Raw genomic sequence first — 89,361 nt, forward strand, 5'->3', positions numbered from 1 at the left:
CCCCGGCGGTGTGCCGGGGGCCCTTCGCGTCGCTTGCGGGGTCGCTCAGACGGTGGTGACGACCTCGTCGTAGGCCAGGCGCGGGGAGCGCGGGAACCAGGCGTCCTCGCCCGGCTTGCCGATGTTGACGACCATCAGCGGGGTGTGGTCGTCGTCCAGGAACTCCTTCTGGACGCCGGCGAAGTCGAAGCCGGTCATCGGTCCCGCGGCCAGACCGGCGGCGCGCACGCCGACGATGAAGTACGCGGCCTGCAGGCCGGCGTTCAGCGCGGCGGCCTGCTCACGGGCCGGACGCTCGGCGAAGAAGACGTCCTTGGCCTGCGGGAAGTGCGGGAACAGCGCCGGGAGCTCCTCGTGGAACTCGTTGTCGGCGGAGAGGATCGCGACGAGCGGCGCGGACGCGGTCTTCGGCTGGTTGCCCTCGGCCATGTGCTTGACCAGGCGCTCGCGGGCCTCGGGGGAGCGGACCAGGGTGACGCGCAGCGGCGACTGGTTGAACGCGGTCGGGCCGTACTTGACCAGGTCGTAGATCGCCTGGACCTGCTCCTCGGTGACCGGCTCGTCGGTGAAGGTGTTCGCGGTGCGGGCCTCGCGGAACAGCAGGTCCTGGGCGGCGGGGTCAAGGGCGAGAGACATGGATCAACCTTCTCGATGCGTACGGGGTGGCTGCCGTGCCCGTTTCCGGGCTTGCGTCTACGACAGTACGCCGCCACTGTTCAACTTTCAACCAAAGTCCGCGCTGCGTGATCCGCTTCACAACCCGCAGGTCAGGGCGGTGCCGCCTCAGCCGTCGGCGTCGGAGCCCGCTTCGTCGGCGGTCTCGGGGCCCGCGAGGGCCGCGTCGAGCCTGGCCCGCGCGCCGTCCAGCCAGCGGCGGCAGATCTTCGCCAGCTCCTCGCCGCGCTCCCAGAGGGCGAGCGACTCCTCCAGCGTCGTGCCACCGGTCTCGAGGCGGCGCACGACCTCGATCAGCTCGTCCCGCGCCTGCTCGTAGCCGAGGGCGTCCGCCGGGCCCGTGGCCTTGTCCGTCGTGCTGGTCATGAGCCCACCCTAATTGTCGATTTGTGTGGTTCGTACGGTGAATTCGCCCTCGGCGACGCGGGCCCTCAACTCCTCGTCGACGCCCACCTCTTCGGGGTCCCTGACCACGGCGCCGTCCGCCTTCTGCAGCACCGCGTACCCCCGCTGGAGGGTCGCGGCGGGGGAGAGGGCCACCACGCGCGCGTGGGTGTGCGTCAGCTCCGAGCCCGCCCGGTCCAGGAGATGCCCCAGCGTGCGGCGGCTGCGGTCGACGAGCGCCGCGACCTGCTCCTCGCGCTCCTCGACCATGCGGTGCGGATGCTCCATCGAGGGCCTGGCCAGGGCGTGCGCGAGGCCGCGGTCCTCGCGGTCGAGGAAGGCGTCCATGCTGCGCCGCGCGCGGTCCCGCAGCCACTGCACGCGCTCGTACTCCTCGCCGACGTCCGGCACGACCTTCTTGGCCGCGTCGGTCGGCGTGGAGGCGCGCAGGTCCGCCACGTGGTCCAGGAGCGGATTGTCCGGCTCGTGGCCGATCGCGGAGACCACGGGCGTACGGCACGAGGCGACCGCCCGCACCAACTGCTCGTCCGAGAACGGCAGCAGGTCCTCCACGCTGCCGCCGCCCCGCGCCACGATGATCACGTCGACCTCGTCGAGCGAGTCCAGGTCCTTCACGGCCTGCACGACCTGCGGCACCGCGTGCACGCCCTGCACGGGGACGTTGCGCACCTCGAAGCGGACGGCGGGCCAGCGGTGGCGCGCGTTCTCCAGGACGTCGCGCTCGGCGGCCGACGCGCGGCCCGTCACGAGCCCGATGAGCTGCGGCAGGAACGGCAGCGTCTTCTTGCGCTCGGGAGCGAAGAGCCCCTCGGCGGCGAGGCTCTTCTTCAACTGCTCGATCCGCGCGAGCAGTTCCCCCACGCCGACCGGCTTTATCTCCGCGGCCCGCAGGGACAGCTGCCCCCGCGGCGCGTACCACTCCGGCTTGGCGTGCACGACCACGCGCGCGCCCTCGGAGACGACGTCCGCCACGGCGTCGAACACCTGGCGGTAGCAGGTCACACTCACCGAGATGTCGTGCGAGGGGTCGCGCAGCGTCATGAACACGACGCCGGCGCCGGGCCTGCGGGACAGCTGCGTGATCTGTCCCTCGACCCAGACGGCACCGAGCCGGTCGATCCAGCCGCCGATCAGCCGTGACACTTCCCCTACGGGCAGCGGGGTGTCCGCGGACGTGTTGAGAGCCATGCGTCGAGCGTAGTCGGCGGGTACGACAGTGCCGTGGCATCCGCACCCGGGCGACGCCCCGCCTGGGACGTATGCCGGGTGCGGGCTGTTCTTGGCTGAGCGCGCAGTTCCCCGCGCCCCTTACGGGGCTTCCGCGCGGCCCCGGCCCTGCACGAACAGAACGACCAGCCCCGCGGCGAGCCAGACCGCACCCACCACCTGCGCGGAGCCCGCCGCCTCCCAGATGACGGCGACCACGATCGCCGCGCCGAGCACGGGGATCAGGATGTGCCGCCACCAGCTGAAGGCGCCCTCGCGCTGCCGCACCACGAACCAGCCCACCACGCTCGCGTGCAGCAGCAGGAACGCGGTGAGCGCCCCGATGTCGACCACCGACACCAGGTGGTTCATCCCGTCATCCCGCCGGGCCGCCCACACCGCGGCGACCATCGTGATCACGGCCGCGCACAGCAGCGCGATCCGCGGAGTGCCGGAATCCGTCTTGGACAGGGCCTTCGGCAGCCGCCGGTCCCGCGCCATCGCGAACAGCAGCCGTCCCGCAGCGGCCTGCCCGGCGAGCGCCGCGAAGGCCGCGCCGATGGCCTTGCTGACGGCCACCAGCTTGTGCAGCCACTCTCCGGAGGCCGACTCCACGGTGTCGTAGAAAGCGGTCCCCTGCTTCTCGGCGTCCGCGGCGAGCTCGGCCGAGGACAGCGGCTCCAGGAGCGCCACCAGATAGGTCTGGAGGATGAACAGGAAGCCCGCGAGCGCCAGACAGAGCAGCACCGCGCGCGCGACCTTCGCCGAGCCGCCCGTCACCTCCTCCGCGAACGAGGCGATCGCGTCGAAGCCCAGATACGACAGGACGGCGATCGACACCGCGCCCACCACCGCGGACAGCGCGAACGCACCCTGCGAACCGTCACCCGTCAGCGGCGAGAGCCAGCCCCGCTGCGCCCCGTCCTGGATCAGTACGACGACGGCCGCGACGACGCAGACGAGCAGCACCACGACTTCCATCGCGAGCACCGCGAAGCCGACCCGGGCCGCCGCCCGCACGCCCCACAGGTTCAGAGCCGTCGTGATGAGCACGGCGAGCGCCGTCCACACCCACCGGGACACCGAGGGGACCAGCGAGTTCATGGCGATGCCGGAGAAGAGATAGGCGACCGCGGGGATGAGGAGGTAGTCGAGCATCGCCATCCACCCGGCGATGAACCCGGGCCCTTTTCCGAGCCCCACGCGCGCGTACGCGAAGACGGAGCCCGCGAGGGGGACCACCTTCACCATCTGCGCATAGCTGAATGCGGTGAACGCCATCGCGACCGTGGCGATCAGATAGACGAGGGCGACCGAGCCGTGCGACTTCGCGTCGAGCGTCCCGTAGACACCGACCGGGGCCATGGGCGCGATGAAGAGCAGCCCGTAGACCACGAGGTCCCGGAAGCCGAGACTGCGCCGCAGCCCCTCACCCTCGGCGGGCTCGGCGCCCCCGGCAGGGGCTCCCGTACTGGCGGACTGACCGGACATCGTGCCTCCGTAGATCAACGCAGGCCACCAGTCTCCCCAAGAAGCCGATCTTTGACGCGCTGAACGCGGCCTTACGATGGTGGGTATGACTGCAACGCCTGGCTCCCGCCGTGTCCTGCTCGCCGCTCCCCGTGGCTACTGCGCGGGCGTGGACCGTGCCGTGATCGCCGTCGAGAAGGCCCTGGAGCAGTACGGGGCCCCGATCTATGTCCGCCACGAGATCGTCCACAACAAGTACGTGGTGCAGACCCTGGAGAAGAAGGGCGCCATCTTCGTCGACCGGACGGCGGAGGTGCCCGAGGGCTCCATCGTCATGTTCTCGGCGCACGGCGTGGCCCCGACCGTCCACGCGGAGGCCGCCGAGCGCAAGCTCGCGACGATCGACGCCACGTGCCCACTGGTCACCAAGGTCCACAAGGAAGCCGTCCGCTACGCCAAGGAGGACTACGACATCCTCCTGATCGGGCACGAGGGCCACGAGGAGGTCATCGGCACGTCCGGCGAGGCACCCGACCACATCACGCTGGTCGACGGCCCCGACGACGTGGCGAACGTCGAGGTCCGCGACCCCGACAAGGTCGTCTGGCTCTCCCAGACCACGCTCTCCGTGGACGAGACGATGGAGACGGTCGACGCCCTCAAGGGCAAGTTCCCGAACCTCCTCTCGCCGCCCAGCGACGACATCTGCTACGCCACGCAGAACCGTCAGATCGCGGTCAAGAAGCTCGCCGAGGACGCCGAGCTCGTCATCGTCGTCGGCTCCAAGAACTCCTCGAACTCGATCCGCATGGTCGAGGTCGCCCTGGAGGCCGGCGTTCCCGCGTCGCACCTGGTGGACAACGCGGGCGAGATCGACGAGGCCTGGCTGGAGGGCGTCACCACGGTCGGCCTGACCTCGGGCGCCTCCGTCCCCGACGTCCTGGTCGACGGCGTCATCGAGTGGCTCGCCGAGCGGGGCTACGGCGACGTGGAGACCGTGAAGACGGCCGAGGAGTCGATCACCTTCTCGCTGCCCAAGGAGCTCCGCCGCGACCTGCGCGCCGAGGCGGCCGAGCTGTCGCAGCGGTGACCGCGCCGTAACGTGGAGTCCATGCAGATCTTCGGCGTGGACATCGGCGGATCCGGGATCAAGGGCGCACCCGTGGACCTGGACCGCGGAGACCTGGCAGCGGAGCGGCACAAGGTCCTGACCCCGCACCCTGCCACGCCCGACGCGGTGGTCGGCGGCGTCCGCGAGGTCGTCGGCCACTTCGGCTGGACCGGCGCCGTCGGCGCGACCTTCCCCGGCGTGATCACGGACGGCACGGCGCGCACGGCCGCCAACGTCGACAAGAGCTGGATCGGCACGGACATCCAGGCCCTGGTCTCCGACCGGCTCGGCGGCGTCCCCGTCACCGTCCTGAACGACGCGGACGCGGCGGGCGTCGCCGAGATGCACTTCGGCGCGGGCCTCGGCCGCACGGGCACGGTCATCCTGCTCACCTTCGGCACGGGCATCGGCAGCGCACTCTTCACGGGCGGCCGCCTGGTCCCCAACACCGAGCTCGGCCACCTCGAACTGAACGGCCACGACGCGGAGAAGCGCGCCTCCTCCAAGGCCCGCGAGGACGAGGACCTCAGCTGGGAGCACTGGGCGCGCCGCGTACAGAAGTACCTCGCGCACGTGGAGATGCTGTTCTCGCCCGAGCTGTTCATCATCGGCGGCGGCGTGAGCCGCAAGGCGCACAAGTTCCTGCCGCTGATCGAGGGCGTCCGGGCGGAGATCGTCCCGGCGCAGCTGCAGAACAACGCGGGCATCGTGGGAGCGGCGATGGCGGCCGCGGGCGAGGCGTAGGCCCGCCGGGGCCGGTCCCGTGGCTCAGGAGGCGGGCAGCCGCTTCCCGCCTGCGGCACCCCGCGCGGGACGGGCCTGCCGCCGCTGCGCCATCAGCCGGACCTTGCGTACGGTCACGATGAACCCGGCGACGAGCGTCCCGCCGTACAGCCAGCCCGCATGCAGCGCCAGCGACGTCACGAGCCCCATGAAGTGGCCGCCGAACCCGCCGGAGCCCCCGGAGATCGGCAGGATCCCCACGGCGAAGGCGATCGGCACCCCGACCGGCGCGGTGACCAGGTCGGCGGGGCGCACCCACAGCGCGGTGAGCGCGGCCACGGGCACGAAGAGCACGCCGTAGGCGACGACGGACTCGCCGAGCAGCAGCCAGATCAGACAACTGAGCAGGAACATCACCGCCGAGCAGAACAGACCGCTGCCGAGCCCGGTGAGCCGCGGGTTCGGCACCCGGCGCAGCGCCCGGTACAGCGGCATTCTGCGCAGGGCGACGACGAACGGCGGTGCGGGGCGGCGGGGACGTGCCGCGGCCCGGTAGACCGTCGCGGATTCGGCGGACCGGTCGGCCCTGCCTTGCGGAGGCAACGGCGCGGTGCGCCGCTGCCGGGCCTTGGGGGTGGCCCTGGGGGCGGACTGAGGGGGACGCGTCCTGTGTTGCTCCACCGGACCAACCTAGGTCGGCCGCCGGGCGGAACCGGTCCTGGGACACGCCCTTTGGCCGAGCTTGGCCAAGCGTTCGATACGTAGCCGGTACGGAGACGGGGGCCGGGCCCGCACGCCGTAGACTGGGGGATCGCCCCAAGGTCGCTCAGGCCCTCCGGGCCGTCCACCCCCAAGACCTCACGTACGGGAAGTCGCAACGTGTCGCTCACGATCGGAATCGTCGGTCTGCCCAATGTCGGCAAGTCGACCCTGTTCAACGCCCTGACCAAGAACGACGTCCTTGCGGCCAACTACCCGTTCGCGACGATCGAGCCGAACGTGGGCGTGGTCGGCGTCCCCGACCCCCGCCTCACCAAGCTGGCGGAGATCTTCGGCTCCCAGAAGATCCTCCCGGCGACGGTCGACTTCGTCGACATCGCGGGCATCGTGCGGGGCGCGAGCGAGGGCGAGGGCCTCGGCAACAAGTTCCTCGCCAACATCCGCGAGTCGGACGCGATCTGCCAGGTCATCCGCGCCTTCAAGGACGAGAACGTCGTCCACGTCGACGGCAAGGTCTCGCCCAAGGACGACATCGAGACGATCAACACCGAGCTGATCCTCGCCGACCTCCAGACCATCGAGAAGGTCCTGCCGCGCCTCCAGAAGGAGTCGCGCATCAAGAAGGACATCGCCCCGAAGGTGAAGGCCGTCGAGGAGGCCAAGGAGATCCTGGAGAAGGGCGACACGCTCTTCTCGCAGGGCATCGTCCAGGGCTCGGACCGCTCGGAGCTCCTGCACGACCTGCACCTCCTCACCACCAAGCCCTTCCTCTACGTCTTCAACGTCGACGAGGACGAGCTGACGGACGACGCCTTCAAGGCCGAGCAGCGCGCCCTGGTCGCCCCCGCCGAGGCGATCTTCCTCAACGCCAAGCTGGAGGCGGACCTCGCCGAGCTCGACGACGAGGAGGCCCTCGAACTCCTCCAGTCCGTCGGCCAGGACGAGCCCGGCCTCGCCACCCTCGCCCACGTCGGCTTCCGCACCCTCGGCCTCCAGACCTACCTCACGGCAGGCCCCAAGGAGTCCCGCGCCTGGACCATCAAGCAGGGCGCCACGGCCCCCGAGGCGGCCGGTGTCATCCACACCGACTTCCAGAAGGGCTTCATCAAGGCCGAGGTCATCTCCTTCGCCGACCTGGTCGACACGGGCTCGGTCGCGGACGCGCGGTCCGCGGGGAAGGCGCGCATGGAGGGCAAGGAGTATGTGATGCAGGACGGGGATGTGGTGGAGTTCCGCTTCAACGTCTGAGTGCTCCCCGTGCCCGGGCGGTGATCCGCCCGGGCACGTTTTTTTGGCGGGTCAGCCGGTCTGTCGTACCGGCGACGGGGAGGGTGAGGGAGCGGGCCGCGTTTCGGGGCCGGTTGTCGCTGTCGGCGATGTTCCCCGGCGGGGCAGGGGCAGTGCTGTGAGGAGGCCCAGCAGCATGCCGGCGGCGGTCAGGAGGACGACGAGGGATTCGCCGTCGGCGATGGCTGTGCGCAGGGCTGGGCCGGTCTTGCCTTCGGTGCCCGCGTCGGCGATCGCGGTGAGGACGGCGAGGCCGATGGCGTTGCCGATGTTCATGGCGGTGGAGGCCATGCCGTTGGCGATGCCTTGTTCGTGGGGTGCGACGCCGGTTGCCGCGGTGATCCACATGGCGGTCCATACGATGCCCTGGCCGATTCCGGAGAGCACGAGGCCGGGCACGATCGTGGCGTAGGTGGCGTCGCTGTCGAAGCCGAGCGCGAGGATCACGGTGCCGAGCACGCCGATGACGAAGCCGGTGGTGAGCGTGGTGCGGGTGCCGAGGCGGGTGGTCATGCGTTCGCCGAGCTGTGTTCCTGCGGCGATGGCGACGGAGGGCGTGAGGAAGGCGAGGCCCGTCTGCAGGGCGCTGAAGCCGTGCACCGTCTGGAGCAGGACGGTCAGGAAGTACGGCAGGGTGCCGAACGTCGCCATGTAGAGGAAGGTGACGGCGGAGCCGACGGTGAGGCTGCGGTTGCGGAAGAGGCGGAACGGCATCAGGGGGTCGGCGCTGCGGCTCTCGACGCGGGCGAATGCCGCCAGGAGCAGCACCGCGAGGACGGCCGCGCCGATGACCACCGGGGAGCCCCAGCTGAGTTCGGGCCCTTCCACCAGCGCGAAGACGAGCAGGGTCGAGCCGCCGGTGACGGTCAGTGCGCCCGGCAGGTCGAACTTCCGCCGCTCCGTGCGAGGTGCGTCGCGCGGGATGAGAGCGAGCGCCCCGAGCGCTACGATCCCGGCGAGCGGGACGTTGACGTAGAAGACGGCGGGCCAGCCGAAGCTCTCGGTGAGCAGGCCGCCGAGCAGTGCGCCCACGGTCAGGCCGCTGGCGCCCGCGCCGCCCCATACGGCGAGCGCCCTGTTGCGCCGGGGGCCCTCCTCGAACTGCGTGTTGAGCAGCGAGAGCGTGGAGGGGAGCAGCAGCGCGCCGCCGATGCCCTGGACCGCGCGGGCCGCGATGATCACCGCGGGGCTCTCCGCGAGGCCGCCCGCCAGGGAGGAGAGCGCGTACAGCGTGAGGGCGGTGACGAAGACGCGGCGTCGCCCGAAGAGGTCGGCCGCGCGTCCGCCGAGGAGCAGGAAGCCGCCGGCCAGGACGACATAGACGCTGACCACCAACTGCTGGGTCTGGCCCGGGAATCCGAGTTCCGCGCCGATGTCGGGCAGCGCGACGAAGACGATGTTCAGGTCGAGTGAGAAGACCAGCTGGGCCAGGGCGAGGAGGGCAAGGATCAGGCCCGGCCTCGGACGGGCGGTCTGCGCAGGTGACTTGGGCATGCGGGCGTACGTCCCTTCAGGGTTCCCGGAGGTCTCGCCGGGCAGAATTTGACTGTACGTAAACATACGTACAGTCGGACTGTTCGGCAATGCGCGAACTGTTCGTCTGTAGTCGTACTGTTGACTGTTCGTCTGTCGCAGTACAGTGGAACCATGTCGTCCCGCCACCCCACCCCGGACCAGATCCGCGTCGACGAGGTCATGTCGGCCCTGGGCAACCCCCTGCGGCTCGCGGTCGTGCGCGTCCTCGCCGACGGCGGCGAGCACAACTGCGGCAGCATCCTCGACGGCGTCTCCAAGTCGACGCTGACCCACCACTGGCGGGTCCTGCGCGACAGCGGCGTCATCTGGCAGCGCCCCTCCGGGCGCGAGAACCTCCTGTCGCTGCGCCGCGAGGACCTCGACGCGCGCTATCCGGGGCTCCTCGACGCGGTCCTCGCCGCGACGAAGACGGACGAGGTGTCAGAAAGGTGACGTCGTCGGGGGATCCGGAAGGCTGATACGCGTCGGAGCGGTGGCCGCGGCGGAGGGCAGACTCCCCGCATGGACATCTGCCTGCTGGACGCCACCGAGCTCGCACGCCTCGTCCGCCGCCGCGAGCTCTCGGCGCGTGAGGTGGTCGCGGCCCACCTGGAGCGGATCGAACGGGTCAACCCGACCGTCAACGCCATCGTCACGCTCGACGCGGACGGCACGCTCGCCGCCGCGGCGGCCGCCGACGAACGGCTCGCGCACGGCGTGGAGCCGGGGCCGCTGCACGGGCTCCCCATCGCCTTCAAGGACACCCACCTCACGCGCGGCATGCGCACCACGCAAGGCTCCCCGCTGCTCGCGGACTTCGTGCCCGACGAGGACGAACTCCTCGTCCAGCGCATCGAGTCGGCGGGCGCCATCCGGATGGGGAAGACCAACGTCCCGGAATTCGCGGCCGGTTCGCACACCTTCAACCCCCTCTTCGGCGTGACCTGCAATCCGTACGGCATGAACCGCAGCGCGGGCGGCAGCAGCGGCGGTGCGGCGGCCGCGCTCGCCGCCGGGCTCCAGCCGCTCGCGGACGGCAGCGACATGGGCGGCTCGCTGCGCAATCCGGCCTCCTTCTGCAATGTCGTCGGGCTGCGTACGACACCGGGGCGCGTCCCCTGCTATCCGGCGGTCGACCTGTGGGGGAGCCTGACGGTCGCGGGCCCGATGGGCCGCACCGTCGCGGACGCCGCGCTGCTGCTCTCGGTGATGGCGGGGCCCGATCCGCGCTGCCCGCTCTCCCTGGAGACGCCGGGCGAGACGTTCCGTGCGCCCCTGGAGCGCGATCTGCGGGGCCTGCGGGTGGCGTGGGCGCCCGACCTGGGCGGCAGGGTGCCGGTCGACCCGGACGTCCGTGCCGTACTGGCCGAACAGGCCGAGGTGTTCGAGGAGTTGGGCTGTCACGTGGAGGAGGCCTGCCCCGATCTCGACGGGGCCGACGAGGTGTTCCGCACGATGCGCGCGCAGGCCTTCGAGCAGTCGCTCGGGGTGTTCCTGGAGGCGTCGCCCGGCGCCCTCAAGCCCAGCCTCGTCTGGAACATCGAGGAGGGACGCAAGCTCACCGGGGCCGACCTGGCCCGCGCCGTCACCGAGCGCACCCGCATCCATCTGGTGGTGGCCCGGTTCTTCGAGCAGTACGACGTGCTGATCGCGCCGGTCAGTCAAGTGACGCCGTTCCCCGTCGAGTTGGAGTATCCGTCCGTCGTCGACGGGCAGCCGCAGCACACCTACATCGACTGGATGCGCTCGGCGTACCTCTTCTCCGTACCGGCCACGCCCGCGCTGTCCGTGCCCGCCGGGTTCACGCCCGACGGGCTCCCGGTCGGCCTGCAGATCGTCGGACCGTCGCGCGCGGACCGGGCCGTACTGGAGGTGGGCGCCGCGTACGAGGCCGCGACCGGGCACGGGAGGCGCAGGCCGCTGCTCCCCGAATGACCTTCAGGCGTACGGGAGTTCAGGAGGTCGGCCGCGTCGCCGTGAGCTCCCGCAGGGCCGGTGCCTTCTCGCCCGCCCGGACCGTGATCCGCACCTGGCGGGCCGGGGTCGCGTCGGGCGTGTGCCAGGTGTGTCCGTCCGCCGAGGTCTCGACGCGCTGGCTCGCGGGCCGCACCGCCCACTTCGGGGTGATCGCGCCGATCCGGGCAGGGCGGCCCAGGTCGACGGTCAGGGAGGCGGTCCGTGCGGTCGGCGACCAGGTCGTGGCCGGGTTGCCGTCCACCGCGGCGGCCGCGTAGAGGCCCGGATCCTCGGAGGTCGCCGTCACGGGGCGGCAGCGCGCCGCGTCCGTCGTCGGGGTGAGGTCGGGGCGGCGGGTCCTGAGCACGGCGGGGGAGTCCGCGGTGACGGTGACCGTGCCGCCGCGCGGCGACTCGACGCGGAAGGGGGCGCCCGAAGTCAGCCTGACCGTCGTCCTCTTGGGGCCGATCGCGATGTCGTACGTCCGCCCGCGCCACCGCATCCCGCGCAGCGTCACGCCCTGCGCGAGCTGCGGCACCAGCGTCGGATCGAGGTGCAGCGCGTCGCCCTCGCGCAGCCGGAGCCCGGTGAGCCCGTGCGTGAACACCTGGAGGAAGCCGCCCTTGCCGGTGAGGAAGTCCTGCGCGGGCGACCCCGCGAGCGCGTCGCCCGCGCCCACCTTCGTGCCGCGCGACTCCGAGAACAGCGCGAACGGGCCGCGCATGAACGGGCGTACGGCTCTTTGGAGATAGGTGTACGCCGAGCAGCCGGGCTCACCGGTCGCGGCCGCGTCGATCGCGTGCACGGAGTCCGTCATCGCGGGCCCGTCCGGGTCGGTGCGGGCGCTGTAGTAGTCGAGGGTGGCGGCCGCCGCGCCCTTCGGCATGGGCCAGTCCAGCGGGTAGGTCAGCAGGACCGTGTCGGCCTGCTTGATGGTCGCCCCCGAGTAACCGGCGTACTGCAGATAGATCTTGCGCTTCGGGTCGTACGGGATGCGGACGCGGTCGGCGGTCCGTGCCCAGGCCGCCGGGGCCCGCTCGCCGAGGGCGCGGGCGGTGCTGACCGCCGCGCGCAGGGAGGTCGCGGCGACGGCGTTGGTGTAGACGCCGTCGGTGACGCCGTTGCTGTACTCGTCGGGTCCCGCGACGTTCTGGATGGAGTGACTCCCGTCGGGGTTGGGGGTGGTACGCGATGTCCAGTACTCGGCGACGCCCTTCAGGAGCGGCCAGCCGCGCTCGCGCAGCCAGGCGCGGTCGCCGGTGCTCAGGTAGTACTGCCAGGCGGCGAGCGCGATGTCGCCCTGGAGGTGGTTCTGCTGGACGCAGTGCGGCGGGTACCAGCTCTGGCACTCCGACCACAGGGCGCCGCGGCTCGCGCTGGTCCACGGATGGAAGAGGCCCTTCACCGAGGTCTTCCAGGCGTTCTCGCGGGCCGCCTCCGCGGTGAAGTGCCGGTAGGTGAGGACGGGTTCGGCGAGTTCGGGGCGGGTGGCGAGGAGTGGCGGGAACATCCAGGTCTCGGCGTCCCAGAAGATCATGCCCGCGTAGTCGTCGCTGGTGAGACCGGCGGGCGCGATGCTGTCGCGGGAGCCGGCGCGGGCCGAGGACAGCAGGCCGTACTGCGCGGAGCGCGCCCAGAGCTGGAGGTCGGGCCGCCCGGGGATCTCGACGTCGGACGCCCAGAGCCTCCGCCAGGCCGCCGCGTGCGAGGCGAAGAGCGCGTCCCAGCCGAGGGCGGCGGCGCGCCGGGACGCGTTCTGCGCGGCGGTGCGGGGCGTGCGGGAGGTCAGGGCGGTGTCGACGCCGACGTACTTGGTGACGTCGTACGTCCCCCCGTCCCGCACCCGGAAGTCCGCCGACTGACGGGCACTCAACTCCCGTGCCGCCCGCGCCTGATGGGTCACACCCGGCGCCTTCAGGGTCGAGGCGACCGCGCCGTCCGTGCGGGTGCCGTCGGTGCGGAAGGCGACGTCCATCGTCTTCTTGCCGCGCGGCCCGCCGCCCGTCTGCGCGATCCGCCGGGCCCCGCGCCCGTCGACGCGGTCGGTGACGGTGACCCCGCCGGTCCAGTGCGGGGTGAGGCGCAGCCGTACGGCTCCGGTGTGCGGCCGGTCGCGGGCGGCGACGACGTCGTACGTGAGGTCGGTGCGGCGGCCCCCGGACGTGGTCCAGGTCAGCGAGGTCCGTACGGAACCGCAGCGCAGGTCCAGGGTCTGCCGGTAGTGCGAGACGCGGCTGCGCGGGCCGTACGTCTCGCCGCCGACGGTGACGTCGATGCCGGTCCAGTTCGGCAGGGCGGCGATCGCCTCGCGGCGGGCGGTGTGCTCGGGCCCGCGCGCGTACAGACCCGCCGCGAACGCCCCGTCGTAGCGCGGGGTGTAGAGGGGCCAGCCGGTCTTCTCGTCCTCGACGGGCGCGGTGTGTCCCGCCCCGGCGGGCGGCACGCGCACGCCCAGGTAGCCGTTGCCCACGTAGGGGGTGTAGGCGTCGTCGGCGGTGGCGCGGCGCGTGCTCGTGGGCGCCCAGGTCCGGTCGCCGGGCGGGGCACAGCCTGCCGGGGCGCGGGGCTCGACGGCCGGTGCGCCCGTGGCGGCGGTCAGCGTGAGCGCGGCGGCGGTCAACAGGGCGGTGGCGACGCGGCGAGGAGTCATGGGCCGACGATGCGCCGTGGGCCGGGCGCGGTGTGGCATGCGCGCCGGGGGGTCCTGCGGATGAGGGCTCACGCGGGTGTGGCGTGCGCGCCTGTGGTGCTCGGCGTCGCCGGTGTGCTCCGCGCCGTGCCGAGGCGGTCCAGCTCGCCGAGTTCGATCGAAGGGTGCGAACCAGTCACGTCCTGAGCGTGGTGAGGCGCGATCCCCGGCGGTCACACGGAGTACCCGTGCCTGGTGAGCGGCCGTCTCCGGGGGCGGCCGTCGCGGGCACGATGTGATTCGGACAGGGGCGTGGACGGCGCGTTCGGTGCGGCGCGCGCAGGGAGCGGAGCGATGGTTGATCGCCTCGGCGCGCACGTGCGGCAGAGCGTCGTCGCCCCGGTCGTCCGCGGGGCGTGGCGAGAATGCCCCGCACACATGCGTTCGGCATGTCCCCCTCAACGGTGAACCTGTGAGCAGGTGCCCGCAGACTGAAAAAGGCCCTGGTCAGAGCCGTGTTGATGGCACGAAGGTGGTTCTCGTGCCGAAGATCGGTGCAGCAGACCGGTGCAGGTGTCGACCAGGGGAGAAGCTCATGAACAGTAGGTCACTGAGGTGGCGGGCCGGCCTTGCGGCGGGCGCCGGAATTCTCGCTCTCACTTTCGCTCCCACGGCCTCGGCGGCATCCCCGGCACCGTCACCACCGGCGCAGCGGCACGCCCAGCTCCGTGTCCCCGCGAACGTATGGGCCAGTGACGTCAACGTCCACACCGATCCCTACACCACCGCCCCGGTCATCGGCCAGGTCGGCCCCGGCACCGTGGACGTGGTGTGCCAGGCGCCCGGCGGCAGTGTCTCCTACGGCGCCTACTACAACTACTGGTGGGCGCAGTTGAGCGGCGGTGGCTGGATCTCCGACGTCTTCATCTCCGGGGGCGCGAACGACGAGCCCGTCCCCGGCATCCCCTTCTGCTGACGTCCCCCGGATCCACTGCGACAGGGCAGCCCGTGCCGTTTCGGCCCGGGCTGCCCTCCGGTGTGTGCGGCCTGTCGGCGCGGCGCGGGAAGGACGACCGAGGGGCGTCGTCCATCGCCCCCTGCCCCTCAGCCGGCCTCCCTGCCGCCGCTCGCAAGGCCCGTCTTCGCCCCCGCCCCGCACAGCGGCACCACCGCCGTGCGTTCGCCGAGTGCCCCCTCCCGTACGGCCGCCCAGCAGGCCACGCCCGTCGACTCGACGTACAGGCCGCGGGCGGCCAAGTCCAGCTGGGCGGAGCGGATCTGATTCTCCGTCACGGTGAAGAAGCCGCCGCCGAGGCCGCGTACCGCGCGCAGGATCTGGCGGGCGCGCGGGGGCCTGGTGATCGCGATGCCCTCCGCGAGGGTGGGCGCCGCCGGGGTCTCGCCGGTCAGGTCGGCCGCGTCCGCCCGCCACGCCGCGGCGAGCGGGGCGACCGCGGCGGACTGCACCGCGTACAGCGCGGGCGCCTTCGCGATCAGCCCGGCGGCGTGCAGCTCCCGCACCGCGAGGGCCGCGCCGAGCAGCAGCGTTCCGTTGCCGACGGGGACGACGAGCGCGTCGGGCAGGCGGCCGCCGAGGTCCTCCCAGAGCTCGTGGACGTACGTCTTGGTGCCCTGGAGGAAGTAGGGGTTGTGGACGTGCGAGGCGTAGAACGTGCCGGGTTGGTCGGCGGCGGCGCGGGCCGCCGCGGCCGCCGACTCCCGGTCGCCCTCGACGACTTCGAGCCGCGCGCCGTGCGCCCCGATCTGCTCCAGCTTCTTCGACGAGGTGCCCGCGGGGACGTACACCGTGCAGGGCAGCCCGGCCCGCGCGCAGTACGCGGCGACCGACGTGCCCGCGTTGCCGCTGCTGTCGGCGACGACCCGGTCGGGGCCGAGCCGCTGTGCGAGGGCCGCGAGCATGACCGCGCCCCGGTCCTTGAAGGAGAGCGTCGGCATCAGGAAGTCCAGCTTGGCCGAGATGCCCCCGGCCAGTTCCACCAGGGGCGTGCGGCCCTCGTGGAGTGAGATCGAGGGGGCGGGCAGCGGCAGGCACTCCGCGTACCGCCACAGCGAATTGACGCGTCCAGAAAGGGACTTGAGGGGTGCGGGGGTGGGGGAGAAGTCGAGGTCGAGGGGGCCGCGGCAGACGGGGCAGGACCAGGCGAGCGATCCCGCGGGGACGCGGGTTCCGTCGGTCGGGCAGTAGCGGTCGGGCAGTGCTGTCATGGCGGCAGGCTAAGGGGGCGGGCCAAAAGGGCAGGGGCCGGATCGGGGGCACCTCAGATCGGGGCCCCGGCCTGGGGTGCCCCCGATCCGCCGTCAAGCCCCCCGTTGTGACAGTTGGTGACGAAGTGTCATGGCGGGTGCGTGGCGGTCGTGTTACGTCCGGTCCTGGCCCTTGTGGGATTCCTATGGATCCGCCAATCTTTCGTCCGGACGGAGGCAAGGGCCGGTAAGCCTTCTTGACATGTCCCTGTCTTTTGTCTCCGTGAGTGTGGGCACCATCAGCACCGAACCCCCACCAGCGCACCACCTATTGAGGAGGACCCCTCAGATGGCAGTGATGCGTCACACCCGCCGAAGACTGGCCGGAATCAGCGCGACAGCGGTCGCGGCCCTCGCCCTCGGCGTCGTCTCCGCCCTCCCCGCGAACGCCCAGCCGGAGCGGGCGGCAGGCACGATCGAGAATGCCGGTGCCCCCGGCACGATCAAGAACAGCTACATCGTGAGCCTCGACAAGGACGCCCCGAAGGCCCGCTCCGCCGAGGGCAAGGCCCTCGCCAAGGAGTACGGCGCCACGATCGAGCGGACCTACGACAAGGCCCTCAACGGCTACGCGGTCGAGCTCACCGAGTCCGAGGCGAAGAAGTTCGCCGCCGACCCGGCGGTCGACGCGGTCGTCCAGAACCGGACGTTCACTGCCACCGCGACCCAGAACAACCCGCCGTCCTGGGGCCTGGACCGCATCGACCAGAAGAACCTGCCGCTCGACCAGAAGTACACCTACCCGGACTCCGCGGGTGAGGGCGTCACGGCGTACATCATCGACACCGGCGTCCGCATCAGCCACACCGACTTCGGCGGCCGTGCCTCGTACGGCTACGACGCCATCGACAACGACAACACCGCGCAGGACGGCCACGGCCACGGCACCCATGTCGCGGGCACCGTCGCGGGCACCCTGCACGGCGTCGCCAAGAAGGCCAAGATCGTCGGCGTCCGCGTCCTGAACAACCAGGGCTCGGGCACCACGGCGCAGGTCGTCGCGGGCATCGACTGGGTGACCAAGAACGCGGTCAAGCCCGCCGTCGCCAACATGTCGCTCGGCGGCGGCGCCGACAGCGCGCTCGACACGGCCGTGCGCAACTCCATCGCGTCCGGCATCACCTACGCCGTCGCGGCGGGCAACGAGTCGACCGACGCGTCGACCAAGTCGCCCGCGCGCGTGGCGGAGGCCATCACCGTCGGTGCCACGACCAACACCGACGCCCGGGCCAGCTACTCGAACTACGGCAGCATCCTCGACATCTTCGCGCCCGGCTCCTCGATCACGTCGACGTGGAACACCAACGACACGGCGACCAACACCATCTCCGGTACGTCGATGGCATCCCCGCACGTCGCGGGCGCGGCCGCGATCTACCTCGGCGCGAACCCCTCGTCGACCCCGGCGCAGGTGTCCGCCGCCCTGGTCAGCGCCTCGTCGACCGGCGTCGTCGGCAGCCCGGGCTCCGGCTCGCCCAACCGCCTCCTGAACGTCACGGGTGGCGGCGGCACCCCGCCCGGCAAGTCGTTCAGCAACACCGACGACTACGCGATCAACGACAACGCCACGGCCGAGTCGCCGATCAACGTCACCGGTGTCACGGGCAACGCGCCCGCGTCCCTGGCGGTCCCCGTCGTCATCCAGCACACCTACATCGGCGACCTCCAGGTCCAGCTGATCGCGCCGGACGGCACGGCGTACACGCTCAAGAGCTATGGGACCGGCGGCAGTTCGGACAACATCAACACCACGTACACCGTGGACGCCTCTTCGGAGGTGGCCGACGGCACGTGGAAGCTGCGGGTCAGCGACAACGCGGCGCAGGACACCGGGAAGATCGACTCCTGGGGTCTGCAGTTCTGATCCACCCGTTCTGATCCACCCGTTCTGATCCACTGCGGTTCCGCTTCTCTCCTGGTCCGCTCCGGTCCGACGTGCCGGAGCGGACCAGGCGTCGTGTGGGGAGGGCCCGCCGGTCCGCTGTCCGAGTTGTGAGCTTTGAGGGCGCATTGTCGTTTCGCCTGCGCTCCCGACTACGATGCGCCAAGCTCTCCGCATCGCCCACCACCCAGGAGCACGGCCCCCGTGGACATACCGCCGCCGCCCGGCCCGTACGCGCCGGGCCCGCACCCGCCCCAGCCCGGACCGTACGGCCCGCAGGGACAGCCCCCGTACGGTTCCCCGTACCAGCAGTGGCCCGGCCCGTACTCGCCCTACTCGCGGCCGCCGGTGAACGGCTTCGCGATCGCCTCCCTGGTCCTCGGCATCCTCTGCTGCGTGCCGGGCGTCGGCCTGGTGCTCGGTCTCGTCGGCCTCGCGCAGATCAAGAAGAAGGGCGAGCGCGGCAAGGGCCTGGCGATCGCGGGGAGCATCCTCTCCACGCTCGGCATGGTGCTGCTCGTCCTCGCCGTCACCACGGGTGCGGCGCGCGACTTCGTGGACGGCTTCAAGGAGGCCGCCCGCGAGTCCCGCAGCGGCGCCTTCCCCGTCGACAAGGGCGGCTGCTTCAACGTCCCCGACAGCGACATCGGCAGTACGACGTACGAGTACGAGATCGACGAGGTGCCCTGCGCCCGGCCGCACGACGCCGAGGTCTTCGCGTCGTTCCGGGTGAACCACCACGGCTTCCCCGGCGACGCGGAGCTGCAGGGCCTCGCGGAGCGCAAGTGCACGGCCTACGCGGACGCGTACTCCAAGGGCTCGTCGGCCGGTGCGAGCGGCGTCGAGGTCGTCTTCTTCGTCCCCGACCGCGAGACCTGGCGCACCGGCAGCCGGTACATCACGTGCCTGTACGCGTCGACGGAGGGGACGCGCTCGCTGGAGGGTTCGCTGCGCGACGACGGCAGGGGCGGGAGCGGCTCCGGCGAGGACGGTTCGGGCGAGGACGGATCGGGCAAGGGCGGCTCGGGTGGGAGCGGCTCGGGCGAGGGTGGCGACAGCGCCGAGGTGTGACGTGCCGCCAAGACGGTCACCTTAAGGGCCTTTTGTCCGCTTCTGTGATATTTCTTCGGCGTGACGTCCGTCAAGCCGCCCCCCGCCGCGGCCCGGGCCCTGCTCCTCGCCGCCGGACTCCTGAACGCCGCGCTCGCCGTCCTCGTCGCCGCCCCGCTGCCCCGCGTCCCGCTCCTCGTGCTCGTCGCGGCCGCCATCACCTCGTGGGGGCTCGTGCTCCTGGGACCGGGGCTGCTCGGTCTCGCCGCGGCCGCGCTCGCGGGGCGGCGCCACCCCTGGTGCGCGGGGCTCGCGGCGCTCGCCTCCTTCGCGGCCCTCGTCTACGGAGTGATGCCGTACGCCGCCGCGTACGGCACGGCGTCCCGGCAGGGCCAACAGCTCGCCCCCGCCCGGTACTTCGACGGCGTCAACTACGCCAAGGTGCCCGCCCGCGGGCGTTCCCTCACGTACGCGCGCGTGGGCGAGCGGCACGGCGCACAGCGCAGGCAGAAGCTGAAGCTCGACCTGTGGGCGCTGCCCAAGCGGCGGGCGGTGCGGCACCCTGCCGTCGTCTGGGTGCACGGCGGCGGCTGGAACAAGGGGCACCGCAGTCAGACCCCCGAGTGGAACAGGTGGTTCAACGCGCGCGGGTGGTCCGTCTTCGACATCGACTACCGCCTGGCGCCGCGGGCCACCCAGCTCGACCAGATCGGCGACGTGAAGTGCGCGGTGGGCTGGGTGCGACGGCACGCGCGCGTGTACGGCATCGACCCCGACCGCCTTCTCCTTGCGGGCAGTTCGGCCGGCGGCAACCTCGCGCTCGCGGCCGCCTACACGGAGGGTGACGGGCGGGTCCCGGCGTCCTGTGCGGTGCGTGACAGCTCGGTGGCCGGGGTGATCTCGCTCTACGGGCCCACCGACATGCGGCGCCTGATCGCCGGGACCGCGCTGCGCGGCGACCCCATGATCCCCCGTCTGATGGGCGGTTCGGCGGCCGCCGTGCCCGCCCGCTACCGGCTCGGCTCGCCGGCGCGCCTGGTCAGAGGAGACGTACCGCCGACGCTGCTGCTGCACGGCAGCGCGGACCGGGCGGTCCCGGTGGCGCAGGCGCGCGAGCTCGCGCGGCGCCTGAAGGGGGCGGGGGCTCCGGCGACGTATGTCGAACTGCCGTGGGTCGACCACTGTTTCGACGTGAACTGGGGGAGCTGGGGCAGCCAGATCGCCCGCGCGGCGACTGAACGTTTCCTCAACACCCTTGATCAATCGCTATATCCGGGGAAAGCCCCTGCGTAAAGACCTGCGGGGCGAGAAATCATCACTTCGGGTGATTCCTTGGCCTTGGGTTGCACCCAACAACCCACGGTTGCCAGGCTGTTGCTGTCTGTCAACCTGATGGGAGTGGCCAGTGACTTTCGGTGAGCAGCCGGCGTATCTGCGTGTCGCGGGTGATCTCCGCAAGAAGATCGTCGACGGTTCGCTGCCGCCGCACACCCGGCTCCCCTCGCAGGCCAGGATCCGCGAGGAGTACGGAGTTTCGGACACGGTCGCCCTGGAAGCCAGGAAGGTCCTGATGGCCGAGGGGCTCGTCGAGGGCCGCTCCGGATCGGGGACCTATGTGCGCGAGCGACCCGTCCCGCGCAAGATCGCCCGCACCGGCTATCGCTCCCTGTCCGGCGGCTCCACGCCCTTCCGTCAGGAGCAGGCCGCCGACGGCGCGCGGGGCACCTGGGAGTCCCGCAGCGAGCAGGTCGAGGCGAGCGTCGCGGTCGCCGAGCGGCTCGGCATCCGCGCGGGCGACCGCGTGATGTGCACCCATTACGTCTTCCGGGACGCGGGCGAGGTGATGATGCTCTCCACCTCCTGGGAGCCCCTCGCCGTCACGGGCCGCACCCCGGTGATGCTCCCTGAGGAGGGCCCGCTCGGCGGCTGCGGGGTGGTCGAGCGGATGGCCGCCATCGATGTGGTCGTGGACAACGTCGCGGAGGAGGTCGGCGCCCGCCCCGGCCTCGCCGAGGAGCTCAACTCGCTCGGCGGCGTCCCCGGCCATGTCGTCATCGTCGTCCAGCGGACGTACTACGCGTCGGGCCGCCCGGTCGAGACCGCCGATGTCGTGGTGCCCGCCGACCGCTATCGGATCGCATACCACCTGCCGGTCAAATGACCCCGGCGTGCGCCGTCCCGGCGGCGCACGCCCGGATTGCGGAGGGGCCCGTCCGCCCGCCGTGATCACGAGTTAACGCCCACCCGCGTTCCGTAACCCCGGGGCAACGACACGCTGCACCGCACCGTCACGCGCGGCTCCTACCTTCCCCGTCCGTACCCGCAATCCGGTCGGACGACAGGAACCCTCATGACGACGGAGACGACAGGGGCGGCGGTCGCCCACGACCCAGAGAGCCCCGTGGACAGCCCTCCCCCCAAGCGCAGTTACGCCAGGATGGCGGCCGACGAGAGCCGCGAGGACTACTCGCTGCGCTATGCCCCGCACTCCTTCCGGCGCTGGTCGCCGACGATGGTGGCCTCCACCGCGCTCGGCGGCATCGCCTATCTCGCGGACTTCGCGATCGGCGCGTCCATCGTCTTCACCTACGGCTTCACGAGCGGTCTCGCCTCGATCCTGTGCGCCGCCACGATCATCTTCGTGACCGGCATCCCGATCGCACGGGCCTGCGCCACCTACGGCCTGGACATGGACCTGGTGACCCGAGGGGCGGGTTTCGGCTATTTCGGCTCGACCCTCACGTCCCTCATCTATGCGTCCTTCACCTTCATCTTCTTCGCCCTCGAAGGCTCGATCATGGCCCAGGCCATGCACCAGGCCGTCGGACTCCCGGTGCAGATCGGCTACTTGGTGACGACGCTGATCGTCATCCCGATCGTCTTCCGCGGCATGGGCGCCCTCGCCAAGGTGCAGGCGTGGACGCAGCCGATCTGGCTCATCGGCATGGTCCTGCCCTTCGTGGTGCTCGCCTTCGAGGCGCCGGACGCATGGGGCGCCTTCGGGTCCTTCGGCGGCACGGAGGGCGCGGGCAGCGGGTTCTCCTGGATCGGCTTCGGGCTCGGCACGGGCGTCGCGCTCTCGCTCATCGCGCAGATCGGCGAACAGGCGGACTACCTGCGCTTCATGCCCGCCAGGACCGAGCAGAACAAGCGGCGCTGGAACCTGGCCGTGCTCGCGGCCGGCCCCGGCTGGGTCGTCATCGGGGCGGCCAAGCAACTGGGCGGAGCCTTCCTGGCGTTCGTCGCCCTCGAAGCGGTCGGCAGGACGCACGCCCTGGAGCCCATCGCCCCGCAGATCGAGGCGCTGAAGCCCTGGCTCGGCTCGTTCGCGCTGCCCGCGGCCGCCCTGTTCGTGATCGTCTCGCAGATCAAGATCAATGTGACCAACGCCTACAGCGGCTCGCTGTCCTGGTCGAACTTCTTCTCCCGCATCACGCACCGGCACCCGGGCCGGGTCTGGTACATCTTCCTCAACCTCGCCATCGCGCTGACGCTGATGGAGATGAACATGTTCGCCGCCCTGAACAAGCTGCTCGGCTTCTACTCGAACGTGGGCATCGCCTGGATCACCGCGGTCGCCGCCGATCTGGTCATCAACAAGCGGGTGGGCTGGAGCCCCAAGTACATCGAGTTCAAGCGGGCGTATCTGTACGCGGTCAATCCGGCCGGATTCGGCTCGATGGTGATCGCGTCGACGGTCTCGATCCTCGCGTTCTTCGGCCTGTTCGGGGAGTACGCGGAGGCGTTCTCGACCTTCATCGCGGCCGGACTCGCCCTCGTGCTCTGCCCGTTGATCGCCTGGGCGACGCAGGGCAAGTACTACCTCGCGCGCCCCAACCCGGTGAACGGCCCGCACGTCGAGATCGCCGACGTGACCGCCACGCACACCTGCGGCGTCTGCGACACGGCGTACGAACTCCCCGACATCGCCGACTGCCCCGTCCAGTCGGGCCCGATCTGCTCGCTGTGCTGCTCGCTCGACGCCACGTGCGGGGACGTCTGCCGTACGTCGCCGGGTGAGCCGGTCCTGATGCCACTGCCGACGGTGCGCGCCGACTGAGCCCGCACGGAGTGGGCCCAGGGGTGGGCGCATGGGGGCGCATCCAAGGGGGTGCGCCCCCTCTCGCTGCCCGGCCGTTGGCCGATTGCACACCTCATGCGTATCTCTTTGTGCAAACTCGTATCCGCTGAGTAAAGGTCGGGCGTAGGCTCGGGCATATGCGGATTGCGGTTTCCTTACTGATCGAGGCGTGGGGCGCGCCGGGGGTGTCGAGCGGAGGGGCGCGATGAACGACGGGACGGTTCTGCTGCCCTGGTTCGTGATACGGCAGGACGACAACGGCAACCGCTACCGCGTGGGCAGGTACGCGACGAAGGCCGAGGCCCAGAAGATCGCGGACAGTCTCGACGTCCGCGGCCAAAAACAGCTCTACTGGATCGAAAAACTAAGCCCAAACGGCAGCGGCCGCTGAGGCGAGGGCTCGCAAGAGGGCCCCGTAAGGGGCGCGGGGAACTGCGCGCTCAGCCGCAGGCGGCCCGCAGATGCCGACCGACCCCACCCAGCGGAGCGCCTAGGCTCCGGCGCATGACTGAACAGATCGTGGTGGGCGCAGCCCTGTACGACGACAAGGGCCGCCTGCTCGCCGCACGGCGCTCCGCCCCGCCGGAGCTCGCGGGCGGCTGGGAGCTGCCCGGCGGCAAGGTGGAACCCGGTGAGCAGTGCGAGGACGCCCTCGTGCGCGAGCTGCGCGAGGAACTGGGCGTCGAGGCCGAACCCCTGGAGCGCGTGCCGGGCCAGTGGCCGCTCCCCAGGGGGTACGCGCTGCGGGTGTGGACGGCACGCCTGGTCTCCGGCGAGCCGAAGCCCCTGGAGGATCACGACGCCCTGCGCTGGCTGGCGCCGGACGAGGTCTGGTCGGTGGATTGGCTGGCCGCCGACGTGCCCGCGGTCACGGCGGCGCTCGCCCTGCCGCACGCCGCGCACTGACTCCTCCTACGCCGTTCGTGCCACAGTGCGACCAGGTAAGCGGTAATCCTGCCGGGATATCGGGTATGTGCCCATTAACCCCACGAAACCGGACAGGTTCCGCTTCTGGTCTGGAAGTGATTCGGCGTGATCGACACCGAAGGCGACTGCGCCGAATGGGACTTTCCCGCGGACCCCGGCGCCGTCCGCACCGCCCGCGCCGTGGTCCGCAAGCAGCTCGGCGAATGGGATCTCGCGCCGCTCGGTGACGTCACCGTGTTGCTCGTGAGCGAATTGGTGACCAACTCGCTGCGCTACGCGTCCGGGCCCATCGGCGTACGTCTCGTACGCCCCGTGGACCCCATGGGGACCCTGCGGGTGGAGGTGTCCGATCCGCTCCCCGACCCGCCCCTGGAGCGGACCGCGGGACCCGACGACGAGGGCGGTCGGGGCCTCCAGCTGGTGGCGCGCTCGGCGCGGAGCTGGGGCACACGGCCGGGCCGCACGGGCCGGACGGGAAAGACGGTGTGGTTCGAGCTGGCGCTGCCGGGTTAGAAGACTGGCAGTGTGCGATGGGCGTCGGGCACAAGAGCGGCACGGGCCAAAAAGAGTCGACTCCGTGCTGTGATCGTGAACGCCGTGTGGCGCGCTGCCGTAGTGCTGGATACTGCGGTCAGCCGTATGCGGTGACCGATGCCGGACGCGGTGAGCTGGAGGGGACGGTTCGCGTGAGCGAGATACCAGCGAAGACGACGGAGCCGAACGGCACGTCGGGCGACGCGACGGCCGAGGGTTCCGGCGACGGCATGGCCGACGAGCCGGGCGACGCCGGGGCCGAGGGGCCCGCGGAAGCGATGCCGGGCGAGATCTGGCAGAGCAACCCACCCGGCTCGATCTACGACTACATCAAGGTCGCCTCGTTCTCCATCGGCGCCGACGGGCTCGTCGACCAGTGGAGCGTGCGTGCCGAGCGGCTGTTCGGCGTGGCCGCGCGCGAGGCCGTCGGCAAGGACCCGATCGAGGCGTTCGTACCGCCCGAGCTGCGCGCGGGCGGTCACCGCAAGATGGCGGAGATCCTCGACGGGCGGGAGTGGACGGGCGTCGTGCCGTTCCGCCTGCCCGAGGGGAGCGGCTCCGAGGAATGCGGCACGGAAGGCATCGCCGAGGTCTACGTCATGCCGACCGAGACGGAGGACGGGGAGCGGGCCGCGGTCTGCGTCGTCGTCGACGTCAGGGCGCTGCGGCAGATCGAGACGGACCTCGCCGCGTCACAGGCCATTTTCGGCCAATCTCCCTTCGGTTTCCTGCTGTTCGGCCCCGACCTGAAGGTGCAGCGCGCCAACCGCCGCTTCGCCGACGTGTTCGGCGGCGGCGTCGAGGACCACCGCGGCCGCACCGTCCACGACTATCTGCCGCGCCACGAGGCCGACCGCATGTCCGCCGCCCTGAAACGGGTCCTGGAGACCGGCGACTCCGTGACGGACATGCAGATCGTGGGCCCGGCCCCCGGCAGCAGCGACCGCAGACACTGGTCGATCAACCTCTACCGCGTGCACAGCGGAACGGGCCGCCCGATCGGCGTCGCGGGCCTCGGCACCGACGTCACCCGGCGGCACGCCGCCGCCCGCGAGGCCGCCCACGCCCGCCGCAACCTCGCCCTCCTGAACGAGGCGGGCGCCCGCATCGGCAACTCCCTCGACCTGGAGACCACCGCGAGAGAGCTGCTCGACGTCGCCGTCCCCGGCTTCTGCGACCTCGCCTCCGTCGACCTCTACCAAGGGCTCCTCGACGGCGACGAGACACCGCCCGGGCTCGCCGACGGCAGCGCCGAACTGCGCCGGGTGGCCTTCGCGAGCGCCGTCGCGGACGCACCGTTCCCCGCGGGCACCGCGCCCGTCGACGTCGGCGCCGTGCACCGCTACGCGTTCACCTCGCCCTGCGCCGACGCGCTGCGCACCGCACGGCCCCGGCTGCTCACGGCCGGCGACGACGCGTCCGCGAGCAGGCTCACCGGCGGCCTCATCCAGTCGACGCTCGCCGTGCCGATGGTCGCGCACGACACCGTCGTGGGCCTCGCCCAGTTCTCCCGTACGAAGGGCAGCGAACCCTTCGGCGAGCGCGACCGGGCCCTCGCCGTCGAACTGGCCGCGCGCGCCGCCGTCTGCATCGACAACGCCCGCCTCTACCGCCGCGAGCACGAGCGCGCGCTGATACTGCAACGGTCCCTGCTGCCGCCCGGCGACCCCGAGGCGTCCGGGCTCGACATCGCCTGCCGCTATCTGCCGGGCAATGCCGCGACGGAGGTCGGCGGCGACTGGTTCGACGTCATCGAACTGCCCGGACACCGCACCGCCCTGGTCGTCGGCGACGTCATGGGCCGCGGCCTGCGCGCCGCCGTCGCCATGGGCGAACTGCGCACTGCCGTACGCACCTTGGCGCTCCTCGACCTGGAGCCCGCCGAGGTGCTCTCCGCCCTCGACGAGATCGCCCGCGGCCTCGGCAACCCCGCGGGACCCCAGCAGCCCACCCGCACGGCACGCAAGGCGGCGGACGCGGACCTCAGCGAGGTGTACCTCGCCACGTGCGTGTACGCGGTCTACGACGCCGTCACACGACGCTGCACCTTCGCCAACGCGGGCCACCTGCCGCCCGTGCTCGTCGAGCCCGGCGAGTCCGCGCTGATGCTCGACGTACCCCCCGGCATGCCGCTCGGCGTCGGCGGCGAGCCCTTCGAGGACGTCGAGGTCGACCTGCCCGAGGGCGCGCTGCTCGCGCTCTACACCGACGGCCTCGTCGAGTCCCGCGACCATCCGCTCGACGAGGGCCTGAACGCCTTCGTACGCGCCCTCAGCGACGCCCCTCCGGTCCTGGAGGACGTCTGCGACCACGTCCTGAACACCCTCGACACCCACCACGGAGAGGACGACATCGCGCTCCTGATGGCGCGCGTCGAGGGCCTGCCCGCCGAGCACGTCGGCGACTGGACGCTGCCGCGCGACCTCAAGTCGGTGGGCCGCGCGCGCGAGCTGGCCTGCGAGCAGCTGCGCGCCTGGGACCTGGACCGGCTCTGCGACACCGCGGAACTCCTGGTCAGCGAGCTCGTCACCAACGCGCTCAGATACGGCGAGGGCGACATCAGACTGCGCCTCCTGCTCGACCGCACCCTGGTGTGCGAGGTGTGGGACGGGGGCTTCGTCCAGCCGCGCAGGCGCCGGGCGCGCGACACCGACGAGGGCGGGCGCGGGCTCCAGCTCGTCGGCCTGCTCAGCGCCGCGTGGGGCTCGCGCAAGACGCCGCACGGCAAGACGGTGTGGTTCGAGATGGCGCTGCCCGACGGCGACGCGGAGCCCATGGACGCAGCGGAGGCCCTGCTCAGCCTGTTCTGAACGGTTCCGGGGCGGGACGGGACGCCTCGGTCACGTGGTCGCCTTGAGGGCGGCGAGGCGGGCCTCCACCTCCGCCGCGTCGCCCAGACCGTCCAGCTCCTCGAACTGCGCGTCGAGCGAGGACGCGGCGAGTTCCTGCTTGCCCAGCGCCCGCGCCTCCTCGCGCCGCACCTTCTCCTCGAAGCGGCTCAACTCGCTGGTCGGGTCCAGGACATCGATGTGCTGGGCCGCGTCCAGCATCTGGTTCTGGGCCTGCGCGGTCTTGGCGCGGGCCACCAACTGGTCGCGCCGCGACTGCAGTTCCGTCAGCTTCACCTTCATGCGGTCGAGGCCGGACCGCAGCTTGTCGACGATCTCGGTCTGCGAGGCGATCGTCGGCTCGGCCTCCTTGGCCTCCTTCTCGGCCTGCAACTGCCGCCCCAGGGCCACCTTGGCGAGCCGGTCGAACTTGTCGGCCTCCGTGGCGTTGCCCGCCGCGCGCTGCTCGTCCCCCTTCCTGCTCGCGGCGAGCGCCTTGGCGCCCCACTCCAGGGCCGCGTCCTGGTCCTCCTTGTGGTCCTGTTCCAGCATCCGCAGCTGGCCGATGGTGGTCGCGACCGCCTCCTCGGCCTCCTTGATGTTGTTCGTGTAGTCGCGGATCAGCTGGTCGAGCATCTTCTGCGGGTCCTCGGCCTGGTCGAGGAGCGCGTTGATGTTCGCCTTGGCGAGCTGGGCGACGCGGCCGAGGATGGTCTGCTTGGTCATGGGGCTCGTCTCCTTGGCAGTGGTCTTCGGAGAACTCGTCTCCTTGGCAGTGGTCTTGGGAGAAGTCGTCGTCGCCGGCCGCAGCCGGTGCGGGGTCAGAACCTGCCGCCTCCGCCCCGGCGCCCCCGCGTCCCCCCGCCGCCGAAGCTCCCGGGGCCGCCCCCGCCGAAACCGCCCCCTCCGTAGGGGCCGCCTCCGCCGCCCGCACCGCGGCCCATGCCTCCGAAGAGCTCGCCCAGGATGATCCCGCCGAGCACCGCGCCGCCCATGCCGCCGCCGCTGCCACCGCCCCCGCCGAGCCCTCCGTAGGGATTGCCGTAGCCCCGTACGTCACGTTCGGCGAGCTGCTGAGCCTGCCGGGCCAGGGAGTCCGCCTGCTGGGCCTCGGCGAGCGCGGCCGTGGCGTCGGCGTCCTGGGCCGCCTCCGCCTGCGCGAGATGGCGCTGGGCCTCGGCCAGGCGGGTCCGCGCCTCGCTGCCGACGGCGCCCCGGTGCGTGGTGACGTAGTCCCCGGCGGCCCCGACGGCGCTGCGCGCGGTGAGCAGGGCCTGGGCGAGCAGGGAACGGGAGCGGCGGTCGGCGACCTCGCGCTCCCGGGCGCCCGCGAGCGCCTCGTCGAGTGCGGCGTCGGCCTCCTCGACACGGCGCAGGGCCTCGATGGGGTCGTAGGGGCCCGCGGACGTCCGCCCGCGCACCTCGGCGACCACGGACTGGGCGCGGGCGATACGGCCCCGCAGATCGGCCGTGGAGACGCCGTCCGCGGTGCCTTCGAGGAGGCCGCGCGCGTCCGCGAGGTCGGTCTCCGACTCGGTGAGCGCGGCGGGCAGCTTCTCGGCGGCCAGCGCCAGCTCGTCGGCGAGGCGGTCCACGGCGTCCACGAACGTGCCCGCCTGGTCGACGGCGCCCTCGGCGGCCCGCAGATGGACGGCGGCGGGGCCGCTCCCGCCCGCGTCGACGGACTGCCGGGCCTGGTTGAGGTGCGTGGTGGCGAAGACCAGGCGGTCCTTGGCCTGCTCGATGTGGCCGACGACGCCCGCGGACGCGGTCGGCGCGTAGGTCGCGCGGATCGTGGCGAGGGTGTCTTCGGCGGCGCCGGTGCGGGCCGCCACCTGCCGGAACACCGTCTCCGCGTGCTCCAGGGCCTGGGGGACGTTCTTCTCCAGGGCACGCAGCTGGTCGAAGCCCGCGGTCTCCGCGTCGAGCCTGCGGCCCGCCTCCGTGCAGCGCGCGACGATCTCGTCCAGCATGCGGCGCCTGGTCGGATCGTCCTCGGGGAAGGCGTCGTCGAGCTGCTGCCGCAGCCGGAACGCGGCCGTCAGCTCCGACTGCGCGTACGCGAGCGCCTCGCTGAAGGGCTTGGCCGCCTCCTCGCCGAACTGCGCGGTGGCGAAGCCGAGTTCCTCGGTGCTGGTGCGGACCGCGTCGTCGGTCTCGACGAGGAGCCTGCGGGCCTGCTGGTCGAGTTCGGGGAGCGGCGTGAGGTCCTTGCCCGCGCCGCGGTTCCAGCCGCCGCCGGGCGTCGTGCGCGTGGTGACCCGCTTCTTGCGCCGCTTGTACGCGACCGTCGCCGCGACCCCGGCCGCGCCCACCGCCACCACGGGAAGCACCAGGTCACCGGCGACGGAGTCGTCGCCCCCGCCGGGGTCGGCCGGGCCCGCGGTGATGGCCGGGGTCGGCACTGCCCGGCCCGCGAGGACCGCGCGGTAGCCGTCCGCGGCGCCGATGGCGGCCCCGGCCCAGTCGTTCTCGCGCAGGGCGGGCCTGATCGCGGTGGTCGCGACGTCGCGGAGCTGTGCGTCGGTGAGCCGTGAGGCGTCGTCCACGGAGTAGGCGAACTGCCGGTCGTGGGTGGCGACGGCGAGCAGCACGTCGTCGATGCCCAGGCCGTTGCGCTGTGCGGTGGCGTCCGCCCAGCTCTGCGCGGAGCGGCCGGAGAAGTCGCGTACGTAGGTGACGAAGAGCTGCACGCCCCGGTCGTCGTAGAGCCGGTCGACGGCCTGCTCGACGGCGTCCTTGCGGTCGCCGAGGGCGCCCGCCTTGTCGGTGATCTGGCCGGTGCGGGAGAGCGTGACCGGATCATCGGCGAACGCGGGTGAGGGACACAGCAGCGGGAACCAGGCGAGCAGCACGGCCACCGCGGCCGCTGCGGCCCGCCCTGCTCTGCGCGAGGGCTGTGTCACATTTGGGAGCGTATGGCGGTATTCGGGGCGCCGCGACCGGACTGGGTGGCGGCGCCCCCGCGGGGTCTCTCAGATACTGAAGCGCTCCTTGGCCAGCAGCGGCCGCACGCGCGCGGCGAAGCCGCCGGTGCGGAACGGCGCCTGCAAGAGGCCGGGCCGCAGCTCCTGGGCGAGGGCCGCCGCGATCATGCCCTGGTCGAGCGCGAGCACGAAGTCGCTGACCCGCCCGCTGCGTACGTCCACGGAATCGCGGAATCCATACGTCTCGTCGTACGCCCCGAAGTCGCGCTCCAGCGCCTTGAGGTTGTCGATGGCCGCTCCGCGCGCGTGGGGGAGGGCGAGGAAGGAGGCGTGCGGGGTGACGACGCCGAGGGAGTGGTAGCCGTCGACCTGCATGCCGATCGCGTCGACGCCGTACTCGCGGTACCCGCCCTCGGGGATGTTCGCGGGGGAGAACCCCCAGTACCCGTACTTCTCCTCGATCAGGCCGTGCTCGATCTGGCTGCGCACATAGCGGTCGTGCGTGATGCCCCACGCGCGCGGGGACCACTCCGGCTCGGGCACGAACAGCGGCACCATGAGCGCCTCGAACATCGAGCCGCCCCAGGTGGGCACGAGCTTGCGCCCCCGGTGGGTGTAGTGGCCCTGCCACACGCGGACGCCGTCGACCGTGACGTACGCCCCCTCGGGCCGCTGCTCCTGCTCGTGCTCGGGGAGCATGGTGCGCAGCAGGTGCCAGTAGTGGTCCGAGGGGATCGAGCCGTCCGCGATGCCGAGGTAACTGGCCATGCGGGGCTCGGTGTTGAGGGCGCCGTAGTGGTGGGCGGTGGGCTCGCCGGTGTCGGTCCAGAAGCCGCCGCGCAGCTGTCCCGGCCGGGCGGCCGGGTCCGCGGGGTCGTAGGGCGTGTAGAAGTACGACCAGTCGGCGGCGGCCAGCAGCTTCGCGATGCGCGGGCGCAGGGCCGGGTCGGCGTGGGCGGCGATGCGCAGTCCCGTCACCAGCCAGGCGTTGTCGACGGACGACAGGAACGGGCGGACCGGGTCGCCCGTGCCCGGCCAGCTCGTGAGCACCGAACCGTCGTGCGCGTCGTACCAGTTGAGCCAGAAGCCGTGGTGCCGCTCCAGCTTCTCGACGGCCGCGACGGTGCGGGCCAGGCGCCGGTGCATCGCCCCTTCGCCGAGCACGCCGAGGCCGCGGGCGGCGACGGTGGACCAGAGCCCGCAGCCGATGTTGGTCGGCGAGGTCTGGCGTGAGGGCACGGGGGCGCCGGAGCCGCTGACGTCGATCTTGTCGGCGGCGAGACCGAGGCCGGTCGTCATCGCCTCGATCGAGCGATACGTGGAGCGGAACCACTTCCGCAGCAGCGGCGCGTCGGCGCTCCGAGGCCGAAACGACGTGATGCGCGGTGCGGCGGTGGCGGTCGGAGCGGCGCCGAGGGACAGGGCGGCGGCCCCGGCTCCGGCGGCCAGGAAGGTACGACGATCCATGAAGGTCCAACTCCCGTTCATGAAGGTCCGATGGGCAAGGTCCGATGGACGGTGACGCGATGGGACGGGGACCGACCGCTGTCAGGTGCGGCCGGTCCCCGGGTTCGGGAAGGAGTGGTGCTGGACTAGTAGGCGAGGCGCGGCAGTTCCCGTATGCGGCCGAGCCCGCCCAGCCAGTGGGCGGACGGCTTGGGCGTGCGGGCGAACGTCTCGCGGTCCCAGGCGATCAGCCCGAACGCGGGCTTGTAGGAGCCCCATTCGTAGTTGTCGAGGGCGCTCCAGGCCAGGTAGCCGCCGATGTTGAGGCCGTCCGCCAGGCACGCGGCCACCGCGTCCAGGGCACCCTTGTAGTAGTCGATACGACGCGGGTCGTCATCCGTGGCGATGCCGTTCTCGGTGACGATCAGGGGCACGTCCGCGTCGGCGAGCACCGCGGCGGTGTGGCGCAGCGCGTGCCCGACGGCCGCCGGGTAGTACTCCCACTGCGTGAGGGTGCGCTCGGCGTCGGCGGGCGCGGGGACCGGACCCTCCGGACCGATCCGCGTACGCGTGTAGGACTGCACGCCGACCCAGTCGTCGCCGCGCGCCGCCTCGATGAAGACGTCCTCGCGCGGGTGCCGGTAGGCGGCGGTGACGTCCTCGGCGCCGGGCTGTGCCTGGTAGACCTGGTTGGCGATGGTCCAGCCCGCCTGGATCGCCGGATTGATCGCCTTGACCTCCTTGACGGCCGCCCGGTGCGCGGCGATCACCGCGTGCGTCGTCTCCTCGTCGGGGGTGGGCAGTCCGGCGGGCGGGAAGCCGATGTCACCGCGCTTGGCCTGCCCGGCCATGACGGCGATCATGTTGGGCTCGTTGATGGTGCACACGTACGGCACGCCGTCGCCGATGACCGGCGCGCAGGCGGCGACATACCGGGCGAACAGCTCGGCGGCGCCCTCGGACGTCCAGCCGCCCCGCGCCTCGAACCACTGCGGCACGGTGAAGTGGTGCAGGGTGACCATCGGGCGCAGGCCGCGCTCGACCGCGCCCTCGACCATCCGCCGGTAGTGCGCGAGCTCCGCCCGGGAGAACCGTCCCTCGGCGGGCTCGATGCGGGCCCACTCGATGCTGAACCGGTAGTCGGTGAAGCCGAGTTCGGCCAGTACGTCCATGTCCTCGCGCCAGCGGTGGTAGCTGTCGCAGGCGTCCAGGCTGGGCTCCTGGATGTGGGTGCCGGTGCTGTGCTCCTTCACCCACCAGTCGCTGTTGGTGTTGTTGCCCTCGATCTGGTGGGCGGCGGTGGAGGCCCCCCACAGAAAGCCTTCGGGGAACGGGATCGGGGTGTGCGTCATCGCGAGATGTCTTTCTTTTGCAAGGCGGGGGAGTGCCGGACGGGAGAGGCGGGGCCCAGGGGGCTACTTCATGCCGGCGGTGGCGATGCCCTGGGTGAAGTAGCGCTGCAGCACGGCGAAGACGATCAGCACCGGCAGCACGATCAGGAACGCACCGGCCATCAGCATCCCGTTCGAACCGGACGACTTGTTGGGGTCGGTCGCGAAGGTGGCGAGGGCGACCGGGAGGGTGTACTTGTCGGGGTCGTTGGTCGCGATCAGCGGCCAGACGAAGTTGTTCCACGACCCGAGGAACGTGAAGATCGAGAGCGTCGCGAGGGCGGGCTTCACCAGCGGCATCACGATCCGCCAGAAGATGTACCACTCGCTGGCGCCGTCCATCCGCGCCGCTTCGAGCAGCTCGTCGGGGATCGACTGCATGAACTGCCGCATGAGGAAGACCCCGAAGGCACCGGCCGCGAAGGGCAGTACGAGGGCGGCATAGGAGTCGATCAGCTGCAGCTTGCTCATCAGTACGAAGAGGGGCAGCAGCATCAGATTGCCGGGCACCATCAGCGCGCCGAGCACCAGGCCGAAGATCTTGTTCCGGCCGACGAAGTTCAGCTTGGCCAGGGCGTATCCGAGCATCGAGCAGAACACGAGATTGGCGACGGTGACGAGCACCGCGACCAGCACCGAGTTCATGAAGTAGGGCGGCAGATCGAGCTTGTCGAGCAGCCGGTGGAAGCTGTCCAGGGTCCACTCGGAGGGAATCCACACGGGCGGACTCGCGGTCAGGTCACCGGCCGTCTTGAAGGCGGAAAGGGCCATCCACAGGAACGGGGCGGACATGATGAGAAGCCCGGCGGACAGCAGCACATGGACGAGCGGCCGCTTCATGCCGCGCCGCGCGCGGGGAGTCTCCTTCGGGTCCGCCGACTTCTCCACCACCACGGACTTGGCGCTCATTTGGTGTTGTCCTTCAGCAGTCGGAGCTGGAGCACCGTGATGCCCATGATCACCACGAAGAGGACATACGCCATGGCGCTGGCATAGCCCATGTGGAAGAAGTTGAAGCCTTCGCGGTACATGTTCAGCGACACGGTGAGCGTGGAGTCCGACGGACCGCCCTGCGTCATCACGAACGGCTCCTCGAACACATTGAGATAGCCGATCGTGGTGATCACCGTGGCGTAGAGCAGCGTGGGCCGCAGCAGGGGCACGGTGATGCGGCGGAACTCCTGCCAGGTCCCCGCGCCGTCCAGCTTCGCGGCCTCCCGCACCTCGGTCGGGATGGCCTGCAGCCCGGCGATGAAGAGCACCATGACCGTACCGAGATTGCGCCATACGGCCATTGCGATCAGCGAGGGCATGGCGAGCGATTCGCTGCCCAGGAAGTCCGGTGCGGTGAGGCCGAGTTCGGCGCAGAGTCCGGCGATCAGGCCGTCGCTCGGATCGAGCACGAACCGCCATACGACCGCCACGGCGACGATGGAGGTGACGACGGGCGCATAGAAGCCCACCCGGAAGAAGGTCCGGGCGCGATCGATCCCGTTGTTGAGGAGAACGGCCACGACAAGACCGAGAAAGATGGTGAGAGGAACCCCGACCACCACGAAATACCCGGTGTTGAAAAGGGACTTGAGGAACTTCTCGTCGCCGAAGAGCTTGGTGTAGTTCTCGAGCCCGATGAAGTTCGCTTCCCAGGGCCGGGTGACGTTGCGCAGCCCGAAGTCGGTGAAGCTCATGGCCAGCGTGGCGACGATGGGGAACGCCATGAAGACGGTGAACAGAACGAGGAACGGGGTGGAGAAGAGCCACCCGGCCAGATTCTGCACGCCCATGCCGCGCCCGCGCCGCCGACCGTCGCCGCGGCCCCTGGACCCGGTGGCCGGGGACGGTGCCTTCGTCCCCGGACCGCCCCGCACCCCGGCCACCGGCACGGCGGCCTTTCCACTAGTGGTGCTCATGTCGGCCGCCTACTTCACGAGGTTCTCGATCTCGGACTGCGCCTTCGCGGCGGCGTCCTCGGCGGAGGCCTTGCCCTGCGTCACCGACTCGATGGCCGCGTCGACCTTGGAGGTCACCTCGGTCCACTTGGCCAGCGCGGGCGAGGTCTTGGCGGTCTCCATCTGCTTCTTGAAGATCTGCAGATCGGGGTTGTCGGCGAGTTCGCCGCTCTCCCACGCCTTGGTGTTGGCGGGCAGGTCGCTGGTGCGCTCGAACCAGTCGGCCTGGCCCTCGGCGTCCGTCAGGTACTGGATGAACTCCTTGGCGGCGGCCTTGTGCGGGCTGTCCTTGGAGATCACGAGGCTCGATCCGCCGGCCATCGAGGTGGAGGTCTTGTCGGCCGGTACCGGCGCGACGCCCCACTTGCCCTTCAGGTCCGGGTACTGGTCCTTGATCAGTGTCGTGATCCACGGGCCGGAGAAGAACATCGGCACGTCGCCGGTGTTGAAGTCCTTCAGGGGGTCGTAGCCGGGCTGCGAACTCTTCGTGCTGAGACCGCTCTTGACGTACTCGCCGTACTCCTTGAAGGCCCTCACCGCGGCCGGGCTGTCGATGGCGGCCTTGCCGTCCTTGTCGACGATCTCGCCACCGGCCGAGTACAGGAACGGGTAGAAGGACTGCACGGTGTCGAGGCCGCGGGGCTGCAGATAGATGCCCCACTTGCTGTCCGCCTTCTCCTGGAGGGCCGAGGCCATGGCGCGCAGCCCCTTCCAGTCGGCGGGCGGCTTGCTGATGCCGGCCTTCTTCGCGAGGTCGGTGCGGTAGTAGAGGACGCGGGTGTCCACGTACCAGGGCACGCCGTACGCGGTGCCGTCCACCTCGCCCTGCTGCCAGCCCGCCGGGAAGAAGTCCTTCTCGTCGAAGGTCTTGGTGTCGACCGGTTCGAGGACGCCGAGTTCGGCGAACTCGCCCAGGTAACTGCCGCCCATCTGCGCCACGTCGGGCAGCTTGCCCGCGGCGGCCGCGGAGACCAGCTTCTGGTGGGCGACGTCCCAGCCGACGGGGGTGACCTTGACGGTGATGTTCGGGTTCGCCTTCTTGTACGCGTCGGCGACCTCCGCGAGCTTCTCGCCCTCGGCACCCATGGCCCAAACGGTGAGCGTCTGCTTCTTGTCGGCGGCGACTTCGTCACCGGCGGAGCTGCCGCACGCGGTGACGGCGAACGCCGTCGCGAGTGCGACGGCGACCGAAGCGGTTCTGGCGGCGCGGTGCATGGACGGCTCCTCCTTGAGCTTCCCTGACGTTCCGGCGTCTTACGGCGTCGGATGTATGCGCTGTCTGTAAGCGCATACATCACTCTGTGGGAACGCCCCTGTGACCGCAAGAGGGTCTTGGTCACACTCGCGTAACGGGGGCGACTTGAGTGGTGTGTACGGAGTGCGTGGCGTGAGAGCAACGTAAGCGGAACGTTTCCTTCCTGAAAGGAAATGTGGTGGCCGCCTCATCGCCGACAGGCCACTTGTGCCGGGGTGGCCTGCGGGGGCGGGGAGGGCGCCCCGCCCCGGCCGGTGCCCGGTGGGCTCTGGTTAGGGTCGCGGCATGCCCGCGTTCACGCACGACTTCCCCTTCGACCCGTCGTACGGCCACACCCTCGACGACCTCCTCGCGGTGCCCGCGCCCCGCGCCCCCACCGACTTCGCCGCGTTCTGGCGGGCCCGGCACGAGGCCGCCCGCGCGACCGTCACCACCCCCGTCGTCGGCCCCGTGGAGGAGGTGCGCGACGGCGTCCGCGTGCACGGCGTGACGTACACATCCGTCGGCGGCGTGCGCCTGGGCGGCTGGCTGGTGCTTCCCGAGACGGGCCCCGCGGCGCACGGCTTCGTCGTGGGACACGGATACGGGGGCCGCGACGAACCCGGCCCCGACCTCCCGCTGCCGCTGCCCCGCTCCGCCGCCCTCCTGCCCTGCGTACGGGGCATGGGGAGCCGCGGCCGCCACCCCGGCATCCCCGCCGAGGCCGACGCCCACGTCCTGCACGACATCGGCTCCCGCGACACCTACGTCATCGGCGACTGCGCGGCCGACCTCTGGTGCGCGGCGTCAGCGCTCCTCGAACTCGTACCGGAGCTGGGCGGGGGCGGGACCGGAGAACCGCCGCGCCTCGGCTACCTCGGCGAGAGCTTCGGCGGCGGTCTCGGCGCCCTCGCACTGCCCTGGGACGACCGCTTCGCCGCCGCACAGCTGACCGTGCCGACCTTCGGCAACCACCCGCTCCGGCTGACCCTGCCCTGCACGGGCAGCGGCGAGTCCGTGCGCGCCCACCACCGTGCACACCCCGAAGTCACCGATGTCCTGCGCTACTTCGACGCGGCGACGGCGGCGACGCACCTCCGCGTCCCGACCCTCACGGCGTCCGCGCTCTTCGACCCCGCGGTCCCGCCGCCGGGCCAGTTCGCGGTGCACAACGCACTCGCGGGCCCGCGCGAACTCCACGTCCTCGATGCGGGCCACTTCGCGCACGAGGGCACGGAACGCGAGACGAAGGCGCTGCGGGAGGCCCGCGGAACCTTCTTCGGAAAACACCTCACCTGACGGCCGGGCGCGCCACCGGCGCCTCACCGCACCCACAACTGGCCCGCCGCACCACACTCACCGGCAGCATCAGATCGACGGGCTCCCGCTCCCGCTCCGCCCCGAGCCGCCGTACGAGCAGCTCGACCGCCTCCTCGCCGAGCTGCCGCATCGGCTGCCGCACGGTGGTGAGCGCGGGCCGCACGAGACGGCTGAGCGGAATGCCGTCGAACCCGGTGACGGCGACGTCGTCGGGCACGCGCATGCCGCGCCGCTCCAGCGCGTGGAGCGCCCCGATGGCCATCTGGTCGTTGGCGAAGAGCATCGCCTCGGGCGGCGTCGGCGCCCCGTCGGCCCGGTCGAGCAGTGCGTCGGCGGCCCGCGCCCCCTCCGCCTGCGTCATCATCTCGGCCCGCAGATCGGGCTCTTCGCGCACGGGAAGCCCGGCCGCCCGGCACGCCTCCTGATACCCGCGGAACCGCGCCTGCGCGTCCGGCGCACGCTCCTCGCCGCCGACGAAAACAAGTCGACGAAGACCGTGGTCCTCGATGAGGTGCCGGGTCAGCTCCCGCTGGCCGTCCTCGTTGGCGACCTCGATGTGGTCGAGGTGGTCGAGCTGATCGGGTTCGCGGGGCCCGGCGAGCATCACGACAGGCAGCCGCCGCGAGATGACGTCGAGGTCCTCGGTCGGCACGGTCCGCGAGAGGACGGCGAAACCGTCGACCCGCCCGGCGACCTTGGCGACCAGGCTCTCCGGGCCGCCCTTGAGTGAGGCGGCGATCAGCAGGGCGTACCCGTGCCGTCGGGAGGCGCGCTCCATGCCGCGGATGATCTGGTCGGAGTAGAGCATGAAGGCGTGGTCGTCGTCGGCGTCGGCCGCGGCGGCCTCGGTCTCGGTGTCCGGGTCCGAGTAGTCGGGGAAGCACAGGCCGAGCACTCCGGTGGAACGGCTGGCGAGTCCGCGGGCGTTGCCGCTGGGCACATAGCCGAGTTCGCGGGCCGCGGCGAGGACCCGCTCACGGGTCTTCTCGCGGACCGAGTCCGGGTTGCGGTAGACCCGCGACACCGTCGCGATGGAGACGCCCGACCGCTCGGCGACGTCGTACACCGTGGGAGTTGTGCTCACCCGATCGCCTGCTCGTTTCTCGTTCTGATCCCGTACGGAGCCGATCGCGACCGACCGGATTGAAAGCGCATTCACAGTAGGCGCGTACGGTGACCGTGAGCAAGGCCGGGTCCCCTTACGGGGGCGTCGGGAACGGGGAGGGTGCAGGTGGGCGGGGTCTGGACGGGGACGAGAGAGCGCGTGCTCGCGCTGCGCGGGGCGCCGAACTGGCGGGCGGTGTTCGGTGCGGACTTCCACGAGTACGGCCACCGTTTTGAACTCCGCCCGGTCCTGACCGAGGAGCAGGTCGCCGCCATGGAGCGGCGCCGCGGTGTGACGTTTCCCGCGGAGTACCGCAGCTTTCTGCTGGAGGTCGGGGCGGGCGGCGCGGGCCCGGACTACGGGCTGTTTCCGGTGGATCCGGTCACTCCGGTCACTCCGGTCGCTCCGGCAGCCGTAGAGCTCGTGGACGCGGCGGCCGCCCCCGCCCCGGACGCGGCCACCCCCGACGCAGCCACCCCCACCCCGAAGCCCCCGGCCGTCCCCCTCTTCCGTCCCGAGCGCACCCGTGAGTGGGAGGAACACCAGTCGGCGGAGCCCCAGCGCGCGGTGTACGGCGACACGGTCGATGACGAGGAGAGGTTCCGCCGGGACTACGCGGCCTGGGACGCGCGCGACGACGAACTCCTCGACGCCCTGACCGACGGCACCCTCTATCTGAGCGAGCAGGGCTGCGGCTACTACACGTTGATGGCGCTGACCGGCCCCGAACGCGGCACGATGTGGCACGACGCGCGCGCGGCCGCCGAGGGCGTGATCCCGGTCGAGTTCATCGGGAGCACGGGCCGGGTGACGTTCGCCCAGTGGTACGCCCACTGGCTGACGCACGCGGAACGCCGGGCGTGGGACGAGCCGACGACCTAGCGGTCACCCCTGCCCCTCGTCTGCCCCTCCGCCCCGCGCAGCGGTCCCCCTATCCCCGGCCCAGGATCAACAGCCCCGGCAGCTCCGCCGTCTTGTCGTTGTCGCCGGGGCGCAGCCCGGAGTCGGGACGGTTCTTCCAGGTCATCGTGACGAGCGGGGTGTCGCCGTCGCCGATGTGCACCTTGGAGCCCTCGTAGCGCGCGCCGGGGGCGGTCTTCTTGCGGAGGGCGGCGGCGGTGGCGGCGGCCGCCTTCTTCGATGCGGTCCGTGCGCACAGCGTCTCCGAGGACGACGTGCCGTCCTTGCCGAGGCGTCCGCCGATCGCGAGGAGCGGGACGTCCGCGTCCTCGCGCTCGGCGTAGTACGACGCCTCGTACACATCGCCCAGGCACTCGGCGACGGCCGCGTACGCCTTGTCGTCGCGAAGGGATGTGCCGGGTGCGGTGAGGCCGAGGGTGGCGTCCGCGCGGTTGGTGGCGCGGGTGGCGTCGGAGATGTCGTAAGTCCCGGGCTCGCCGGGCTTCTTGTAGCGGGTGCCTCCGTCGGTGTCCGTGGCCTTGTAGCCCTGCTTCTTCATGGCGCGCGCGACGGCGTCCGTGTCGAACCGGCCGGTGAGCAGGGTGCTGTCGCCGACCAGGACGGATGTCCGCACGTCCTTCTCGTCGAATCCCCAGTTCTTGCGGACGCTGCCGCCCGTGTAGCCGCGCTGGATGACTTCGACGATTCCGTAGCCGTCGAGGCCGCGGTAGAGCGAGGGTTCGGCGGCGACGAGCCGGCGCAGGGTCCGCACGTCGCGGTACGTCACCGCCTGGTCGGACGCCGACGCGGGGATCGCGTCGAGCGCCCGCTCAAGGCCGGTCCCGTCCTCGCCGCCCCCGTCGTCCCCGCCGGGGAGGGAACAGCCGGCCGCACTCACGCCCAGCACACCGGTGAGGAGCACGGCCAGGAAGGGGCGGCGTATACGCATGCGCGGCAGTGTGGCACAAGGGATCGGCCGAGAGGGCTCACCCGGTGAACTCCACCTCCGGATACCGTCCCGAAGGGCCGTCGAGGAGTCCGTCGTCCTTCTCCTTCAGCCATCGGTCGAAGAACGAGGCCACGTACGCCCGTTGGGCCGCGATCGCCCGGGCCGGGTCGACGGTGCCTATGTTCTTCTCGACGGTCTTGCGGTCCACCCCGGCCTGCGGCAGGAGGGCGGGCAGGTCGGTGTACGTCTGGTGCCGAGAGCCGCGCAGCGTCAGGTTCCGCTGCCAGCCGGTGCTGTGGGACAGGAACGCGCGCCAGGAGGGCTCGGTCGGGCGGTCGCTGCCCATCAGCAGGAAGGGGCGGTCCAGGCCGTGCCGGGCGACCGGCATCAGGTGGGTGCCGGTCGGCTCCGGGTTGAACTCCAGCGTGCCGTCCAGGTCGACGCCCGCGGTGACCCTGCGGTCCTCGTACATCGTCTGGGCGGCGGCGATCCCGCCCGCGGACTGGCCGAACATGCCCACGCGCCGCCGGTCGACGACCTGGGACAGGCCGTGCGGCAGTGAACCGAGGCTGTCGAGCAGGAACTTGGAGTCGGCGACGCGCACATCGGTGGTCTTCTTGAGCAGGTCCGGCACGGTGTCGTTCTTCTGCGCCTCTTCGTAAGCCTTCAGCAGTGGCCCGGCGTCCTTGACCGAGCCGTCGGGGAACTGCACCCCCGGATTCTCGTAGGTGTGGTCGATGGTCACCACCACGTAGCCGCGGCTGGCCATCTCCTCGACGAGCGCGGTGCCCCAGGTGCGCGGGTCGCCCGCACCCGCCGCGTACACGAGCACGGGGCGCCGTCCGCCCCGCGTGTCGGCGGGGGCGCCCTCGCGGGCGTGCGTCCGCGTGGCGGCGAAGTCGAGCGTGCCCTTCGGGATGTCGTGCGGCGAGGTGGCGTCCCAGCGGGCGGCGGCGCCCGGGGCCATGTAGGGCGCGCGGGAATGCCCTTCGCCGGAGCCGGGCGCCGCCGGGTACCAGACGCTGATCATCAGTTCGCGGTACGGCTGCGCGGGTACCCACGGGTCGTGCCGCGAGCGGTCGACGAGCCGGGCGGACACGGTCCCGATGCCGTGCGGCCCGGTGGGTGCGGGCAGTTGGGCCGCGACGGCTCCGGTCGCCGCTCTGGCCCCCGTCGCCCCGGTCGCCGTGCCCGCCCGCGGGGCCGCGGACGACGACACCGGAAGCAGGGCCGCCGCGAGTCCGGCGGTGGCGAGCCCGATCAATGTACGACGTGTCAAGGCCGAAGGGGTCGAAGGGGCCGAGGATGCCGAGGAGGAAGTCATGCCCCCATGCTGGTTCCGCGGGGCCCGCCGAACCATGGGGGCATGCACGAGAATTCCTCTGGGGGATTACCCCCAGGCGTGGTCGCGAGGGTCAGTTCTCCCGCCGTCGGATCTTGTTCCCCAGCCACACCAGCGGATCGTACTTGCGGTCAACGGCCCGCTCTTTCAAGGGAATCAGGGCGTTGTCCGTGATCCTGATGCCCTCGGGGCACACCTCCGTGCAGCACTTGGTGATGTTGCAGTAGCCGAGCCCGTGTTCGTCCTGGGCGGTCCGCTTGCGGTCGAGTCCGGTCTCCGCCGCCGCGTCCAGCGGATGCATGTCGAGTTCGGCGACCCGCATCAGGAAGCGCGGCCCCGCGAAGGCGCCCTTGTTCTCCTCGTGGTCGCGCACCACATGGCAGGTGTCCTGGCACAGGAAGCACTCGATGCACTTGCGGAACTCCTGCGAGCGGTCCACGTCCGTCTGCTGCATGCGGTACTCGCCGGGACCGAGGTCCTCGGGCGGCACGAAGGCCGGGACCTCGCGCGCCTTGGTGTAGTTGAAGCCGACGTCCGTCACCAGGTCCCGCACCACGGGGAAGGCCCGCAGCGGCGTCACCGTGATGACCTCGTCGGGCTCGAAGACCGACATGCGCGTCATGCACATCAGGCGGGGGCGGCCGTTGATCTCCGCGGAGCACGAACCGCACTTGCCCGCCTTGCAGTTCCAGCGCACCGCGAGGTCGGGCGCCTGGGTGGCCTGGAGCCGGTGGATGATGTCGAGCACCACCTCGCCCTCGTTGACCTCGATCTTGAAGTCCTCCAGGGCGCCGCCGCCGGTGTCCCCGCGCCAGACCTTGAATTGCGCGTCGTACGAACTCACTCGTACAGCTCCTCTTCGGCCAGGTACTTGACCAGCTCCTCCTTCTCGAAGAGGGCGAGCAGGTCGGGGCGGATGGGCTCGGTGGTCACGCGGACCAGGTCGATCTGGCCGCGCACGGGATCGGTGGCCGCCAACCCCCCGCTGGGGTCGGCGAGTTGGCAGAGCAGATTGACCCGGCGCCACTCGCGGTTCATCGTCGGATGGTCCTCGCGGGTGTGGCCGCCGCGGCTCTCCGTGCGCTCCAGGGCGGCCCGCGCCACGCACTCGCTGACGAGCAGCATGTTGCGCAGGTCGAGCGCGAGGTGCCAGCCGGGGTTGAACTGCCGGTGGCCCTCGACCCCGGCCCGCCTGGCCCGCACCCGCAGGTCGGCGAGCTTCTCCAGGGCCTGCTCCATCTCGCCCTCGCGGCGGATGATGCCGACCAGGTCGTTCATGGTCTGCTGCAGTTCCTGGTGGAGGGTGTACGGGTTCTCCGGGGTCGCCCCGTCCTCGGGCCCCTCGGCGCTGAACGGCCGCAGTGCCTCGGCGGCCGCGGTGTCGACCTGGACGTCGTCCACGACGGGCCTCGCGTCCAGGCCCGCGGCGTACCGCGCTGCGTGCAGTCCCGCGCGCCGGCCGAAGACCAGCAGGTCGGAGAGGGAGTTGCCGCCGAGCCGGTTGGAGCCGTGCATGCCGCCCGCGACCTCGCCCGCGGCGTAGAGCCCGGTCACGCGTCGCGCGGCCGCGGTGTCGGAGTCGACCGCGATGCCGCCCATCACGTAGTGACAGGTCGGCCCGACCTCCATCGCCTCCGCGGTGATGTCGACGTCGGCGAGTTCCTTGAACTGGTGGTACATGGACGGTAGTCGGCGCCTGATGACCTCGGCGGGCATGCGTGTGGACACGTCGAGGAAGACGCCGCCGTGCGGCGATCCGCGGCCCGCCTTCACCTCGGAGTTGATGGCGCGGGCGACCTCGTCGCGGGGGAGCAGCTCAGGGGGGCGGCGGTTGTGGTCCGGGTCGTCGTACCAGCGGTCGCCCTCCTCCTCCGACTGGGCGTACTTCTCCTTGAAGACGTCGGGGACGTAGTCGAACATGAACCGCTTGCCCTCGGAGTTCCTGAGGACCCCGCCGTCGCCGCGCACGGACTCGGTGACGAGGATGCCCTTCACCGACGGCGGCCAGACCATGCCGGTCGGGTGGAACTGCACGAACTCCATGTTCAGGAGCGGCGCCCCGGCGAGCAGTGCGAGCGCGTGCCCGTCACCGGTGTACTCCCATGAATTCGACGTCACCTTGAAGGACTTGCCGATGCCGCCGGTGGCGAGGACCACGCTGGGCGCTTCCAGGACGAAGAAGCGGCCGGACTCGCGGTCGTAGCAGAAGGTCCCGCTGACCCGGTCGTCCTCTTTGAGGACCCGGGTGACGGTGCACTCCTGGAAGACCTTCAACCGGGCTTCGTAGTCACCGAATTCACGGAAGTCCTCCTGCTGCAGCGCGACGATCTTCTGCTGGAGGGTGCGGATGAGTTCGAGGCCCGTGCGGTCGCCGACGTGGGCGAGGCGCGGGTACTCGTGGCCGCCGAAGTTGCGCTGGGAGATCCGCCCGTCCGGGGTGCGGTCGAAGAGGGCGCCCCAGGTCTCCAGCTCCCAGACCCGGTCGGGTGCCTCGCGCGCGTGCAGCTCGGCCATCCGCCACTGGTTGAGGAACTTGCCGCCGCGCAGGGTGTCGCGGAAGTGGACCTGCCAGTTGTCGCCGGAGTTCACATTGCCCATGGAGGCGGCGATGCCGCCCTCGGCCATCACCGTATGGGCCTTGCCGAACAGCGACTTGCAGATCACGGCCGTACGGGCACCCTGCTCACGGGCCTCGATGGCGGCCCGCAGTCCGGCACCGCCCGCCCCCACCACGACAACATCCCACTGCTGCCGCTCCACTTGAGACATCAGAACAACCTCGGATCGTCGAAGGCGCCGCTTGAGATCAGGAACACATAGAAGTCGGCGAGCGCCACGCTCACCAACGACGCCCAGGCAAGCAGCATGTGACGGGCGTTCAGTTTTCCTACCCACTGCCACATGCGGTACCGCACCGGATGCTTGGAGAAGTGCTTGAGCTTGCCGCCGATGATGTGCCGGCAGGAGTGGCAGGAGAGGGTGTACGCCCAGATCAGCACGATGTTGACGACAAAGACGAGCGTGCCGAGGCCCATGTGGCCCCACTCGTAGTGCTCGTCGCGGAAAGCGAGCACGGTGTCGTACGTGAGAATGCCCGCGACCGGCACGGCGGCGTAGAAGAAGTACCGGTGGATGTTCTGCAGCACCAGCGGGAAGCGGGTCTCACCCGAGTACTTCTTGTGCGGTTCGGCGACCGCGCAGGCCGGTGGCGAAGCCCAGAAGCCGCGGTAGTACGCCTTGCGGTAGTAGTAGCAGGTCAGCCGGAAGCCGAGCGGGAAGATCAGGATGAGCAGCGCGGGGGACAGGCCCCACCAGCCGCCGAAGATCTCCCAGTTGGGGCCCGAGCGCATCGGCTCGCAGTTCTCCGCCAGGCACGGCGAGTAGAACGGCGAGACGTAGGGCGCCTGGTAGTAGTCCGTGTTCGCGAAGGCCCGCCACGTCGAGTAGACGACGAAGGCGAGCAGCCCGGCGGCGGTCGCCGCGGGCGCCAGCCACCAGCGGTCGGTCCGCAGATGGGCAGCGGCGATCGCGGCGCGCGTGCCGTCGCGTACTCCGCCGCCGGGGGCCGTGCCGCTTTTCGGTTGGGGTTCCGTGCCGGTGGCCAACGAGGCTCCACTCCTTCGTCCTCGGTTAGGGGAGGGGCTCTGCGGTGCGTGGCTCAGGGCGGTGCGGTGCGGGGTGCGTCAGGGCGCGTGGCGGTCGCGGGCGCCCAGGCCCTCGTCGTCGGAGTCCGTCCACAGAGAGCTGTCGTACGGCGTATCGGGGATCGTCACCAGGTCGGGGGCGCGTGGCCGCTCGCGCGGGGGCGGGGCGGCCGCGCGCAGCAGGGCGACGCTCTCCCGCAGATGGTCGGTGTCCGTGCGCACCCGGCGTACGTCAACGCTGCCCGCCAGCTCGTCCCCGGCCTGCCGCTCCAGCTTGCCGACGGTGCGGACCAAGTCGTCGACGCAGCGCTGAACGGCCGTCAATTCATCGTGCAGAGCCATGACTTGCCCTCACTTCAGGTGTGCGGTGGCAACGCTCATGCGCCTGCGAGTGTCGCGCGTCACATCCCGGCTTGTGAAGAGATCTGCACCGATTGCCGGATCGCGGACCCGGAATGCGCCGGATCACGCGCCGATCGCGCCGACCGCGACCGAAAGTGTCCGCCGGTGACCGGCCTATTGGGCCGCACGAGTGGGATCTGGACGCCCGCACGTCGTGCCTCCGTCGTGCGACGTATCCCGTCGCCTTCAGTGGGGCGATAGATGTGATCAGCTCCATATACCCCCAAACGTGATCAAACCCGGCCCCGGACCTGGCAGCGTGCGGCCGGGCCGGCCCCGGACCCCGGAGGTACCAGCCATGTCCCACGACCGCGCAAGAGCCGTCGGCGTCAGATCTGTCGTGTTCCTCGCGACGGGGGTGCTGGCTCTGCCCGCCCTCGCCGGATGCAGCTCGAACGACGAGGCCGGACGGCCGACCGCGGGTCAGGACGTCGCGCCCGCGGCACGGGACCTGGTCGCCGACGGGGGCACCATGAAGTGGGCGGTCGACGCACTGCCCGAGACCCTCAACTCCTTCCAGGCGGACGCCGATTCGGGCACCTTGCGGATCGCGGGCGCGGTCCTGCCCGCGCTGTTCCGGCTGGACGCGCAGGGCAGGACGCAGCCCGACACCGACTTCCTGGAGTCGGCGAAGGTCGTCGAGCGCGAGCCCCAGCAGGTCGTCCTGTACAAGCTGAACCAGCAGGCCGTCTGGAGCGACGGCCGGGAGATCGGCGCCGACGACTTCGCCGCGCAGTGGCGGGCCCTGTCCGGCAAGGACACCGCGTACTGGACGGCGCGGAACGCGGGCTACGACCGCATCGAGAAGATCGAGCGGGGCGCGAACAACCTGGAGGTGCGGGTCACCTTCGCCAAGCCGTACGCGGACTGGCGCTCCCTCTTCTCGCCGCTGTACCCCAAGCAGGTCATGGGCACCCCCGACGGCTTCAACGACGGCGCGCGCCGCAAGCTGAAGGTGACCGCGGGACCCTTCACGCTCGCCGACATCGACCGCAAGGCCGGTGACGCCACCCTGGAGCGCAACCCGCGCTGGTGGGGCAGGCCCGCCAAGCTCGACAAGCTCGTGCTGCACGAGGTGGCGCGCGGCGAGCGGGCCGAGGCGCTCGCCGACGGCGACGTCGACCTCGCCGACATCGACCCGGCCCAGGCGGACCGCATCACGCTGGCCGCCCGCGACAAGGGCGCCCAGGGCCCGCTCACGCACGGCCCCGGATCGACGATCACCCCCGGCAGGGCACTGCGCTCCTGGGCGATCGCCAACGGCTCCGACGAGGAGGCCGCGGAGACCGAGGCGCTGGCCCGGTCCAAGACGCGCAAGGCCGTCAAGAAGTACGCGAAGGAACAGTCGGGCCTGCGCGGCTACGTCGTCCGCAAGTCCCTGGAGCCCGCCTACACCCAGCTGGCGCTCAACGGCTCCGAGGGCCCGCTCGCCGACGACCGGGTGCGCCGCGCGGTGGCCCGCGCCCTGGACCGCGAGCAGCTGGCCGAGACCGTCCTCAAGCCGCTCGGCCTGCCCGCCGAGCCGGTCGGCAGCCACCTCGCGCTCGCCGGGCAGCAGGCGTACGCCGACAACAGCGGGGCCCTCGGCGAGCAGGACACCGCCGAGGCGCGGGCGCTGCTCGCGGACGCGGGCTGGACGCCGGGCGCCCCCCTCAAGGACAAGAAGGCCAGGACCGCGGGCAGCGAGGCCGACGCACGCAAGAAGGCGCGCGACACCGATGAGGGGTCGGAGGGCTCGGAGGACGACGGGACGTACATCGTCGGCGAGGACGACGGTAAGCCCGGTGACAACGGCACCACCGTGCTCGCCCCCGCCCCCGCGGCCGCCTACCAGCGGGCCGCGCTGAACCGCCAGGCCGATGTCCTCGGCCCGCGCCGCGAGGCCGAGAAGGAGCAGAAGAAGGACCCGGGCGGCCACGCCAAGCAGCACGCCGACAAGCAGTCCGCCGCCCAGTCCAACGCGGGCTCCAAGGACCAGGCCAAGGGCGGCGCCCCCGGCGCGTACGCCCCCAGGGGCACCGCGGCACCGGCCGCGGTGGGCGGCCCGCTCGCCAAGGACGGCAAGTCGCTCACGCTCCGTTTCGTGCTCCCCTCCGGCGAGGGCTCGGAGCCGCTGCGCGCGGTGGCCGACCGGATCACGCGCATGCTGGAGCGGATCGGCGTGCGCACCGAGGTCTCCAAGGTCGCCGACGACAGCTACTTCAAGGACCACATCGCGTCGGGACAGTACGACCTGGCCCTCTACTCCTGGCCCGCCTCGGCCTTCCCGGCCACCGACGCCCGCCCGATCTTCGCCAAGCCCGTCCCGGCCGCGGACGGCTCGCTGAACGTCGAGCAGAACTACACGCGCGTCGGCACCGACCACATCGACCAGCTCTTCGACCAGGCGGTCGGCGAGCTCGACGAGGACACGACCCGCTCCCTGGTCAAGAAGGCCGACGCCCGGATCTGGGCCGAGGCGGGCTCCATCCCGCTCTACCAGCGCCCCCAGCTGGTGGCGGCGAGGCCGAACCTGGCGAACGCGGGGGCCTTCGGCTTCCAGTCCCCGGAGTACGAGGACATCGGCTTCCTGAAGCCGGGCGCGAAGCCGTCGGCGAAGCCCTCGGAAAAGTGACGTACACCGAGTCTTCACGCATCTGACGCTCAGATTCCGCTCAACTCACTTGCCCGCCGGACACCCCGGCGGGCAAGGTCGTGCCTACCCATTGACCTGCGGATTCCCCCCTCACCCCGGTTGCGGCTCAAGCCCCCTCGCCGCTGCTCCGAAGACCCCGCGGAGGCCGCCTCCGTCCGGGCCACGTAGACTGGGGTAAGGCCGTGGCGTGTTCTGCCCGGCAGGGCACGCGTACCGGACCGTACGCGCCGCCGTCCACTCTTCCCGGGAGAAGCGCAGCTCGTATGCCCACGCGCCACGACATTCGTAACGTCGCCATCGTCGCCCACGTCGACCACGGCAAGACGACCATCGTCGATGCCATGCTCAAGCAGGCCGGCGCCTTCGCCGCGCACGCCGCGGAGTCGCTCGACGACCGCATGATGGACTCGAACGACCTGGAGCGTGAGAAGGGCATCACGATCCTGGCCAAGAACACGGCCGTCAAGTACCACCCCAAGGACGGTGGTGACCCGATCACCATCAACATCATCGACACCCCCGGCCACGCCGACTTCGGCGGCGAGGTCGAGCGCGGTCTGTCGATGGTGGACGCGGTCGTCCTCCTCGTCGACGCCTCCGAGGGTCCGCTGCCGCAGACCCGCTTCGTGCTCCGCAAGGCCCTCCAGGCCCGGATGCCGGTCATCCTGTGCATCAACAAGACGGACCGCCCGGACTCCCGGATCGACGAGGTCGTCAACGAGACGTACGACCTCTTCCTCGACCTGGACGCCGACGAGGACCAGATCGAGTTCCCGATCGTCTACGCCTGCGGCCGTGACGGCATCGCCTCGCTGACCAAGCCGGAGGACGGCACCGTCCCCGCCGACAGCGAGAACCTGGAGCCGTTCTTCTCCACGATCCTGGAGCACGTCCCCGCTCCGGAGTACGACGAGGAGGCCCCCCTCCAGGCCCACGTCACCAACCTGGACGCCGACAACTTCCTCGGCCGTATCGCGCTCTGCCGCGTCGAGCAGGGCGAGCTGCGCAAGGGCCAGACCGTCACGTGGATCAAGCGCGACGGCTCGCAGCAGAACGTCCGCATCACCGAGCTGATGATGACCGAGGCGCTCACCCGCAAGCCGGCCGAGAAGGCGGGCCCCGGTGACATCTGCGCCATCGCCGGTATCGCGGACATCATGATCGGCGAGACCCTGGCCGACCCCGAGAACCCGATCGCGCTGCCGCTGATCACGGTCGACGAGCCGGCGATCTCCATGACCATCGGCACCAACACCTCGCCGTTGGTCGGCAAGGGCGGCAAGGGCCACAAGGTCACCGCCCGCCAGGTGAAGGACCGCCTGGACAAGGAGCTGATCGGTAACGTCTCGCTCCGCGTCCTCGACACCGAGCGTCCCGACGCCTGGGAGGTCCAGGGCCGTGGTGAGCTCGCGCTCGCGATCCTCGTCGAGACCATGCGCCGGGAAGGCTTCGAGCTGACCGTCGGCAAGCCCGAGGTGGTCACCAAGCAGGTCGACGGCAAGACGTTCGAGCCCATCGAGCGCATGACGATCGACTCGCCGGAGGAGCACCTCGGCGCCATCACGCAGCTGATGGCGACCCGCAAGGGCCGCATGGAGACCATGACGAACCACGGTTCGGGCTGGATCCGCATGGAGTGGATCGTTCCGTCCCGCGGTCTCATCGGCTTCCGCACGGAGTTCCTGACCCAGACCCGCGGCACCGGCATCGCGCACTCCATCTTCGAGGGCCACGAGCCGTGGTTCGGCGAGCTGAAGACGCGCAACAACGGTTCGCTCGTCGCCGACCGCTCCGGCACGGTCACGCCGTTCGCGATGATCAACCTCCAGGAGCGCGGTGTCATCTTCACCGAGGCCGGCACCGAGGTGTACGAGGGCATGATCATCGGTGAGAACTCGCGCTCCGACGACATGGACGTGAACATCACCAAGGAGAAGAAGCTCACCAACATGCGTGCGGCTTCCGCGGACTCCACGGAGAACGTCGTGCCGCCGCGCAAGCTCTCGCTCGAGCAGTCCCTGGAGTTCTGCCGCGACGACGAGTGCATCGAGGTGACCCCGGAGACCGTGCGTATCCGCAAGGTCGTCCTCGACCAGAAGGAGCGCGGCCGCGCCGCGTCGCGCGCCAAGCACAACTGACGCCCGCGCACCGCCGGTTGGTAAACATCCGGCGGTGCGTTCGGCACGTATGAGGCCGGTTTCCGCCGCCCCTTCGGGGAGTTGGGCGGAAGCCGGCCTCTTGCGTTTGCCCTGACGGTACGGTGTGGCCACTGTCGCGTGAAGACGTCCGCGGCAACCCTTTTTCGGCTGCGGAACGTCCGATATACGGACGTCACTGACCGTTAGATGTGTAACACGTCCGTTTCGCAACCATCTATCTCGGATCGGTTTGTCCGGATTTTGGAAGTTGTACGTGCCAGGTGTGATTGAACCGAGACCAAAAGGGTGTGGTCGGGCGGTACCTCATGGCTAATAGTTGACCGCGTATAGCTCGGGTCAATGGGTCACGCGCTGTGGGGAGCGCCGACTCACGAGCACACTGGGGTACTGGATCTTCGCCGTCAGGGGTGTCGGCGCGATTTCGTACCCCCTCTTGTAGTGGACAAGTGGACTCATGAGGAGGAACCCCATGCGTGGTGCCAAGAGCGCCAAGTGGGTCGCGATAGCCGGTGTTGTGGCGCTGACCGCCACCGCTTGTGGCGGCGGCAGCGACAGCAGCGACGATGCCAATCGCAAGGTCGACCCCAAGGGGATCGTCAGCTACGCCAACGGTGAGCCGCAGAACGCTCTGCAGCCGTCCAACACCATGGAGGCGTACGGCAGCGTCGTCATCGACGCGCTCTTCACGGGCCTGGTGTACTACGACAAGCAGGGCAACATCACCTACGAGAACGCCGAGTCGGTCAAGCCCGACAAGGCGAACAAGGTGTGGACCGTCAAGCTGAAGCCGGGCTGGAAGTTCCACAACGGCGAGGCCGTCACCGCCAAGTCGTACGTCGACGCCTGGAACTGGGCGGCCGACCCGGCCAACGGCCAGCAGAACAGCTCCTGGTACCGCGACATCGTCGGCTACGACGACGTGCACCCGGAGAAGGGCAAGGCCAAGAAGAAGGAAATGTCCGGCCTCAAGGTCGTCGACGACAACACCTTCACCATCACGCTGAACTCCGGCATCCCGTACTACGCGTACAAGCTGGTCTACAAGCCCTTCTTCCCGCTGCCCTCGGCCGCCCTGAAGGACCCGAAGAAGTACGGCGAGGCGCCGGTCGGCAACGGCCCCTACAAGTTCAAGAGCTGGGACCACAAGAAGTCGATCAAGGTCGACGCGTGGGCCGGTTACAAGGGCGAGGACAAGCCCAAGAACGGTGGCATCGACTTCAAGGCGTACACGACGCCGCAGGCCGCGTACAACGACCTGCGCTCGGACAACGTCGACACGATGCCGCTGATCCCGGACAGCGAACTCGCCAACTTCAAGCAGGACTTCGGCGACCGCGCCATCGAGCAGGACTTCTCGGCGATCAACACGGTCAACCCGGCCTTCTACAGCAAGACGTTCAAGGACATGGACGTCAAGGTCATCCAGGGTCTGTCCATGGCGATCGACCGCGACACCATCGCGAAGACCACCTTCGCCGGTACGCGCGAGTCCGCCACCGGCTGGGTCGCCAAGGGCGTCAAGGGCTACAAGGCCGGCGCCTGTGGCGAGTACTGCAAGTTCAACCCGAAGAAGGCCAAGCAGTTCGTCAAGGACGGCGGCGGCGTTCCGGGCAACAAGATCTCCATCCAGTACAACGCCGACCAGCCGCACAAGGGCTGGGTCACGGCGGTGTGCAACAGCATCACCAAGTCGACCGGCGTCCAGTGCGTCGGCGACCCGAAGACCGACTTCCAGGCCGACACCGAGGTGCGGGACAAGAAGGAAGTCAAGGCGATGTACCGGTCGGGCTGGGTGCTCGACTACCCGTTCAACGGCAACTTCCTCGCCGACCTCTACGGGACCGGCGTCGACGGCAACAAGGGCGGCTTCTCGGACCCGAAGTTCGACGAGCTGACCAAGAAGGCCGACCAGGCCAAGACCATCGACGAGTCCGCGGAGCTGTACCAGAAGGCTGAGAAGCAGCTGGTCAACTCGTTCCCGGGCATCCCGCTCTGGTACAACAAGACGCTCTCCGCCCACTCGAAGAACGTGAAGAACGTGGTGTTCGACCAGGCCGGTGACCCCGTCCTGTCCGACATCGAGGTCTTCAAGAAGTAGTCGACGGAAGTCCGCCCGAGAAGCGACGCCCGGTGACCCCGGGCGTCGCTTCGGGCGACTCCGGATTTGGACGGAGGCACCAATGGGGCGCTACGTCGCACGGCGACTGCTCCAGATGATCCCGGTCTTCATCGGGACAACACTGTTGATCTTCATCATGGTCAACGTGCTCCCCGGCGACCCGGTACGGGCGCTGTGGGGAGACAAGCCGCCGGACCCCACGCAGGTGGCGCAGATCCGGCACGACCGCGGTCTGGATCTGCCGCTCTGGCAGCAGTATCTGCATTACATGGGCGGCCTGCTGCAAGGGGACTTCGGCAAGACCATCGCCGGCAACCGGCCGGTGCTCGACGAGATCACCCAGGCGTTCCCGGTCTCGATGAGACTGGCCTCGATGGCCTGGACGTTCGAGCTCATCGTCGGCATCACCCTCGGTGTCCTCGCGGGCATCCGGCGCGGGCGTCTCGTCGACAACACGGTCACGCTCTTCACGCTCCTGGTGATCTCTGTCCCGATCTTCGTGGTCGGCCTGCTCTGCCAGCTGTTCTTCGGCAACGAGCTGGGCTGGATCACACCCACGGTCCAGGACTCCGAGAACATGGGCCAGTTGCTCGTGCCCGCCCTGGTGCTCGGCATGGTCGGTCTCGCCTACGTGGCGCGCCTGACCCGTACGTCCATCGCGGAGAACCGCCAGGCCGACTACATGCGCACCGCGGTCGCCAAGGGACTGCCGCGCCAGCGCATCGTCACCCGGCACCTGCTGCGCAACTCGCTGATCCCCGTGGTCACTTACCTCGGCACCGACGTCGGCACCCTGATGGGTGGCGCGGTCATCACCGAGGGCATCTTCAACGTGACGGGCGTCGGCAACCTGCTCTTCCAGGCGCTGGCCCGCCGTGAGGGCGCGGTCATCGTCGGCGTCGTCACCGTCCTGGTGCTCGTGTACCTCGCAGCCAGCCTGATCGTCGACCTGCTTTACGCGGTCCTGGACCCGAGGATCCGTTATGCCTGACCTCACCAAGACCTCCACCACCGACGAGACAGCCGCGGCGAAGGACGAAGTCGTGGCGGGCAGCGCGGTCTCCGCCCCCGCCTCGACGGGCAAGCCGCGCAGCCTCTGGGGCGACGCCTGGCGCGAACTGCGGCGCAACCCGCTCTTCGTGATCTCCGCGTTCCTGATCCTGGTCCTGCTGCTCGTCGCGGCCTTCCCCGGCATGTTCACCGGTACGAACCCGGAGACCGGCGACCAGGTCAACCACTTCCTGGGCAAGCCCAACCTCGGGCACTTCTTCCAGGCGGACTGGTTCGGCTACGACAGGACGGGCCGCAGCATCTACGCACGCGTCGTGCACGGTGCGCGCAACTCCATCCTCGTCGGCGTCGGCGTGACGCTGCTCGTCACCCTCTTCGGCGGCCTGTGCGGCATGCTCGCCGGCTACTTCGGCGGCTTCTGGGACAGCCTGATCTCGCGTCTCATCGACGTGTTCTTCGGCATCCCGTTCCTGCTCGGCGCGATGGTCGTCCTGAACGCCTTCACCGACCGCACCGTCTGGGTCGTGATGGGCGCGCTCGCCTTCCTCGGCTGGACGCAGATCGCGCGGGTGATGCGCGGCGCGGTGATCACCACCAAACACGCCGACTATGTGGTGGCGGCGCGTGCGCTCGGCGCGGGGACGAAGCGGATCCTCTTCCGCCACATCCTGCCGAACGCGCTGGCTCCGGTGATCGTCGTGGCGACCATCTCGCTCGGTACGTACATCGTCGCCGAGTCGACGCTGTCCTACCTGGGCCTCGGTCTCGGCGACGGCGCCATCTCGTGGGGCGGCGACATCTCGGACGCGACGCAGGACATCCGGAACAACCCGCACACGCTGTTCTTCCCGGCAGGAATGCTGAGCATCACGGTGTTGGCGTTCATCATGATGGGTGACGCCGTACGCGAAGCCCTCGACCCGAAGCTGCGCTGAGGGAGGCGTACGTGACCAGCATCGACATCAAGGAAAACTCGATCCCCGCCCCCCGCTCGGGCGAGGAGAAGAGCGGCCGCCTCCTGGACGTGAAGGACCTGCACGTCGAGTTCCACACCCGGGACGGCGTGGTCAAGGCCGTCAACGGCGTCAACTACAGCGTGGACGCGGGCGAGACGCTCGCCGTGCTCGGTGAGTCGGGCTCCGGCAAGTCCGTGACCGCCCAGGCCATCATGGGCATCCTCGACATGCCGCCCGGAAAGATCCCGCAGGGCGAGATCCTCTTCCGCGGCCAGGACATGCTGAAGATGTCCAACGAGGAGCGCAGGAAGATCCGCGGCCGCAAGATCGCGATGATCTTCCAGGACGCGCTCTCGTCCCTCAACCCCGTGCTCTCGGTGGGCTATCAGCTCGGCGAGATGTTCCGGGTGCACGAGGGGATGAGCCGCAAGCAGGCCAAGGCCAAGGCCATCGAGCTGATGGACAAGGTCAAGATCCCGGCCGCCAAGGAGCGGGTGAACGACTACCCGCACCAGTTCTCCGGCGGTATGCGCCAGCGCATCATGATCGCGATGGCGCTCGCCCTGGAGCCGGACCTGATCATCGCGGACGAGCCCACCACGGCGCTCGACGTGACGGTCCAGGCCCAGGTCATGGATCTGCTCGCGGAGCTCCAGCGCGAGTACAACATGGGCCTGATCCTGATCACCCACGACCTCGGCGTCGTCGCCGACGTCGCGGACAAGATCGCGGTCATGTACGCGGGCCGGATCGTCGAGACGGCGCCGGTGCACGAGCTCTACAAGCGCCCGGCACACCCGTACACCCGGGGTCTGCTCGACTCGATCCCGCGCCTTGACCAGAAGGGCCAGGAGCTCTACGCGATCAAGGGCCTGCCGCCCAACCTGCTCAAGATCCCCGGCGGTTGTGCGTTCAACCCGCGCTGCCCCAAGGCGCAGGACATCTGCCGCACGGAGATCCCGGCCCTGGTGCCGGTCACCGAGCAGGACGGCGCGGAGCTGGCCGGCCGCGGCAGCGCGTGCCACTTCTGGAAGGAGACGATCCATGGCTGAGCCGCTCAAGAAGACGGAAGAGCCCGCCGACGCCACCCCGAACGTCTCCGACGTGGAAACGGTCGACGCGGCCACCGCCGAGGAGGCCGTCGCGGCCATCGAGGCACCGGCCGAGCGCGGCGAACCGATCCTCCAGGTCCGCAACCTGGTGAAGCACTTCCCGCTGACCCAAGGCATCCTGATCAAGAAGCAGGTCGGCGCGGTCAAGGCGGTCGACGGCATCTCGTTCGACCTGTACCAGGGCGAGACGCTCGGCATCGTGGGCGAGTCCGGCTGTGGCAAGTCCACGGTCGCCAAGCTCCTGATGACGCTGGAGCGGGCCACGGCCGGTGAGGTCTTCTACAAGGGCCAGGACATCACCAAGCTGTCCGGGCGTGCGCTGAAGGCGGTCCGGCGCAACATCCAGATGGTGTTCCAGGACCCGTACACCTCGCTGAACCCCCGTATGACGGTGGGCGACATCATCGGGGAGCCGTACGAGATCCACCCCGAGGTCGCCCCGAAGGGGTCGCGCCGCCAGAAGGTGCAGGAACTCCTGGACGTGGTGGGCCTCAACCCCGAGTACATCAACCGCTACCCGCACCAGTTCTCGGGCGGCCAGCGCCAGCGCATCGGCATCGCGCGCGGTCTGGCCCTCAACCCCGAGATCATCATCTGCGACGAGCCGGTCTCGGCCCTGGACGTCTCCGTCCAGGCCCAGGTCATCAACCTGATGGCGAAGCTCCAGGACGAGTTCAACCTCTCCTACCTCTTCATCGCGCACGACCTGTCGATCGTCCGGCACATCTCGGACCGCGTGGGCGTGATGTACCTCGGCAAGATGGCGGAGATCGGCTCGGACGAGCAGATCTACGACCACCCGACGCACCCCTACACGCAGGCGCTGCTCTCCGCGGTGCCGGTGCCCGACCCGGAGGCCCGCGAAGGCCGCGAGCGCATCATCCTCACCGGTGACGTCCCCTCGCCCGCCAACCCGCCCTCCGGCTGCCGCTTCCGCACCCGCTGCTGGAAGGCGCAGGACAAGTGCGCGAAGGAGATCCCGCTGCTCGCGATCCCCGAGCGCTTCAAGGGCAAGGACACCCCCGCGGCCCACGAATCGGCGTGCCACTTCGCCGAGGAGAAGGCGGTACTGGTCGGCTGAGCGCCGCTCGGCCGTACACGACGGGGAGTACCCGGGACCGAGGTCCCGGGTACTCCCCGTCTTTTTTCTTGTGCAGGACGTCTCCGACCCGGCGCAGGGAACCCCCCTGTGAAGGTGCCGGGAATTCGCCTGTAACAACTTCCGCCCGCCCAGCGTGTATCAGTCAGAAGCGGCGGGCGGACGAGCGCGTCGGGTGAGGGAGGGACGGGGGACGATGGCGACGCGGGTCGGAGAGACGGAGCAGGGGCAGGGCGCCGAGTTCGATGCGTTCTATGCCGCCACGGCCAAGCGCCTGGTCGCCACGGTCTATGCGATGACCGGCGATCTGGCGGAGGCGGAGGACGCGGTGCAGGAGGCGTACGTACGGGCGTGGCAGCGGTGGGACCGGCTCACGCGGGAGGGCGATCCGCTGCCGTGGGTGCGGACGGTGGCGTCGCGGCTCGCCATCAGCACCTGGCGGCGGACCAGGAACCGGCTGCGCGCCCACTTCAGACACGGCCCGGGGAGTGACGTACCCGAACTCTCCGCGGACCGCGTCGCCTTGGTGGAGGCGCTGCGCGAACTCCCGCTCCAGCAGCGGCAGGTGGTGGTCCTGCACCATCTCCTCGACCTCCCCGTGGAGCAGGTGGCACAGGAGACCGGCGCCTCCAACGGCGCCGTACGCACCCGGCTGAGCCGGGCCCGCAAGGTATTGGGGGAGCGCCTCGCCGACACGGCGGCGTTCAGCACGGAGGGGGCGGCGAGCCATGGCTGAGCTCAAGGGGCGGACCGAGGTCGAGGAACTCCTCGACGACGTCAGGCTGCGACTGCCGGACGGCGCGGAGCTGCGGGCCAGGGGCGGCAGGCGGCGGGCCCGGCGCCGGATCGCGGTGGCCACGGCGGCGGTCGCGGTCGTGGCGGGCGCGGTGCTCTGGGCGGTCGTGCCCGGGGGCGGCGACGGCGGCAGGGACGTGCGTCCGGCGGACCGTCCGGGAGAGCCGGGCAAGTACGAGATGGGCGACACCGAGTACCGGAAGGACGGCGTGGTGCACCTGCTGCGCGCAAAGGAGCTTCCGCTGTACGGGAAGTGGCACTGGCAGGAGGGGGACTACGGCGGCGACACGGACGTGAGCATCATGAAGATCGGGATCAATGACGTCGGCTGTGCGCCGCTCGGCTCGGGCGATACGCCGGGACACGGCCGCTACACCCAGACCTACCGGGGCGACAACAACGCCGCAGCCCGGCACCGCTACGCGGAGTTCGCCCGGGCCGCCGACGCCGACGCAGTGGTCCAGCACCTGCGCAACGTCCTCAGCAACTGCGGAATGAAAGAGAGAGGGAAGGGCGCGGACACGTACTTCACGGGGTCGGGCACGGGCCCGAGGTCCCACCTGCGCGTGTATCTGGCGCACGGCCAGAAGTGGGTCTCGGTGGTGGAGACGGTGGACGACTTCGACCGGTCCTTGAGCCGCCGTGAGCCGTCCTGAGCCGGGGGGAACCGCACAGAAGGCCCGCGCCGCCCTGAGGCGCGCGGGCCTTCCGCGTGTCCCGGCTCCGGGCGCCGCGCCCAGCTCGGGTCAAGGGGGAGGGGCGGGGCCGGGGCCGGGCGGCTGTGCCGGGCTACAGCGACTTGCGGGCCGCGGGGATCGCCAACTCCGTGGCTGCCTCGGGGAAGTGGCAGGCCGTCAGATGCCCGTCCCCGTTCCCCTCGATCCGCACCAGCGGCGGCGCGTCCGTCGCGCACTTGTCCTGTGCCTTCCAGCAGCGGGTGCGGAAGCGGCAGCCGGAGGGCGGGTTGACCGGCGAGGGCACGTCGCCGGTCAGCAGGATGCGTTCGCGGCGCGGGACGTCGTCCGCCGTCGCCTCGGGCACGGCGGACAGGAGTGCCTTGGTGTACGGGTGGCGCGGGTTGCCGTAGAGGTCGGCGCGGTCGGCGATCTCCACGATGCGGCCGAGGTACATCACGGCGACGCGCTGCGAGAAGTGGCGTACGACGGCGAGGTCGTGGGCGATGAAGAGGAACGCGATGCCCAGGTCCTTCTGGAGCTGCTGCAGCAGGTTCACCACCTGCGCCTGGATCGAGACGTCCAACGCCGACACCGGCTCGTCCGCCACGATCAGCTTGGGCTCCAACGCCAGCGCCCTCGCCACGCCGATACGCTGCCTCTGCCCGCCCGAGAACTCGTGCGGGAAGCGGTTGTAGTGCTCGGGGTTGAGGCCGACGGTCTCCAGGAGTTCACGGACGCGTGCCTCACGGCCGCCCGCCGGGTTGATGTCGTTGACCTCCATCGGACCCGAGATGATCTTGCCGACCGTCTGCCGCGGGTTCAGCGAGGCGTACGGGTCCTGGAAGATCATCTGGATCTCCGAGCGGACCGGCGCCAGCTGCTTGCGGGTGGCGTGCGCGATGTCCTGCCCGCGGTAGGAGATCGTCCCCTCGGTCGGCTCCAGGAGGCGGGTGATCAGCCGTCCCGTCGTCGACTTGCCGCAGCCGGACTCGCCGACCAGGCCGAGGCTCTCGCCCTCGGCGACGGTGAAGTCCAGGCCGTCCACGGCCTGTACGGCGCCGATCCTGCGCCGGAACGGGAAGCCGCCCATCACCGGGAAGTGCTTGGTGAGGCCCGAGACGTCCAGGAGAGGAGGGGGCGTGGTGCTGCTCATCGTCGTGAAATCCCGTCTCTTGTCCGTCAGTCGGTCCGCGAGCCCGCGAAGTCCGCGAAGAATTCGGCCCGTTGCTCCGCCGTGAGATGGCAGGCCGCGCCGCGGCCCTCGGTCAGCTCCAGGAGCGGCTGTTCGCCCGCGCAGCGCCCGCCGCCGACCTGCTCGGTGAACGCGCACCGGGGGTGGAAGCGGCAGCCGGACGGGGGATTGAGCAGGCTCGGCGGTGTGCCGGGGATCGGCGAGAGCGGCACGTCCACGGGCCCCTCCAGCGACGGCATGGAGCCCAGCAGGCCCCAGGTGTAGGGGTGCTGCGGCGCCCGCAGGACCTCCTTCTTGGTGCCGCGCTCCACGCACCGGCCGCCGTACATCACCAGGACGTCGTCCGCGATGTCGGCGATGACGCCGAGGTCGTGCGTGATGAAGATGATCGACGTGCCGAACTCCTGCTGCAGGTCCTTGAGCAGATCCATGATCTGCGCCTGGACCGTCACGTCGAGTGCCGTCGTCGGCTCGTCGGCGATCAGCAGCGACGGGTCGCAGACCAGCGCCATCGCGATCATCGCGCGCTGCCGCATGCCGCCGGAGAACTGGTGCGGATAGTCGTCCACGCGCAGGTCGGGCTGCGGGATGCCGACCTTCGTCAGCATCTCGACCGACCGGTCCCGCGCCTCCTTCTTGGAGGCGCCGGTGTGCTTGCGGAACGTCTCGCCGATCTGCCGGCCGATGGTGTGGTACGGCGAGAGCGAGGCGAGCGCGTCCTGGAAGATCATCGCCATCTTGTTGCCGCGCAGCTTCTCCAGCTCCCGCTCGGTGGCGGTGAGGAGTTCCTGCCCGTCGAGCAGGATCTCGCCGTCGATGGCGGTGCTGTCCTTGTGGTGCAGGCCCAGGATGGCGAGGTTGGTCACGGACTTGCCGGATCCGGACTCGCCCACGATGCCGAGGGTCCTGCCCTTCTCCAGGTCGAAGTCGAGGCCGTCCACGGCCTTGACCATGCCGTCCTCGGTGGAGAAGTGGACGCGCAGGTCCCGTACGGACAGGAAGGGGGTGCTCATCAGATCTCTCTCCCTGAGCCCTAGGACAGCCGCACGCGCGGGTCGATCAGCGCATACAGGGCGTCGACGATGATGTTGAAGACGACGATCGCGGCGGCGGCCACGAGGACCACGCCGAGCAGCAGCGGCAGATCGCTGGTGTCGACCGCCTTGACGGAGAGTTCGCCGATGCCGTGCAGGGCGAACGTCTTCTCGGTGATGATCGCGCCGCCGAGCAGTACGCCGAGGTCGAGGCCGAAGATCGTGACGATCGGGCCCATGGCGCCGCGCCAGGCGAAGCGGAAGAAGACGGTGCGGCGCGAGAGCCCCTTGGCCCGGGCCGTGCGGACGTAGTCCTCGCTCATCGACTCGACCAGCTGGGAGCGCGCCATGCGGGTGTAGTTCGCCGTGAAGATGAGCGCGAGGACCAGCCAGGGGATCAGCAGTCCGGAGAACCACTTGGCGGGGTTCTCGGAGATCGGTGTGTACGAGGGCCGGTCGAGCAGATGCATCTGGTCGGTGAGGAGGTACACGGCGAAGACGCCGACGACGTAGATCTGCATGGACGAGGCGATCAGCGAGGCCGAGGAGGCGACCTTGTCGAGGGCCTTGCCCTGCTTGACGGCGGCCAGCATGCCGGTGCCCACACCGAAGACGACGAACACGACCGCGGCACCGAGTGACAGCGAGACGGTGGTCGGGAAGCGGTCGAGGATGGTGGCGAGCACGGGCTCGCGGTTGCGGAACGAGTAGCCGAGGCAGGGCGCGTCGCAGAAGCCGTAGGTGTCGTAGTCGCGGCCCACGAACAGGCCCTCGAACCAGTGCCAGTACTGCACGGGCACCGGGTCGGCGATCCCCAGGTTCTGCTTCACAAGGGCCAGCGTCTCCGGCGGGCAGACCTTGCCGCAGGCCAGACGCGCGGGGTCGCGCGGGGCGGTGTAGAAGAGGAGGAAGACGATGGCGCTGATGATCAGCAGGATCACCGCGCCGCCGATGATGCGGCGAATGAGGAAGCGGAGCATGGCAGTTGGGATTCCTGACGGGGATGCCGTTGAGGACGTGGTGTCCGGTACGGGCTCCCGCGCGGGGAGCCCGTACCGGGGGCCGGTCGTCAGGCCTTGACGTACACCTTGGAGAGCAGCGTGGCCGCGAACTGCGGGTCGTGGATGGCGCCGCCGACCTTGGAGCCGTGCAGGTACCAGCGGCGCTGGTAGGTCTCCGGGATGATCGGCACGACCTCCTTCATGATCCGCTTGTCGAGCGCGGCCCAGGCCTTGCCGGCCTCCTTCGGGTCCGGGATGACGGCGTTCTTCTTGATGGCCTCGTTGATCCAGGGGACGTCGCACTGCGAGACGTTGTTCTGGCCGTCACCGATGGCCTCGCCGTCGAGCATCGGCTGGATCATCGTGTAGGCGGTCGGCCAGTCCGGTGACCAGCCGAACCACATCACGTCGAACTTGTTGTCCAGGCGCTGTGCCTGGTCGTAGAAGTCCGTCGAGTTGAGCGGCTTGATGACCGGCTCGAAGCCCGCGGCCTTCAGGTTCTTCTCGATGACGATCTTGGTCTTGTCGTACGTGGGGCGCCGTGGGAAGGCGTACACGATCTTCGTGCCGAGCTTGCCCGCCTTCTTCAGGATCTCGCGCGCCCGCTTCACGTCGCCCTGCGGCTTGTCGAGCTTGCCGTACAGGTCGAACTTCTCGCGGCCGATGATGTCGGGGCTGAGGATCGTCGTCGCGTAGTCGCCCGCGCTGGTGCCGCCGTAGATCTTGCGGCTCTGCTCGAGCGGCCAGGCGATGAGGAGGGCCTTGCGGACCTCGACGTCGGTGACGCGCTTCATGTTGATGGCGAAGTAGTAGGTGCCCGTCGACAGGCCGTTGAAGCTGCGCTTCTTGATGTCGGGGGTGGTGAGCACCTTCTGCATGCGCTCGGCGGGGATGGGCTCGTAGATGGCGACCATCTGCTGGTCGGTGCCCTGGTCCGCGATGAAGCGGTCGTTGGACTCCAGGCCCGTGGGGCCGAACTCGAACTCGAAGGTGTCCGGGTAGCCGTTGCGGATCGGGTCGGTCGCCGGGTCCCAGTTCTTGTTGCGGGTCAGCGTCATCGACTTGTCGATGGAGCGGCTCTTGAGGATGTACGGGCCGCAGGAGAAGGGCGCCTTGTCGTACTTCTCCTTGGTGTCGTGCTTGACCGGGGTGGCGGCGTACGTGGTCATCGCCAGCGTGAAGTTGAAGTCCGGGCGGGACTCCTGCAGCTTGAACGTGATCGTCTTCTTCTTCTTGTCGATGACGATCGAGTCCAGGTGCTTGCCCTTGTACGGACCCTCGTACGCGTCACGCCACTTGGCGCCCTTGCCGGTCAGCGCCTGCTGGGCGTAGATGGCGCCCTCGGTGATGAACGGGGCCCAGCCGCGCTCGAAGCCGTGCCGGACGTCGTCGACCGTCAGCTCGCTGCCGTCCTGCCACTTCAGACCGTCCTTCAGCGTGAAGGTCCAGGTCTTGTTGTCGTCGGAGGCCTTGCCGGTGTCGGTGGCGAGGTCGCCGACGAGGGTCTGACGGCCCTCCATGTCGGTCTTGTAGCCGGTGAGGGAGCGCGCGAAGAGCATGGCGATGGAGGAGTTGTACGCGAAGTAGATGCGCTGCGGGTCCATGTGCGACACATCGTCCTCGGCGACGCCGTAGATCGTGCCGCCCTTCTTCGAGCCGGGGACCTCCGGGGCGGGGCCCTTGGAGTCCTCCGCGGTGCCGATCTTGACGGAGGCGCCCGTGTACTCGGTGGCCCCGCCGTGCGCTCCGCCCTTGTCGCCGCCCGAGTCGCCGCTGCTGCACGCGGAGAGGACGAGCGATCCGCCCGCCGCCACCGATGAGGCGATGAGGAGGTTTCTGCGGGAGATTGCCATGTTGCTACCAACCCTGTGTGTGAAGGAGAAAGAGCGGTGTAGCTCGACCGGGCCGGCCCCGTCGCACATGCCGGTCGTGGGGGAGTGTCAGCGCTTGGTCTTCGGATCGAGCGCGTCGCGCACCGAGTCGCCGAGGAGATTGAAGGCGACCACGAAGATCACCATGGCGAGTCCGGGGAACACCATGAAGGTGATGTCGTCCTGGTAGTACTTCGAGCCGTTCTGGATCATCACGCCCCAGTCCGGCGTGGGTTCTTCGAGCCCCACACCGAGGAAGGCGAGCCCGGCCTCGGCGGTGACGAACAGCGGCAGCGCGAGAGTCGCCTGAATCAGGATCGGCGTCCACAGGTTGGGCAGCAGCTCTTTGAAGATGATGCGTGCCGGAGACGCACCCGTGACCTTCGCCGCCTCCACGAACTCCCGCTCGCGCAGGGCGAGTACCTCGCCCCTCAGCAGTCGCGCGATGGGTGCCCAGCCGAACGCGGTCATCACCGTGATGAGGCTGGTGACGATCAGCCACATCGGCGTCTTGTCCTCGGGGCTGACGAGGATCGAGATCATCACCGGGAAGAAGGCGATGTAGAAGAGCGTCGAGGGGAAGGCGAGCAGGATGTCGATGACCCGGCCGATGAGGTAGTCGGTCTTGCCGCCGATGTATCCGGCGGTGATGCCGATGACGATGCCGAACAGTGTCACCAGGAGCGTCGTCGCGGCCGCGATCAGCAGGGAGTTGCGGATTCCGTAGAGCAGGAAGGTGAACACGTCGCGGCCCAGGGTCGGTTCGACGCCGAACCAGAAGTCGCCGTCGATGCCGCCGTTCGCCTTCACCGGGTAGCCGAACTCGTTGAGCAGCGAGGGGTCGTCGAGTCCGTACGTCGTGTACGGATCCTTCCCGTACACCTGGGAGATCAGCGGCGCGCACAGGGCGATCACGAAGAAGAAGACGACCACGCACGCGGCGACGATGCCGGACTTGTCCCGCTTGAACCGGGTCCAGGCGAGCCGTCCGGGCGAACGGCCCTCGCTGCCTTGGTTCTTGGGCGATGCAGGCGTGCCGTCTGTTTTGTCCGTCACTTCAAGTGCCGCTGCAGCGGTGGGAGTTGGCGAAGTCATGGCACTCCAGGCCCGATGGGTTCGGCAGGAATCCGCAGGACAACCAGGCACCTACGGGCTAGGCGCGACTTTCGCAAGGCGTTTCCCGCGTGGTCAATGAATGGTGAGCCGCTTTGAGTCGACCTTGGGATCCTTGACCAGTGCTTTACTCTATGTTGGCCTTCGCTTTGCCTTTGCGTAATCAAGCGTGATGGACAACCGTGGCGATCCGGGGCAAGCCGGGCAATGAGTCCGATATGCAGGCGGCAGCGTCTCGGAATGCGTACATCCGGATGGGCTCCGACTCATACGGGTGGGGTAAATGTGCGGTTCATTCCTCCTGAGGCGATATTTGGCGGTAAGTGAGACAGGTCACATACCGCAGAGCATCAGGACTGGAGGACTCCATGCGTGGAGCCACGCACGCCAAGTGGGCCGCAGGAGCGGTGGCCGTCGCCCTCGCGGCGACGGCCTGTGGTGGCGGGGGCAGCGGCGGCGGTGGCGGCGAAGGATCCGGCATCGTGAGCTCCTCCTGGGGCGACCCGCAGAACCCGCTCGAGCCCGCGAACACCAACGAGGTCCAGGGCGGCAAGATCCTCGACATGATCTTCCGCGGCCTGAAGCGGTACGACCCGAAGACCGGCGAGGCCAAGGACATGATCGCCGAGTCGATCGACACCAAGGACGCGCAGAACTTCACGGTCAAGATCAAGGACAACTGGAAGTTCAGCGACGGCGAGAAGATCACCGCCAAGTCCTTCGTGGACGCCTGGAACTACGGCGCGAACCTCAAGAACAACCAGAAGAACGCCTACTTCTTCGGCTACATCGAGGGCTACGACAAGGTCCACCCGGAGAAGGGCGACCCCAGCGCCCAGACCCTCTCCGGGCTGAAGGTCGTCGACGACAAGACCTTCACCGTCAAGCTCAGCCAGAAGTTCTCCACCTGGCCCGACACCCTCGGCTACCCGGCCTTCGCCCCGCTGCCCAAGGCGTTCTACGACGACCACGACGCCTGGCTCTCCAAGCCGGTCGGCAACGGCCCGTACACCGTGGACTCGTACACCAAGGGCTCGAAGATGTCCCTGCGCAAGTGGGACGCGTACCCCGGCGACGACAAGGCGCAGAACGGCGGTGTGGACATGAAGGTCTACACCGACAACAACACCGCCTACACCGACCTGATGGCGGGCAACCTCGACCTCGTCGACGACGTGCCCGCGTCCCAGCTCAGCAACGCCAAGAACGACCTCGGCGACCGCTACATCAACACCCCCGCGGGCATCATCCAGACCCTCGCCTTCCCCTTCTACGACAGCAAGTGGGACAAGGCGGGCATGGAGAAGGTCCGCCAGGGCCTGTCCATGGCGATCAACCGCGAGCAGATCACCGAGGGCATCTTCCAGAAGACCCGCACCCCCGCCACCGACTGGACCTCGCCCGTGCTCGGCGACGACGGCGGCTACAAGGACGGCCTCTGCGGCGACCCCTGCAAGTACGACGCCGCGCAGGCCAAGAAGCTCGTCGCGGAGGGCGGCGGCATCCCCGGCGGCCAGCTCAAGGTCACGTACAACGCGGACACCGGCTCCCACAAGGAGTGGGTCGACGCGGTCTGCAACTCCATCAACAAGGCGCTCGGCAACGACAAGGCCTGCGTCGGCAACCCGGTCGGCACCTTCGCGGACTTCCGCAGCAAGGCGTCCAAGCAGGAGCTCGACGGGGCCTGGCGCGCGGGCTGGCAGATGGACTACCCGCTGATCCAGAACTTCCTGCAGCCCGTGTACTACACGGACGCCCCGTCCAACGACGGCAAGTACTCCAGCGCGGACTTCGACAAGCTGATCGACCAGGCCAACGCGGAGACCGACAAGGCCAAGGCCGTCACCACGTTCCAGGACGCCGAGAAGGTCCTCGCCAAGGACATGCCCGCCATCCCGCTCTGGTACCAGAACGGCAGCGCCGGCTACTCGGACAAGGTCTCCAACGTCTCGCTGAACCAGTTCAGCGTGCCGGTGTACGACCAGATCAAGGTCAACTGAGACGCCGGGAGCGGCCGCCCCGCGGTGAGCGGGGGCGGCCGCTCCCCCTAATCCCGGAGCCCCCATGGGACGTTATGTGATCCGGCGTCTGCTGCAGATGATCCCGGTCTTCTTCGGCGCCACGCTGCTGATCTTCCTGATGGTGAACGTGATGGGCGACCCCGTCGCGGGCCTGTGCGGCGACCGCAAGTGCGATCCCGCGACGGCCGCCCAGCTGAAGAAGGAGTTCGGCCTCGATAAGCCGGTGTGGCAGCAGTACCTGACGTACATGGGCAACGTCTTCACCGGTGACTTCGGCACCGCGTTCAACGGCCAGAAGGTCACCGAACTGATGGCGGCCGCCTTCCCCGTCACCATCCGCCTGACCATCGTCGCGATCGTCTTCGAGATCGTCATCGGCATCTCGCTCGGTGTGCTCACGGGGCTGCGGCGCGGGCGGCCCATCGACACGGCGGTCCTGCTCGTCACGCTCGTGGTGATCTCCGTCCCCACCTTCGTCACCGGACTCGTGCTCCAGCTGCTGCTCGGCGTCGAATGGGGGGTCATCAAACCGTCCGTGTCCAGCGAGGCGCCCTTCAACGAACTACTGGTCCCAGGGCTCGTGCTGGCCTCGGTCTCCCTCGCGTACGTCACCCGGCTGACCCGCACCTCCATCGCGGAGAACCGGCGCGCCGACTACGTCCGCACCGCCATCGCCAAGGGCCTGCCCAGGCGCCGCGTCATCACCCGGCACCTGCTGCGCAACTCCCTGATCCCCGTCGTCACCTTCATCGGCACGGACGTGGGCGCGCTGATGGGCGGCGCCATCGTCACCGAGCGGATCTTCAACATCCACGGCGTCGGCTTCCAGCTCTACCAGGGGATCCTCCGCCAGAGCACCCAGACCGTCGTCGGTTTCGTGACCGTCCTCGTCCTGGTCTTCCTGGTGGCCAACCTGATCGTCGACCTCCTGTACGCCGTACTCGACCCGAGGATCCGCTATGCCTGAACCCAAGGAGCAGGGCGCCATCGCCGCGACCGGCGCGGGCGGCGCGATGGACCTCGCCACGAGCGAGGCGACCTCCCTGACACCGGGCGGGCCCGACGGCACAGGACCCTCGGCGCCCGCGCGCAGCCTGTGGTCCGACGCCTGGCGCGATCTGCGGCGCAACCCGGTCTTCATCATCTCGGGCCTCGTGATCGTCTTCCTGGTGATCATCTCGATCTGGCCCTCGCTCATCGCCTCCGGCAACCCGCTCGACTGCGACCTCGCCAACCGCCAGAAGGGCTCGTCGCCCGGACACCCCTTCGGCTTCAACGAGCAGGGCTGCGACGTCTACACCCGGGTCGTGTACGGCACCCGGGTCTCCGTCACCGTCGGCGTCTGCGCCACCCTCGGCGTCGCGCTCCTCGGCAGCGTCCTCGGCGGGCTCGCCGGGTTCTTCGGCGGGGTGTGGGACGCGATCCTCTCCCGGATCACCGACATCTTCTTCGCCATCCCGGTCGTCCTCGGCGGTCTGGTGCTCCTGTCGGTGGTCACCAGCTCGACGGTCTGGCCCGTGGTCGGCTTCATGGTGCTGCTCGGCTGGCCGCAGATCTCCCGCATCGCGCGCGGCTCCGTCATCACCGCCAAGCAGAACGACTACGTCCAGGCGGCGCGGGCCCTCGGTGCCTCCAACTCGCGGATGCTCCTGCGGCACATCACGCCGAACGCCGTCGCCCCGGTGATCGTCGTGGCGACCATCGCGCTCGGTACGTACATCGCCCTGGAGGCCACGCTCTCCTACCTCGGCGTCGGCCTGAAGCCGCCGACGGTGAGCTGGGGCATCGACATCTCGGCCGCCTCCCAGTACATCCGCAACGCCCCGCACATGCTGCTCTGGCCCGCCGGGGCCCTCGCGATCACCGTGCTCGCGTTCATCATGCTCGGCGACGCGGTGCGCGACGCCCTCGACCCCAAGCTGAGGTAGCCGCCCATGCTGCTCGAAGTGCGCGATCTGCACGTGGAGTTCCGGACCCGCGACGGCGTCGCCAAGGCCGTCAACGGCGTCGACTACAGCGTCGAGGCGGGCGAGACGCTCGCGGTGCTCGGCGAGTCCGGGTCCGGCAAGTCCGTGACCGCCCAGGCCATCATGGGCATCCTCGACATCCCGCCCGGGAAGATCACCGCGGGCGAGATCGTCTTCCAGGGCCAGGACCTCCTCAAGCTCAAGGAGGAGGAGCGGCGCAAGGTGCGCGGCGCCGGAATGGCGATGATCTTCCAGGACGCGCTGTCCTCGCTGAACCCGGTGCTCAGCGTCGGCGAACAACTCGGCGAGATGTACGTCGTCCACAAGGGGATGTCGCGCAAGGACGCCAAGGCCAAGGCCGTCGAGCTGATGGACCGGGTGCGCATCCCGGCCGCCAAGGAGCGCGTCGGCCAGTATCCGCACCAGTTCTCCGGCGGCATGCGCCAGCGCATCATGATCGCCATGGCGATGGCCCTCGAACCCTCGCTGATCATCGCCGACGAGCCGACCACCGCCCTCGACGTCACCGTCCAGGCGCAGGTCATGGACCTCCTCGCGGAGCTCCAGCGCGAGATGAACATGGGCCTGATCCTGATCACCCACGACCTCGGGGTCGTCGCGGACGTCGCGGACACCATCGCCGTGATGTACGCGGGCCGCATCGTCGAGAAGGCCCCCGTCCACGAGATCTACCAGGCGCCCGCGCACCCGTACACCCGGGGCCTGCTCGAATCGATCCCGCGCCTGGACCAGAAGGGCCAGGACCTTTACGCGATCAAGGGCCTGCCGCCGAACCTGATGAACATCCCGCCGGGCTGCGCCTTCAACCCCCGCTGCCCCATGGCCCAGGACGTCTGCCGCACCGACGAGCCGCCGCTCGCGCAGGTGACGTACGAGGGCCTCGCCGCCGACCGCAGGAGCGCCTGCCACTTCTGGAAGGAGACGCTCGATGTCGCACGGTGAGCACGTGAGCAAGAAGCGGCTGGAGGAAGAGGGCGAGACCGCACGGCAGTTGATGGACAAGGCGCGCGCCGAGTCGGAGTTCGCCGCGCACGGCTCGGCCTCCGGGCACGAGCCGATCCTCCAGGTGCGCGGCCTGGTCAAGCACTATCCGCTGACCCAGGGCATCGTCATCCGCAAGCAGGTCGGCGCGGTCAAGGCCGTGGACGGTGTCGACTTCGAGCTCACCCGGGGCGAGACGCTCGGCATCGTGGGGGAGTCCGGCTGCGGCAAGTCGACCGTCGCGAAGATGCTCGTCAATCTGGAGCGGCCGACCGCGGGCGAGATCCGCTACAAGGGCGAGGACATCACCAAGCTGTCGGGCCGGGCCCTGAAGGCGGTCCGGCGCAACATCCAGATGGTGTTCCAGGACCCGTACACCTCGCTGAACCCGCGCATGACGGTGGGCGACATCATCGGGGAGCCGTACGAGATCCACCCCGAGGTCGCCCCGAAGGGCTCCCGGCGCCAGAAGGTGCAGGAGCTCCTGGACGTGGTCGGGCTGAACCCCGAGTACATCAACCGCTACCCGCACCAGTTCTCCGGCGGTCAGCGTCAACGCATCGGCATCGCCCGGGGGTTGGCCCTTCGGCCCGAGGTCATCGTCGCGGACGAGCCGGTCTCCGCGCTCGACGTCTCCGTGCAGGCCCAGGTCATCAACCTCCTGGAGAAGCTCCAGAACGAGTTCGACCTGAGCTACGTCTTCATCGCCCACGACCTCTCGATCGTGCGGCACATCTCCGACCGGGTCGGCGTGATGTACCTCGGGCGGATCGTCGAGATCGGTTCGGACGAGCAGATCTACGACCATCCGACCCACCCGTACACCCAGGCGCTGCTCTCCGCGGTGCCCGTCCCCGACCCCGAGGCGCGCGAGCACCGGGAGCGGATCATCCTGAGCGGCGACGTGCCCTCGCCCGCGAACCCGCCGTCGGGCTGCCGGTTCCGCACCCGCTGCTGGAAGGCGCAGGAGCGGTGCGCGCTCGAAGTCCCCGCGCTGGCCGTGCCCGCCGCGTTCCGGCTCGACGACACGCCCGCCGCGCACGACTCGGCGTGCCACTTCGCCGAGGAGAAACAGGTCGTGCCGTAAGCCGGAGTGCGCCCCCGCGTTCCTTAACGCGCGGGTAATACCGCCGTCGCGGCACCGATATACGGACGCGGCACGCTGTACGTCGTACGGCCGTGCGGGTGCCGTAGACCGGCCGGGGCTGCGCCATGTCACCCCGGCCGGTTGCCGCGCCCCCTACGCCAGTCCCAACGACCGCTTCAGGAAGTCCACTTGGAGCAGCAGCAGATTCTCCGCGACCTGTTCCTGAGGCGTCATGTGCGTGACGCCCGACAGGGGCAGGACCTCGTGCGGGCGGCCCGCGGCGAGCAGCGCCGAGGACAGCCGCAGGGCGTGCGCCACCACCACGTTGTCGTCGGCGAGCCCATGGATGATCAGCATCGGGCGGTGCGGCTCGGCCGCTTCGACGAGGCCGTCGTCCCAGACGAGGGAGTTGTGGCGGTACGTCTCGGGGGACTTGTTCGGGTCGCCGATGTACCGCTCCTCGTAGTGGGTGTCGTAGAGCCGCAGATCCGTGACCGGGGCGCCGACCACGGCCGCGTGGAAGACGTCGGGGCGGCGCAGCGCGGCCATGCCGGCCAGATAGCCGCCGTAGGACCAGCCGCGGATCGCCACCCGTGTCAGGTCGAGGGGGTACGCCCCGGTCTCCGCGAGCGCGTGCAGCGCATGGACCTGGTCGTCGAGCGTGAGCGTCAGATCGTTCTTGATCGACTTCTCCCAGGCGGGGGAGCGCCCGGGGGTGCCGCGGCCGTCCGCGACGATGACGGCGAAGCCCTGGTCGGCGAACCACTGCGAGGTGAGGAAGATGTTGTGCGCACGCTGGACGCGCTGACCGTGCGGGCCGCCGTACGGATCGAGCAGTACCGGAAGCGGCCCATCCGTCTCCTTGTAATCCGTGGGGAGCAGGACGGCGCACGGAATCTTCCGCGTGCCCCCCTCGGTGCACGTCACGCGCGGCGTGAGCCCCGGGCGCTGGGCGTATGAGGCGACCGTCGCCACCTGCTTGCCGTCGCGCAGCACCTGGACCTGCGAGCCGGGGCGGTCGAGGGTGGCGGAGGCGAGGACGGTGAGGCCGCCCCCGCGGACCGCCGAGTGCACCCCGGGCTCCTGTGAGACGCGCTCCACGCCCAGTTCGTTGACGCGGTAGACATGGATCTCGCCGGTCTCCGGATCGTCGGCGGCCTCGCCCGCCGACGCCGAGATCAAGACATCTTCCTCGGTCACGTCGAGGACCGCGCGGACATGCAACTGCGGTCCTGTCAGGGGCCGTTCGCCCCACGCGAGGACCCGGGCGCCGCCCTCGTCGACGATGCGCACCAGCTTGCCGCTCGGCGACCAGCAGGGGACGCCGGGGTAGAGGTCGAGCCAGGCGGTTTCCGGATCGGTCTCCTCCGCGTGCACCATCCGGCTGGACCCGTCGTCCGGGTCCACCGCGAGATACAGCTGGCTGCCCTGGTCGCGGGACTGCACGAGCAGCAGCGGCGCACCATCCGCCGACCAGTGCACACGTGCGAGATAGGGGAAGCGGGCGCGGTCCCAGACCACCTCGGTACGGCTCCCGTCCAGGCCGAGCACGAAGAGCCGTACGTCCGCGTTGTCCGTGCCCGCCGCCGGATACGCGACCCGCGCGGGCTCCCGCTCCGGGTGCGCGGGATCGGCGATCCACCAGCGCCGCACGGGCGCGTCGTCGACCCGCGCCACCAGGAGGCGGTCCGAATCGGGCGACCACCAGAAGCCGCGGAAGCGCGCCATCGACTCGGAGGCGACATGCTCGGCGAGCCCATATGTCACGGTTTCCTCGTGGCCGGATTCCGGCGCGGCGAGCGCCCGGTCGTCCGTGCCGTCGGCACCCGTCACGCGCAGCGCGCCCCCGGCGACATAGGCGACATGACGGCCGTCCGGCGCGGGGCGCGGGTCAAGTACCGGGCCGGGGGTGGGGAGTTCGCGCGTCGTGCCCGCCCGCAGCTCCGCGGCGAAGAGCCGGCCCGACAGCGCGAACGCCGCCAGTTCCACCGCGGCGTCCGTCGCATAGCCCACGATGCCCGCACCGCTCTCCCTGCTGCGCTCGCGCCGCGTCCGCTCCTCGGCGGAGAGCTGCTCATCGGCGCCGCCGAGCAGCGTCCCCGGATCGGCCGCGAGGCGCTCCGTGCCGCCCTCCGCCACATCCATGACCCAGAGCTGGTGCGTGCGGTCCGTACCGGCGGGGGAGCGCAGGAAGACGACCCTGGATCCGTCGGGTGCCGCCGTGAACGCACGGGGCGCACCGAGCGTGAAGCGCTGCGTGCGGGCGTGCTGACGCGGGAAGGAGAGCCGCTGTGCCGGGCTCTCGTCGGGCCTGGTGTTTCCGGGGTTCTCGGAGGTCATTCCCCGAGCCTAGGGCGCATGCGCCCCCCTGTGCTGCCGTGCTCCGACTCATGCGTCCACACGGATAGTTATGATCCGTAGCGCTTGGTGGGTATGAACCTGCTGGCGTCCGCACTGGGTTACGGCAACGACTTGGAGGTGACCGCCGTGGCACTCTCGATTTCGGCGGTGGTGCTGCTGGCGATCATCGTCTTCCTGTTGGTCAAGAAGTCAGGGCTCAAAGCCGGGCATGCGGTCGTCTGTACGCTGCTCGGCTTCTACCTGGCGAGCTCGTCCGTCGCTCCGACGATCGACGAGCTGACGACGAACGTGGCGGGGATGATCGGCGACATCAAGTTCTGAGCCCTCGCCCCGGTGCTCGTAGGGTGGTCCCATGACGGAACCGCCCGCCCGGCGCCTGCTGCTCGTGCACGCGCACCCCGACGACGAGTCGATCACCACCGGCGCGACCATGGCCAAGTACGCGGCCGATGGCGCCCATGTCACATTGGTGACCTGCACGCTCGGCGAGGAGGGCGAGGTCATCCCGGCCGAGCTCGCCCATCTCGCCGCCGACCGCGAGGACTCCCTGGGCGCCCAGCGCATCGGGGAGCTCGCGGCCGCCATGAAGGAGCTGGGGGTCACCGACCACCGCTTCCTCGGCGGCACCGGGCGCTACCGCGACTCCGGGATGCTGGGCGTCGAGCAGAACAGCAGGCCCGGCGCCTTCTGGTCGGCCGATCTCGACGAGGCGGCCGCGTACCTCGTCGAGGTGATCCGCGAGGTGCGCCCGCAGGTCCTCGTGACGTACGACCCCGAAGGCGGCTACGGCCACCCCGACCACATCCAGGCGCACCGCGTCGCGATGCGGGCCGCCGACCTCGCCGCCGAGCCCGCCTTCCGCGCCGACCTCGGCGACGCGCACACCATCGCCAAGATCTACTGGAACCGTGTCCCGCGGACCGTGGTCCAGGAGCGCTTCCGCTCGATGACGGACGCGCTGCGGTCCTCGCCCTTCACCACCCCGGCCGTCTTCTCGGACGTGCCGGGCGTGACGGACGACGCCCGGATCACCACGGAGATCGACGGCCGGTCCTTCACAGCGGCGAAGGCGGCGGCCATGCGGGCGCACGCCACCCAGATCACGGTGAGCGAGCCGCTCTTCGTCCTCTCGAACGATCTCGCGCAGCCGATCTTCGATGTGGAGTACTACGAGTTGGTGCGGGGAGAAGTGTCGGCAGAGGGCGGCGCTCGTGAGAGCGATCTGTTCGCCGGCCTCGAAAGAGTGACGGATGTGGCTGAGGTGACCGCACTGTGAGTACGCGTTCTCGTGCGTCGTCGGGAGCCGGGTCCCGCAAGCCCGCAGGGACCCCTTCCGCTTCCGGTTCCGCTTCCGGCTCGGGCGCGGCCGCTGCCGCACCCGCGGGGAGCTTCCTCGCGCAGCCCTTGCGGGTGGGGCGACTTGCCGCCTACGCGGGGCTCTTCGTGCTCGGCGCCGTCGTCGGCACGGCAGGGGCGCTCGTCCAAGGCGGCTTCTTCCCCGCCGGGTTGCTGCTCGGGCTCGTCGGCGCCGCGGGCGCCTTCTACGGCGGGGCGCGCGCGATCGGCACCAGAGCGGGTGCCGTGGCGCCCGCGGCCGGCTGGCTGGTCGCCGTCATGCTGCTCACCGCCACCAGACCCGAGGGCGACTTCGTCTTCGCCGCCGGACTCGGCTCGTACGGGTTCCTGCTCGGCGGCATGGCGGTGGCTGTGATGTGTGCCACGCTCGGCCGGCCGTCGCAACCGGGCGGCTCCGCCGCCCGACTTGGCAAGTGACGTACCACTTCGGCCCGTGTCCCGCACGGGTTTGACGCCGGTCACAGGATGACTGCCGACGGCGGCCAGTATGGTGGTGCGGCCGCCGAGCCTCCCCCACCTCCGGCCGGGGGGTCCCCCTGCGAGAGGCCGAGACGGGCGGCGGAACCAACCGGGAGAACCTGCCTTGAGTCGTGAAACTGACAGTTCGTCCTCCGGGCCCCAGGGGCGCGGTGGAGCCGCATACCCCTCGGGGACGCCGCCGTACGGCTCCCCCGCACAGGGCGCTGCCGCGGACGGCGGCGCGGACGGTGTGCGGCGGCAGGCCGCCGACGAGCGGCCGGACGAGCCCGAGACCCAGACCACACTGACCACGCGGATCCGGATCAACATCCCCGGATCGCGGCCCATCCCGCCGGTCGTCGTGCGGACGCCCGTCGGTGAGGGGGACGCGGCGCGCGTCGACGACGAGCCCGCGGCGCCGGGGGCTCCCGGCGCGGGCGACTCCGTCAGAGATCCGGGTGCCTCGGTCCCGCTCGCCTCCGGTGGCGCCGCGGGGGCCGGTGGCTCCCTCGGGTCCGGTTCTGCTTTCGCCACGGGTGCCTCGCAGGCCTCGACCGCCACGGCCGGTGGCGGTTCCGGCTCCGCGCCGGCCGACGAGAAGACCAGCGACTGGTTCGCGCCGCGCAAGCCCGCGCGGGGCGGCGAGGGCCCGGCGGGCGCGGGCGCACCGGCCAACGGCGGCTCCCCGGCCGCGGGTTCGGGTTCGGGCGCGGGCGGCTCCGCGGCGAACGGCTCCGGTTCCTACGACGTGTCGGGCGCGGTGGCGTCGGGCCCGCTCGGCTCGTCCGGCCCGCTGGGCTCCGGCGCTCCGCAGGGCGGCGACCCGACGCGGGGCGACCTGCCGTACTTCTCCGCGGGGCAGGACGACTCCCGCGGCCAGGGCGGCCGCGGCCCCGCGGGTCCGACCAGCGGCCCGGTGACCGGCGACAGCCCGCTGACGCCGCCCACGCCTCCGGCGGGCCCCTCGGGCCCCGGCGGCCCCGCCAACTCCCCGGGACGGCCGCCCCGTTCCGGCGGCATGAGTGACGACACCGCGATCCTGACGCCGCAGAAGTCCGGTCCCGTCTCGCCGCCGCCCGGCGGTCCGCGGCCGCCCGTCCCCGGCGCGCCCTCGCCGGGCGCCAACGTCTCCGGCGAGACGCTGACCAGCGGCATCCCCGTCGTACCGCCCGCCCAGGACAACTCCCTGTTCCCGCCGGGCCCGGGGGCCGAAGGGCCCGTGCCGCACACCCCGCCGAAGCTGCCGGAGCCGGTGCGCTCCGACGTGCCGCCCGCCGCGCCCGCGCCGAAGAAGAAAAAGGGCCGCAGCAAGCTGGTCCTCGTCGCGGTCGCCGTGGTCGTCGTGGCCTGCGGCGCGTACGGCGCGGGCCTGTTGATGAACCACGCGGACGTGCCCAAGGGCACCACGGTGCTCGGCGTCGACATCGGCGGCGGCACCCGCGACGAAGCCGTCAAGAAGCTCGACTCGGCGCTCGGCGAGCGTGTGACGAAGCCCCTGAAGCTGTCGGTGGACGGCGAGACGGTCACGCTCAAACCGGACCAGGCGGGCCTGACCCTGGACGCCCAGGCCACCGTCCGCGAGGCCGCGGGCAGCGACTACAACCCCGTCTCCGTGGTCGGCTCGCTGTTCGGCGGCGAGCGCGTCGTCGAGCCGGTCATGCCCGTCGACGAGGAGAAGCTCGCGGCCGCCCTGGAGCGCGCCGCGGGCGGCTCGGGCTCGGCGAAGGAGGGCACGGTCAACTTCGTGCCCGGCAAGGCCGTCCCCGTCTACGGCAGGGCGGGCAAGGGCATCGACGCCGCGGCGTCGACCGCCGCGGTCGCCGACGCGTACAAGAAGCAGGTCCAGACGGGCAGCGCGGGCACCGTCCAGGTCCCGGTCACCACGCGCAAGCCGACCGTCTCCAAGGCCGAGGTCGACAAGTTCATGACCCGCTTCGCCGAGCCGGCCATGTCCGCCAACGTCACGATCAAGGCGGGCACCAAGTCGATCCCGCTGGGCCCGGCGAAGTCGCTGCCGAAGATCCTGGAGACGAAGGTCCTCAAGGACGGCACGCTCCAGGAGCACTACAACCTCGTCGAGCTCAAGAAGCTCTACGGCAATGTCTTCGACGGCGTCCTGATCCAGCGCGGCAACGGCGACAAGACGCCCGTCCAGCCGACCGACGTGGCCCAGGCGATGGGCAAGGCGCTCGTCGGCAAGACGCCCGCCGAGCGGATCGGCGTGATCGAGACCAACGCGAGCTGATCCCCGTACGCATCCGAAGGCCGGACGGCGCACCCCCGGGTGAACCGTCCGGCCTTCGGCATGACATCTGTCATCCCGGAGACACCACAGTCGACACTGCCGCCCCGACCTGCGGTTTTGTGACGATGGTCGGCATGACGACGAGAACGGCACCGCCCGCCGCCGACGCGGTGAACTTCGCGCGGGTGACCAAGAGCTACGGCGACGTGCGCGCCGTCGACGGACTGACCCTCGACCTGCGCCCCGGCGAGACGGTGGCCCTGCTCGGGCCGAACGGCGCGGGCAAGTCCTCCACGCTGGACCTGCTGCTCGGCCTGCGCCAGCCGGACAGCGGCACGGTGCGGGTCTTCGGCACGAGCCCGCGCGAGGCGATCACCGCGGGCCGGGTCGGGGCCATGCTGCAGAGCGGCGGTCTGATGGACGAGGTCACCGTGCGGGAGCTGGTGCGGCTCGCCTGCGAGCTGCATCCGCGGCCCCACCGGGTGAACGACGTGCTCGCCCACGCGGGCATCTCGCAGCTCGCCGACCGCAAGGTCAACAAGCTCTCCGGCGGCCAGGAGCAGCGCGTGCGCTTCGCGCTCGCCACGGCGGGCGAGAACGACCTGATCGTCCTCGACGAGCCCACCACCGGCATGGACGTCACCGCACGCCAGGCGTTCTGGGCGACCATGCGCGAGCAGGCCGGCCAGGGCCGCGCCGTCCTCTTCGCCACGCACTACCTGGAGGAGGCCGACGCGATCGCCGACCGCGTCCTCGTGCTGCACCGCGGCCGGCTCCTCGCGGACGGCACCGCCGCCGAGATCAAGGCGAAGGCGGGCGCCCGCAAGGTCTCCTTCGACCTGGCGGACATCGACGAGGAGCTCGCGGGGCGGCTGCGCGCGCTGCCGTTCCTGACCACGTCCGACGTGTCGGGCCACACGGTCCGCCTGCAGTCGACGGACGCCGACGCCACCGTGCACGCGCTGTACGGGCTCGGCTGCTACCCCCGCAACCTCGAAGTCGCCGGGCTCGGCCTTGAGCAGGCGTTCGTGGCCATCACCGAGGCCGAGGAGGCCAGGACCCGATGACGAACTCATTCGCCTCGCGGGCGCTCGTCAGGCTGGAGATCACCCGGTCCCTGCGCAACCGCAAGTTCCTGTTCTTCTCCGTGATCTATCCGTCGCTGCTCTTCCTGATCATCGCGGGCGGCCGGTCGGGCACGGAGCAGGTCGAGGGGACGGGCCTGGACCTGCCCGCCCTCTTCATGGTGTCGATGGCGTCGTTCGGCGCCCTCACCGCCGTCCTCATGGGCAACAGCGAGCGCATCGCCAAGGAGCGCGAGAGCGGCTGGGTGCGGCAGCTGCGCCTCACCTCGCTGCCCGGGCGCGGCTACGTCCTCGCCAAGACGGCGAGCGCGGCCGTGGTCAGCCTGCCGTCCATCGTCGTGGTCTTCGCGGTCGCGGCGGCCGTCAAGGGCGTCCGCTTCGAGGCCTGGCAGTGGCTGGCGCTGACCGGCGCGATCTGGGCGGGCAGCCTCTGCTTCGCCGCGCTCGGCGTGGCCATCGGCTATCTCGCCTCCGGTGACGCCGTGCGCCCGATCACGATGATCGTCTACTTCGGGCTCTCCGTGCTCGGCGGCCTGTGGATGCCGACGGCGACCTTCCCGCAGTGGCTGCAGGACATCGCGTCCTGGCTGCCCACCCACGCGTACGCTGCCCTCGGACAGGCCATCGAACTGGGCAACGCCCCGCATGCGAAGGACGTCACGCTCCTCGTCGCCTACTTCCTTCTCTTCGCGGGCGGCGCGGCGTGGCTGTACCGGAAGGACACACTGAAGGCGTGAGCGCGACAGACGCTGGGGGCAGCGAACTCCACCCCGTGTACACGTTCGGGCGGCCGCCCCAGGGGCGCCGCCAGTTCCTCACGAAGGCGGCCTGGATCGGCGTCTGGCTGATCTTCCTGAGCTCGCCGATCAAGGACCTGGCCGACGGCCACCACACGCCCGTCGCCACGGCCCTCGGCTCGCTCGGCCTCGCGGTCTTCGTGGGCTGCTATCTGACCCTCGTCTTCCGCTACACCACCCGGATCCTCCAATGGGGCGCCGTCATCGGCTCGTTCGTGACGCTCGTCCTCCTCGCCGCGGTCCTCTCGTTCTGCTTCGGCGACCACTGGCTCGGACTCTTCGTGTACGTCGCCGTGTCCGCGGGAGCGGTCCTTCCGGTGCGGTACTCGCTCTGGGTCATCCCCGCGGTCACCCTCCTGATGATCCTGGTCGGCCTGCGCGACGACGGCCTCGGCGACCTGATCTCCAACCTCGGCGTGATCACCCTCCTGGTGGGCTTCGCGATGTCCGGCGTGCGCGAGCTGATCCGTACGACGATCCAGCTCCGCCAGGCCCGCGCCACCGTCGCCCAACTCGCCGCCAACGAAGAGCGGTTGCGGCTCGCCAGGGACCTGCACGACCTGCTCGGCCACTCGCTCTCCCTGATCACCCTCAAGAGCGAGCTCGCCGGGCGGATGCTCCCCGACCACCCCGACAAGGCCGCACAGCAGGTCGCCGACATCGAACAGGTCAGCCGCCAGGCCCTGGTGGACGTGCGCGAGGCCGTCTCCGGCTACCGGCGGCGCACCCTCGCGGGCGAGCTCGCGGGCGCCCGCACGGCGCTCGCCGCCGCGGGCGTCGACGCCGTCGTACCCCTCGAAGTGCCCGCCGAACTGCCGGGCGAGGAAGGCGAGGCGGCGCTCGCGTGGGCGCTGCGGGAGGCCGTGACCAATGTCGTACGGCACAGTGGCGCGCGGCGCTGCACGGTGACGTTCACCGCCCGGCAGACCCTCGCGGGGCCGCTCCTCGAACTCTGCGTGGAGGACGACGGGGCGGGCGGCTCGGGCGCCGTGGCGGGCAACGGCCTCACGGGGCTCACCGAACGCGTGGAGGCGGTCGGCGGCGTCCTGGAGACGGGCCCCGCCACCCGCCGCGGCTTCCGTCTCGCGGCCCGCGTGCCGCTGACCGGGGCGGCCGTAGGATCCCCCTCATGAGCAGTGTGAACAGCGGGAGCGGCACGGGCGGCGCGGGCGGCGCGGAGGGCGTCGGCGGCGCGGGCGGTGCCATCCGTGTCCTCCTCGCCGAGGACCAGTCGATGGTCCGCGAGGCCCTCGCCGCCCTCCTCGGCCTCGAACCGGACATCGAGGTCGTCGCCCAGGTGTCCCGCGGCGACGAGGTGCTCGCCGCGGCGCGCGCGCACGACGTGGACGTGGCGCTGCTCGACATCGAGATGCCGGGGTGCACGGGCATCGAGGCGGCGGTCCAACTGAACGCCGGGGTCCCCGGGTTGAAGGTGGTCATCCTCACCACCTTCGGGCGTCCCGGCTATCTGCGCAGCGCCATGGAGTCCGGCGCCGCCGCGTTCCTGGTCAAGGACGCGCCCGCCGCCCAGCTCGCCGCCGCTGTGCGCAAGGTCCTCGCGGGGGAGCGGGTCATCGACCCGACGCTGGCCGCGGCGGCCCTCGCGGAGGGCGCGAACCCGCTCACCGACCGCGAGCGCGAGGTCCTGCGCGCGGCGGCCGACGGCGCCACCAACGCCGAACTGGCCAAGGAACTGCACCTCTCGCAGGGCACGGTCCGCAACTACCTCTCGACGGCCATCCAGAAGCTCGCTGTGCGCAACCGCGCCGAGGCGGTCAAGGTCGCGCGGGACAAGGGCTGGCTCTGATCCGCACCCGCGACGTCCGCCGGGGCCCGGTCAGTTCAGCATCGCCCGGGCCCCGAGCGCCTGGCGCCTGATCCGGTCCGCGGTCGCCGCGTCCTCGGCGGCGACCGCGTCGGCGTAGGTGTCGAGTTCCCGCGCGCCCCGCAGGAAGTCCCCTCTCTGCACGAGGAGTTCGGCCCGCTCGTAGTGCAGCCGGGCGGGCGGTGCGGGCAGCAGCAGGGAGAGGTCGATCGCCCACAGGGAGACGTCGGAGCGTTCGGGGCGCGGTGCGGCCCAGGCGCGGATGTTGTTGAGGACGCGCCGGACGATGTCCAGGGTCCCCGCGGGCCGCAGCATCGAGGGCACGAGCGGCGTCCCGATGGCCGCGGCGACGAGCAGTTCCGCGTCCGTGCCGGTGAGCAGCCGCCCCCCGGCGAACGCGTCGACGAGCACCTGCTCGTCCCCGGCGCCGAAGCCGACCACGAAATGGCCCGGCAGCGCCACGCCGTGCACCGGGGCGCCCGCGCGCCGCGCCACCTCCATCCAGAGCACCGAGAGCAGGATCGGCAGTCCTCTGCGGCGCCGCAGCACCTCGTGCAGGAGCGAGGACTCCAGGCGCTGGTAGACGCCGGGTCCGCCCTTGAACCCGTAGCGCCCGTTGAGGAGTTCGGACACCGCCACGGCCCAGGACCGGGGATCGTCGGCGGTCCTCGCCCCGCGCACGGCCGCGACCTGCGCGGCCAGCCGGTCGAGCAGGCGCCGCGCCGTGTCGATGCGCGCCGCGTCGAGCGTGGGGTCCGCTTCCGTGCCGATCAGCAGGCAGAGCAGCGCGAGATCGGGCCGCTCGGACCCGGCCTCGTCCGCGAACAGGCGTCGCCATGCGGCGCTTCCAGGGGGTCGGGGGTGCATACGTCCCTGGTGCCCGGTCGGGCCGATCGATACGTCCCTCCGGTGCGCGCCAAGACGTGTCCCGGACGTCAGTTGAGCATGGCGCGGGCGGCCCGCGCCTGGTGCCGCACCCGCTCCGCGGTGGTCGGCTCGACCGCCGTCACCACGTCGGCGTACTCGTCGAGCGCCGCCGCCCCGCCGAGGAAGTCACCGCGCTGGACGAGGAGTTGAGCCCGTTCGTAGCGCAGCCGCGCCGGATGCGAGGGCAGCAGCAGGGTCAACTCGAGGGCCCACAGCGCGACATCGGAGCGCTCGGGCCGGGCGGCTGCCCAGGCGCGGATGTTGTTGAGGATGCGCTGGATGATGTTCAGGGGGTCGGCGGGTGTCAGCATCGACGGCTGGATCCCGGTGCCCGCCGTTCCGGCCACCAGGAGCTCCGCGTCCGCGCCGGTCAGCAGCCTGCCGCCGTCGAAGGGGTCGGCGAGCACCTGGTCGTCCTTGGGGCCGAAGCCGACCACGAAATGGCCGGGCAGCGCCACGCCGTACACCGGGGCGCCCGCGCGCCGTGCCACCTCCATCCACACCACGGACAGCAGGATCGGCAGGCCTTTGCGGCGCCGCAGCACCTCGTGCAGCAGTGAGGACTCCAGGCGCTGGTAGTCGCCCGGCGTCCCCTCGAACCCGCACTGCTCACCCAGGAGTTCGGCGAGGGCGGCGGCCCAGGCCCGCGGTCCGCCGGGCCGGAACGGCAACAGGCCCGCGAGCCGGTCCAGTTCGATCTCGGCCGCGTCGATGCCCGCCTCGTCGAGGGAGGGGTCGGCCTCCGCGCCGATCAGCAGACACAGCGGCGCGAGACCGGGCCGTTCGGACCTTGCCTCCTCGGCGAACCGCCGCCGCCATTCGCCGGACTCCGCGTGCATACGTGCCTCGTGTCTCATGCCCTGGCCGGGCGCTGTTTCCCGTGCCGTGCCGTCGTGCCGTGCTTCCGTGCCGTGCTCTCGCGCCGTGTGCCGCCCCGGTGTTCCGCGCGGGGTGACCGTCCCGCCGTCAGGCGGCCCCGTACCGGTAGTGGTGGTACGCGTGATGCGCCGCGAAGCCCATCCCGTCGTACAGCGCCCGCGCGCCGTCGTTGTCATCCTCCACCTGCAGCCAGGCGGCCGACGCGCCCTCGGACAGGGCCTGCCGGGACAGCGCGGTCATCACCGCGGTGGCCAACCCCCGGCGCCGGTACGCCGGATCCACCTCGACCGCCATGAATCCCGCCCAGCGACCGTCCACCACGCACCGCCCGATCGCGGCCGGGGAACCATCGCTCCCGGGCACGGAAGCGAACCACACCGAGGGCCCGCTCGCCAGCACCTTGTGCACATGCGGTCCCGGAACCCCGAACCGCTTGTACCGCCGCAGCCACGCCTCGTCGCAGGAGCGGGAGAGTTCCACGCCCGTCACGTCCGCGTCCAGGTCCCCGACCGGGGCGAGCCCGCCGATGTGCAGCCGCGCGCTCACCTCGCGTCCCCAGCCGTGCGCCTCGAGTTCGGCGCAGAGCATCTCCTGGGTGCCCTCGGCGCCGGTGGCGGTCTGGATGTACGCGGGCAGCTCCCGGGCCGCGTACCAGTCGCGCACCCGGGTGAGGGCCTCGGCCAGTGGTAGGCCCGGATCGCCGAGCGGCAGCACGGAGTTGGCCCGCCGGGTGAACCCCGACGCCGCCCGCAGCTCCCAGTCGCCGAGCCGCTCGCTCTCCACCGGCTGCCAGGCCCGCGCGGACACCCGCGCCAGCTCCTCGTACGACGCCGCGGGACCCCGCCTGCGCGCCGGTGCGGCCGGCACGACCTTGCCCGCCACCAGGGTTTCCTCGGCGATCCGGACACTTTCGCCGTTCCGTCGTGTGATGAGCACCACACCGTCGTCCCACGATGTGAGAACGCCCACCGTGTCGGTGAACTTGCCGCCGGGCTCGGAGGCCTCACTCACGCGTCGAACAGAGACGCGTTTACCCACGTCAGTAGGGGTGATTCGGACCTCAAGCCGTCCGCCCGCAGTGAATTCCACAGCTCTGTACGCCCCTCCTGTTCGGATCATGCCCGGGAACGGAGATACTAGGGGCGGGCATCGACGACGCCGCGCTCCCGCGCGCCAGGCGAGCGGAGCCTGAGGACGGCCCGCCAACGCCCGTATCGAGGAGGAACGACAGCGTGACCTACGTCATCGCGCAGCCTTGTGTCGACGTCAAGGACAAGGCGTGCATCGAGGAGTGCCCGGTCGACTGCATTTACGAGGGCTCCCGGTCCTTGTACATCCACCCGGACGAATGCGTCGACTGTGGAGCCTGCGAACCGGTCTGCCCGGTCGAGGCGATCTTCTACGAGGACGACACTCCTGAGGAGTGGAAGGACTACTACAAGGCGAACGTCGAGTTCTTCGACGAGCTCGGTTCGCCCGGTGGAGCGAGCAAGCTCGGTCTGATCGAGCGCGACCACGCCTTCATCGCCGCCCTGCCGCCGCAGAACCAGTAGCGGCAGCCTGAGCGCCGCCCCGGTCCCGTACGGCACTGCTGCCGTACGGGACCGAGGCATTTGCACGACGACGTACGCAACGTACGAGCGCCTCAAGCACCACACGCATTACGGGAGTCACCACGTGTCCGTAGTCTCCGACCGTCTTCCCACCTTTCCCTGGGACAAGCTCGAGCCGTACAAGGCCACGGCGGCCGCCCACCCCGGCGGCATCGTCGACCTGTCGGTGGGCACCCCGGTCGACCCGGTGCCCGGGCTCATCCAGAAAGCGCTGATCGCGGCCGCCGACTCGCCGGGCTATCCGACGGTGTGGGGCACCACCGAGCTGCGCGACGCGATCGTCGGCTGGTGCGAACGGCGTCTGGGCGGACGGGACATCACCCACCGCAACGTCCTGCCGGTGGTCGGCTCCAAGGAGCTGGTGGCCTGGCTCCCGACCCAGCTGGGCCTCGGCCCGGGCGACGTGGTCGCCTACCCGCGGCTCGCCTACCCGACGTACGAAGTGGGCGCGCGCCTGGCGAAGGCCGAGTACGTCGCGTACGACGAGCCGACGGACCTGGACCCCACGAACCTCAAGCTCCTGTGGCTCAACTCGCCCTCGAACCCCACCGGTCGGGTCCTGACGCGCGAGGAACTCACCCGCACCGTCGCCTGGGCGCGCGAGCACGGCGTGCTGCTCGTCAGCGACGAGTGCTACCTGGAGCTCGGCTGGGAGGCCGAGCCCGTATCGGTGCTGCACCCGGACGTGTGCGGCGGCTCGTACGAGGGGATCGTCGCGGTCCACTCGCTCTCCAAGCGGTCCAACCTCGCGGGCTACCGCGCGGCGTTCATCGCCGGTGACGCGACTGTGCTCGGCGATCTGCTGCAGATCCGCAAGCACGGCGGAATGATGACCTCCGCACCCACCCAGGCGGCGGTCGTGGCGGCGCTCGGCGACGACGAGCACGTCCAGGAGCAGCGCGAGCGGTACGCGGCCCGGCGCACGGCCCTGCGCGACGCCCTCCTGAAGCACGGATTCCGCATCGAGCACAGCGAGGCGAGCCTCTATCTGTGGGCGACCCGCGACGAGTCCTGCTGGGACACCGTCGGGCACCTCGCGGAGCGCGGCATCCTCGTGGCGCCCGGCGACTTCTACGGCCCCGCGGGCGAGCGCTTCGTGCGCGTGGCCCTGACGGCGACGGACGAGCGCGTGGCGGCGGCGGTCTCGCGCCTGGCCTGAGGCCCGCACACGGACACGGCGAAGGGCCCGGAGCCAGTGGCTCCGGGCCCTTCGCGCATGCACCGGACGATCAGCCGAGGGGCAGGCCCTTGACCGGCAGCTGGTCGGTGGCGGGCAGGCCGCCCGTGGGCAGACCGCCCTTGGTCAGGGAGCCGGTGGGCAGACCACCCTTGGTGAGCGCGTCGGTGGGCAGGCCGCCGTCGGTGGCCGCGCCCGCGGTCTCGCCGAGCACCTCGCCCGCACTGCCGGCGACGTCACCGGCAGCCTTCTGGGCGGCGGGGGTGGCGGTCTTGGCGCCCTTGCCGACGGCCTTGCCCGCGGTCGGAACGGCCTTCTTCACGGCCTTGCTGCCGGTGTCACCGGCGAGGTTGCTGACGTTCTGAGCGGCACCGTCGACGGTGTTGCCCAGGCCCGCGCCGTCCAGTGCGGTCAGCCCGCCCAGGTCGGGGGCGGCCGGGAGGTCAACGGCGCTTGCGGAGCCGGCCGCACCGACCACGGAAGCTGCACCCGCTGCGCTGAGCAGCGCGGCACGGGCGATCCGGCGGGTCAGGGGGAGGGACATGATGCTCCTTCAGACGGGAGAGAACGTTGGGGTGTCCGGCCGGATCGGCTCCGGCGTCCCACCGGATGGGTTCCGGCGATCGGACGCAGTGACTACCGCTCGAAGCCCGCGAAGGTTGCGGTGGGCCAACGTAAAGAGTTGGCAATGCGTCGCATAATCGGCCACGGATAAAAACGGGCAAACGGATCTCTTGTCCCCTCCCCGCGGAATCCTTAATCCCCTTTGTTCTCAAGGGATTTGGGGCTTAGGTGAGTGGCCCGCGAAAAAGTACTCCGAAGCGTCGTCCGCCCATGATCTCCGTGCCCCGATCGAGTGACCCGCCGCACTACTGCCCAGTGACGATTCGGACCTCGTCCGCACCCCGCCCGGGCCCCGCGGCACCGTCCTTGCCGCCCTCCGCGGCCCTGCGCCACCGGTCCCCGCCCTCGTCGGCGTCCCCCGCACGCCACTCACGCCCCGCGTAGGAGACCCGCTCGATGTGCAGCGCGGAGGACTGGGCCACCGCCCAGTGCGCCAGCTCCCAGCCGCGCTGCGGGGCGCCGTCCCGCGCCGTCGCCGCCGTCGAGGGCACCGGCACGGAGACCGTGCGGCCGTCCGCGGCGTCCGGGCGCACCTCACGTCCGAAGTCGCGGACCAGCGCGGCCCGCACCTTCGCGGGCCCGCCCGGGCCCGTGCCGGGGCGGCCCTCGCAGCCGAGCGTGGCGGGCGCCCGCCCGGTCAGCGCCGCGGCGAGCAGCACGGCGTCCGGCTCGTGCTTGGCGTACGCCTGCGGATAGCCGCTGCGCTGCACGCGCTGCGCGGCCACCGTGAGCGGCAGGCGCGAATAGCCGGGGACGTCGGCGAGATGGGCGTAGAACCGGGCCGCCGAGTACGCCGGGTCCATGATCTGCCGCTCGTCGCCCCAGCCCTGCGAGGGCCGCTGCTGGAAGAGGCCGAGCGAATCCCGGTCGCCATGACGGATGTTGCGCAGGCCCGACTCCTGCAGCGCGGTGGCCAGGGCGATGGTCACCGCGCGCTCGGGCATCCCGCGCGAGGTGCCGACCGCGGCCACCGTCGCGGCGTTCTGCGCCTGTTCGGCCGTGAACGTGTACGAGGCGCCGTCGCCGTTCCCCGACACCACCGTGCACCGCGGATCGGGCTTGCCCCCGTACACGTACTGCACCGCCACATAACCGGCGACGGCGAGCAGCACGGCGACCGCGGCCCCGAGACGGAGGAGACGGCCGCGCCGGACGAGGGTGGGGGGCTCAGGCACGTGTCCAAGGTACTGGAGTCCACGGAGCGGTCGGCGAGGCGTCTGCGGTTAGGGTCGACGGCATGACTGAGACCCCGCTTGACCTCACGTTGGACGCCGCGCGGCTGACCGCGCAGCTGGTCGATTTCCCGTCCCCGAGCGGGTCGGAGAAGGGGCTCGCGGACGCCGTCGAGACGGCCCTGCGCGCCCTGCCGCACCTCACCGTCGACCGGTATGGCAACAACGTGGTGGCCCGCACGAACCTGGGCCGCGCGGAGCGGGTCATCCTCGCCGGACACATCGACACGGTGCCGATCGCGGACAACGTGCCGTCCCGTCTCGACGAGGACGGCATCCTGTGGGGCTGCGGCACCTGCGACATGAAGTCGGGCGTCGCCGTCCAGCTGCGCATCGCGCAGACGGTGCCCGAGCCCAACCGCGACCTCACCTTCGTCTTCTACGACAACGAAGAAGTCGCCGCGCACCTCAACGGCCTCGGACACGTCGCCGAGGCCCACCCCGACTGGCTCGCGGGCGACTTCGCGATCCTCCTGGAACCGACCGACGGCCTCGTCGAGGGCGGCTGCCAGGGCACGCTGCGCGTCCTGCTGAAGACGAAGGGCGAGCGGGCGCACTCCGCGCGCGCGTGGATGGGCTCCAACGCCATCCACGCGGCCTCCCCGGTCCTCCAGAAGCTCGCCGCGTACGAACCCCGCAAGCCGGTCGTCGAGGGCCTGCAGTTCCACGAGGGCCTCAACGCCGTCCGCATCGAGGGCGGCGTCGCCACCAACGTCATCCCCGACGAGTGCACCGTCACCGTCAACTTCCGTTACGCGCCCGACCGCAGCGAGGAGGAGGCCCTCGCCTTCGTGCGCGACTACTTCGCGGACTGCGGCGTCGACGAGTTCATCGTCGACGACCACACCGGAGCGGCCCGCCCCGGCCTCACCCACCCGGCCGCCGCGGCCTTCGTGGCGGCCGTCGGCGGCGAGGCCCGCCCCAAGTTCGGCTGGACGGACGTCGCGCGCTTCAGCAGGCTCGGCGTGCCCGCGGTCAACTACAGCCCCGGCAACCCGCTGCTCGCCCACAAGGTCGACGAGCGCGTCGAGGCGTCCCGGATCCCGGAGGCGGAGAAGCAGCTGCGCGCCTGGCTGACGGCACAGCACCGGTGAGGTTCCTGACGCCGGACATCCCGAGGTCCCTCGGCCGTAACCCGCGTAGACCTAGGCTGTGAGTCACGCACGAGTGGAGGGAGCAGACGATGAGCAACCCTGAGGGCCCCGAGAACAGGAAGCGCCCCGAGGAGCAGCGGCTCGGCCCGGTCCTGCGACGGCGCGACCAGGTGCAGCCCGGCACCACCGACCAGCGTCTCCTCGACTCCGACGGACCTTCCGAGTGGGTGCACACGGACCCCTGGAGAGTCCTGCGCATCCAGTCCGAGTTCATCGAGGGCTTCGGCACCCTCGCCGAACTCCCGCCCGCGATCAGCGTGTTCGGCTCGGCGCGCACCGGCGAGGACTCGCCCGAGTACGCGGCGGGCGTCGAGATCGGCAAGGCGCTCGTGGAGGCGGGCTTCGCGGTGATCACGGGCGGCGGCCCCGGCGCCATGCAGGCCGCCAACCAGGGCGCCGTGGAGGCCAAGGGCACCTCGGTCGGCCTCGGCATCGAGCTGCCCTTCGAGCAGGGCCTCAACCAGTACGTCGACATCGGCGTGAACTTCCGCTACTTCTTCGTCCGCAAGACGATGTTCGTGAAGTACGCGCAGGGGTTCGTGGTCCTGCCCGGCGGCCTCGGCACCCTGGACGAGCTCTTCGAAGCACTCACGCTCGTCCAGACCCGCAAGGTCACGCGCTTCCCGATCGTCCTGTTCGGATCGCAGTACTGGAGCGGCCTGATCGACTGGCTGAAGAACACGGTCATCGCCGGGGGCAAGGCGTCCGAGGCCGACCTGCTGCTCTTCCACGTCACGGACGACGTGGAAGAGGCGATCTCCCTGGTGACCAAGGAAGTCGGAAAGTAGCCTCCCGCGCGCGGGCGCGCACCCCGCCCCCCCGCCCGCGCCCGGGCAGGGCCCCCCCCCCCCGGCCCCCGCGGGGGGCCCGTGGCCCCCCCAGGGGGGCCCCCAGTGGGGCACC

Annotated in this window: 76 protein-coding genes; 43 read left to right on the forward strand and 33 right to left on the reverse strand. The window is 70.6% G+C overall.

Annotated elements, in window-relative coordinates; translation table 11 throughout:
* Window positions 1-45: 45 nt before the first annotated feature.
* The 4 genes from ACFWZ2_RS03705 to ACFWZ2_RS03720 form a co-directional block, all read right to left on the reverse strand.
* Window positions 46-636: a malonic semialdehyde reductase gene (locus tag ACFWZ2_RS03705; protein ID WP_384541281.1), complete on the reverse strand. Its 591-nt coding sequence runs from the start codon at window positions 634-636 to the stop codon at window positions 46-48.
* A gap of 147 nt (window positions 637-783) precedes the next feature.
* Window positions 784-1,041 carry an exodeoxyribonuclease VII small subunit gene (locus ACFWZ2_RS03710; protein ID WP_384541284.1) on the reverse strand — a complete coding sequence of 86 codons (258 nt, stop codon included), beginning with the start codon at window positions 1,039-1,041 and terminating at the stop codon, window positions 784-786.
* Window positions 1,042-1,050: 9 nt separating this feature from the next.
* Window positions 1,051-2,268, reverse strand: coding sequence for an exodeoxyribonuclease VII large subunit (xseA, locus tag ACFWZ2_RS03715; protein WP_384541286.1), 1,218 nt, complete (start codon window positions 2,266-2,268; stop codon window positions 1,051-1,053).
* Between the two features lie 120 nt (window positions 2,269-2,388).
* The gene (locus tag ACFWZ2_RS03720; protein ID WP_384541288.1) at window positions 2,389-3,777 is read right to left on the reverse strand and encodes an APC family permease; all 1,389 of its coding nucleotides are present in this window, start codon (window positions 3,775-3,777) and stop codon (window positions 2,389-2,391) included.
* Between the two features lie 85 nt (window positions 3,778-3,862).
* On the opposite strand from ACFWZ2_RS03720, the gene ACFWZ2_RS03725 reads away from it, so the two are divergent.
* Together ACFWZ2_RS03725 and ppgK are read left to right on the forward strand one after the other, a co-directional pair.
* Window positions 3,863-4,846 carry a 4-hydroxy-3-methylbut-2-enyl diphosphate reductase gene (locus ACFWZ2_RS03725; protein ID WP_384541291.1) on the forward strand — a complete coding sequence of 328 codons (984 nt, stop codon included), beginning with the start codon at window positions 3,863-3,865 and terminating at the stop codon, window positions 4,844-4,846.
* 21 nt (window positions 4,847-4,867) lie between these two features.
* Window positions 4,868-5,611, forward strand: coding sequence for a polyphosphate--glucose phosphotransferase (gene ppgK / locus ACFWZ2_RS03730; protein ID WP_384541294.1), 744 nt, complete (start codon window positions 4,868-4,870; stop codon window positions 5,609-5,611).
* 24 nt (window positions 5,612-5,635) lie between these two features.
* Here ppgK and ACFWZ2_RS03735 read toward each other — a convergent pair whose 3' ends face one another.
* Complete coding sequence (locus ACFWZ2_RS03735) at window positions 5,636-6,271, reverse strand: DUF6542 domain-containing protein (RefSeq protein ID WP_384541296.1); 636 nt, start codon at window positions 6,269-6,271, stop codon at window positions 5,636-5,638.
* Window positions 6,272-6,469: 198 nt separating this feature from the next.
* Here ACFWZ2_RS03735 and ychF point away from each other — a divergent pair, with 198 nt between their 5' ends.
* On the forward strand, window positions 6,470-7,558 hold the full coding sequence (gene ychF / locus ACFWZ2_RS03740; RefSeq protein WP_384541298.1) for a redox-regulated ATPase YchF: 1,089 nt from the start codon (window positions 6,470-6,472) through the stop codon (window positions 7,556-7,558).
* Window positions 7,559-7,609: 51 nt separating this feature from the next.
* On the opposite strand, the gene ACFWZ2_RS03745 is transcribed toward ychF, so the two are convergent.
* Complete coding sequence (locus ACFWZ2_RS03745; protein ID WP_384541301.1) at window positions 7,610-9,091, reverse strand: MFS transporter; 1,482 nt, start codon at window positions 9,089-9,091, stop codon at window positions 7,610-7,612.
* Window positions 9,092-9,244: 153 nt separating this feature from the next.
* Between ACFWZ2_RS03745 and ACFWZ2_RS03750 the strand changes: the two genes are divergently transcribed.
* Together ACFWZ2_RS03750 and ACFWZ2_RS03755 are read left to right on the forward strand one after the other, a co-directional pair.
* A complete protein-coding gene (locus ACFWZ2_RS03750; protein ID WP_384541304.1) occupies window positions 9,245-9,565 on the forward strand; it encodes an ArsR/SmtB family transcription factor in 321 nt (106 codons plus the stop codon).
* Window positions 9,566-9,634: 69 nt separating this feature from the next.
* The gene (locus ACFWZ2_RS03755) at window positions 9,635-11,047 is read left to right on the forward strand and encodes an amidase (protein ID WP_384541306.1); all 1,413 of its coding nucleotides are present in this window, start codon (window positions 9,635-9,637) and stop codon (window positions 11,045-11,047) included.
* Window positions 11,048-11,066: 19 nt separating this feature from the next.
* On the opposite strand, the gene ACFWZ2_RS03760 is transcribed toward ACFWZ2_RS03755, so the two are convergent.
* Window positions 11,067-13,718: a discoidin domain-containing protein gene (locus ACFWZ2_RS03760; RefSeq protein ID WP_384541309.1), complete on the reverse strand. Its 2,652-nt coding sequence runs from the start codon at window positions 13,716-13,718 to the stop codon at window positions 11,067-11,069.
* 574 nt (window positions 13,719-14,292) lie between these two features.
* Between ACFWZ2_RS03760 and ACFWZ2_RS03765 the strand changes: the two genes are divergently transcribed.
* Window positions 14,293-14,673, forward strand: a complete 381-nt coding sequence (locus ACFWZ2_RS03765; RefSeq protein ID WP_384541311.1) for a hypothetical protein — start codon at window positions 14,293-14,295, stop codon at window positions 14,671-14,673.
* A 128-nt stretch (window positions 14,674-14,801) separates the two neighbouring features.
* Here the strand turns inward: ACFWZ2_RS03765 and ACFWZ2_RS03770 are convergent, their stop codons facing one another.
* Window positions 14,802-15,923, reverse strand: a complete 1,122-nt coding sequence (locus ACFWZ2_RS03770) for a threonine synthase (RefSeq protein ID WP_384541314.1) — start codon at window positions 15,921-15,923, stop codon at window positions 14,802-14,804.
* A 328-nt stretch (window positions 15,924-16,251) separates the two neighbouring features.
* Here ACFWZ2_RS03770 and ACFWZ2_RS03775 point away from each other — a divergent pair, with 328 nt between their 5' ends.
* From ACFWZ2_RS03775 to ACFWZ2_RS03815, 9 genes are all read left to right on the forward strand, one after another.
* Entirely contained in the window at window positions 16,252-17,826 is a 1,575-nt protein-coding gene (locus ACFWZ2_RS03775) for a S8 family serine peptidase (protein WP_384541316.1), read from the forward strand.
* Between the two features lie 222 nt (window positions 17,827-18,048).
* Entirely contained in the window at window positions 18,049-18,915 is an 867-nt protein-coding gene (locus ACFWZ2_RS03780) for a DUF4190 domain-containing protein (protein WP_384541319.1), read from the forward strand.
* A 60-nt stretch (window positions 18,916-18,975) separates the two neighbouring features.
* Window positions 18,976-20,187 (forward strand): alpha/beta hydrolase fold domain-containing protein, encoded by a 1,212-nt coding sequence (locus tag ACFWZ2_RS03785; RefSeq protein WP_384541322.1) that lies wholly within the window; start codon window positions 18,976-18,978, stop codon window positions 20,185-20,187.
* Between the two features lie 112 nt (window positions 20,188-20,299).
* Window positions 20,300-21,055 (forward strand): GntR family transcriptional regulator, encoded by a 756-nt coding sequence (locus ACFWZ2_RS03790; protein WP_384541325.1) that lies wholly within the window; start codon window positions 20,300-20,302, stop codon window positions 21,053-21,055.
* Window positions 21,056-21,331: 276 nt separating this feature from the next.
* Window positions 21,332-22,954, forward strand: coding sequence for a purine-cytosine permease family protein (locus tag ACFWZ2_RS03795; protein WP_384542130.1), 1,623 nt, complete (start codon window positions 21,332-21,334; stop codon window positions 22,952-22,954).
* Between the two features lie 226 nt (window positions 22,955-23,180).
* Window positions 23,181-23,366, forward strand: coding sequence for an SPOR domain-containing protein (locus tag ACFWZ2_RS03800; RefSeq protein ID WP_384541327.1), 186 nt, complete (start codon window positions 23,181-23,183; stop codon window positions 23,364-23,366).
* A gap of 113 nt (window positions 23,367-23,479) precedes the next feature.
* Window positions 23,480-23,881, forward strand: a complete 402-nt coding sequence (locus ACFWZ2_RS03805) for a (deoxy)nucleoside triphosphate pyrophosphohydrolase (RefSeq protein ID WP_384541329.1) — start codon at window positions 23,480-23,482, stop codon at window positions 23,879-23,881.
* 126 nt (window positions 23,882-24,007) lie between these two features.
* Window positions 24,008-24,415 carry an ATP-binding protein gene (locus ACFWZ2_RS03810; RefSeq protein ID WP_384541331.1) on the forward strand — a complete coding sequence of 136 codons (408 nt, stop codon included), beginning with the start codon at window positions 24,008-24,010 and terminating at the stop codon, window positions 24,413-24,415.
* A 173-nt stretch (window positions 24,416-24,588) separates the two neighbouring features.
* A complete protein-coding gene (locus tag ACFWZ2_RS03815) occupies window positions 24,589-27,246 on the forward strand; it encodes a SpoIIE family protein phosphatase (protein ID WP_384541334.1) in 2,658 nt (885 codons plus the stop codon).
* A 30-nt stretch (window positions 27,247-27,276) separates the two neighbouring features.
* Here the strand turns inward: ACFWZ2_RS03815 and ACFWZ2_RS03820 are convergent, their stop codons facing one another.
* From ACFWZ2_RS03820 to ACFWZ2_RS03850, 7 genes are all read right to left on the reverse strand, one after another.
* Complete coding sequence (locus ACFWZ2_RS03820) at window positions 27,277-27,990, reverse strand: PspA/IM30 family protein (RefSeq protein ID WP_384541337.1); 714 nt, start codon at window positions 27,988-27,990, stop codon at window positions 27,277-27,279.
* 95 nt (window positions 27,991-28,085) lie between these two features.
* Complete coding sequence (locus ACFWZ2_RS03825; protein ID WP_384541339.1) at window positions 28,086-30,170, reverse strand: TPM domain-containing protein; 2,085 nt, start codon at window positions 30,168-30,170, stop codon at window positions 28,086-28,088.
* 69 nt (window positions 30,171-30,239) lie between these two features.
* Complete coding sequence (locus tag ACFWZ2_RS03830) at window positions 30,240-31,658, reverse strand: glucoamylase family protein (protein ID WP_384541342.1); 1,419 nt, start codon at window positions 31,656-31,658, stop codon at window positions 30,240-30,242.
* Between the two features lie 125 nt (window positions 31,659-31,783).
* The gene (locus ACFWZ2_RS03835) at window positions 31,784-32,989 is read right to left on the reverse strand and encodes a glycoside hydrolase family 1 protein (protein ID WP_384541345.1); all 1,206 of its coding nucleotides are present in this window, start codon (window positions 32,987-32,989) and stop codon (window positions 31,784-31,786) included.
* Window positions 32,990-33,052: 63 nt separating this feature from the next.
* Window positions 33,053-33,937 (reverse strand): carbohydrate ABC transporter permease, encoded by an 885-nt coding sequence (locus ACFWZ2_RS03840; RefSeq protein ID WP_384541347.1) that lies wholly within the window; start codon window positions 33,935-33,937, stop codon window positions 33,053-33,055.
* On the reverse strand, window positions 33,934-34,938 hold the full coding sequence (locus ACFWZ2_RS03845; RefSeq protein WP_384541349.1) for a carbohydrate ABC transporter permease: 1,005 nt from the start codon (window positions 34,936-34,938) through the stop codon (window positions 33,934-33,936). The genes ACFWZ2_RS03840 and ACFWZ2_RS03845 overlap by 4 nt, the downstream gene beginning before the upstream one ends.
* 9 nt (window positions 34,939-34,947) lie before the next feature.
* Window positions 34,948-36,192, reverse strand: a complete 1,245-nt coding sequence (locus tag ACFWZ2_RS03850; protein ID WP_384541351.1) for a sugar ABC transporter substrate-binding protein — start codon at window positions 36,190-36,192, stop codon at window positions 34,948-34,950.
* Window positions 36,193-36,517: 325 nt separating this feature from the next.
* Here ACFWZ2_RS03850 and ACFWZ2_RS03855 point away from each other — a divergent pair, with 325 nt between their 5' ends.
* Complete coding sequence (locus tag ACFWZ2_RS03855; RefSeq protein WP_384541353.1) at window positions 36,518-37,510, forward strand: acetylxylan esterase; 993 nt, start codon at window positions 36,518-36,520, stop codon at window positions 37,508-37,510.
* On the opposite strand, the gene ACFWZ2_RS03860 is transcribed toward ACFWZ2_RS03855, so the two are convergent.
* Window positions 37,503-38,597, reverse strand: coding sequence for a LacI family DNA-binding transcriptional regulator (locus tag ACFWZ2_RS03860; RefSeq protein WP_384542133.1), 1,095 nt, complete (start codon window positions 38,595-38,597; stop codon window positions 37,503-37,505). The genes ACFWZ2_RS03855 and ACFWZ2_RS03860 overlap by 8 nt on opposite strands.
* Before the next feature lie 198 nt (window positions 38,598-38,795).
* Here ACFWZ2_RS03860 and ACFWZ2_RS03865 point away from each other — a divergent pair, with 198 nt between their 5' ends.
* Window positions 38,796-39,518 (forward strand): SMI1/KNR4 family protein, encoded by a 723-nt coding sequence (locus tag ACFWZ2_RS03865; RefSeq protein WP_384541355.1) that lies wholly within the window; start codon window positions 38,796-38,798, stop codon window positions 39,516-39,518.
* Between the two features lie 49 nt (window positions 39,519-39,567).
* Here the strand turns inward: ACFWZ2_RS03865 and ACFWZ2_RS03870 are convergent, their stop codons facing one another.
* The 6 genes from ACFWZ2_RS03870 to ACFWZ2_RS03895 form a co-directional block, all read right to left on the reverse strand.
* The gene (locus tag ACFWZ2_RS03870) at window positions 39,568-40,485 is read right to left on the reverse strand and encodes a hypothetical protein (protein WP_384541357.1); all 918 of its coding nucleotides are present in this window, start codon (window positions 40,483-40,485) and stop codon (window positions 39,568-39,570) included.
* A gap of 37 nt (window positions 40,486-40,522) precedes the next feature.
* Window positions 40,523-41,764: an alpha/beta hydrolase family protein gene (locus ACFWZ2_RS03875; RefSeq protein WP_384541360.1), complete on the reverse strand. Its 1,242-nt coding sequence runs from the start codon at window positions 41,762-41,764 to the stop codon at window positions 40,523-40,525.
* Window positions 41,765-41,900: 136 nt separating this feature from the next.
* The gene (locus ACFWZ2_RS03880; protein ID WP_384541362.1) at window positions 41,901-42,671 is read right to left on the reverse strand and encodes a succinate dehydrogenase/fumarate reductase iron-sulfur subunit; all 771 of its coding nucleotides are present in this window, start codon (window positions 42,669-42,671) and stop codon (window positions 41,901-41,903) included.
* Window positions 42,668-44,596, reverse strand: a complete 1,929-nt coding sequence (locus tag ACFWZ2_RS03885) for a fumarate reductase/succinate dehydrogenase flavoprotein subunit (RefSeq protein ID WP_384541365.1) — start codon at window positions 44,594-44,596, stop codon at window positions 42,668-42,670. The genes ACFWZ2_RS03880 and ACFWZ2_RS03885 overlap by 4 nt, the downstream gene beginning before the upstream one ends.
* The gene (locus ACFWZ2_RS03890) at window positions 44,596-45,432 is read right to left on the reverse strand and encodes a hypothetical protein (RefSeq protein WP_384541367.1); all 837 of its coding nucleotides are present in this window, start codon (window positions 45,430-45,432) and stop codon (window positions 44,596-44,598) included. Before ACFWZ2_RS03890 ends, ACFWZ2_RS03885 begins: the two co-directional genes overlap by 1 nt.
* A gap of 78 nt (window positions 45,433-45,510) precedes the next feature.
* Window positions 45,511-45,813, reverse strand: a complete 303-nt coding sequence (locus tag ACFWZ2_RS03895; protein ID WP_384541370.1) for a hypothetical protein — start codon at window positions 45,811-45,813, stop codon at window positions 45,511-45,513.
* Between the two features lie 358 nt (window positions 45,814-46,171).
* On the opposite strand from ACFWZ2_RS03895, the gene ACFWZ2_RS03900 reads away from it, so the two are divergent.
* The 9 genes from ACFWZ2_RS03900 (at window position 46,172) to ACFWZ2_RS03940 (ending at window position 58,415) form a co-directional block, all read left to right on the forward strand.
* Window positions 46,172-48,487, forward strand: a complete 2,316-nt coding sequence (locus ACFWZ2_RS03900; protein ID WP_384541373.1) for an ABC transporter family substrate-binding protein — start codon at window positions 46,172-46,174, stop codon at window positions 48,485-48,487.
* A 284-nt stretch (window positions 48,488-48,771) separates the two neighbouring features.
* The gene (gene typA / locus ACFWZ2_RS03905; RefSeq protein ID WP_384541375.1) at window positions 48,772-50,646 is read left to right on the forward strand and encodes a translational GTPase TypA; all 1,875 of its coding nucleotides are present in this window, start codon (window positions 48,772-48,774) and stop codon (window positions 50,644-50,646) included.
* Window positions 50,647-51,136: 490 nt separating this feature from the next.
* Window positions 51,137-52,765: an ABC transporter substrate-binding protein gene (locus ACFWZ2_RS03910; RefSeq protein ID WP_384541378.1), complete on the forward strand. Its 1,629-nt coding sequence runs from the start codon at window positions 51,137-51,139 to the stop codon at window positions 52,763-52,765.
* Between the two features lie 82 nt (window positions 52,766-52,847).
* Entirely contained in the window at window positions 52,848-53,777 is a 930-nt protein-coding gene (locus ACFWZ2_RS03915) for an ABC transporter permease (RefSeq protein ID WP_384541380.1), read from the forward strand.
* Window positions 53,770-54,732 carry an ABC transporter permease gene (locus ACFWZ2_RS03920; protein WP_384541383.1) on the forward strand — a complete coding sequence of 321 codons (963 nt, stop codon included), beginning with the start codon at window positions 53,770-53,772 and terminating at the stop codon, window positions 54,730-54,732. Before ACFWZ2_RS03915 ends, ACFWZ2_RS03920 begins: the two co-directional genes overlap by 8 nt.
* A 20-nt stretch (window positions 54,733-54,752) precedes the next feature.
* On the forward strand, window positions 54,753-55,805 hold the full coding sequence (locus ACFWZ2_RS03925) for an ABC transporter ATP-binding protein (RefSeq protein WP_384542136.1): 1,053 nt from the start codon (window positions 54,753-54,755) through the stop codon (window positions 55,803-55,805).
* Window positions 55,798-56,946 carry an ABC transporter ATP-binding protein gene (locus ACFWZ2_RS03930; protein ID WP_384541385.1) on the forward strand — a complete coding sequence of 383 codons (1,149 nt, stop codon included), beginning with the start codon at window positions 55,798-55,800 and terminating at the stop codon, window positions 56,944-56,946. The genes ACFWZ2_RS03925 and ACFWZ2_RS03930 overlap by 8 nt, the downstream gene beginning before the upstream one ends.
* A gap of 214 nt (window positions 56,947-57,160) precedes the next feature.
* A complete protein-coding gene (locus tag ACFWZ2_RS03935; protein WP_384541388.1) occupies window positions 57,161-57,700 on the forward strand; it encodes a SigE family RNA polymerase sigma factor in 540 nt (179 codons plus the stop codon).
* Window positions 57,693-58,415: a hypothetical protein gene (locus ACFWZ2_RS03940; RefSeq protein ID WP_384541390.1), complete on the forward strand. Its 723-nt coding sequence runs from the start codon at window positions 57,693-57,695 to the stop codon at window positions 58,413-58,415. Before ACFWZ2_RS03935 ends, ACFWZ2_RS03940 begins: the two co-directional genes overlap by 8 nt.
* 133 nt (window positions 58,416-58,548) lie before the next feature.
* Here the strand turns inward: ACFWZ2_RS03940 and ACFWZ2_RS03945 are convergent, their stop codons facing one another.
* The 5 genes from ACFWZ2_RS03945 to ACFWZ2_RS03965 form a co-directional block, all read right to left on the reverse strand.
* On the reverse strand, window positions 58,549-59,589 hold the full coding sequence (locus ACFWZ2_RS03945; RefSeq protein ID WP_384541393.1) for an ABC transporter ATP-binding protein: 1,041 nt from the start codon (window positions 59,587-59,589) through the stop codon (window positions 58,549-58,551).
* 26 nt (window positions 59,590-59,615) lie between these two features.
* On the reverse strand, window positions 59,616-60,641 hold the full coding sequence (locus ACFWZ2_RS03950) for an ABC transporter ATP-binding protein (protein WP_384541396.1): 1,026 nt from the start codon (window positions 60,639-60,641) through the stop codon (window positions 59,616-59,618).
* A gap of 20 nt (window positions 60,642-60,661) precedes the next feature.
* Window positions 60,662-61,642, reverse strand: coding sequence for an ABC transporter permease (locus ACFWZ2_RS03955; RefSeq protein WP_384541398.1), 981 nt, complete (start codon window positions 61,640-61,642; stop codon window positions 60,662-60,664).
* Between the two features lie 89 nt (window positions 61,643-61,731).
* Window positions 61,732-63,516, reverse strand: coding sequence for an ABC transporter substrate-binding protein (locus ACFWZ2_RS03960; protein ID WP_384541401.1), 1,785 nt, complete (start codon window positions 63,514-63,516; stop codon window positions 61,732-61,734).
* An 87-nt stretch (window positions 63,517-63,603) separates the two neighbouring features.
* The gene (locus tag ACFWZ2_RS03965; RefSeq protein WP_384541403.1) at window positions 63,604-64,629 is read right to left on the reverse strand and encodes an ABC transporter permease; all 1,026 of its coding nucleotides are present in this window, start codon (window positions 64,627-64,629) and stop codon (window positions 63,604-63,606) included.
* Between the two features lie 386 nt (window positions 64,630-65,015).
* Between ACFWZ2_RS03965 and ACFWZ2_RS03970 the strand changes: the two genes are divergently transcribed.
* The 5 genes from ACFWZ2_RS03970 (at window position 65,016) to ACFWZ2_RS03990 (ending at window position 70,724) form a co-directional block, all read left to right on the forward strand.
* Window positions 65,016-66,647 (forward strand): ABC transporter substrate-binding protein, encoded by a 1,632-nt coding sequence (locus ACFWZ2_RS03970; protein WP_384541406.1) that lies wholly within the window; start codon window positions 65,016-65,018, stop codon window positions 66,645-66,647.
* Between the two features lie 64 nt (window positions 66,648-66,711).
* Window positions 66,712-67,635: an ABC transporter permease gene (locus tag ACFWZ2_RS03975; protein WP_384541408.1), complete on the forward strand. Its 924-nt coding sequence runs from the start codon at window positions 66,712-66,714 to the stop codon at window positions 67,633-67,635.
* Entirely contained in the window at window positions 67,628-68,596 is a 969-nt protein-coding gene (locus tag ACFWZ2_RS03980; protein WP_384541411.1) for an ABC transporter permease, read from the forward strand. The genes ACFWZ2_RS03975 and ACFWZ2_RS03980 overlap by 8 nt, the downstream gene beginning before the upstream one ends.
* Window positions 68,597-68,602: 6 nt before the next feature.
* The gene (locus ACFWZ2_RS03985; protein WP_384541414.1) at window positions 68,603-69,598 is read left to right on the forward strand and encodes an ABC transporter ATP-binding protein; all 996 of its coding nucleotides are present in this window, start codon (window positions 68,603-68,605) and stop codon (window positions 69,596-69,598) included.
* A 52-nt stretch (window positions 69,599-69,650) separates the two neighbouring features.
* A complete protein-coding gene (locus ACFWZ2_RS03990; protein WP_384542138.1) occupies window positions 69,651-70,724 on the forward strand; it encodes an ABC transporter ATP-binding protein in 1,074 nt (357 codons plus the stop codon).
* A gap of 153 nt (window positions 70,725-70,877) precedes the next feature.
* Here the strand turns inward: ACFWZ2_RS03990 and ACFWZ2_RS03995 are convergent, their stop codons facing one another.
* Window positions 70,878-73,064 (reverse strand): prolyl oligopeptidase family serine peptidase, encoded by a 2,187-nt coding sequence (locus ACFWZ2_RS03995; RefSeq protein WP_384541416.1) that lies wholly within the window; start codon window positions 73,062-73,064, stop codon window positions 70,878-70,880.
* Between the two features lie 147 nt (window positions 73,065-73,211).
* Here ACFWZ2_RS03995 and ACFWZ2_RS04000 point away from each other — a divergent pair, with 147 nt between their 5' ends.
* The 8 genes from ACFWZ2_RS04000 (at window position 73,212) to ACFWZ2_RS04035 (ending at window position 80,834) form a co-directional block, all read left to right on the forward strand.
* A complete protein-coding gene (locus ACFWZ2_RS04000; protein ID WP_384542140.1) occupies window positions 73,212-73,406 on the forward strand; it encodes a hypothetical protein in 195 nt (64 codons plus the stop codon).
* 31 nt (window positions 73,407-73,437) lie between these two features.
* The gene (gene mshB, locus ACFWZ2_RS04005; RefSeq protein ID WP_384541419.1) at window positions 73,438-74,361 is read left to right on the forward strand and encodes an N-acetyl-1-D-myo-inositol-2-amino-2-deoxy-alpha-D-glucopyranoside deacetylase; all 924 of its coding nucleotides are present in this window, start codon (window positions 73,438-73,440) and stop codon (window positions 74,359-74,361) included.
* A gap of 128 nt (window positions 74,362-74,489) precedes the next feature.
* On the forward strand, window positions 74,490-74,858 hold the full coding sequence (locus ACFWZ2_RS04010; RefSeq protein WP_384542143.1) for a DUF6113 family protein: 369 nt from the start codon (window positions 74,490-74,492) through the stop codon (window positions 74,856-74,858).
* A 166-nt stretch (window positions 74,859-75,024) separates the two neighbouring features.
* Complete coding sequence (locus tag ACFWZ2_RS04015) at window positions 75,025-77,145, forward strand: hypothetical protein (RefSeq protein ID WP_384541421.1); 2,121 nt, start codon at window positions 75,025-75,027, stop codon at window positions 77,143-77,145.
* 125 nt (window positions 77,146-77,270) lie between these two features.
* The gene (locus ACFWZ2_RS04020) at window positions 77,271-78,212 is read left to right on the forward strand and encodes an ABC transporter ATP-binding protein (RefSeq protein WP_384541424.1); all 942 of its coding nucleotides are present in this window, start codon (window positions 77,271-77,273) and stop codon (window positions 78,210-78,212) included.
* Window positions 78,209-78,967: an ABC transporter permease gene (locus tag ACFWZ2_RS04025; RefSeq protein WP_384541426.1), complete on the forward strand. Its 759-nt coding sequence runs from the start codon at window positions 78,209-78,211 to the stop codon at window positions 78,965-78,967. Before ACFWZ2_RS04020 ends, ACFWZ2_RS04025 begins: the two co-directional genes overlap by 4 nt.
* Window positions 78,964-80,160, forward strand: coding sequence for a sensor histidine kinase (locus ACFWZ2_RS04030; RefSeq protein WP_384541428.1), 1,197 nt, complete (start codon window positions 78,964-78,966; stop codon window positions 80,158-80,160). Before ACFWZ2_RS04025 ends, ACFWZ2_RS04030 begins: the two co-directional genes overlap by 4 nt.
* A complete protein-coding gene (locus ACFWZ2_RS04035) occupies window positions 80,157-80,834 on the forward strand; it encodes a DNA-binding response regulator (RefSeq protein ID WP_384541431.1) in 678 nt (225 codons plus the stop codon). The genes ACFWZ2_RS04030 and ACFWZ2_RS04035 overlap by 4 nt, the downstream gene beginning before the upstream one ends.
* A 30-nt stretch (window positions 80,835-80,864) precedes the next feature.
* Here the strand turns inward: ACFWZ2_RS04035 and ACFWZ2_RS04040 are convergent, their stop codons facing one another.
* From ACFWZ2_RS04040 to ACFWZ2_RS04050, 3 genes are all read right to left on the reverse strand, one after another.
* Complete coding sequence (locus ACFWZ2_RS04040; RefSeq protein ID WP_384541433.1) at window positions 80,865-81,719, reverse strand: tetratricopeptide repeat protein; 855 nt, start codon at window positions 81,717-81,719, stop codon at window positions 80,865-80,867.
* 68 nt (window positions 81,720-81,787) lie between these two features.
* Window positions 81,788-82,618: a tetratricopeptide repeat protein gene (locus ACFWZ2_RS04045; protein WP_384541436.1), complete on the reverse strand. Its 831-nt coding sequence runs from the start codon at window positions 82,616-82,618 to the stop codon at window positions 81,788-81,790.
* Between the two features lie 127 nt (window positions 82,619-82,745).
* Window positions 82,746-83,747 (reverse strand): GNAT family N-acetyltransferase, encoded by a 1,002-nt coding sequence (locus ACFWZ2_RS04050; protein ID WP_384541439.1) that lies wholly within the window; start codon window positions 83,745-83,747, stop codon window positions 82,746-82,748.
* A gap of 143 nt (window positions 83,748-83,890) precedes the next feature.
* Here ACFWZ2_RS04050 and fdxA point away from each other — a divergent pair, with 143 nt between their 5' ends.
* Together fdxA and ACFWZ2_RS04060 are read left to right on the forward strand one after the other, a co-directional pair.
* Window positions 83,891-84,211 (forward strand): ferredoxin, encoded by a 321-nt coding sequence (fdxA, locus tag ACFWZ2_RS04055; protein WP_030573070.1) that lies wholly within the window; start codon window positions 83,891-83,893, stop codon window positions 84,209-84,211.
* 124 nt (window positions 84,212-84,335) lie between these two features.
* A complete protein-coding gene (locus tag ACFWZ2_RS04060; protein WP_384541442.1) occupies window positions 84,336-85,430 on the forward strand; it encodes a bifunctional succinyldiaminopimelate transaminase/glutamate-prephenate aminotransferase in 1,095 nt (364 codons plus the stop codon).
* Between the two features lie 70 nt (window positions 85,431-85,500).
* Here the strand turns inward: ACFWZ2_RS04060 and ACFWZ2_RS04065 are convergent, their stop codons facing one another.
* Window positions 85,501-85,992 carry an ATP-binding protein gene (locus ACFWZ2_RS04065; RefSeq protein WP_384541445.1) on the reverse strand — a complete coding sequence of 164 codons (492 nt, stop codon included), beginning with the start codon at window positions 85,990-85,992 and terminating at the stop codon, window positions 85,501-85,503.
* A gap of 325 nt (window positions 85,993-86,317) precedes the next feature.
* The gene (locus tag ACFWZ2_RS04070) at window positions 86,318-87,247 is read right to left on the reverse strand and encodes a heavy metal transporter (RefSeq protein ID WP_384541448.1); all 930 of its coding nucleotides are present in this window, start codon (window positions 87,245-87,247) and stop codon (window positions 86,318-86,320) included.
* Window positions 87,248-87,309: 62 nt separating this feature from the next.
* Here ACFWZ2_RS04070 and dapE point away from each other — a divergent pair, with 62 nt between their 5' ends.
* Together dapE and ACFWZ2_RS04080 are read left to right on the forward strand one after the other, a co-directional pair.
* Window positions 87,310-88,398, forward strand: coding sequence for a succinyl-diaminopimelate desuccinylase (gene dapE / locus ACFWZ2_RS04075; RefSeq protein WP_384541452.1), 1,089 nt, complete (start codon window positions 87,310-87,312; stop codon window positions 88,396-88,398).
* 89 nt (window positions 88,399-88,487) lie between these two features.
* Window positions 88,488-89,246, forward strand: coding sequence for a TIGR00730 family Rossman fold protein (locus ACFWZ2_RS04080; protein WP_384541455.1), 759 nt, complete (start codon window positions 88,488-88,490; stop codon window positions 89,244-89,246).
* Window positions 89,247-89,361: the final 115 nt, after the last annotated feature.

Source organism: Streptomyces sp. NPDC059002 (assembly GCF_042740435.1).
In the GTDB taxonomy this organism is placed as follows: domain Bacteria; phylum Actinomycetota; class Actinomycetes; order Streptomycetales; family Streptomycetaceae; genus Streptomyces.

Bases quoted from the DNA above. Each gene is read 5' to 3' on its own strand.
- ACFWZ2_RS03705 (WP_384541281.1), bottom strand. From the start codon at position 636: ATGTCTCTCGCCCTTGACCCCGCCGCCCAGGACCTGCTGTTCCGCGAG.
- ACFWZ2_RS03710 (WP_384541284.1), bottom strand. From the start codon at position 1,041: ATGACCAGCACGACGGACAAGGCCACGGGCCCGGCGGACGCCCTCGGC.
- xseA (WP_384541286.1), bottom strand. From the start codon at position 2,268: ATGGCTCTCAACACGTCCGCGGACACCCCGCTGCCCGTAGGGGAAGTG.
- ACFWZ2_RS03720 (WP_384541288.1), bottom strand. From the start codon at position 3,777: ATGTCCGGTCAGTCCGCCAGTACGGGAGCCCCTGCCGGGGGCGCCGAG.
- ACFWZ2_RS03725 (WP_384541291.1), top strand. From the start codon at position 3,863: ATGACTGCAACGCCTGGCTCCCGCCGTGTCCTGCTCGCCGCTCCCCGT.
- ppgK (WP_384541294.1), top strand. From the start codon at position 4,868: ATGCAGATCTTCGGCGTGGACATCGGCGGATCCGGGATCAAGGGCGCA.
- ACFWZ2_RS03745 (WP_384541301.1), bottom strand. From the start codon at position 9,091: ATGCCCAAGTCACCTGCGCAGACCGCCCGTCCGAGGCCGGGCCTGATC.
- ACFWZ2_RS03750 (WP_384541304.1), top strand. From the start codon at position 9,245: ATGTCGTCCCGCCACCCCACCCCGGACCAGATCCGCGTCGACGAGGTC.
- ACFWZ2_RS03755 (WP_384541306.1), top strand. From the start codon at position 9,635: ATGGACATCTGCCTGCTGGACGCCACCGAGCTCGCACGCCTCGTCCGC.
- ACFWZ2_RS03760 (WP_384541309.1), bottom strand. From the start codon at position 13,718: ATGACTCCTCGCCGCGTCGCCACCGCCCTGTTGACCGCCGCCGCGCTC.
- ACFWZ2_RS03765 (WP_384541311.1), top strand. From the start codon at position 14,293: ATGAACAGTAGGTCACTGAGGTGGCGGGCCGGCCTTGCGGCGGGCGCC.
- ACFWZ2_RS03770 (WP_384541314.1), bottom strand. From the start codon at position 15,923: ATGACAGCACTGCCCGACCGCTACTGCCCGACCGACGGAACCCGCGTC.
- ACFWZ2_RS03775 (WP_384541316.1), top strand. From the start codon at position 16,252: ATGGCAGTGATGCGTCACACCCGCCGAAGACTGGCCGGAATCAGCGCG.
- ACFWZ2_RS03795 (WP_384542130.1), top strand. From the start codon at position 21,332: ATGGCGGCCGACGAGAGCCGCGAGGACTACTCGCTGCGCTATGCCCCG.
- ACFWZ2_RS03800 (WP_384541327.1), top strand. From the start codon at position 23,181: ATGAACGACGGGACGGTTCTGCTGCCCTGGTTCGTGATACGGCAGGAC.
- ACFWZ2_RS03805 (WP_384541329.1), top strand. From the start codon at position 23,480: ATGACTGAACAGATCGTGGTGGGCGCAGCCCTGTACGACGACAAGGGC.
- ACFWZ2_RS03820 (WP_384541337.1), bottom strand. From the start codon at position 27,990: ATGACCAAGCAGACCATCCTCGGCCGCGTCGCCCAGCTCGCCAAGGCG.
- ACFWZ2_RS03830 (WP_384541342.1), bottom strand. From the start codon at position 31,658: ATGGATCGTCGTACCTTCCTGGCCGCCGGAGCCGGGGCCGCCGCCCTG.
- ACFWZ2_RS03835 (WP_384541345.1), bottom strand. From the start codon at position 32,989: ATGACGCACACCCCGATCCCGTTCCCCGAAGGCTTTCTGTGGGGGGCC.
- ACFWZ2_RS03840 (WP_384541347.1), bottom strand. From the start codon at position 33,937: ATGAGCGCCAAGTCCGTGGTGGTGGAGAAGTCGGCGGACCCGAAGGAG.
- ACFWZ2_RS03845 (WP_384541349.1), bottom strand. From the start codon at position 34,938: ATGAGCACCACTAGTGGAAAGGCCGCCGTGCCGGTGGCCGGGGTGCGG.
- ACFWZ2_RS03850 (WP_384541351.1), bottom strand. From the start codon at position 36,192: ATGCACCGCGCCGCCAGAACCGCTTCGGTCGCCGTCGCACTCGCGACG.
- ACFWZ2_RS03855 (WP_384541353.1), top strand. From the start codon at position 36,518: ATGCCCGCGTTCACGCACGACTTCCCCTTCGACCCGTCGTACGGCCAC.
- ACFWZ2_RS03870 (WP_384541357.1), bottom strand. From the start codon at position 40,485: ATGCGTATACGCCGCCCCTTCCTGGCCGTGCTCCTCACCGGTGTGCTG.
- ACFWZ2_RS03885 (WP_384541365.1), bottom strand. From the start codon at position 44,596: ATGTCTCAAGTGGAGCGGCAGCAGTGGGATGTTGTCGTGGTGGGGGCG.
- ACFWZ2_RS03895 (WP_384541370.1), bottom strand. From the start codon at position 45,813: ATGGCTCTGCACGATGAATTGACGGCCGTTCAGCGCTGCGTCGACGAC.
- ACFWZ2_RS03900 (WP_384541373.1), top strand. From the start codon at position 46,172: ATGTCCCACGACCGCGCAAGAGCCGTCGGCGTCAGATCTGTCGTGTTC.
- typA (WP_384541375.1), top strand. From the start codon at position 48,772: ATGCCCACGCGCCACGACATTCGTAACGTCGCCATCGTCGCCCACGTC.
- ACFWZ2_RS03910 (WP_384541378.1), top strand. From the start codon at position 51,137: ATGCGTGGTGCCAAGAGCGCCAAGTGGGTCGCGATAGCCGGTGTTGTG.
- ACFWZ2_RS03915 (WP_384541380.1), top strand. From the start codon at position 52,848: ATGGGGCGCTACGTCGCACGGCGACTGCTCCAGATGATCCCGGTCTTC.
- ACFWZ2_RS03920 (WP_384541383.1), top strand. From the start codon at position 53,770: ATGCCTGACCTCACCAAGACCTCCACCACCGACGAGACAGCCGCGGCG.
- ACFWZ2_RS03930 (WP_384541385.1), top strand. From the start codon at position 55,798: ATGGCTGAGCCGCTCAAGAAGACGGAAGAGCCCGCCGACGCCACCCCG.
- ACFWZ2_RS03935 (WP_384541388.1), top strand. From the start codon at position 57,161: ATGGCGACGCGGGTCGGAGAGACGGAGCAGGGGCAGGGCGCCGAGTTC.
- ACFWZ2_RS03940 (WP_384541390.1), top strand. From the start codon at position 57,693: ATGGCTGAGCTCAAGGGGCGGACCGAGGTCGAGGAACTCCTCGACGAC.
- ACFWZ2_RS03945 (WP_384541393.1), bottom strand. From the start codon at position 59,589: ATGAGCAGCACCACGCCCCCTCCTCTCCTGGACGTCTCGGGCCTCACC.
- ACFWZ2_RS03950 (WP_384541396.1), bottom strand. From the start codon at position 60,641: ATGAGCACCCCCTTCCTGTCCGTACGGGACCTGCGCGTCCACTTCTCC.
- ACFWZ2_RS03955 (WP_384541398.1), bottom strand. From the start codon at position 61,642: ATGCTCCGCTTCCTCATTCGCCGCATCATCGGCGGCGCGGTGATCCTG.
- ACFWZ2_RS03960 (WP_384541401.1), bottom strand. From the start codon at position 63,516: ATGGCAATCTCCCGCAGAAACCTCCTCATCGCCTCATCGGTGGCGGCG.
- ACFWZ2_RS03965 (WP_384541403.1), bottom strand. From the start codon at position 64,629: ATGACTTCGCCAACTCCCACCGCTGCAGCGGCACTTGAAGTGACGGAC.
- ACFWZ2_RS03970 (WP_384541406.1), top strand. From the start codon at position 65,016: ATGCGTGGAGCCACGCACGCCAAGTGGGCCGCAGGAGCGGTGGCCGTC.
- ACFWZ2_RS03975 (WP_384541408.1), top strand. From the start codon at position 66,712: ATGGGACGTTATGTGATCCGGCGTCTGCTGCAGATGATCCCGGTCTTC.
- ACFWZ2_RS03980 (WP_384541411.1), top strand. From the start codon at position 67,628: ATGCCTGAACCCAAGGAGCAGGGCGCCATCGCCGCGACCGGCGCGGGC.
- ACFWZ2_RS03985 (WP_384541414.1), top strand. From the start codon at position 68,603: ATGCTGCTCGAAGTGCGCGATCTGCACGTGGAGTTCCGGACCCGCGAC.
- ACFWZ2_RS03990 (WP_384542138.1), top strand. From the start codon at position 69,651: ATGGACAAGGCGCGCGCCGAGTCGGAGTTCGCCGCGCACGGCTCGGCC.
- ACFWZ2_RS03995 (WP_384541416.1), bottom strand. From the start codon at position 73,064: ATGACCTCCGAGAACCCCGGAAACACCAGGCCCGACGAGAGCCCGGCA.
- mshB (WP_384541419.1), top strand. From the start codon at position 73,438: ATGACGGAACCGCCCGCCCGGCGCCTGCTGCTCGTGCACGCGCACCCC.
- ACFWZ2_RS04020 (WP_384541424.1), top strand. From the start codon at position 77,271: ATGGTCGGCATGACGACGAGAACGGCACCGCCCGCCGCCGACGCGGTG.
- ACFWZ2_RS04025 (WP_384541426.1), top strand. From the start codon at position 78,209: ATGACGAACTCATTCGCCTCGCGGGCGCTCGTCAGGCTGGAGATCACC.
- ACFWZ2_RS04035 (WP_384541431.1), top strand. From the start codon at position 80,157: ATGAGCAGTGTGAACAGCGGGAGCGGCACGGGCGGCGCGGGCGGCGCG.
- ACFWZ2_RS04040 (WP_384541433.1), bottom strand. From the start codon at position 81,719: ATGCACCCCCGACCCCCTGGAAGCGCCGCATGGCGACGCCTGTTCGCG.
- ACFWZ2_RS04045 (WP_384541436.1), bottom strand. From the start codon at position 82,618: ATGCACGCGGAGTCCGGCGAATGGCGGCGGCGGTTCGCCGAGGAGGCA.
- ACFWZ2_RS04065 (WP_384541445.1), bottom strand. From the start codon at position 85,992: ATGTCCCTCCCCCTGACCCGCCGGATCGCCCGTGCCGCGCTGCTCAGC.
- dapE (WP_384541452.1), top strand. From the start codon at position 87,310: ATGACTGAGACCCCGCTTGACCTCACGTTGGACGCCGCGCGGCTGACC.
- ACFWZ2_RS04080 (WP_384541455.1), top strand. From the start codon at position 88,488: ATGAGCAACCCTGAGGGCCCCGAGAACAGGAAGCGCCCCGAGGAGCAG.